Origin of the sequence: Halorubrum trapanicum, from assembly GCF_002355655.1 — an archaeon.
GTDB lineage: Archaea > Halobacteriota > Halobacteria > Halobacteriales > Haloferacaceae > Halorubrum > Halorubrum trapanicum_A.
Genome location: NZ_AP017569.1, coordinates 2,059,765 through 2,167,889, shown reverse-complemented (window position 1 = coordinate 2,167,889; position 108,125 = coordinate 2,059,765). Strand labels below are relative to the sequence as shown.

The window sequence follows — 108,125 nt, the reverse complement described above, 5'->3', positions numbered from 1 at the left end:
CCGGGACACGCTCGGGCGAGATCTCGATGGTGGCGTACATCTCGGCCCACTCCGCGAGCCCGTGCGCCTCGTCGATCACGACGACGTCGCGCTTCCGGAACACCTCGGAGCCGGCGGTGCGCATGAAGTACGCTAACGTCTGTGCCGCGAAGCGGTTGCCGGAGGCGATAGCGCGGTCGGAGAAGTACGGGCAGCGGTGTCGGATCGAGCAGTCGAACCCCTGCTGGCGCGCGCAGGGCGCGCGGTTCACGGGCGTGTCGTGCTCGCCCGGGAGGACGCAGTCGTAGTTCGACTTCCCGCGGATCACCGCGAGGTCGTCGAGGAGGTCGTCGGCCTCGACGTCGTCGATCTGCGACACCTGCGGGGTCGTGTAGTAGGCGCCGGTCGCCTCGCTGGGGGCCGCCTCGCCCGCGGTCTCGGCCGCGCCCATGATCGCGCGGGCGAGCAGCGACTTGCCGCTGCCCGTCGGCGCGCGCACCAGCACGACTCGGTTACCGGCCGCGAACGCGTCGCGGATGTCGTCGAGGGCCTGCTCCTGCGCCCCGCGGAAGCTCGGCGCGGGGAACTCGGCGGGGATCCGGCTCGGGTCCACACGACGCTCTCGCGCGCTGTCGGAATTAAATCCTCGCTTGGGCGGCGGGCGCGACAGCTATTCGTGGTCGGAGCCGGTAGCAATAGAGGAGCGATGAGCGACGACGGGGTTCTCGGGTCGCTGTCCGCGGTCGGTCTGCTGAGCCTCTGCTGCATCGGGTTCGGCGGGCTGGCCGGCGGGGCGGCGGTGGTCGGCGGCTCCGCCTCCGCGAGCGCGTTCGCGACCGGGGCGACGAGCGCGCGCGGCGCGCTCGTCTCCGGGGCAGTCACGTTCGGAACCGTCCTCCTCGCCGCAGCGGTGATCCGCTGGCGGCTGGACCGGTGAAAGCGGGCCGCCCGGGAGCGGTCAGCGGAGGGCGCCCGCCGAGGACGGCGACTACGCCCGGCCGTGCGTCTCGATGTTCTCCCAGACGACCGCCATCAGCTCTCCGGTCTTCGCCACCAGCTCCTCGACGGCGTCCCCGTCGCCCCCGGCCGCCGACGCGCAGCCGAGGTCGCGGATCGCCTTCGTCGCCGAGACGTGGTGGACGTGGACGCGGTCGTCGCCGGCGCGCTCGTACACGACGGTGGTACACGGGAGCATGCCGGCGAGCGTGGGATCTATCCGCAACGCGTCGTACGCGATCTCGGGATGACAGACGACGATCAGCGCCGTCCGCTTGACGTCGTCGTGGCCGAGCATCCCCTCGATCATCTCGTCGAGGCGCGTAACGCGCACCGTCTCGAAGTCGGCGAGCTCGTGTTCGAGCTGGACGAACGGCACCGCGTCCTCGAAGGGGAGGTCGACCGTCGTGTGGAGCGCCTCGTCGGCGGTCGGCGCGGGGAGTGCGGCGTCGCTCATGCGAACTCCTCGCACTCCACCAGATAAAAGCCCGTCTCGCCGTTCAACGCCTGCCGCTACCTCTAACGGCACCGTCGGTCGCGACCGTCGGAGTCGAAACGAACCGACCGCGGGCGAAGCGGCTACGCGGTCGTTCCGAGCGGCGAGAAAGCGACGACGCGGGACGCTCCGGCTGGGATTTGAACCAGAATCAGACGTGTTCGCTTCGCTGCGCGCGTCTGATAGGGTTCAATCCGCTCTCATCGATTTCTCTCACTTCGTTCGAGAGCCCGCTGAGCGAAGCGGATATTGACTGACGAAGTCAGTCAGAAAGATGCTCCGGCTGGGATTTGAACCCAGGTCATCACCGTGAGAGGGTGATATGATTGGCCGGACTACACCACCAGAGCACGTCCGTTCGTCGCAATCTACGGTAGGAAAGACGATAGTAAAACAGTTCCGTTTCGACGCCGCCGTGCCCCGGTTTGTCGTGGCGAGCCGCGCTCAGACGTCGACGGCGAACGGCGTCGACGCCGCGTCGAGATCGCCCGCCGCCGCGCCGATCGCGGCGAGGAGGTCGGCGACCGCGTCGAGGTCGGTCGTGTCGATCACTTCGACCGGCGTGTGCATGTACCGGTTCGGGATCGAGACGTTGAGCGCGGGCACGCCGCCCCGGGCGGTGTAGAACGCGTCCGCGTCGGTGCCGGTGCGGGTGCCGGCCGCCTGGAGCTGGACCTCGAGGCCGGCGTCGTCGGCCGCGTCGCGCGCGAGGTCGACGAGGGTGGGGTGGTTCGCGCTGCCGCGGCCGATCACCGGGCCGGCGCCGAGCTCGACCGGACCGCGCCGCTCGCGATCGACGTCCGGATTGTCGGTGGCGTGGGTGACGTCGACCGCGACGAACGCGTCGACGTCGTCGAGGTCGACGCCGACCATCCGGGCGCCCTGTAGCCCGACCTCTTCCTGGACCGTCGAGACCGCGTAGACGGTGGCGTCGACGCCGGCCGCGGCGGCGCGGCGGAGCCCCTCCGCGGCCGCCCACGCCCCCGCCCGGTTGTCGACTCCGCGGGCGGCGATCCGGTCGCCGACGAGGTCGCGCACGCCCGACGAGAACGTGACCGGGTCGCCGACCTCGACGTGCTCGCGCGCCGCCTCGGCGTCCTCGGCCCCGATGTCGACGAACTGGCCCGCGACGTCCTCGTACTCCTCGTCGCCGCCGTCCCGCAGGTGGATCGCGGTCTGGCCGATCACGCCCTGAACGGGCTCGTCGGCGTGGACCGTCACGTGCTGGCCCTTCGAGACGGTGCGGTCGGAGCCGCCGATGCGCCCGATGCGGAGGAAGCCGTCGTCGAGCACGTCGCGGACGATGAACCCGATCTCGTCGGCGTGGCCGGTGACGGCGATCGCCGGCGCGTCGGGGTCGCCCTCGTGGACCGCGACGGCGTTGCCGTACGCGTCGGTGTCGACCCGGTCCGCGAACTCGCGGACGTAGTCGGTCCAGACCCGCTGTGCGGCCGTCTCGAAGCCCGAAGGGCTCGGCGTCGCGAGGAGGTCGTCGAGGAACGCGCTGCGCTCGTCGTCCATACGCGCGGGTCGACCGGCCCCGGCAAGAAGACACCGATGGCGGGCCGTGCCGCCGGGAGCGGGCGGCGACACAAGCGCTTTGGGGCGGCCGCCCGTCCGATCGGTATGGACATCCTCCGAAGCGTCCGGACCGTCGCCGAGGCGGAGGGGCCGGGCGTCGTCGACTGGGACCGGGCCGCGGCGGCCGCGAAGGACGCCACGGACCCCGGGTCGATCGCCCTCACCGACGCGGAGCGCGCGGGGTACGCCGCCGACGTGCGGGACGCCCGAACCCGGCTGGCCGACACCGCCGGGATCGAGTTCGACGTGCCGGACACCGTCGAGGTGCAGAACCGCCACCACTGGATCGACGCGAGCGTCGGCACCTTCCGACGCGTGATGGACCCGATCGAGGCGGCCGCGACCGGCGACGGCGAGGAGGTCGGAGCGGTCGGGACTCCCGGAACCGACTCGCTCGACGTGATGCCGGACGGCTCGCCCGGGCCGACCGGCCCCGCGCCCGGCGCCGCCTTCGCGCGGGATCTGTCGCGGGTCGCCAACACGGGCTCGATGGCGTTCGCCTTAGGCTTCCTCGCCCGAAACGTCCTCGGCCAGTACGATCCCCTCCTGCTCGCCGACGAGCCGGACGCCGAGCACGGGCTCTACTTCGTCCACCCGAACATCGTCGCGGTCGCGGCCGCGCTCGACGTCGACTACCCCCGGTTCCGCCGGTGGATCGCGTTCCACGAGGTGACCCACGCCGCGGAGTTCGGCGCGGCGCCGTGGCTGCCGGAGTACCTCGAATCGCGCGTCGAGCGCGGCGTCGAGGGGATGGTCGGCGGCGCGGGCGGCGTCGAGGGGATAACCGGGCGCGGGCTCGACCCCGACGCGTTCGCGGAGCTCCAGGCCGCGATGACCGCGGTCGAGGGGTACGCCGAGGTGCTGATGGACCGCGCGTTCGACGGCGAGTACGCCGACCTCCGGGCGAAGCTCGACGAGCGGCGCGGCGGCGGCGGCCCCGTGCGCCGGCTCGCGCAGCGCCTGCTCGGACTCGGGCTCAAGCGCCGGCAGTACGAGCGCGGCGCGGAGTTCTTCCGACACGTCGCCGACGCGCGCGGCATCGAGGCGGCGGGGGCCGTCTGGGAGCGCGCCGAGAACCTGCCGACCGCCGCGGAGATCGACGATCCCGAGGCGTGGCTCGTCCGGGTCGACCCCTGAGCCGCGTCCCGGCTCACTCCGGTTCCAGCTCGCGCTCTCGACTCCCCTCGTCGCGGTCCGACTCGATCCGGTCGAACCGCTCGTCGAGGTCCTCGGTCGCCAGGAGGCGGTCGAGCCGGCGCTCGAACTCCGCCTCGTCGATCTCGCCGCTCGCGTAGCGCTCGCGTAGCGCCGCGACCGGCCGGTCGGCGGTCCCCTCGCTCGCGGGCGACGCGGTCGCCGACTCGTCGCCGGACGCGACGAGCGGGAACTGCTCGCCGAGCACCAGCACCAGCGGAATGAGGATGAAGAAGCCGGTGATGAACAGGGCCGGCCCGAGCGTCACAAGCGGAGCCGGGAGGAGGACGGCGGACAGCGAGGTGAGCCCGAACGACAGGATCGCGATGAGCCCGATGAGTCGCTTCTTCTCGAACGTGGGGAGGGCCATACGCGAGTGCTGTCGTCGGCCCGACAAAAACGTACTGCCACAGGCGGCCGGTTCCCGCCCGCGACCGACGGCTATTCGTCGGGGGCGCGCCCACGGCGATCCGTGCTCAGGTACGTGACGACGAACCCGGGGAAGGTGCGCGAGGCGGAGCGGTACCTCCCGGACGGCTCGGTGGAGCGGCTCGACTTCGACTACGCGGAGGTCCAGGCCGACGAGCTCGGCCCGATCGCGGCGCGGGGGGCCCGCGAGGCGTACCGCCACGCGGACGCGCCGGTCCTCGTCGACGACGCGGGGCTGTTCGTCGAGGGGCTCGACGGCTTCCCGGGGCCGTACTCGTCGTACGTCGAGGAGACGCTCGGGATCGAGCGAGTCCACGATATCGCCGCCGACCTCGACGACCGCCGCGCCGCCTTCCGCTGCGTCCTCGGCTACTGCGACGGCGAGGGGTTCGCGGCGAGCCCCGACCCCGTCGACCGGGGCGACCGCGACGCCGCCGCGGCGGCGGGGCCGGACGGCGAGGGTAAGGCGGGGTCGGGCGGGACCGACGCGGACCCGCTCCCGGTGAAACTGTTCGAGGGGTACGTCCCGGGCCGGATCGTCGCGCCGCGGGGGGACGGCGGGTTCGGGTACGACCCGATCTTCGAACACGACGGCGAGACGTTCGCGGAGATGGACACCGACCGGAAGAACGCGGTGTCACACCGCGGACGGGCCTTAGCGAAGTTCGCGGAGTGGTACGCGGATCGATAGCGAGCGACGATCGCGAACTTACGCCGCGGCCGCGATCGCGTCCGCGAGGAGGTTGCAGCCGAGGTCGATCTCGCGTTCGGTGACGTCGAGCGGCGGGAGGACCCGGAGGACCTTGTGACCGCACGCGAGCGTGAGGAGACCGCGCGAGAACGCCTCGTCGACGACCGCGTCCCGGCGCTCCTTCGTGTCGAACTCGACGGCGAGCAGCAGCCCCTTCCCGCGGACGTCCTCGACGGGGTCGAGGGCGGCGTCGCGCATCGTCTCCTTGAACTGTCGGCCGCGGACGACGGCGTTGTCGGTGAGGTCCGCCTCCTCGATCGCGTCCAGCGTGAGCGCGCCCTGCGCGGAGGCGATCAGGTCGCCGGCGCCCCAGGTCGAGGAGAGGCGGCCGGTCTCCTCGGGGAACACGTCGCTCCGCGAGACGGTCGCGCCCACGCGGAGCCCCTTCCCGCTCGCGATCACGTCGGGGTCGTACGCGTAGTGGTCCGAGCCCCACATCTCGCCGGTGCGGCCGACGCCGGTCTGGATCTCGTCGGCGATCACCGTGATATCGTGTTCCTCGGCGAGCGCCGCGATCTCGTCGGTGAACGCCTCGGAGGGGAACCGGTAGCCCCCCTCACCCTGGATCGGTTCCATGATGAGGTAGGCCACGTCGTCCGGGTGGACGTTCCCGCGCTCCGGGTCGAGCTTCCTCCGGAGCCGCGAGACGCCGTCCGCGAAGAAGCCGCACGAGCAGGTCTCGGGCGAACAGGTGCGGTCGTCGCAGAACGGGACCTCGGTCACGCCGCTGATCTCGGGGAAGTCACGGCGGTACACGGACTTCGAGCGGTTGAGCGAGAGCGCGCCCAGCGTCCGGCCGTGGAACGCCCCGTCGAAGGTGATCGCGTACTTCGCGCCGTCAGAGGCGTCGTAGGCGATCTTGATGGCGTTCTCGACCGCCTCCGCCCCGGAGTTCGAGAGGAAGACGGTGTCCATCTCGTAGTGGCTCGTCAGGTCCGTCAGGCGGTCCATGAGCCCCGAGGCGCCGGGGATCCCGTCCCCGGGCGAGGGGCCGCCCGCGGCGTAGAAGTCCTGGCCGGCGATCTTCAGGGGGTCGACCAGATCGAACTCTTCGAGACGGTCCATTATCAGGGGGTTGTTGTACCCGAGCGGCGCGGCGGCGACGTGGCTGGTGAAGTCCATGAGGACGTTGCCGTCGACGTCGGTACAGAACGGCCCCTCGGCGGGCGCGGTGCGGTCCCAGACGAACTCGTAGACGTAGGTGCTCGGCGCGGCCGACTCGTGGTGGTAGTCGACCCACTCGCGAGCGCGCTCGCCGGGGAGGTCGGCGACGGCGGGCGCGGCGGTGTCGCGATCCATGCGTTGCGGTGGCACGCGAATGCAATAAATGCGAGGCGATCGCGAGAACGTTGGAGAATTCTCCAACGTCCGTTCGCCCGCTCTCGTCCGGGGCGGAGGCAGGATCCGTCGGCGCGGCGCCCCGAAGCGCGTGTTCGAATCGGAGACGGGCCGGGGCATAAATTGTGACAAACCCACATAATTCGTGATATTTTTATAGAATCGCAACCATAGTTGTGACTGAGTTCGAGGTGGTCAGCAATTCCCATGCTCGAACCGGCGAACACGTGGACGCAGGGAACCGACTTCCCGAGCCGACTGTTCGAATCCGGTAGCAACGACTACGAACTGTACGAGGAGGACGGCGAGTTCGTCCTCTCGGTCGAGCTCCCTGGGTTCGACCCCGCGGAGATCACCGCCTCGTGGAACGACGGCGTGCTCAACGTCGCCGGCGAACACGAGGACGAGCGCCGCGGGACCCGCCGGACGTACCACCGGCGGTTCCGTTTCCCGAAGGCGATCGACGAGGACGGCATCGAGGCCGAGTACCGGAACGGCATCCTGACGGTCCGGCTCCCCGTGACCGTCGAGGGCGCCGTCTCCGGCACGGAGATCGAGATCGAGGGCTGACCTCGGCCCGCCCGCCCCGACCGACCGGCACCGCGCCGGTCGCTCCCTCCCTTCCGCCGTTTTCGCTCGAACGCCCTCGTTTTCGCTCGAACGCCCCCGTTTTTTCGCCGCCGATCCGTACCGAGCCGCGCGCGTCGACCCCGCACGCCTTTTACCGCCCGCCGCCACGGAGGAGGCATGAACCGCGAGGAGTTCGCCGCCAGCATCGACCACACCGTCCTCGGTCCCGAGACGACCCCGGCCGACGTGCGGACCGTTCTCGACGAGGCCGCCGCCCGCGGGATGAACGCCTGCATCCCGCCGTGTTACGTCGCCGAGGCGGTCGCGTACGAACGCGACCCCGAGGCGATCGCCACCGTGGTCGGGTTCCCGCACGGCCAGCACGCCCCCGGGGTCAAGCGCGACGAGGCGGTCGCGGCGTGGGAGGCGGGCGCCGACGAGATCGACCTCGTGATCAACGTCGGCCGGCTGAAGGCGGGCGACGACGGCGCCGTCGCCGACGAGCTCGCCGACGTCGTCGCGGCCGTCCCCGTCCCGGTGAAGGTTATCATCGAGACCGCGCTGCTCGACGACGCCGAGAAGCGCCGCGCCTGCGAGGCCGCGGTCGCCGCCGACGCCGACATGGTGAAGACCTCGACGGGCTTCGCCGACGGCGGCGCGACGGTCGCCGACGTGGAGCTGATGAGCGAGTACCTCCCGGTGAAGGCCTCCGGCGGCGTCGGCTCCTACGAGGAGGCGATAGAGATGCTCGACGCGGGCGCGGTCCGGATCGGCGCCTCCTCCGGCGTCGAAATCGTCGAGGGCTACCCGGAGTGACGGCCGGGGTCGCCGTTCTCCGAAGCTGGGAATTCCACTGGGCCGATTTATAAATGGAGCGCGTACTACGGGGTATGAGCCATCAACGGGGATCGCAACGCTTCGACCTCGACGCGGCGTTCAAGGCGTTCGGCGCGGTCGGCATCGCCATCTCGCTCGCGCTCATCGTGGGCGTGTTCGCGCTGACCGACCCGTTCGGCGACTACGTCACCGCGTCGCCCGCCGTCTTCGGCACCCTTCTCTCCGTCGCGCTCGTCGTCGCGGTCGGCTACACGACGTACGCGCTCCGGCGCCGACAGTAGCCGGGCACATACCGCCGGCGTTCGACCGCGCGGCCGGGGGACATAAACCGCTCGCGGGCGGACGGTTTCGCATGACCGACGAGTCGACCGACGAGGCGGTAGAACGCTTCCTCGACCGAGCCGCGGCCGCGCTCGACGACTACGACGAGGGGTACGCCGACGCGGACGCGACGCTGGCGACGCTGCGCACCCACGTCGACGAGCTGTCCGCGAGCGTCGAGGAGAGCGGAGACGACGGGGAATCGTAGCCGGAGCGGCCGCGGGAGAGCGCCGTCGGATCCGCTACGGCCCGGCCCCGATCAGCTCTCGCACGCGGCCGACGTACTCCGCGAACGCGGCGTCGCCGCGCTCGCGCGGGCGCTCGGCGTCGACGTCGACGATCTCGCGGACGCGTCCCGGGTCGGCGGCCATCACGACGATCCGGTCCGCGAGCGTCACCGCCTCCGCGACGTCGTGCGTGACGAAGAGGACCGTCTTCCCTGTCGAGGCCCACACGTCGAGCAGCTCCCGCTGGAGCATCTCGCGGGTCTGGGCGTCGACCGCGCCGAACGGCTCGTCCATTAGCAGGAGGCTCGGGTCGACGGCGAGCGACCGGGCGATGGCGACGCGCTGTTTCATCCCGCCGGACAGCGACTTCGGGTAGGCGTCGCGGAACTCCGTCAGGCCGACCAAATCGAGCATCTCGTCGACCCGCGCCTCGCGCTCGGCCGGCGAGCGGCCGCTCCGTTCGAGGCCGAATCCGACGTTCTCCGCGACCGTCAGCCACGGGAACAGGTGGTACTCCTGGAACACCACGCCCATGTCCGTCGTCGGGCCCGTGACCTCGGTGCCGTCGAGCAGGACGCGACCGTCGGTCGCCTCGGTGAGCCCGGCCACGATCCGGAACAGCGTCGTCTTCCCGCAGCCAGACGGGCCGACGAGACAGACGAACTCCCCGTCCGCGACCGAGAAGGAGACGTCGTCGAGCGCGCGCACCGCGCCGCCGTCCCCGTCACCGGGGTACGTCTTCCCGACCCCGTCGAGGGCGACGCTCGCCGCCTCGGGGGCAAGAGGCGACTCGCCGGCCGCGGACGATCCCGCTGACTCGCTCACGTCGTCGCCGTTCACGCCCGCCACGCTAACGCCCTCCGTTCGACCGCGCGGAACGCCACGTCGACGAGCAGGTACATCAGGCTCAACACGAGGATGTACGCGATCGCCCGGTCGACGCGGAGGTTGTTGCTGGCGCGGATGATCTCGCGGCCGACCCCGGGGACGCCGAAGATCTCCGAGGCGACGACGAGCATCCAACACCGTCCCAGTCCCGTCCGGATCCCGGTCAGGATCCCCGGCATCGACGCCGGCAGCACGATCGACCGGACCGCGTCGAGGTCGCTCCGGACCCCCAGCGTCCGGCCCACGTCGAGGAGATCCTCGCTCACGCCCTCGACGGCGCCGTACGCCGCGTAGAAGTTGATCCAGAACGCGCCGACCGCGATAATGAACGCGGCGCCCCAGTCGTTGATCCCGAACCACGCGATGGCGAACCCGATGAGCGCGAGCGGCGGCACCGGGCGCAGCGTCCGGACGAGCGGCGCGGTCAGGTCGTCGAGCAGGCGGCTCCAGCCGAACGCGACGCCCGCGGCCACGCCGAGGCCGGTCCCGGCGAGCGTGCCCGGGACCCAGTGCTGGACGCTCTGGTACAGCGCCGCCGTCATGTCGCCCGAGGCGAGTTCGCTCGCGAACGCCCCGGCGACCGCGACGGGAGAGGGAAGGACGAACGGGTCCTGCGTCAGCGAGACGGCGTGCCAGACGACGAGGAACGCCGCGACCCCGACGGCCCCGCGGAGCAGCCGGCGGCCGTCGCCGAGCCCGACGCCCGCGGACGCGTCGCCCTCCGCGACCGGCGATGCGGTTTCGGTCGCCATCAGAGGGAGTCGTACACCTCCAGATCGAAGATCGCGTCGTTCGACAGCTGCTCGTCGATCTGGCCGTTACCGGCCGCGAACTCCGAGAACACCTGCGTCGCGTCCGTGATCTTGTTGGGGTCGGTGATGAAGTTCGACAGCGGGGAGTCGAGCGCGTCCCGCGCGCGGTCGGTCGGCATCCCGATCCCCTCGTTGACGTGCGCGGCGGTCGCGTCCGGGTTCTCGCCGATGAACTCGGTCGCGCGGACGTGCCCTTCGAGGAACTGCGCCGCGAGCGGAGAGTCGCGCACCGCGTCGCTCATCAGGGTGACCGCGGCGGGCTGGCCGGGAAGGACCTCCGCGGCGGTCCGGAGCATCGTCACCGAGGAGCCCTCGGCCTGCGCGATGGTCGGCACCGGCTCCATGATGGAGGTGCCGTCGATCTCGTCGTTGGCGATCGCCTGCCAGACCGAACTCGCGCCGCTGATCTCGAGGATCTCCACCGCGTCGTTCTCGGCGGGGTCGACGCCGACGTCGCGGAGCCAGTAGCGCAGGAGGACGTCGGGGACGCTCCCCTGCGGGAACGTGCCGAAGGTGAACGGCTCCCCCCGCTCTTCCTCCCACGTCGCGAACGCGTCGCCGCCCTCGGCCTCGAACGTCTCGTGGAACGACTCCTCCGCCATGATGCCCATCGGCTCCTGGATGTTCGCGGCGGTCACCTGCGCGGCGATGCCGCGGTCGATCGCGATCATCGCGGGGACGATCCCGAACATCGCGATATCGATGTCACCCCCGCCGAGCGCCTGAACGATGTCCGGGCCGTTGCTGAACTCCTGCCCGGTGACCTCGGCGTCGATCTCCGAGAAGTACCCCTCGCCCTCCATCACGTACCACTGGAGGTCCGGGTAGATCGGCATGTGCGCGACCGTCAGCTCGTCGAGTCCGCCGCCACTGCCGCCGCCGAGACAGCCGGCGAGGCCGACCGTCGCGGTTCCGCCCGCTGCCGCGAGGAACGACCGCCGCGACGCTGTCCGCGTAGATTCGTACATACACACGGAAGCGGCTCCGCGGGCAACACCCTCGCGTCACCAGCAACGGAAGCGCGTTCCGGTGACATCGATGAATCCGGAATTCGGAGCCTCTCGGGACTGAACACTGATTTTAAGGGGTATTTCGGAGCAAAGCACGTCATCGAACAACGCAATTGTTGCTGGTGTATTCCGCCGCATCGCGCGTCGTCGTTCTCGGTCGCGCGGCGCGTGTGCGGGAGTCGGTCAGCGGGCGACCCGGTCACCCGAATCGGGCGTGCGGTCTCACGGCCGCTCGGTCGCGTCCTCGTCGAACAGCCCGAGATCCTCGGCGACGAGGTCGGCGAGGCGGTCTTTGATCGCCGGGTCGACCTCGGCGACGGACTCGCCGTCGTGTTTCTGGGCGTTGTGTTTCTCGAGCGCGTCCGCGAGGTCGTCGAGCGGCACGCGGGTCTCCGTCTCGCACTCGTCGCACACGATCGGGACGGACGGCTCGTCGGTGGACATTACGCCGACAATCGCCCGTGGCGGATATATGCCTTCGGGCGTCGCGGGCGGGGTCGGCGCCGCGCTCCGACCGGGACGCCGATCCGGGCCGGGACTCCGGTCCGCGCCCGCGGACGCCGAGAACCGCCACCGTCTACTGGCCGCGCCGCGAACTTCCGGCATGTACGTTCTCGTGACGGGGGCGGCGGGCGGGATCGGCGGGGGCGTCGCTCGTTCGCTCGCGGCCGCCGGCCACGACGTCCTCGGCGCCGACCGCGACGCGGACGGGCTCGCCGCCCTGCCCGACGCGGTCGAGACCGCCGTGGTCGACCTCCGCGACGAGGACGCCGTCCGCGACCTGCTGGCGGACCGTCCCCTCGACGCCGTCGTCTCCTGCGTCGGCGGCTACGAGATCGCGGCGGTCGAGGACACCTCGGCCGCGTCGTTCCGGCGACAGCTGGAGACGAATCTGACCGCGGTCCACGCGACCGTCTCCGCGGCGCTCCCGTCGCTGCGCGAGCGCGGCGGGCGGATCGTCGTCGTCGGGTCGATGGTCGGGTCGGTGGCGCTGCCGTACCACGGGGCGTACAGCGCCGCGAAGGCCGGGCTGGACGGCTACGTCGACGCCTTGCGGCGCGAGGTCGCGCCCCGCGGGATCGACGTCGCGCTGGTCGAACCCGGGCCGGTCCCGACCGGGTTCAACGAGCGGGCCGCGGCGGCGGTCGTGAGTGCGGGCGGCGAGGAGGCGAGCGGCGCGAGAGAGGGCGACGAGGACGCGAGCGGCGCGGGCCCCTACGCCGACACCTACCGCGCGTTCGAGGGGTACTCCCCGGCCGCCACAGACGTCGAGACGGTCGTCGAACGCGTGGTGACCGCGACGACCGCGGACCGACCGCGGACGCGCTACCGGGTGAGTCGCCGGGCGCGGTGGCTGCCCCGCCTCGCGCGCGTCCTCCCCGACCGGCTGTACGACCGGCTCGTGCGCGCCGGGCTTCCCGGCGGGCTCCTGTGGCGGCTGCTCCACCGGTGAGGGACTCGTTCCGCCGCGGGCGGCTCGTCCGGCGTCAGTCGTCGGCCGCGCCGGAGGAGGACTCCTCGACGCCGGACGCCCCCTCCGACTCCTCCGCGTCGGCGGCGTCAGAGCCGTCCGCCGCCGCGTAGAACTCCTCCGGGGAGGCGTCGATCCGCTCGAACTCGCCGAAGTCGCGCTCGTGGTGCCGGATCATCTGCTCGACGATCCACGCGCTGTACCGCTCCGAGTACCCCCAGTCGGCGTCCGCGTCGTCCACCTCGAAGCGGTCGTCGGTGGCGAGCGCGGCGTACAGGTGATAGAAGCCGAGGACGACGTCGCCGAACTCCTTCGCCTCGCCGCCGATCTCGCGGCGCTTCTCCGCCAGTTCCTCGCGGCCCGTGTCGGTGAGCGCGAAGTACTTACGGTCGGGCTCGTCGTCGCGCTCGACGCGCTCGGCGACGCCCTCCTCCTCGAACTTGTAGAGGATCGGGTAGACGGAGCCGTAGGAGGGCTCCCAGTGGCCGCCGCTGATCTCCGTGATCTCGCCGAGCAGCTCGTACCCGTACCGGGGACGCTCGTCGAGCAGCTCCAGCACGAGATACGAGATCAGTCCTTTCGGCGGGCCGCTTTTCCGCATCGTCCACATCTTTCGTGGTCGCGTCGAAAGGGTTTCGGTCACGGCGACTCCGGCCGAACGGCCACGATGAGGGCCGAAAACGGCGATGGTAGAGAGCGACCGCGGCCGAGAGCGACGACGGACCGGGTCAGCTCAGGTCGGCGCGCCGGAAGCCGAGGTACCCGACAGCGAGCGGAACCGCGGCCCACGCGACCATGACCGCGAGGAACACGACGGGGCTGAGGAACGCCGGCGCGGGGCCGCCGGTCGCCGCCGCCACGCCGGCGTCGCCGAGCAGCGTCCGCTGGACGAGCGCGTTGTATGCCCCGGTCGGGCTGAGCCCCCGGACGAGCAGGAACCAGGCGGGCACGTCGGCTCCGGGGAGTCGCCCGGTGACCAGCAGGTGGACGCCGTTCGGGGCGAGGTCCCAGAGGAGCGTCAAGCCGAGGTACGCCGTGATCGCGAGCGTCATCGCCCGGGCCCGCGTCGCCGTGACGGCCGATATCCCGACGGCGATACCGAGGAACGAGACCGCGAGCAGCACCGTCAGCGCCGTCGTCGCGAGGAACGCGGCGACCGGGAGGCCGCCGTAGAGGACCGCCGTGACCGCGCCCGAGATCGCGAACCCCGCGGCGATCCCGGCGGCAACCGCGCCGCCCCGGCCGAAGAACTTCCCGGCGATCACCTCGCCGCGCGACGGCGGGAGCCCGAGCAACACCTTCAGGCTCCCCGACTCGCGCTCGCCGGCGACAGAGAGGTAGGCGGCGATCAGCGCCATGATCGGGACGAGTAGCCCGGCGAACTGCGACGCGCCGCCGATCGCCGCCTCGGGGCCGGCGCCCACGTCCGCCTCGGGGACGAACAGCGGGAGCGCCGCCGACAGGGAGGACATCGCGGCGACGACCGCGACGATCCCCCAGACCACTCGCGACCGGAGGGCGTCCCCGAACTCCTTGCGAGCGATCGTCAGCCGGACGCGCCGGGTCATCGCTCCGCCTCCGCGGGGTCGACGTCGGAACCGCTTCGATCCGGCGTCGACCCGCCGGTATAGGCGCTGAAAAGGTCCTCCAGCGACGATTCCGCGATCGCCACGTCGAGGACCGCGGCCCCGTCCTCGCGCACCCGATCGATGACGCCGACCTTCGCGGCGGCCTCGCCGACGCGCACCCGGATCGTCCGGTCGTCGACCGCGACGTCGTCGACGCCGGCGAGTTCGCCGAGCGTCAGCCGGTCCGGGACGGCGTCGACCGTGAGTGTTACCGTCGAGCCGGTGTCCAGCGCGTCGCGGAGCCCCGCGATGGTGTCGACGGCGACGAGCCGCCCGCGGTCGAGGATCGCGACGCGGTCGCAGACGGCCTCGACCTGACTGAGGATGTGGCTGGAGAAGAACACCGTCTTCCCCCGGTCGGCGTGGTCGCGGGCGATCTCGCGGACGAGGCGGACGCCGTTCGGGTCGAGCCCCGACGACGGCTCGTCGAGGATCAGCACGTCGGGGTCGCCGACGAGCGCGATCGCGAGCGCCAGCCGCTGGGTCATCCCCTTCGAGTAGCCGCCGACCGCGCGGTCGGCGGCCGCGCGGTCGAGGCCGACGCGGTCGAGTAGGTCGTCGACATCGTCGTCGGCGTCCTTCAACGCGATCGCGTACTCCAGGTTCTTTCGCCCGGTCAGCCGGTCGTAGAGCCCGTACCCGTCCGGGAGGATGCCGACCCGCTCGTGGACCGCGCGCGTCTCGGCCTGCGCGTCGTGCCCGAGGACGGTCGCGCTCCCGGCTGACGGGCGGACGTAGTCCATGATCACGTCGATCGTCGTCGACTTCCCGGCGCCGTTCGGCCCGAGGAACCCGAATATCTCGCCGGCGTACACGGTCAGATCGAGGTCGTCGACCGCGAGGACGTCGTCGCCGTAGCGTTTCGTCAGGCCGATCGTTTGAACCGCGATCGACTCGTCGTCGGGTGACGCGGTCGCGTCGTCGGAGGGTGCCGTCTCAGCGGGCATACCGCCCGCAACACGAGGCGTGTACAAAACGCTATGTGAGCGGCGCGCGGGACCCGCGACCGTGGTTCCGTTTCCGGTGCGCGGGACCCGCGACCGTGGTTCCGTTTCCGGTGCGCGGGACCCGCGACCGTGGTTCCGTTTCCGGTGCGCGGGACGACCCGCAAACCCCTAAGTCGCGCGGCCCGAACCCGGCGTATGGTCGAGGCTCCACAGACCGCCGAAGGGTGGTTCTCGCTGCACGACTTCCGCTCGATCGACTGGGACGCCTGGCGCGAGGCGCCCGAGTCCGAGCGGCAGCGAGCGATCGAGGAGGGCGAGGCCTTCCTGAAACACCGCGAACTGGTCGCCGACGCCGACGACGGCGAGTCGGCGCTGTTCTCCGTGCTCGGGCACAAGGCCGACCTCCTCTTCTTACACTTCCGGCCGTCGCTCGACGACCTGTCTTCGATCGAGCGCCGCTTCGAGGACACCGCGCTCGCGAAGTTCACCGAACGGGAGACCTCCTACGTCTCCGTCACCGAGGTGTCCGGGTACGTCTCGGACGACTACTTCGAGGAGGGCGCCGACGCCGTCGACGAGGGGCTCCGCCGCTACATCGAGGGGAAGCTGAAGCCCGACATCCCGGACGAGGAGTACGTCAGCTTCTACCCGATGAGCAAGCGCCGCGGCGAGGAGCACAACTGGTACGACCTGGAGTTCGAGGAGCGCGCCGAGCTGATGGCGGGCCACGGCGAGGTCGGCAAGGAGTACGCGGGCAAGATCAAGCAGGTGATCGCCTCCTCCGTCGGCTTCGACGACCACGAGTGGGGCGTCACGCTGTTCGGCGCCGACCCGACCGACATCAAGGACATCGTCTACGAGATGCGGTTCGACCCCGCCTCCTCGCGGTACGGCGAGTTCGGCGACTTCTACGTCGGCCGCCGGTTCCCGCCGAGCGACCTCGACGCCTTCCTCGCCGGCGAGTCGGTCCCGACCGGGCGCGTTCCGGAGGACGACAGCGCCGGCCACCCCCACGGCGAAGGCGGGCACGGCGACGAGGGGAGCCATCACGGCGAGGGGGGCCATCACGGCAAGGGGGGCCATCACGGCGAAGGCGGGCACGGCGACGACGGCCACGGTCGCGGTGAGGGCCACGACCGCTCGGGCGCGGGCGGCGGCTCCGCCCACGGCGACCACCCCCACGGCGAGGACGGGGGCGGCGGCGAGGGCGACCACCCCCACGGCGAGGGCGACGGCCACGGCGGCGAGGGCGGCCACGGCGGCGGGGGGGACGGGAGTTCCGACGAGGACATCCGCGGCGAGCTCGCCGACCTCGACATCTACGCCGGGAAGCCCCACGGCGAGGACGTGTACGCCACCGTGCTGTACAGCGAGGCCGACGTCGACGAGTTGTTCGACGAGGTCGAGGGGCTGCGCGGCAACTTCGACCACTACGGCACCCACGTCAAGACCGCGGTGTACGAGGGCCGCCACACCGACCGCGCCGCGGTCGTCTCCATCTGGGACACCGCGTCGGCGGCGGAGACCGCGGCCGGCTTCCTCTCCGAGCTGCCCGACATCGTCGCGCGCGCCGGCGAGGAGTCCGGCTTCGGCACGATGGGGATGTTCTACACGGTCAAGCCCGACTACCAGTCGGAGTTCGTCGAGACGTTCGACGACGTCGGCGAGCTGCTGGGGGAGATGGACGGCCACGTCGAGACCGACCTGATGGTGAACGTCGAAGACGAGAACGACATGTTCATCGCCAGCCAGTGGAACGCGAAGGAGGACGCGATGGCCTTCTTCCGCTCCGACGAGTTCTCCGAGACAGTCCAGTGGGGCCGCGACGTGCTCGCCGACCGACCGCGACACGTGTTCTTGGCGTAGCGCGACTGGACGCGCGCAGTCTTTTATAAATACGGCGGGTCTGCGGCGAACGCCGCCAAAGCCCCATCCGCTCACTTATAAATAGTCGATTATGGATCGGCGGCAAACGCCTCCAAAGCCTCAGCCGCTCGTTTATAAATAGTCGACTATGGATCAACGGTGGACACCGCCAAATCACCAACTGCTCGCTTATAAATCGCTGCCGCCGCAGCGGACACAGCCAAAGCCCCAGCCGGCGAGGCGGGCGCACGCTCGTTGCGCGCTTCAGTCGCTCGCGTTGCTCGCTCCTTCCAGTGCTTACGTCGTCATCAGAACGCTCTGCGTTCTGATTGGCTCACGAGAGCTCTGCTCTCGTGAACGCCTGCGCCCGCCTCGCCGACTGCCCCTTTGAGTCCCGCCCCGCACAGCACCGCAGCCTCACACCTCCCCAGCCTCGTCGGCCTCCCTCCGGTCGGCCGACTCCCTCGCGCGTGCGACTCGCGCCCGCTGGGCGCTCGTCGGCACGCGCCACCGCCACGCCCGGTCATTTATAAATAGAATCGTCATCGAATTCACGCCGCTTCGCACCGTCTCCCCTCACCCGACCGCCGGGTTTTAGGTATCGCTGCGGCGAACGGTCGGCCATGTTCGACACCATCGTGGTCGCGACCGACGGCTCCGACAGCGTCCGGCGGGCCGTCTCGGTCGCGGTCGACGTGGCGGCGCGGTTCGACGCCGAGGTCCACGCGGTGTACGTCGTCGACGCCGGCGAGGTGGAGTCGTCGCCGGACAGGGTCCGCGACGACCTCCGCGACGCGCTCGACGACCAGGGACGGGACGCGCTCGACCGCGTCTCCGACGCGGCGCACGACCGCGACGGCGACCTCGACGTCACCATCGAGGTGCGCGAGGGGCGCCCGGCCTCGGAGATCGACACGTACGCCCGGTCGGTCGACGCCGACCTCGTCGCGATGGGCACGCGGGGCCGCCACGGCGAGAACCGCTTCCTCATCGGCTCCGTCGCCGAGCGCGTCGTCCGGACCTGCCCGGTGCCGGTGCTGACGGTGCGACAGCTGACCGACGAGGACCCGCGGCGGACGACGATCTGAGCGGTCGCGGAGGTCGGCGGCCGCCGAACGCGACGCTGACGCCCCGCGACCGCCCCGAGAGCGGCGGAGTTTTCCGGCTGCCGCCCGCCTCAACGGTATGGACGACGACCTCATCGAGACGGGCGAGGCCCCCCGCTCGCGGTACACGAAACTTCCGGGGAAGGGGTTCTTCTACCCCGACTCGCTGGACGACGAACGCGCGGAGCGCCGGGCGCGGGAGGCGATCGAGGGCAGCGAGGCGGTCGTGATCGCCGACGGCGACGCCGACGGCCTCGCCTGCGCGGCGATGATCCGCGAGGCGTACGACGCCGCGCTCGACGTCGAGCCCTTCGAAGACGCCATCGCGGCGCGGTTGGCGGACGACGACGAGGAGTCCGACGGCAACGACGATGACGGCGAGGAGTCCGACGACGACCCCCTCGCCGACGTCCACGCCGAGTCCCCGGTCGGGCTGCTCTCGGCGGGCCCGTACTCGATCGACACCGCGCTCGAACGCGTCGAGGCGTACGCCGACGACGGCGTCGACCTGTTCATTTGCGACCTCTGTCCCGACGACTACGAGCCGATCGCGGAGCCGCTGGAATCGCTCGCGGAGTCGACCGACGCGATCCGCTGGTTCGACCACCACCAGTGGGACGACGAGACCGCCGCGGCGGTGCGCGAGGCCGGCGTCGACCTCGTCGTCGGCGACTCCGACGAGGAGTGCACCGCCGACGTGACGCTCCGGTCGCTCGACGTCGCGTTCGACGACCGCTGGGCCGAACTCGCCGAAGTCACGCGCGACCACGACCTCTGGATCAAGGAGGACCCGCGCTCCGACGACCTCGCCGACTACTCCTACTGGGCCGGCGCCGAGGAGTACGCGGCCGTGATCGGCGCGTACGGCGTCGACCTCCCCGAGACGGTGCGGTCGTTCGTCGAGGACCGCCGCGTCGAGAAGGAAGCCAGAATCGACCTCGCGGTCGACCGCGCGGTCACCCACGAGGTCGGCGACTGGCGCGTCGCGGTCACCTACGGCCGCTGCTCGCAGAACGAGGTCGCGGAGCGGCTGCGCGAGGCGGGCGCCGACGCCGCCGTGATCGTCAAGCCCGCGGGGTCCGCCTCCATCCGCGGCTCGGACGACTTCCGGCACGCCCACGAGGTCGCCGGGAAGGTGAACGGCGGCGGCCACCCGCAGGCGGCGGGCTGCAAGCCCGACATCTACGACGACATGCTCGATTACGCCCACCACTGGAGCACCGAGGGACAGGCGTGTAAGCGCGTCATCCTCGCGGCGTTCGAGGCGGTCGCCGAGGAGGTCGCGGCCGAGGAGGTTGCGACCGAGGAGAGCGACGGCGACAACGCGGGCGAAGCCGACGAGTAGGCGCCGGGAGGAAACAGCGGGAATCGAGCGCGTCGCCTACGAGGAGGACGGCGACATCTCGATGTTGAGGCTCTTCTGGACCAGCTGCGTGAACGCCATCGAGCAGAGGAAGTACCAGAGGATCCACATCTGGATCGGGCCGACGATCCCGGTGTCCCAAGTGACGGTCCCCGCCAGCGGCACGACGAGCTCCTGCGCGGCGACGGCCGGATACGCGGCGTCCGAGCCGCGGTAGCCGATCACCCAGAACATCCAGAGGAACGCGGGGATGGTGAGGAACATGATCCACACCATCGGGCGGAACTGCTCTTTGAACATGCCGAGCTGGTCGCCCATCGCCTCCATCTGCTCTTCTTGGATCTCGTCGAGGGCCTCGTCGTCGTCGCGCTTCTCGGCCTCCTTCCGACGCTCTTGGATGTCTTTCATCCGGTCCTGGTACGCGCCCATCTTCTCCATGTCCATGAGCCCGGCGCGCAGCAGCGTCGAGTACAGCCCCGTCCCGAGCGCGATGACCATGATCACGACGTAGAAGGGGACCACGTTCAGGAGCGGGCCGAGGACGACGTCGATGGCGCCGGCGATGGCGTTCCGGACCGGGCCGACCGCGTAGCCGACGAACGCGCCGACCGTCGCCACCCCGGCGAGCTTGTCCCACTTCGACCAGGTGGTCGTCTCCGGCGTCTCCACGTCGCCGCCGCCCGAGTCGTCGTCGTCCTCCATGCCGGCCTCGATCCCCTCGCGGTCGGCCAGCGCGAACCCCTCCTCGCCGTCGACGAGGATCTCCTTCTCGATGAGCCGGCCCCACTGCCCGCTCGAGATTTCGTCGCGAACGTCGACCCAACGGACCTCGCCGCCGCTGGCGTTGTCGAGGACGACTTGAATGGCGTCCCGCATCTCGCCGTCATCGCGGACCAGCGAGCGGACTCGCCGTTCGACTTTGCTCATTAGCGGCCGATTAGCGGTCGACGGTTAAGAACCTTGTAGGATCGCCGCTCGGATCGGCGTCCCTCGACGACGCGAGTCGACCTCCGACGACGACGCGGATCAGTTTTCGGCGACGCGAGTTAGCTCTCGACGACGTCGCGGATCCGGGCGAAGACCTCGTCCGGAGGGGCCTCGCCGTCGACCTCGACGAGCACGCCCTCGTCGCGGAAGTGGTCGACCACGGGCTCGGTGTTCTCGTAGAAGACCTCCAGGCGCTCGCGCGCGGTCTCCTCGGTGTCGTCCTCGCGCTGGATCAGCTCGCCGCCGCACTCGTCGCAGACGCCCGGCTCCTCCGGGGGCTGGAAGTCGACGTGGTAGTTCGCGCCGCAGTCGTCGCAGACGCGGCGGCCGGTGAGTCGGTCGACGAGGACCTCCTCGTCGACGTCGAGGAGGATGACGGCGTCGAGGTCGGTTATCTCCGAGAGGTACTCCGCCTGCTCGATGTTGCGCGGGTAGCCGTCGAGGACGAACCCGTCGGCGTCGTCGAGCGCGGCCTTCACGATCTCGTTGACGACCGGGTCGGGAACGAGCTCGCCCGCGTCCATGAACGACTTCGGCGTCCCGTACTCCGTCTCCATCTCCTTGTTCGCGCGGAGCGCGTCGCCGGTCGTGACGTGCTCGACGCCGTACTCGTCGGCCAGCTTCGCGCTCTGCGTCCCCTTCCCGGCGCCGGGCGCCCCCAACAGCAGAATTCGATGGCTCATACCGGAGCGGTCGCGGGCCGCCCCTAAAGGCTTGAAGATTCCGGCGAGCGAGGTCCCTCAGTCCTCGCCGTCCTCGTCTCCGTCGTCCGCGCGGAGCCGCAGCCCCATCTCCAGCTCGAAGCTCTCGGCGTCGGAGGTCTCGAAGCCGATCTTCTTGTACAGCGAGACCGCGGCGCGGTTCCACCGCTCGACGGTGAGCCACACCTTCTCGACGCCGTTCGCCTGTCCGTGCCCGAGCAGCCCGCGGATGAGGTGCGTGCCGATCCCGGCGCGCTGGTACTCCTGGTGGACGAAGATCGCCAGCTCGTAGGCGTCGCCGTCGGGGACGAGCGTCGCGTGGCCGGCGGCCTCGTCGCCGCACCAGGCGATCACGTTGTAGCAGTCGTCGCCGAGGATGGCGTCGAGCCACTCGCGGATGCGCTCCTCGCCGCCCGGGGGGATCCCCTGTGCGCGGTCGGCCGGGTCGAAGGCGTCGTACATCTCGACGAGCGCCTCGCGGACCGCCTCCTCGCCCTCGTACGGCCGGACCTCGATCTCGCGGTCCTCGCGGTCGGTGAACGCGGTCGGCGGCGGCGGGAACTCGTCCGCCACCGCGTCCGGGTAGCCTCGGTCGCTCATCTGACCAGCGTGACCGACGTCTTCGCGTTCAGCAGGACGAACTCCGCGATCGAGCCGATGGTGATCTTCCCCATCGGACTGGTGTGGCCGCCGCCCAAGACGATCTCCTCGAACCCCTCGGTCTCGGCGATCTCGACCAGTCGGCTTCCGGGGTCGCCCTCGACGCGTCGCACCTCGGCGTCGATCTCGGCCTCGTCTGTCGCCTCCCGGGCGCGTTCCATCACCTCGTCTGGGGCGACCGACGAGTCCTCGTTGTCCACCACGGCGATCGTCAGGTCGTCGTTCGCGATCGCCGCGCGCTCCACCGTCCGGTCGAGCGCGCGGAACGAGTCGTCGCTGCCGCCGATCCCGCAGAGCACCTTCATGCCCCATCCCTCCACGCGCCGGTACAAAAGTGGATCTCCGGCGGGCGACCACCGACAAGGCTTTTGCCCGCCCGTGGAGTTTCAGAGGTATGAGCGATCACACCGGTTCGGCGGCCGACTCGGCCGGCGAGACCGGCGACTCCGCCGCGGACCGGTCCCCGCCCGAGGACCGGTCCCCCTCTGGAGGCGGCGACGGGGAGCCCGACTCCCGAGCGGGCGACGAATCGAACGACGGATCGGACGACGAGACGCCGGAAGCGGAGCCGGACGCGGCCGACGACGAAGGCGGAACGGACGGCGAACAGGATCCGACCGCGACCGGTGAGGAACCCGACACCGAGGACGCGACCGGCGACGAGTCCGACGACGTGCCGCGGGACGTCCAGAAGTACGAGCGGTTCACAAAGATGGACGGCGCGCGCTACGAGCGCGTCAACGAGTTCCTCCGCGACCGGACGTACATCACGGCCCGCGAGTGGGCGATCGCGCGGCTCTGCGCCGACTTCCGCACTGAGACGGGCGTCGAGATGACGAAGATCGGCGAGAACCTCCCGGAGCTGGTCCCCTTCATGACCGACACGTACACGCCGCAGGCGGTCAACCAGGCGCGCTACTCCTTCGAGGAGAAGGTGACGAAGGCCGGCGCGACGTTCCTCTACGGCGCGATGTCCGGCTTCTTCACCGCCGAGGACTTAGACGAGATGATGTACGAGGTGACGGAGGTCGCGAAGTTCCTCCTCGAAGTGGAGGGGGTCGACCTCGCCGTCGCCGACGAGCTGGAGGCCGAAGACAAGATCAGCGAGGTGATGCGCGAGGTGCGCGCCTCCTCGGCCGACCTCCGGGGAGAGGAGGTGCGCTGCCCCGAGTGCGGGCACGTCCACGAGCCGACCGAGGAGTGACCATGGACCGCTTCCCAGAGGCGATCGACGCGACCCCGGACCCCACGCTCGTCGTCGACGGCGACGGCGTCGTCCGCGCGGGCACACCGAGCGTCGAGGCGGTGTTCGGCCTCGATCCGACGGACCTCGCCGGGCGATCGATCGACGACGTGTTCCAGGACCCGACCGAGTTGGACTGGGGCGGCGGCGGGTCGACGCCGCCATTCGGAACCGATACCGACGGCGACGACACCGGAGGCGGAGCCTCCCGGAGCGACGAGCGGAGCGAGGCGGAAGCGGCGGGCTCCCGTCACGGCGTGACGGCGCTGATCGAGACGACGCGCGCCGGCGAGGCGCGGTCGCTCGCCGACGGGTTCGAGCTGGCCGTGCGCCGCGGCGACGGCGTCCTCGTCCCGGTTCGGGTCAGCGTCGGCCCGTTCGAGATAGACGGCGACCCGTACGCGGTCGTCACCGCGATCGACGTCTCGAACGAGCGGACGCGGCGGCTGGCGCTCCAGCGCCGCACGGAGACGCTCGAATCCCTCCACGAGGCGACCAGGGAGCTGCTGAAGACGACCGACAGGGAGGCGGCCGCCGAGGCGGCGGTGTCGTACGTCGACGACGTGCTCGGCCACCCGATCGCCGCGATCTGGCTGTACGACGAGGAGTCGGACGCCCTCGAACCGATCGTCTGGACCGACACCGCGGACGCCGTCGTCGGCGATCATCCGACGTTCGCGGCCGACGAGCCGAGCATCACCTGGGAGGCCTTCGAGAGCGGCGAGCCGACCTACGTGGCGGACGTCGGCGACGACCCCGACCGCTACGACGACGACGCGACGATCCGCAGCGAGCTCGTGGTCCCGCTCGGTCGGTACGGGGTGTTGAACGTCGGCGCGACCGTTCCCGACGCGTTCGACGACTCGGACCTCGCGGTCGCGCGCATCTGGGCGGCGACGGTGACGATGGTGCTGGTCCGCATCGAGCGGGAGCGACAGCTCCGCCGGCGCGAAGCGGAGGTCGCCCGCGAGCGCGACCGGTTGGAGGAGTTCGCCAGCCTCGTCTCCCACGACCTGCGGAGCCCGCTCAACGTCGCCGCCGGGAACCTCGAGATCGTCACGGACCGGCTCGCCGACGAGTCGATCGACGTCGAGGAGCTGGGCGCGGTCGAGCGCTCGCTGGACCGGATGGACGCGCTGATCGAGGACCTGCTCGCGCTGGCCCGACAGGGCGCCGGCATCGACGAGACCGAGCCCGTCCCGCTGGCCGACCTCGTCGCGGAGTGCTGGGAGACCGCCGACACCGAGTCGGCGACGCTGACGGTCGAGACGGGCGCCGTCGTCGCCGCCGACCGTAGCCGCCTCCGGCAGGCGCTGGAGAACCTCTTCGTCAACGCGGTCACCCACGCGGGCCCCGACGTCGCCGTCACGGTCGGCGCGCTCCCCGACGGCGACGGCTTCTACGTCGCCGACGACGGCCCCGGGATCGACCCCGGTGACCGCGAGGAGGCGTTCGAGGCGGGCGTGACGTCGGACCCGGACGGGACCGGCTTCGGGCTGAAGATCGTCGCCGAGGTCGCGGAGGCGCACGGGTGGACGGTCGAGCTCGCTGAGAGCGAAACGGGCGGCGCCCGGTTCGAGTTCCGCGGCGTCGACGTCGAGCCCGGCGACCGACCCGAGTGAGACCGCCTCAGTCGTCGGCCGGCGCCGCGCTCGCCGGGTCGAGCCCGTCGCCGTGGCCCGGGACGGTGCCGTCGTCGTTCCAGCCGCGGATCGCGTAGTACTCCGAGAGGGCGTCGTCGAACCCCTCGATGGCGTCGGCGTACGGGAGGGTGTCGTCCGCGCGGTCGAAGCCGCGGGCGTTGTTGAACGCGCGCTCCAGCTCGACGATCCGGGCGCCCAGCGTCTGGAGGGCGTCGTAGTCGGCGTCGAGCAGCGCCGCGAGCCGGTCGTCGGTGACGGTGCCCCGCGAGAACTTACAGACGACGGCCGAGTCGAGGACCGCGTTGCGGTTCTCCTTCGCGACGAGCTTCGGCGGCTTCCCGTCGAGCCCCTGGGGGTCGAGCGCGTCGTCGGGGTCGACGAGCGGGTACTCGTAGGGGTAGAACTCCCCGTACATGTGGTCGGCGCCGCGGTTCGCGGTCGCGAACGCGAGCCCCTGCCCGTTGAGCGCGCGGCCGTCGTGGCCGGAGAAGGCCAATCCCTTCACCGTCCAGTCCTCGGCGCCGAACTCCCCGCTGGCGCGGTGGACCCCCTCCGCGAGCTTGTCGCCGACGCCCTCGCGGTAGGCGATCCGCTCGACGAGCGAGCGGACGAGCTCCGCGTTGCCGAACTCGTCTTCGCTCTCCAAGAACATCGAGACGACGTCGCCACAGGAGATGGTGTCCATCCCCAGCTCGTCGCACAGCTCGTTGGCGGCCATTACGTCGACGACGTCGTCGACGCCGGCGTTCGAGCCGAACGCCATCACCGTCTCGAACTCCGGCCCCTCGGTCTCGACGCCGGTCTCCTCGTCGCGCGTGGGGAGCTTGCAGGCGAACGCGCACTGCGAGCAGGTCCCCTTCTTGTACTTCTTTTCTTCCACGCGGTCGCCGGAGATGCCCTCGACGCCCTCGAAGGAGGTCTCCGCGAAGTAGTACGACGGAAGCGCGTCCACCTCGTTCGCCAGCTCCGTCACGCTCGTCGTCCCCTGCCGCTTCATGATCGAGTCGGAGGTGGCCGCCTCGCGGTGGACCTCGCCCGCCTCGTCGGGCCAGTCGAGGTCGAGGTCGACTTCGGCGTCGCCGTCGAACGTGAGCGCCTTCACTCCCTTCGACCCGAGGACCGCCCCCAGCCCGCCGCGGCCGAACGCCCGCGTGTCCGAGGTCATGATCGACGCGAACCGGACCGCGTTCTCGCCCGCCGGGCCGATACAGGCCACGTGTTCCGGCTCCAGGCCGTGGCTCTGCGCGAACCGGTCCGACACGGCCGACACCTCGGCCTCCGCCAGATCGGAAACTTCCTCGAACGTCACGTCCGGCTCGCCGTCCGGCCCGATTTCGCGGACGTGGACCGCGAGGAGGTCGTCGCTCGCGCCGACGATCTCGACCGCGGCGTACCCCGCGCCGGTGAAGTTCCGCGAGAGGAACCCGCCCGCGTTCGACGACAGCAGACCGTTCGTGAGCGGCGAGAGGCCCGTGGCGGCCATCCGGCCGGTGTAGGAGGTCGTCGAGTACTGCATCGGCCCCGTCGAGAGGTAGAGGCGGTTCTCCGGCCCGAGCGGGTCGGCGTCGAACGGGATCCGGTCGTACGCGAGCGACGTGTTGAGCCCGCGGCCGCCGACGAACGACGCGAGCCGGTCGTCGATCGGTGCCGTCGACGCGGTCCGCTCGGTCAGGTCGATCGTGAGGAGCGGCCCCTGTGCGTGTCTCATGAACCAATAGAGCGAACGAGCGGCGATAAAACTCGGGGTGGGATCGCAGTTTAAATGCCAGTTAGATGCGGCGCGATCGCTTATAAAAAATGATGCGGTGGCGCGTGCCGACGAGCGCCCGCAGGGTGCGAGTCGCACGCGCGAGGGACGCGGTGAGCGACGGGCGACCGAAGGGAGCCCGGAGCGAACCGCGAGGTTGGGGAGGGGTGAGGTTGCGGTGCTGTGCGGGGCGGGACTCAAAGGGGCAGCCGCGAGGGCGAAGGCGCGCGATGTAAGCACCGCAGGGAGCGAGCAGCGCGAGCGACCGAGGCGCGCAGCGAGCGCACCGAGCCCTCGCGGCTGGGGCTTTGGAGGCGGTCGCCGCCGATCTGCTGGCAGCCATTTATAAGCGAGCGGCTGGGGCTTTGGCGGCCTTCACCGCAGAGTCGACGATCACTTATAAACATCCAACACCGTGTCCCGAGTCGGCTTATAAACAGCCGCTCTGCGTCACGTGCTTCTCTTATTCATCGAGGACGTGGTGCGTCACGGCGTCCGCTCCTGACTCCGCCGTCTCCAGCGTCGCGACCCGGAACGCGTCGTCCGCGCCCTCGACCGGGATCGGAAGCCCGCCCGGGTTCACCCGAATAGTCCCGTCGCGCTCCTCGACGCCGTGCGCGTGGGTATGGCCGTGGAACACGTAGTCGTAGTCGCCGCAGTCGACGAGCGCGTCGACGACGAGGTCGCTCGTGCCGTGGGTGACCGCGACGTCGACCGAGTCGCCCCCGGCTCCGTCGAACGAGAGCGCCGCGGCCTCGCCGTGGTACGCGCCGAACTCTTCGACCGTCGACTCGACCGCCCACTCGCCGTCGTTGTTCCCGCGGACCGCGTGAAAGTCGAAGTCTGCGTCGAACGGCGTCACCGAGAAGGGCGCGACGAAGTCGCCGCAGTGGACGACCGCGTCGACGCCCTCGCGCTCGAACAGCGAGACAGCCGCCTCGACGGCGGCGAGGTCGTCGTGCGTGTCGGAGACGATGCCGATCAGCATGTGCGCCGGGAGGCGGGCGCGGCACTTCAACCTCCGGCTACCACCTCGCGGCTTTCGTGACTACTCCCCGGTCAGCGCCTCGCTCGCGGGCGCGAAGTCGATCGTCTGTCCGCGCCCCCTCTCGCTCGCCCGCTTATAAAGCATGTGTGCGGCCGCGACCGTCTCGACGCCGGTCCCGCCAGAGTCGAAGACGGTCACCTCGTCATCGCTCGTCCGGCCGGGGTGGTCGCCTGCGACGACCTCGCCCAGATCTGCCGCGATCCCCTCGCCCTCCTCGATCAGGCCCGTTTCGACCGCGGCGAGGTACGAGCCGGCGTCCTGCGTCGCGCGCGCCCGGAGGTCGGGGACGTACGTCGCCCGCGCGACGAGCTCGGGCGGCAGCTCGTTCTTCTCCGGGTGGTACTGTCCCATCGCGGTGACGTGCGTCCCCGGCTCCACGTCGGCGTCGTCGATCACGGGGTCGCTCGCGGTCGTCGCGGTGATCACGACGTCGGCGCCCGCCAGCGCGTCGCTCGCGCTCGCGACCGCGGCCACGTCGGCGTCGAGGCGCTCCTCGAAGTCGGCGGCGAACGACTCCCGGCTCTCCGGGGTCGGCGAGAACACCCGAACGGTCTCGAACTCGCGGACCGTCGCGGTCGTCGCGACCTGCCCGCGCGCCTGCGCGCCGCTGCCGATCACGGCGAGCTCGGTCGCGTCGTCGCGGGCGAGCGCGTCGACCGCGACCGCCCCCGCGGCACCCGTTTTAAACGGATTCATCGACGCGCCGTCGAGCAGCGCGAGCGGTTCGCCCGACTCGGCGTCGAACAGCGGCGTCATGAACCACGCGTCCTCCGCGCCGAAGCCGGCGGAGTAGCTGTACCCGCCCATCGCGCCCGTCTCCGGGAGGACGGCGGCGTAGGTCGTGAACATCCCCGGCGGCTCGCGGTTGAACAGCTTCGTCCGCGGCTCCGCCGGCGCTCCCTCGCCGACCTGTCGGTAGGCGTCGCGCACGGCGGCGACGTAGTCGGCCGGCTCGGCGAGGTCGTCGACCTCGGAACTCGTGAGGAACAGGGCGTCCGTCATACCCGCCCACTCGGGGCGCGGGGACTAAACGATACAGGACGCGGCGAACGGTCGCGGCGGCGACCGGAACGGCAAGGGAGGAGCGACAGGACCGTCAGTCGGCGGTGCCCGCGGAGGAACCGCCCGCCGTCGAGCCGCCCGCGGCCGAGCCGCCGACCGCGGAGCGCTCGCCGGCGTCGCCGTCGAAGGAGCGCTCCGCGGGCGCGTCGAGCGCGACTGGATTTCGGACGAACATCGCGTGAGCCATCACCGTCCCCGCGGCGACGGCGCCGAACGGGAGCGCCGACGTTACCGACAGTCCGACCAGCGTGAGCGAGGCGGTCACACCGATCAGCGCTACCGGGATGAGCCCGAGGACGTAGTCGTAGTATCCAGTCATGCTCCCGTCGAATACTAACGGAGAAATCCATATTAAATTTTTCCCGCGGTTCGGAGGCGGTTCGTTCGTGAACACGCAGATGTGACTCATAACTTATGAACCGGACCGAGCTGTCGCCGACGCGGTTCGAGAACGCAAAAAGGGGGAAGAAACGGCGGCCGAGCGCCGAAATCGGACGAGAACGCTACCGGAGTCGGAAGTAGAGCGCCCGCCAGCCGCCGAGCGCGAGCGACCCCGTCACGAGCATGACGGCGGCGAAGGTGAGTTCGGCGCCGCCGCGGAACACGAACGCGCGGAGCGCGAGCCCGAGGACCGCGGCGGGGATCCACGACCGGACGACGAGCGGGACCGAGGACTTCCCGGTCTCGGCCGCGCCCGCGGAGTACGCGCCGACGAGCGGCGCGATCAGGGCCCACGCGATCAGGAAGGGCGCGTAGACGCCCGGCAGGTACAGCGGGTTCGCGGTCAGGAACTCAATCGTCTGGTGGTTGAGCGTCCCCACGGTCAACAGGAGGATCAACGCGATCACGTCCCCGACGGCGAGCGGCGCGGCGCCGCGGTCGAGGCGGGCGGCGAGAAACGACGGAGCGTCCATACCGCCCATTCCGAGCCGCCCCCACTTTTACGCATGGATTCGTCGGCGCGGGAGAGCGGCGATCGGGCGATGATCGAGGGTGACCGGGGGCGGCGATCGAGGGCGACCGGGGCGGCCGGCCGGCGCTACGTCGTCACTCGTACAGCGGGTGCGCCTCGCAGAGCTCGACGACGCGCTCGCCGACCTCGTAGATGACATCGTCGCTGTCGACGTTGTCGACGACGCGGTAGATCAGGTCGCCGACCTCCTCGATGGCGTCGGCGTCGAAGCCGCGCGTCGTCAGCCCGGCGGTGCCCGCGCGGATCCCCGAGGGGTCGAACGGCGAGCGCGTCTCGCCGGGGACCGTGTTCCCGTTGAGGACGATGTTCGCGGCCGCGAGGGCGTCCTCCGCGTCGCCGCCGGAGAGGTCCGGATGCGAGTCGCGCAGGTCGGCCAGCACGAGGTGGTTGTCCGTCCCGCCGGAGACCAGAGAGAGGCCGTGCTCCTGCAGCGTCTCGGCGAGCACCTCGGCGTTGTCGACCACGTTCCGGGCGTACTCCTCGAACTCGGGCTGGAGAGCCTCCTTGAAGCCGACCGCCTTGCCGGCGACGTTGTGCATCAGCGGGCCGCCCTGCCCGCCGGGGAACACGGCCGAGTCGACGTCGTCCGCGAACTCCGCGTCGCACATCACGATCCCGCCGCGGCCGGCGCGGATCGTCTTGTGGGTCGAGCCCGTGACGAAGTCGGCGACGCCGACGGGCGAGGGGTGGACGCCGGCGGCGACGAGCCCGGTGATGTGCGCGATGTCGGCGAGGTGGTAGGCGTCGACCGCGTCGGCGGCCGCCTGGATCTCCTCCCAGTCGACGGTGCGGGGGTACGCCGAGTAGCCCGAGACGATGATGTCCGGCTCGAACGACTCGGCCGCGTCGCGGAGCCCCTCGTAGTCGATGTACCCCGTCTCGGGGTCGACCTCGTACTGCTCGACGTCGTACAGCTGCCCCGTGAAGTTCGCGGGGTGGCCGTGCGAGAGGTGGCCGCCGTGGTTGAGGTCGAGGGAGAGGATCTTGTCGCCCGGTTCGAGGACGGAGTAGTACACCGCCTGGTTCGCCTGCGTGCCGGAGTGGGGCTGGACGTTGACGTGGTCGGCGCCCCACAGCTCCCTCGCGCGCTCGATCGCCAGCTCCTCCACCTCGTCGGCGTACTCGCAGCCGGCGTAGTAGCGCGACCCGGGATAGCCTTCGGCGTACTTGTTGGTGAGGACGCTCCCCTGCGCCTCCAGCACCGCCTCGCTGGCGTGGTTCTCGCTCGCGATCATCGCGAGCGTCTGCTCCTGTCTGTCGCGCTCGCCCGCCAGCGCGTCGGCGACCGCCGGGTCGACCTCCCGGACGTGCTCGTGGTCCATGTGCGAACGCGGGCGCGACCGCGCATTAATCCTTCCGTCGCCGGCGGAAATGCCGGCGCTCCGTCCGCGGACGCGGCTCCCCCTGACGGTCGGCCCGAGAGCGAAGTCCCGGGGAAAGACCCCCGGCCGAGAGAAGACTGGCGGCTCGGAAGCGACCTCCCGAGACGGGAAATTTTCCGACGCCGCTCATCGGCCGTTTTCGGTGGTTTGAGGCCCGCTGCGCGCGTTGTTCGACCCATGATTCCCGTTAATATTAAATACGCAACCGGCTTTTGATCGAAGAGATAAATGGTGTCGAATTTACTGGCGGCCGACGTCGAGGCGGCGCTCGAAGCGGCGTTCGCCGGGGGCGACGACGAGCTGCTCGTCGTGGACCCCTCCGCGGAGACGATCGTATCGCTGGTCGAGACCGCGGTCGGGCGGGACGACCTCCCGGAGCTGTCGATGCTCGCCGACGAGCGCACGCTCAAGAGCGTCATGGACGACTTCGTCGTCGCGTCCCGGGCGGCCGACCTCGTGGCGGACGGCGCTCTTGACCTCCGGGTGCTGGACGGCGAGGTCGACAACGCGTTGTTCGTCTCCCCCTCCCGGGTCGTCGCCCTGGTCACCGCGGGGGACGGCGTCGCCGCGCTCTCGACCGACGACGACGAGTTCGTCGACGAGGTGTACGACTCCCACCGGAGCGCGTTCGACGACGCGGAGCCGTACACGCTCCGCACGCCGGCGATCAGCCGGGTCCGCGAGACGATGGAGTCGGAGATCGGCGAGGCGGCCCGCGCCGACTTCGACGCCGTCCTCGACGCGACCGAGGGCGACGGCGGCGCCGACCTCGACGAGGTGACCGTCTCGCTGCTCGTCGCGGCGAAGAACGACGTGCTGCTCTACGACATCTCGAAGTGGGGCGAGGACGTCGGCATCGCCTCGAAGGCGACGTTCTCCCGGACGAAGACGCGCCTCGAGGACCTCGGGATCATCGACACGGAGAAGGTCCCGATCGACGTCGGCCGCCCCCGGCTCCGGCTGAAGCTCGGCGACGAGCGCCTCGAGGGCGTCGACGCCGCGGAGCTGGCCGCCGAGGCCGCCGAGATGATGGCCGCGACGCCCGCCTGAACACCGGTTCCCGTTCCCGCCGCAGTCTCGTCACGCGTCCCGCCGCAGCCTCGTCGCGCGTCCCGCCGCGGACCCCGCGGCTTTTTTTCGCCGCCTCGCCACGACCGAGTATGGATATCGGACTTGTCGGCGACGGGCCCGCGGTCGAGGCGACCGAGGCCGCGCTCGGCGACGTCGACGTGAACGCGATGCCCGTCGAGGCGGAGTTACTCGACGGGTTCGACCTGGCGGTCGTCGTCGACACCGCGGGGTCGTCGGCGTTCGCGACCGCGAACGAACTGCTCGACCGCTGGATCGGCGTCGAGGTCGGCGGGCTCGGCGGCGTCCCCCTCGCCGACCTCGACGCGGCGGTGACCGTCTTCGACGACGCCTGCTACGACTGCCTGCGCGCTCGCGTCGAGAGCGGGGGCGCCGAGCCCGCCGACGCGCCGACCGGCCGCCGCTCCGCCGTGCGCTACGCCGGCGCGGTGGCCGGGCGACGGGCGATCCGGCTGCTCGCCGGCGACCCGGTCGCGGACACCGTCGTCGAGGTACCGGGCGCCGAGCGGACGCTGCTGCCCGCGCCCGGGTGCGGCTGCGGCGCCGCCCCCGGCGACGCGCTCCCGCGCGACCACGCCGACCGCGGGCTCGACGACGCGATCGACCGCGCGGAGCGGGCCGTCGACCCCCGGATCGGGGCGCTTCGCGAGGTCGGCGAACAGGAGTCGTTCCCGCTGCCGTACTACGTCGCCCGGGTCGCGGACACGACGCCGTTCTCCGACGCGGACGCGGCCGACTTCGGCGGCGGCGCGGCCGCCGACTGGGACGCCGCGTTCATGAAGGCGCTCGGCGAGGGGTTAGAGCGGTACGCGGCCGGCGTCTACCGCGAGGCCGAGTTCACGCGCGCGCCGGCCGCGAACGTGCCGAACCCGGTCACGCCGGACGCGTTCGTCCGCCCCGACGGCGCCGAGGCGTACGACCGCGACGACGCCCTCCCGTGGGTCCGCGGCGAGCGCCTCGGAACGGGCGACCCCGCGAGCCTCCCGGCGGAGTTCGTCGGCTTCCCGCCGCCGGAGAACCGGTATCGCCCGCCGATCACGACCGGGCTCGGGCTCGGGAGCTCCGGACCCGACGCCGCGCTCTCCGGGCTGTACGAGTCGATCGAGCGCGACGCGACGATGACCGGCTGGTACTCCACGACGGAGCCGCTCGGGCTCGACGTCGACGACCCGGAGGTCGCCGAGCTGGAGAAGCGGGCGCGCGCGGAGTCGCTGTCGGCGACGCTCCTGCTCGTCACGACGGACGTGGACGTGCCGGTCGTCGCGGCCGGCGTCGAGCGCGAGGGCGACTGGCCGCGGTTCGCCGCGGGGTCGGGCGCCGACCTCGACCCGGCCGCGGCGGCGCGGAGCGCGCTCGCCGAGGCGCTCCAGAACTGGACCGAGCTCCGCTCGATGGGCCGGGAGACGGCCGCCGAGCAGGGCGCCGCGATCGGTCGCCACGCCGACTTCCCCGCGGAGACCGCGGCGTTCTTCGACCCGGACGCGAGCGTCTCGGCCGAGGGGCTCGGGGAGCCGGCGCTGACGGGGACCGAGGAGCTCGACGCCGTCGTCGACCGCGTCGAGGACGTCGGGCTCGACCCGTACGTCGCGCGGGTGACGACCCGCGACCTCGAAGCGCTGGGCTTCGAGGCCGTCCGCGTGCTGGTGCCGGGCGCGCAGCCGCTGTTCACCGGCGAGCCCTTCTTCGGCGACCGCGCGAGCGAGGTGCCGCGGTCGATGGGGTTCGAGCCCGCGCTCGACCGGCCGTACCACCCGTTCCCGTGAGAGCGCGGTTCGGGACGCGCCGCGCCGGTCGGGCCCGACGCCTCCGGCGCCGACTGCCCGCGCCCGCGGATTTAGGTGCCTCCGGGTCGCGGGAGGCCGTATGGAGGTCGTACCAGACGCGGACGTGGAGGCGGTCGAGGCGGTCGACGGCGTGTTCCTCACGCAGGGCGCCGTCGGCGAGGGAATGAGCATCCAGCGGTTCGAGATCGAGCCGGGCGAGACGGTGCCGGAACACGACCACCCGCACGAGCAGATCGGCGTGATCACGGCCGGGCGGCTCACCTTCCTCGTCGACGGCGAGGAGCGCGTGGTCGGCCCGGACGACACCTACGCGATCCCCGGCGGCGAGCCGCACGCCGCCGAGAACCGGACCGACGAACCGGCCGTCGGCTACGACATCTTCTCGCCGCCGCGGGCGAACCCCGACTGGGGGGAGTAGACCGAAGGTCGCCGACCGGACGGTCGGATTTCGGCGGCGAGCCGCCCGCGGATAGCGCGATCCCGCGCGTCAGCGATACGGGCAAGACGTACCGGACCGAAGGTGTGTTAGCCCTCGGGCCCCGATTGGGGGTAATGGGAGTTCAGGAACAGTACCCGTTCGACGTGGAGGCGCTCCGCGCCGACTTCCCGATCCTCGATCGGAAGGTCGGCGGAGATCCGGAGACGGCGGGCGAGGGCGAGGGCGACGACACCCCCCTCGTCTACCTCGACAACGCGGCGACCTCGCACACGCCCGACCCGGTCGTCGACGCCATCTCCGACTACTACCGGAGCTACAACTCGAACGTCCACCGCGGGATCCACCAGCTGAGCCAGGAGGCCTCCGTCGCCTACGAGGAGGCCCACGACGCGGTCGCGGAGTTCATCGGCGCGGACGGCCGCGAGGAGATCGTCTTCACGAAGAACACGACCGAGGCGATGAACCTCGTCGCCTACGCCTGGGGACTCGAGGAGCTCGGCCCGGGAGACAACGTCGTCCTCACCGAGATGGAGCACCACGCCTCGCTGGTCACCTGGCAGCAGATCGGCAAGCGCACGGGCGCCGACGTGCGCTTCGTCGACGTCACCGACGAGGGGCGGCTCGACATGGACCACGCCGCCGAGCTGATCGACGACGACACCGAGATGGTCTCCGTCGTCCACGTGTCGAACACGCTCGGGACGGTGAACCCGATCCGCGAGCTGGCCGACATGGCCCACGATCACGACGCCCTCATCTTCGCCGACGCCGCGCAGTCCGTGCCGACGCGTCCGGTCGACGTCGGCGACCTCGACGTCGACTTCCTCGCCTTCTCCGGCCACAAGATGTGCGGTCCGACCGGGGTCGGCGCCCTCTACGGCCGCGAGGAGATCTTAGACGGGATGCAGCCGTACCTCTACGGCGGCGACATGATCCGTCGCGTCTCCTTCGAGGACTCCACCTGGGAGGACCTCCCGTGGAAGTTCGAGGCCGGCACGCCCTCGATCGCGCAGGGGGTCGGCCTCGCGGCCGCGATCGAGTACTTAGAGGAGGTCGGCATGGACCGGATCGAGGCCCACGAGGACCTGCTGGCCGAGTACGCCTACGACGAACTCGAGGCGCTCGGCGGCGTCGAGATCTACGGCCCGCCCGGCGACGACCGCGGCGGCCTCGTCGCGTTCAACGTCGAGGGCGTCCACGCCCACGACCTCTCCAGCATCCTCAACGACTACGGCGTCGCGATCCGCGCCGGCGACCACTGCACCCAGCCGCTCCACGACGAGATGGGCGTCGCCGCCTCGGCGCGCGCCTCCTTCTACTTCTACAACACCGTCGAGGAGGTCGACGCCTTGGTCGACGCGGTCCGCGAGGCGCGCGACCTGTTCGCCTAAGCGACCCCGTTCCGGGAACCCCCGCCGCGCTCGCGGACCGTCCCCGCGACCGCTCGCCGCCCCCACTTTCGTCCGGTGTTTTCGCGGTGATACCACCGAATAATCGGCTCTGAGCGCCGTGACAACGGTGATCGCGGTATTATTATGCCGTCGGAGATGAAATTATTTTTCGAAGAAAATCACCACCGTAGTAGTAAGTCGCTCCTCGACGACTCGTCGCCCGCCACGCAACCCATGCCCGACAACACATCCCCGCCGTCCGACGCACGCGCGGACACGAACGCAGCCGCCGATCGATCAGAACCGACCGCAGCCGGAGCCGCGGAGACGCGCCACGCGCCGATAACCGTCCTCCAAGTCGAGCCCGACGCGCGCTCCGCGGAGCTACTGGAGGCGTTCGCGGCGCGGCTCACCGACCGGGTCCGAGTCCGCTCCGTGGGCCGCTTTGCGGACGCGCTCGACGCGGTCGAGACCGGCGTCGAGGTCGACGGTGAACGCGTCGCGGTCGACTGCGTCGTGACCGAACAGCGGCTCCCCGACGGCGACGGCGTCGACCTCACCGAGCGGCTGCGCGAGGCGGGCCGGGGGGTCCCGGTCGTCTTCCACACCACGTGTCCGGGCGAGGAGCGCGAGGCGGCGGCGTTCGGCGCCGGCGCGGACGCCTACTTCGAGAAGGGGTCCGAACGCGGCCGGTTCGACGCGATCCTGGACCGGATCCGCGCGCTCGTCGACGAGCGGCGGGAGCGCGAGGTGACGACGGGCGCGGGAGCCGCGTCTTCGACGCGCGCGTCCGGAGCGTCGGGCGAGACGCTGCGTTCCGAGGAGTAGGCGTCACTGAGCGGCGAACGCGAAGGGCGTAGAAGGCGAGGTCGGCGTTACCGTTCGAGGTCGAGATCGACCGTGAGGTCGGTCGCGATCCACGCGTCGGTGTTCCCCTGTTCGGCGAAGACGGTCCGCTCCTGCGAGCAGCGGGTCGCGGCGACGGCCGGCCGCTCGTCGGCCGCCGACTCGACGTCCCGCTCCATCCGGTCTCCCGTTGTCATTACCATCCGGTCAGGGACCGGTGCTGTTATAGATTTCGGTCGACCTAAACCGTCGCCGGCGATCCGCGCGGGGGATCGGTGGGACTTACGTCGCCGGGGGCGTTCGGCGATCCGTGACCAACACGCTGTTCACGCCGCTTTCGCTCCGCGACACCGAGTTCCGAAACCGCGTAATGCTGTCGCCGATGTGCCAGTACTCCGCCGAGGACGGCATGGCGAACGACTGGCACCGCGTCCACCTCGGCGCCCGCGCCGCCGGGGGCGCGGGGGTCGTGATGACCGAGGCGACGGCCGTCGAGTCCCGCGGCCGTATCACGCCGAACTGCCTCGGCATCTGGTCCGACGAGCACGCCGAGGCGATCGAACCGATCGTCGAGTTCGTCCGGTCGCAGGGCGCGACGCCGGGGATCCAGCTGGCCCACGCCGGCCGGAAGGCGTCGCACCGCCCGCCGGCCGAGGGGAGCGGCCCCATCTCCGTCGACGAGCCCGAGGGGTGGGAGACCGTCTCCGCGACCGACGAGCCGTACCCGCACCCGGACGTCGACGAGGGGGACCTGGCCGAGACGCGCCGGCTCGACGGGGACGGGATCGACGCGGTGATCGACTCGTTCGCGGCCGCCGCGGAGCGCGCGCGTGACATCGGGTTCGAGGTCGCGGAGGTCCACGCGGCCCACGGCTACCTGCTCCACCAGTTCCTCTCGCCGGTCACCAACGACCGCGACGACGGGTACGGCGGGGACTTCGAGGGCCGCACTCGCCTCCTGCGCGAGGTCGTCGAGGCCGTTCGCGAGGTCTGGCCCGACGGCAAGCCCGTCTTCGTCCGCATCTCCGCGACCGACTGGCTCCCCGAGCGCGACTCGTGGGACGTGGACGACTCGGTGCGGCTGGCCCCCCTACTCGCCGAGGCCGGCGCCGACCTGATCGACGTCTCGGGCGGCGGGATCCACCCGGACCAGGAGATCCCGAACGCGGGCCCGGGCTACCAGGTCCCGTACGCCGAGGCGATCCGCGAGGGGACCGACGTGCCTGTCGCCGCAGTCGGCGGGATCACGGAGCCGACCCACGCCGACGCCCTCGTCCGGAACGGGCGGGCCGACCTCGTCGCGCTCGGCCGCGAGATGCTCCGACACCCCTACTGGCCGCTGGAGGCCGCCCACGAGCTCGGCGAGGAGGCCGACTGGCCGGTCCAGTACCGGCGCGGGCGCTTCGACTGAGGCGGTCGGCGAGGGGAGGTCGAGACGCTTCCGCACGCTCCGGGAAGACTTATTCGGCTCCCGCGAGCCGACCGCGTATGGAGTACCGACCGTTCCCCGACGAGCGCGGCGACGAGTTCGACGCGTTCATGCGGTACGCCTTCTCCCCGACAGAGGGCCCGTACAACCCCGAGGCGGCCGACGACCACGACACCATCGCCGACAGGCGGGGGCTGTTCGACGGCGGCGACCCGGTCGTGGCCTGCGCGCACCACTACTTCTCGCTGCGGATCCGCGACGCGGACCGCGAGGTCGCCGGGCTCTCCGCGGTCGCGTCCCCGCCGGAACACCGCCGACGCGGGAACGTCGGCCGGATGCTTCGGGAGTCGCTGGCTGAGTACCGCGAGCGCGGCGTGTTCGTCTCGACGCTGTGGCCCTTCGAGTACCCATTCTACGCGAACTACGGCTGGGCGACCGCGAGCCGATACCGCCGCCTGACCGCGCCGCCGGCCCAGCTGGGGTTCGTCGACGACCTGATCGCGACCGACGGCGACGACGCAGGGCGCTTCCGCCGGCTCGGCGAGGAGGACTACTCGGCGGTGACGCCCGTCCTCGCGGCGATGGCCGACCGCTACGACCTGACGATGGACTGGACCGAGGAGTGGTGGCGCGAGCGGACCCTCCAAGGGTGGAAGACCGACCCGTTCGTCTACGGCTGGGAGCGCGACGGCGAGCTCCGGGCCGTCTGCGCGTACAGCTTCGCGGAGCCGGACGACGCGGACGGACCGGTCCTGCGCGTCACCGACGTCGCCGTCGCGGACGACGAGGCGTGGTTCCAGCTGCTGCGCTTCTTCCGCAACCACGACTCGCAGGTCGACGAGGTCCGGATCCGCGCCCCGCCGGACGCGCCCCTGCTCGACCTCGTCGACGACCCGCGCGCCGTCGACTGCGAGGTCCGCACCGGCCCGATGGTCCGCCTCGTCGACGTCGCGGCCGCGCTCGAAGCGCTCTCCCCCGACCCGGCGGTCGAGGCCGCGTTCTCGCTTTCGGTCGTCGACCCCCTCGCGGAGTGGAACGACCGGACGTTCCGAGTCGAGGTCGCGGACGGTGCGGTAGCGGTCGAGCCGGCCGACGGTGCCGAGAGAGCGGGCGGCGAGAGCGGTTCCGAGGTCGGTGACGCGGACGCCGCGGTCGAGATTGGCGCTCTCTCGCAGCTGTACGTCGGGTACCGGTCGGTCGACGAGGTGATTCGAGGCGACGGCCTCGCCGTCGACGACGCGGACCGGGGCGACGGCCTCGCGGCCGGCCTCCGCGCGCTGTTCCCGCCGCGGACGACGCACCTGCGCGAGGGGTTCTGAATCATCTGCGCTGCCGGGCTTTTTATCCGCGGACCGCCTACGACGCGGCATGAGTTCCCGCGACCGACGCGACGACGACGACCTCGAGGAGCGGCTCGACGAACTCGAGGACGTGTTGAGTGAGCTCCGCGCCGACCTCCGGGAGACGGAGGAGGACCGCCGCGGGCCCCCGCAGCCGCCCCGGCTCTCGGAGCTGGTCCGGTTCACCGAACAGTACACGATTCCGACGCTCATCGCCCTGCTGGAGACGACGATCAAGTCGCTCGAACTGATTCAGGGCACCCTCCGGCTCGCCGATCCCGGCCGGAGCGTCGCCGAGGGCGCGGAGGGCGCCGGCGACCGCCTCGCGGACGTCCGCGACGGCGCGACCGCCGGGCTCTCGCGGTCGCTCTCGGAGCTCCGGACCGCGCTCTCGGAGGCGGACCTCCCCGAAGACGCCGCCTCCCGGTCGATCATCGCCGACGCGCGCGACCTCACCGCGGAGATCGAGTCCCGCATCGACGAGGGGCGCCGGGAGGCGGACGCGGCGCGCGACCGGCGACTGGGGCGGGACCGCGACGGTCGGCGAGACGACGGGCGCCGCGAGCGCGACGACGGGCGCCGCGAGCGCGACGACGCGCGCCGCGAGCGTGACGAGACGCGGTCCGACCGGGACGACGACGGGACCCCGGTTCAGATCGACGTGACCGACCCCGGCGAAGGGGGAGACGACGGTGCCGAGGGCGAAGCGGCCGGCGACGCCGACGACCCCCCGGAGGTCGACGTCGAGTCCGAGCTGGAGTCGATAAAGCGCCAGATCGACGGCGACGAGGCCGACCCGGACGCCGGCGAGACCGGTCCCGGTGAGGGCGACGACGCGGAGAGCGGTGCGGGCGGGGAGGACGGCGCGGACGCCGGCGCGGACGACGACGGGGACGACGAGAGCCGGGACGCGGACGACTCTGACGACCGGCCGAACTGAGTCACAGTTTCAAAAGGACCCGCCGAGTCGGTCGGCGACTCGTTCAGCCGAATCGAGGAGGAGGGTCTCGTCGTCGGTGAACACCTCCAGCGCGACCGTGCCGTCGAAGCCCGCGAGCTCGGACTCGACGAGGCCGTAGTCGACCTCCCCGGCCCCCACGGGGAGGTGCGTGTCGCCGCGGCGGCGGACGTCGTGGCAGTGGAGGTGCGAGACCCGGTCGCCGTGGCTCCGGAGGAACCGCTTGATCGCCTTGTTACCGCCCTCCATGTACGCGTGGCCGACGTCGAAGCAGACCGGCGTGTCCGTCTCCCGAGCGAGGTCGCCGAGGACGGAGAGCTGGAGCCCCGCGTGCTGGTGGCCGACGTTCTCGACGACGACCTCGACGCCCGCCTCGCGGCCGGCGTCCGCGACCCGCCGGAGCTGCTCGGCCGCGGTCTCCCGGAACTCGACGTCGTCGCGGTCGGCGGAAGTGGCGTGGAGGACCGCCTTCTCCGCGCCGAGGTCGCCGGCCGCAGTTAACAGGCGGCGCTGGTAGTCGACGATGGCGTCGTTCACCTCCGGGACGTACGTCGCCAGCCGCTGGCCGTACGGCAGGTGGACGAGCAGGTCGCGGTCGCCGAGCGCGGTCGCGAGCCGCTCCGGGTCGATCTCGCCCGGGACGAGCGTCGGCTCGCCGACGCCGAGCTCGCAGAAGTCGAACCGCGGCGGCGACGCCGCGAGGCGGTCGATGTCGTCGCCGACGGTCACGCCGATCTCCATGTCGGCGGTGGGTGCGGCTAGTTTTTATAAATAGTGGCGGTGGTTCCGTCGCGATCCGATGGACCGTTTCCGATACTCGATCGCTCAGCACAGGCGCGACGGCGATCCATAGCGGGAGTGAGTGTAGTACGTCGTGAGTGAGGGCGTTTATAAGTCGGATCGCGGTGTTGCTGTCGGTTATTTATAAGTGGCTGACGCAACTGCGGCGAGTGCCTTCAAAGCCCCAGCCGTGAGGGCGTCGTACGCTCGCTGCGCTCCTCGGTCGCTCACTCCGTTCGCTCCCTGCGGTGCTTACGTCGCCTACGACGCCCTCACGGCTGCCCCTTTGAGTCCCGCCCCGCACAGCACCGCACAGCCTCACGCCTCCCCAGCCTCGCGGTTCGCTCCGGGCTCCCTCCGGTCGCCCACGTCGCTCACCGCGTCCCTCGCGGGCTGGCTCGCGGCCGCCATCGGCGGCCGCTCGCAGGCGCGCCGACCGCAACCGGATTTATAAGCGATCGTCGGCATCGCTCTCGGTCATTTAAATCCGACATCACGGCCGGCGATCTGCGATACTCACTCCCGCTACCGATCAGGAAGCGATCACGGTCTCCCGGCTGTCTCAGCGGGAACCGGACTGTCAGAGGAACCCGAACCAGCGCCGCCTCAGTCGTCGAGCGGGTTGTCGAGGTCGATCTCGCCGGAGTCGATCTCGGCCTCGACCTCGCGGACCGCGGTCACCATGTTCTCGGTCTTGCCGTAGGCGATGTCACGCGGAAGGAGCTTCAGCCCGCAGTCGGGCGAGATGGTGAGCTTCTCCGGCGGGACGACGCGGAGGCCCTGCCGGATGTTCTCCTTGATCTCCTCGACAGACTCGACCTCGGCGGTGTGGGCGTCGACGACGCCGAGCGCGAGGTCGGGCTCGAATGTAGGCTCGGTGAACGTCGGGATCTGCTCGAAGTCGCCGTTACACAGCTCCACGTCGAACTCGTCGATCGGGTAGTCGTTGATCTCGGGGTAGATTCGCGAGTAGTCGCCGTAGCAGACGTGGAGGCCGATCCGGACCTCCTCGTCGATGCCCGCGGCGATGCGTTCGAGCGCCTCGCCGACGATGGCGTGGTCCTCCGGCGTCGTCGCCAGCGCGGGCTCGTCGATCTGGATGTAGCGCGCGCCGGCCGCGACCAGCTTCTCGACCTCCTCGTTGACGAGGTCCGCGAGGTCGTAGACGAGCTCCTCGGTGGAGGGGTACGCCTCGTTGAACGCCCAGAAGCCGAGGGTGTACGGCCCCGTGATCGGGACCTTGACGGGGCGCTCGGCGACGCCGGCGGTGAACTCGAACTCGTCGACCAGCCACGGCTCGTCGTACCCGACCTCCTCGACCACGCTCGGCTTGTCGAAGTAGTTGTGGCCCCACACCTTCACCGGCCCGTTGAACTCGTAGCCGTCGATGCGGTCGGCGAAGAACTCCACCATCTCGTTGCGGCGCATCTCGCCGTCGACGACCGTGTCGAGCCCGGCGCGCTCGTGTTCGTGCGTGATGAGCCGGCAGGCGTCGTCGTGGGCCTCTTCGAGGTCCGACGCGTCGAACTTCGAGTCCGGATCGTCGACCAGCTCGTCGGCCCGGTTGAGCCACTTGGGCTTCGGGTAGGAGCCGACGACGGTCGAGAGCAGGAACGTCTCGTTCGGGTGGTCGTCCGGGCGGAACTGGTCGCGGTTGGCAGACGGGTTTCGGACCATCAGTCGAGCACCTCCGCGGCGGCGGCGAGCGCGTTCAGCTTCTCGCGGTACTTGTTGGTCGGCAGGTAGAACAGCTCCGTGTTCGGCGTGAGGTAGGTTCGGTCGAACCCTTCGAGCGGGATCTGTTCCTCGAACCACTCGACGCGCTCGGCTATCGTCTCCGCGTCCTCGACGAGCGTGTTCTGCCCGTCGACGAGCCCGAGCGACAGCGAGTCGGTCGAGCCGAACTCCTGGACGTTGTAGACGGTGTCGTCGCGGTCGCCGGCGACGAGGTCGAGCCCGAGCGCGTCCGCGCCCGCCTCGTCGACGAGGTGGGCGTACAGCTTCTCGCCGAGCGCGCCGTAGAAGGTCTGGACGACCACGTCGGCGTCGGTCTCGGCCGCGACCGTCGCGATCGCGTCGGTCGCGCTCGACTCGTCGCCCTCCGCGGGCGGGTTCGTGACGAGCGACGGTTCGAGGAGGAACAGCGTCTCGTGGTCGGGGAACGCCGCGACCTCGCCCGCGAGGAACTCGGCGATCGCGGCCTGGAACTCGTCCTCGTCGCCGTAGTGCTCGTCGGTCGCGAGGTCCGCGAGCGAGTACGGGCCGGGGAGCGTCGCCGCCAGCGACGCGTCCGCGGCGCCGTCGGCGTCGGCGAGCAGGCCGGCCGCCTTCTCCAGTTCGCCGGCCACGTCGCCCGAGAAGCCGAGGTCGTCGACGACGCGCGGGTCGCGGTAGAAGTTGTTGTTGTCGTAGTACCGGACGATCCCGCCGGTCTCGACCGCGTCGCTGACGGTCAGCGGGTGCGCGATCATGTCGTCCCAGCGGCCCTGTCCCTCGCTGATCAGGTCGAGGCCGGCGTCGAGCTGGTCGTCGACGTACTCGGCACGCACCTCGTCGTACTCCGCGACGATCGCCTCGCCCTCGTCGCCGCTCAGGAGGTCGCCCTTCTGGTGGCCCTTGAGGTCCGATAACGTCTCTTTCGCCCGGTCCGGGAGCGGATACAGCCCCGGCGTCGCCGCGACTCGTTCGGTCATTACCGAGCGTTGGCTATGCCGTGGTATAATATTTGCTAATGCGTTTGATGCCTTCGGGTTATTTTTAGGCGCCGATCACTCCCGCCGCAGCGCCAACACCGTGAGCGTCTCGAAGGGGAACGACTCCTCGACGACGGGCTCGTGGTCGAACCCCGCGTCCTCGACCAAGGCGAGCACCTCGTCGTAGCCGGTGAGCGAGGAGACGAGCAGGAGGACGACGCCGTCGGGCGCGAGGACGCGCCCCACGTCCGCGAGGAACGGCTCGATGAGTTCGCGGCCGGACTCGCCGCCCGAGAGCGCGTGCTCCATCCAGTCGTCCCACTCGTTGTCGGGGTCGGTCGGCAGGTACGGCGGGTTGAAACACACCGCGTCGAACGCGTCCGCGCGGAACGGGTCGAGCAGGTCGGCGACGACCGCCTCGACGCCGCGCCCGCGGGCCTCCCGCGCCGCGTGCGGGTTGCGGTCGCTGCCGACCACGGCGAGGCCGCGCTCGGTCGCGATCCGCTCGGCGACCCACCCCGAGCCCGTGCCGACCTCCAGCACGGGCCCGTGTGCCTCCGCGACCGCCGCCTCCGCGAGCAGCCCCGAGTCCTCGGCGGGCTGGTACACGACCGCGTCGTCGTCGCCGCGCAGCGCCGCGAGGCCGCCGCCGCGCTCGTCGCTATCGTCGCGCTCGTCCCCGCCGGCGGTCATCGACCGTCCCCCTCGTCGCCGCCTTCCGCGCCGCCGTCACTGGAGCGTTCGGACCCGTCGCGGGTCGCCGCCCGGCCCTCGACCGACGCGTCCACCTGCGGCCCGCTCGCGCCCTCCGCGCGGGCGGAGAGCGTCTGCTGCGGGAACGGGATGACGATGCCGTCGTCTTCGAGCGCGTCCTTCATCGCGTTCATGGCGGCCGTCTGGGTGCGCCAGCGCTTCCGCATGCTCGGGTTCCGGATCCAGTAGCGGAGCCCCAACACGACCGCGGAGTCGCCGAAGCGCTTCGTCACGGCGTTGGGCTCGGGCATCTCGGCGACGTCCTCGACGCCCGCGACCGCCTCCTCGACGACGGCGGCCGCGCGCTCGACGTCGGTGTCGTAGTCGACGCCGACCTCGACCTCGATCCGCAGCCGATTCCGCCGCGAGCGGTCGACGATCGATCCGGCGCGCACGTCGTCGTTCGGCATCGTGATCACCTCGCCGTCGAACGACCGCAGCCGCGTGCTCATGATCGAGATCTCCGTCACCGTCCCCTCGTGGTCGCCGATCTCGACCCAGTCGCCCACCTCGAACGGCCGGGAGAACATCAGCACGAAGCCCGCGAGGATCGCGCCGAGCGTCTGCCGGGCCGCCATCCCGACCACGATCCCGAGGAATCCCGCGCCGACGAGGAGGCCGCCGACATTGTCGGTGAACAGCCCGACGACGGCGACCAGCGCGGTCGTGTAGACGGTCAGCTGCGTGATCCGGAGGATCACCTCCTGTTGGTGTTGGGAGATCGACGCGCTCTCGGCGCCGATCTCGCGGATCACCCCGCCGAGGAAGTCCGTGAGCGCGTACGCGATCGCGAGGAGGATCACGGCGAGGACGACGTTCGACAGCTGGTTCGCGCTCAGCGCCGACCGGGCCGTCTCGAAGAGGGCGCCGCTCCGGTCCCACACCGCGATCAGCGTGAGCGCGCCGACCGCGGTCGCGACGCCGACCGTCGCCGACAGCAGGAGGCGCTGCGTGGAACTGAGGTCCCGGTCCCCGTGCTTCAGTCGCCCCGTCAGGAACCGGACCGTCACCACGGCCGCGACGACTCCGACCGAGGCGGCGAACCGATCGAAGTTGCCCGCGAGCGCGCGCTGAAGCTCGGTCACGAGGCCGATCCAACCGGTCATCGTCACGCCTCCGTCGGGGCGCCGCGCTCGCGGGCCAGCTCGGCGAGCGCGGCGAACGCCGCCGGTTCCAGCGTGCCGGGACGGCTGCCCATGAGCTTCTCGTCGGCCGCGTCGACGACGGCCTCGGGGTCGTCGAGCCCCGAGATGTGCGCGGTGTTCCGCACCGCGTTCCGCACCGTCTTGCGCCGCTGGGTGAACAGCGCCTTCACGAACCGGAGGAAGAACGCCTCGTCGCCGACGGCGTAGTCCGGATCCCGGGGGGTACAGCGCACGACGGCGCTCTCGACGGCCGGCTGCGGGTCGAACGCCTCTTTCGGGACGCGCTCGACGACTTCCACGTCGGCGTAGTGCTGCGCCGACACCGAGAGCCGACCGTACTCGGACTCGCCGGCGGACGCGACCATCCGGTCGGCGAACTCCGCCTGGAACATCAACACGAGCGGCTTCTTCTCGGGGAGCAGTCGGAAGGCGATCTCCGAGGAGACGCCGTACGGGAGGTTGGCGACGCAGGCGGTGAACGGCGGGAGCTCGACGTCGAGCGCGTCGCCCTCCACCACGTCGAGGGACCCGTCGGCGACCGCGTCCGCGAACTCCTCGCGGAGGAACTCTGCGAAGGCGCCGTCGCGCTCGATAACCGTCAGGCGGCCGGGGTCGCGGTCGGCGGCGTCCGCGGCGTCCGCAGCGTCGGCAGTCGCCGTCGCGAGCAGCCGGTCCGTGAGTGCGCCCGCGCCGCCGCCGATCTCGAGGAGGTGACTGGTATCCGCGTCCTCGGGGAGGTAGCCCGGGATCCGGTCGAGGACCCGGTCGTCGACGAGGAAGTGCTGGTCGCGGTCGGGGTCGGCGCGCGCGCCGGCCCGCCTCGCGAGCGCGTCGGGATCGCGGCTCCCGTACGCGGCGCCCTCACCCGTCGATGAGTCGGTCATAGCCGGGGTACACGCGGTGTTCGGGTAAAAGCCTCGTTTCGGGGTCACCGGAGCGGCCTCCGATGGAGGGCGCGGCTCACTCCTCGCGGCCGACGAACGTCCGGTACTTCAGGTCGTCCTCGCGGATCTCCTCGACGATCCGTTCGAGGATCACCTCCCGCGGGCGGTGGAGCCCGGAGATGCGCTCCTCGACGTCCGCGAAGCTCTCGAACGGCCCGCGCTTCCGCTCGTCTAAGAGGTCGTTCCGCAGCTTCTTGCCGATCCCGGGCAGCAGGTTCAGCTGGTGGAGCCGGAGGGTGATCGGGCCCGCCTCGTTGTAGAAGTCGACGAAGCGCTCCTCGTCGGCCTCGACGATCGCCTCCGCGGCGTACTCGATCTCCGCGGCCGCGTTCCGGGTGAGGTCGTCGAACGACACCTCGCGGTAGCGGCCGACGGCCGGCCCGTCCAGCGCGATCCGGTCGCCGACCGAGACGTCCGCGTCGTCGTCGAGCGTCAGCTCGTACAGCGCGAACGAGGCGTCGCCGAGCCCGTACGCCACCGGCGACTTACTGGATTGGGGTCGCTCGTCGTCCGGACGCCCGTTCGGCAGCACGTCGAGCAGGACGGCGGTCGGGCCCTCGTCGGCGTCGGAACCGCCCGTGCTCTCCCCGGCGTCCGCGGCGGCGTCAGCCCCGCTCCGATCGTCGGCCGGCGTCCCGTCGCCGTCGGCGTGGTCCATACATCGTTCATCGCTCCGAGCGGTGAAAAAACCGCTGGCGGAGCGGGGCGCACCCGCGACCGCCGACGGGCGGATTCAAGGGGATCGGGTGCCACGTGGTACCATGGCGAAACCGGACCCCGAGGAGCTGGTTCGACTCGTCGAGGCGTTCCCGGGAGCGTCGGCCGAGGGGGGCGGGTCGGACCGCGACGAGGCGACCGAGGCGGCGGAGCGGGTCGACGAGCTGCTCGACGGGGCGTACGGCGCCCTGACGCGGCGCTGGTACCCCGAACTCCGCCGCCGGGCCGAAGGGCACGCGGACGGCGACTGCCTCCGCGAGCGGGTGCTCGAACACGTCGAGGCGGTGCCGTCGTTCCGGCTCTCGGACGGACCGACGCCCCTGCGGGAGCGGCGAGACGCCCTCGCGGAGGCGGCCGCGCTGCGCGACGAGATCCGCGAGATAGCGGAGTGGTACGGCACCCTTCGGTCGCGGCTGGAGGGCGACCGCGCGTCGCTGACGCGGGGCGAGCGCCTGCTCCACGACTTCGGGTACGCGCTCGCGCACGTCCTCTTCCTCGGCGCGTCCTCGCCGCGAGCGGTCGTCCGGCGGCTCCGGCTGGCGTACCGGTCCGTCGGCGTGCGGATCGACGAGACCGCGTCGGCGGGCGGGGTCGAGGAGACGCGGTTCACCTGTCCGTACCGGGACGTCGCGGCCGAGACCTGCGGGAAGCGGTGGGTGTGCCACGAGAAGCTGGACCGCGTCGACGACGGGTACGTCACCTACCTGGCCGAGCGCGGGATCGCCTACCAGCGGCCGCGGGGCTGCGAGGACTCGGAGCGGTGCCGGTCGACCGTCGCCCGCGACGGCCCGGAGCGGTGGTGGCCGAAGACCCCGCCGGCGGCGGTCGGCGCCGACCCGTGACCCGCGACGGCGACCCGGCCGATCGGGCGCGCTCCGCGGCCGCGGGGGGAGGGCCGGACCGGCTACGCCGGATCCGGCGCGGCTACGACGCCTGGGCCCGCGCCTACGACTGGTTCGCGCGGGCTACCGCGTCCGTCGGCGGCGTCCGGCGGGCCTGCGTCCGCGCGCTTGACCTCTCGCCGGGCGACACGGTCGTCGAGTTCGGCTGCGGGCCCGGCGTGAACCTCCCCGCGCTCCGCGACGCCGTCGGGCCGAGCGGCCGCGTCGTCGGCGTCGACATCTCGAGTCGGATGCTCGACCGGGCCGCGAGGCTCGTCGAGCGGCGCGGCTGGGGGAACGTCTCGCTCGTCGAGGCCGACGCCGAGCGCCCGCCGGTCGCGGCCGCGGACGGCGTCCTCGCGACGTTCGTCACGTCGCTGTTCCCCGACCCGTACGCGGTCGTGAGCCGCTGGTGCGACCTGAGCGACGCCGTCGTCCTCGCGGCGTTCGTCCCCGGGGGGAACCGGGCCGCGAACGCCGCGCTGCGGGCGTTCGTGGCGCTGAACGGCCGGCTGTTCGACGCGGGGACCGACGACCCGCTCGGGCGGCTCGCGGAGCGGACCGACGCCGCGCGGCGCGCGCTCGACGACCGCGCGGCCGTCCGCGAGCGGCAGCGGCACCTCTTCGGGACTATCGCCGTCGAGGCCGGACGGAATCGCTGATCCGGGGGAATAGGAGCCGCCGCTCACCCGGAGACGGGCACGGAGACGACCGTCGCGTCGGCGTTCCGGATGACGCGCTCGGTCGTGCTCCCGAGCAGGTCGTCGGCGGCCGCGTCGAGGCCGCGCTTGCCCATCACGACCGCGTCCGCGTCGACGGCGTCGGCGTACGCGGCGATCTCGTGGGCCGGGACCCCGGCCTCGACCGCCGTCTCGCTGTCGATTCCGGCCTCCGCGACGGCCGTCGCGACCCGGTCGACCGCGGCCGCCAGCCGCTCGCGGCGCTCGGAGTCGTCGTCGTCGAACTTCTCCGGCTTGCCGGAGCGGTCGTACATCGGGATCTCCTCGACGACGCCGAGGACGTGTACCGTCCCGTCGTCGGCCGTGACCTCGATCGCGTCGTCGACCGCGTCGAGGGCGGCGTCGCCCTCGCCGGTCGGCACGAGGGTAGTCTGGTACATGCGGCTCGACGTACGTACGGAATTCTGAAAAAACGTGTCGGCGAGCCGCCCGCCGGGCCGGCAGGGACCCGCGGTCAGGCGTACTTCGCGACGACGTTGAGGATCTCGTCGAGCTCCTCGCCGTCGAGGGAGTAGCGCTCCTGGGCGAACACCGAGCGGAGCTCCGTGCGGTCCTCGGGAAGCAGGTCGGCGATCTTCACCGCGGTCGGCACGTCGATCTGGTCGAGCTCGGCCAGCTCCTCGACGAGCTCGCGGGACTCGTCGGCGTCGAGGTCCGCGAACCGGTTGACGTGCTCGATCGCGCGAGCCAGCTCGTAGCGGAGGTCGCGGTCCTCGTCTTCCGCGCGCTCGTCTTCGATCTCCACGAGGATCTCCTTCGCCTCGGAGGTGGTGACGTACTCCTCGTCGAGTTTTTCCTTGAAAATTGTCATCTCAGTTCTGCTGGGCCCGCATGTGGGCGGCGGTGACGATGAGCGTCTTCGTCTTGCCGCCGTCCGGGATCTCGACTTTGAACGCGGAGCCCTGCTTGCCGACGACGGTTCCGGTCCGGCCGTCGAAGCGCGGGTGGAAGCGCCCCTTGGGGACGCTCGGGTCGATCTTGAGGTGGACCTGCGATCCCTCCTCGAACTCCTGGATCGCTCGCTGCGGCGGGGAGGTGCCGCGGTTGCGGGGTTTGTTCGAGAGCTTGTCGCGAGTCGCCTTCTGCGGCCCATTGGAACTCGGCATGGTCTTGGGATACCTTCCGCTGCCGCCGTTATAAATCGTGCGTTACGGCCCGCTGGACGTGGAGGCCTCACACACGCGGAGAGCGGCGAAGCCTGCGATTCCGGCGGCCCGCGATCGGCGACCCACGATTCCGGCAGCCCACGGTCGCGGCAGCCCGGGAGCGACGGGCCCCCGCCGCGACCGCCGAGTTCTCCCGTTCCCACGCGCGGCCGACTCGCACGCGCACGCGACTACCAGACGCACCTCCCCCTTCCGAAAGGGCTAATCCCGGCAGTCCCTATCACCTTCGTAATGAGTCATCAGCTGCCGGACGTACAGGCGTCGGCGCCCGACGTCACCGTCGGACTCTCGCAGGTCGGCGTCACCGGCGTGGAGAAACTCGTCAAGCTGGCGCGCGGCGACAAACGCCCCATCGTCCTCATGGCGGAGTTCGAGGTGTTCGTCGACCTCCCGAGCGGCCGGAAGGGGATCGACATGTCGCGGAACCTCGCGACGGTCGACGAGATCTTAGAGGACATCACCCGCGAGGAGGCGTACCGCGTCGAGGACGTCTGCGGCGACGCCGCGGAGCGGCTCTTGGAGAAACACGACTACACCACCACCGCCGAGGTGTCGATGTCGGCGGAGCTGGTCACCCGCGAGGACACGCCGGCGTCCGGCATCGAGACGCAGAGCACGGCGACGATCGTCGCCAGCGCGACCGCCACCGAGGAGGGCACGCGCGAGGAGATCGGCGCCGAGGTGACGGGGATGACCGTCTGCCCCTGCTCGCAGGGGATGAGCGAGTCGCGGGCCCGCGACAAGCTCGCCGAGCTCGGCGTCGACGAGGAGACGACCGAGGAGTTCTTGGACGCCGTCCCGCAGCCGGGCCACTCCCAGCGCGGCCACGCGACGCTGACGATCACGACCGACGGCCACCCCGACGTGGACCTCCGAGACGTGATCGACGTCGCGCGCGACTCGATGAGCGCCCGCATCTACAACATGGCGAAGCGGCCCGACGAGGACCACATGACCTACGAGGCCCACGCCGACGCGAAGTTCGTCGAGGACTGCGTCCGCGCGCTCGCCGAGGGCACCGTCGAGGAGTTCCCGCACCTCTCGGACGACGCCGTGATCCACATGAAGCAGTCGAACGACGAGTCGATCCACCAGCACAACGCCCACGCCGAGCGCGAGGTCCGACTGGGCGACCTGCGGGACGAACTCGACCGATAGGTGCGGATTGCTGTGGTCGCTGAGCCTTTTTAAATGAAATCTGGTTTTGCTGTCGACTGTTTATAAGCAGTTAGCGGTGGCACGGTCAACACCGCCGAAGCCCAGCCGCTCACTCATAAATCACTGACTGTTGATCGACGGCGACCGCCTCCAAAGCCCCAGCCGTGAGGGCGGCGCACGCTCGCTGCGGTCCTCAGTCGGTCGCTGCCGCTCCCTCCTTGCGGTCCTTGCGTCACCTGCGCCGCCCTCACGGCTGCCCCTTTGAGTCCCGCCCCGCACCGCTCCGCACAGCACCTCACACCTCCCCAACCTCGCCGCTCACGCCCTGCGGGCGTTCGCGGCGTCCCTCGCGCGTGCTCCTCGCGGCCGCCAAGGGCGGCCGCTCGCAGGCACGCGCCGCCGCACTGCCATTTATAAACGGTCGTCGCCAGCCACCTATCCGAACGTCAGCGGCTCCGCCTCCGCCCAGCGCGGCTCGAACTGGTCTTTCACGCTCGTCGCGAACTCGATGTCCTTCACGTCGATCATCGCGAACGGCTCGTCCGCCGACAGCGGGTGCGGCACCTCGATGCAGACCTCGATCTCGTCGAACACGTTGAAGGTTCCGTCGACGCCCGGCGTCGTCCGGACCTCGAACCCGTCCATGTCGGCCAGCTCCGACGTGTACCGCCGGCCGACGCTCCGCGGGAGCTCGTCGACCGTCTCCGGCGAGAGCAGCACCCGGATCTCCACGCCGCGGTCGAGCGCGCCCTCCAGCTCGGCGGTCACGCGCTCGCCGATCGTGCCGAGGTCGAAGCCGGTCGCGGGCGCGCCGGCCACCATGACGATCCGGCGCTCCGCGGCCGCGATCCGCTCCAAGAGGAGGTCCGTCGCCTCCTCGGCGCCGACCGCCGCGGTCCAGAACTGGCCGTCGACCGGCTCGCCCGCGTCGAGCTCGGCCGAGAGGTCGTCGACGACCGACTCGTACTGCTCGGCCCGCGTCTGTAGCTCCTGCTTCTTCTCGTCGAGCAGGCGGTCGAGCGCGGCGTCCGGCTCGACCGCGACGTACTTCTTCGGCCGGCTGGCGGCCTGACTGCGGACCAGACTGTGCTGCTCTAAGCTGTTGAGCACGTCGTAGATCCGTCCCATCGGAACCTCGCTGGCCCGCGAGAGGTCCTTCGCCGTCGTCGGCCCGGTCCGAAGCAGCGCGCGGTACGCCCGGGCCTCGTACTCGGAGAGGCCCAAGTCGCGAAGAGATGCCATACCCGGGGATGCCCCGGCACCCGTATAAACGCGTCGCCCGTTTACGATCCGGAGCGAGGGGTCGGCGGGCTCGCCGACGTCAGCGCGGCGCGACGATTTTTATCCGTCGCGTCGGCGAGGACTACGCCAGGACGTCGCCGACGCGGGCCATCAACTCGTCCGGGGTTTCCGCCGGCTCGGAGCGCTCGTCGCCCGCGAGGACGACCGCCGTCCCCTCCGGGACCGTCCGCGGCGCGGGCGCGTCGGCGTCGTGGGCGTTCGGCGCGATCACCTTCTCGTGGTCGGCGACCCGCCACGCGGCGCGGTGGAGGTCGCTCCCGGGCTCGGTCCCGACCGCGATGACGGTCGTCCCGCGCCGGAGCCGCCCCGCGAGGCTCCCGTAGTCGGCGACCTGTACGCTCAGCCGGTCGGTGGCCCCGGCGAACGCCTCGGCGGTCTCCCGGGCGACCTCGCGGTAGCGCTCCTCGCCGGTGAGCGCCGCCAAGTCGAGCAGCGACGACGCCATCTCGACGTTGGCGTCGAGCGGGCGGAACGACCGGTCGAGCAGCCCCGGCCCCGAGCGCGGCCCGTCGACGAACGAGCCGTCGACGTGGAGGCGGTCGATCGCCCGGTCCGCGACCGCGCGGGCGACGTCGGCCCCCTCGCCGCGCACGCCGGCGGCGCGGACGTACGCCCCGACGACGCGGGCGGCGTCCTCCAGCAGGTCGGTCTCGCCCGCCTCGTCGCTGCCGCGGTAGTGGGTCACCGCACCGCTGTCGGCGTCGATCAGGTCGCGTTCGAGGCCGTCGAGGATCCGGCCGGCGTACTCGCGGGCGCGCTCGTCGTCGGTGTAGGCGGCGACCGCGAACAGCGCGTCCGCGGCGAGCGCGTTGCCGCCGGCGAAGACGGTCAGGTCGCGACGCGGCTCGTCGAGGTCCTCGCGGTCCGCGGCCGGCGCCGCGTAGTAGGCGCGGCCGAGTCCGGGCCCGAGGCTGCCGCCGACGCCGTAGCCGGTCCAGAGGTCGCCGGTGAGGAAGGAGACGGCGTCGAGCGCGGGGTCGAGGTACGCCTCGTCGCCGGTGTAGAGGAAGGCGTTCGCGAACGCCCGCGTCACGGCCGCGTTCGTGTCGAGCGGCTTCTCGTAGGCGACGTCGCCCCAGTCACGGGTGGCCGCGTAGCGGAAGAACCCGCCGTCGACGTCGTCGGTGAGGTGGTCGCGGACCGCGTCGAGCGTCCGGAGCGCGCGGTTCCGGTCGCGCTTCAGCGCGAACTCGACGGTGCGGGGCAGCGGGAACTTCGCGTCCGTCCCCCAGCCGGCGTTCTCGGCGTCGTACTTCGCCTCCAGCTGGCCCGCCAGGTGGCTCTCTATCTCGTCCGTCAGCTCGCCGCGGGGCGGCAGGTCGGCGTCGAGCGCGCGCGGAACGCGCCCGGCCTCGCGGCCCTTGTCGGCCCACATCTCGCGGACCGATTCGAGCACCTGCCGCATCCCGTCGACGTCGAGATAGCCCGCGCCGGTCAGCAGCGTCCCCTCGGGCGTGAGGAAGGCCGTGGTGGGAAACCCGCCCATGTTGTACCGCTCGCGCACCCGCGGGTGGCGGTCGACGTCGACGCGGACGGGGACGAACCCCTCGTTGACGTTGGCCGCGATCCGCGGCTCCGCGTAGGTGATCGCGTCCATCTCGTGACAGCCCTCGCACCAGGTGGCCGACAGCGAGAGCAGCACCGGGCGGTCGCGCTCGTCGGCCTCGGCGAACGCCTCGGGGCCCCAGTCGCGCCACTCGACGCGGGTCTCGTCGCTCATACGCCCAGTCGGATCGGGGCGGGGGTAAGCGCTTCGAGAGCGGGACGCTGGCGGGAGGAACGAAAGCGGGGGAAGGGCGGGAGGTCGGGAGGGCAGCGGGGAGCGAACAGAGGTGGAGGGCAGGAGGCGAAGCGCCGGTGTCCACGCGACGCGTCGGCGATCGGAGGGCGTTCGGACGGGCGGTTCGGTCGGGCCTCGGCGAGGGTCAGACGTTGACGGTCAGCGCTTGTAGTCGTGACCGAGCGCGAGCGCGAGTGCGTTCGCGAACAGCAGGACCACGAACAGCCGCCCGGTACCGCCGTCGAGTCCCGAGTACAGCAGGGCGGGGTACGTCGCCGGGATGGCAATGGCCGCCCAGAAGGCGGCGGCCTTGACGGTGCCGGTCATCAGCCCGGCGAGCCGTTCGCCGGAGGCGATCTGGGTGGGAGCGGGGGTTGACATGGACACTTCTCCGTACGACGGGGGACCACATATACCCCGACGAGGGTTCGGCGAATTTCACGGCGTTTCTCGACCTATCGGGTCGTTTTAAAACAGGCGCAGAGACGTTTTAACTGTTCATCGAGTCCGCTAATACTTTGTTTCGGGATCGGCGTCGATCGGGCAGTCTCGGGGCGGTCCGGCCGTTCCGGAGCGGTCCGACCGGTGCGGACCGCCGGGACCGAGGTGGGCACGGTCGCGGCCCGGTCCGCCCGAACCCGGCGGCGGTCGCGGCGATCCAGCGAGTCCGACGCGGAACGACTGCCGCGGCACCAACCGCTTTGTCTGTCGCGGAGCGAGGAGGGGTATGACCGAGACCGATCGCCGCGGCCGAAGCGAGGACCCGAACGCACCCACCGGCGACGACCGAGGGCGCCCCGCCGCGCGCGCCGACGGCGGCCGCTCGCGCGTGGCGGTCATCGCCTGCGGCGGCACCATCGCCTCGGAGCCGGGCGACGACGGCGCGGCCCCCGAGAAGACGGGCGACGACCTCGTCGAGGCGGTGCCGGCCGTGAGCGACCACGCGCGGGTGACGACCAGAGAGGTGTGTTCACAGCCCGGGTTCGACGTCCGGTGGCGGGACGTGCTCGCGACGGCGGCGGCCGCGCACGACGCGGTCGGCGGGGCGGACGGCGAGCCCGCGGACGGCGTCGTCGTCACCCACGGGACGGACACGCTCGCCGACACCGCGTTCGCGCTCGATATCCTCACCGACCTCGACGCGCCCGTCGTCGTCACGGGCGCGCAGCGGCGGCTCGACGAGCCCTCCAGCGACGCCCCCGCGAACCTCGCGCTCGCGGTTCGAGCGGCCGCCGACCGTCGGTTCGCGCCGGGCGTCCACGTCGCGTTCGACGACGAGCTCCACGCCGCCCGCGACGTCGTGAAGGGCCACAGCAACGCGCTGTCGACGATGACCTCGCCGGGGACGGGCCCGGTCGCGACGTTCACCAGAGCCGCCTCGCGCGTCGTCCGGACGCCCGCCCGCGGCGTACCGATCGACCCGCTCGCGGACGCGATCGACGACCCCGCGGACGTGCCCGAGGTCCCGGTGGTCCACTCGGGGACCGGCGTCGGCGCGGGGGCGCTCGAACGCGCGCTGGACGCGGGCGTCGGCGGCGTCGTCGTCGAGGGGACCGGCCTCGGGAACGTCACCGGCGCGCTCGGCGACGCGATCGCCGGCGCGGTCGACTCCGTGCCGGTCGTCGTCGCCGGCCGCCCGCCGGCCGGACCGACGGAGCCGGTGTACGGGACGCCCGGCGGCGCCGTCACGCTCGCGGACCACGGGGTGACGTTCGCCGGGGACCTCCCGGCGGCGAAGGCGCGCGTCGCGCTCGCGCTCGGCCTCGCCGCCGGCCTCGACGCCGAGGGGATCGAGGCGCTGTTCGAATCGGCGTGAGGCGACCGCGGGCCGGGTGAGCCGAGCGCGGCGCACCGAGCGGAGCGAGACCGCCCGCCGCGATGGGACAGACACCTGTTTTCGTTTACAGGAAGCCCTTATGTATCGGCCGTGTACCGGGAGGTATGACCGAACTCACTCGGCGAGCGGCCCTCTACGGCGTCGCCATCGGCGGCACCGCCGCGCTCGCGGGATGTACCGAAACCGGCGTCCCCGCGGACGGGAACGGGACCGACGGTGGCGACGGAGACGATAGCGACGGGTCCGACGGGGGAGACGGCGCCGACGGCGACGGGGGCGACGGCGACGACGGGGCGGTAACGACGGCCGTCCAGCAGGTCGGCGCCGCCCTCTCGGGGCCGGCGTGGAGCCGGGACGAGCGGCGCGGGTTCTGCGTGCTGTTGGCCGAGGAGGGGGACGCCTCGTGGCTGCTCGACGACGCGCCGGAGGAGATCCGCGCGTTCGTCGAGGAGACCGACTTCGACGAGTCGCGGATCCTGTACGTCGAGTCCGTCGGGCCCGACACCTGTCACGACGAGATCGCGTTCGACGGCGTCGCCGTCGAGGACGGGACGCTCGTCGCCGACGCGACCGTGCTCGGCGCCGAGAGCGACGACGTCGCCTGCGGCGAGGCGATCACCTACCCGGCCGCGCTGCTCCGCGTCACGAGCGATCCGCTCCCCGACTCGGCCCGGCTCTCCGTCACCGACGGCTGGGGCGAGACGGGAACGGTCCGCAGCGGCGACGGGATCCGCGACCCGGAGAGCCTCGCCGGCGGGATCCGGCCCGACCACGAGCCCACGAACGTCCCCCCCGCCTTCGACTGCGACACGGAGGGGTTCGAGCGCCACCCGCAGGCGTACGACGGCGAGGTCAACTGGGGCGGCGGGGGCGGCGCCGGCAGCGACGCGGGCGGCGACGGCCCGCTCGCGCTCCGAGTCGTGATCCCCGGCGACGACGACCCCGGGTCCGATCCCCTCGCGCTCGGCCGCGGGACCCGGTTCCGGATCGAGCTGACGAACGTCTCCGGGCGCGAGGCGTCCGTCGGCAATCAGGGGAAGTACAACCTGGAGGTCCGCACCGAGGACGGGTGGACCGAACTCCGCGGCGCCGACGGCGACGCCACGTTCGCGTACACCGACGAGGCGATCATCGTCCCGCCGGGCGAGAGTCTAGAGTGGGAGTTCGAGATGACCGAGTCCGGGCTCGTCGAGGGCGGTCCCGTCAGGGACGGGACGTCGGTCGAAGGCGGGCCGCACGCCGACGCGCTCCGGGTGTGTCCGGACCTGGTCCCCGGTCGGTACCGGTTCGTGTTCTGGGGCGCCGCCGACCTCGCGGTCGCGTTCGACTACGAGAGCGAGTGATTCGACTCGCGGGCCACCGTGGGCTCAGGCCCGGACTTCGATGAGGAGGTCCGACTCGGGCGACTCGCCCATCCGCTCCCGCACGCGCTCCCACGAGAGGTCGGTGCGCGCGGTCACCGACTCGGTCGCGACCGCGCCGCAGGCGTTGCCGACCAGGATCGGCACCTGGTAGTCGCGCGGGTCGTGCGAGAACCCGTCGCCGGTGATCTCCGACTCCCGGAGCGCGGCCGCGAGGAACCCGGCCGCGAAGGCGTCGCCCGCGCCGGTCGTGTCGACGGGGTCGACGTCGAACCCCGGGTGCGAGACGCTCCCGTGCGGCGTCCGCACCGTGGCGCCCTCGTCGCCGAGCTTGATCGCGACGACGCGGTCGTCCGGCTCCCACGGGTCGACGTCGGTCGCCGCTTCGAGCGCGTCGGCCTCGCGGTCATTTAAAAATAGCACGTCGCTCGCGTGGAGCGCGGCCTCGAAATCGCGGTCCGCGACGCGGCGGCCGGGGTCGAAGCTCCGCGTCGCGCCCGCCTCCGCGGCCGCGGTCGCGAGCGCCGCCGCGGTCTCGGGCTGCTGTCCCGTGAGGTGGAGGTGGTCGGCGGCCGCGAGCGTGTCGCGGTCGAGCCCGGCCGCGGAGAACGACTCGTTGGCGCCGTCGTTCGCGAGCATGAGCAGCTCGCCGCCGCCGTCGACGATGACGTACTTCACCGAGGTGGGCTCGTCGGCGTCGACCAGCACCTGCCCGGGGTCGACGCCGGCGCTGGCGAGCTCGCGCAGCGCCAGCGCGCCGGACTCGTCGCCGCCGACGCTGCCGTAGACGACCGACTGGCCGCCCAGATCGACGAGCCCGACCGCGACGTTCGCGGCGCTGCCCCCGCCGGACTGTTCGAGCCGGTCGATCCGCGTCTCCCCGTCCGGCTCGGGCAGGCTGTCGACGTGGATCGTCACGTCCCAGTTGATGTGGCCCGCCGAGACGACCTTCGGCACGCGGTCGGCGTCGCCCGGGGTCAGGTCGGGGTCGCGGTCGACCGCGGGGTCGACCTCGTCCGGCCCGTCGCCGGTTCCGTCGGCGTCCGGCCCGTCGCCGTCGACCCGCCCTTCGGTGCCGCCGTCCGGGGCCTCCTCCCACTCGTCGACCTCGCGGTCCCACGCCGCGACCGTCTCGTCCCAGTCGCCGACGCCCTCGCCGTCGTCGACCTCGGTACCGTCGTCGGGTCGCTCGCCGTCGACAGAGGCGTCGGAGCGATCGCCGTCATCCGGAGCGCCGTCGCGCCCGCTCATGGCTCCGCCCACGGCTCGGCGGCGCCCTCGCCGAACAGCTCGCGCATCAGCGTCACGATGCTCTCCGGGGGGAACTGCCCCTGCTCGGTGACGATCGCGTCCATGTATCGCGGCGGCGTCACGTCGAACGCGGGGTTCTCGACGTCGATCTCGCCGATCGCCTCGCGGGCCTCGGGAGCGATCACCTCGGCCTCGTCGCGCATCTCGATCTCGACGGTGTGGCCCGTCAGCGTCTCCGGGTGGAGCTTGATCGTCTGCGCGGCGGTCATGATCGGGACGCCGCGCTCGCGGGCGTTGACCGCGAGCCCCGAGGTGCCGATCTTGTTGATCACGCCGCCGTCGGCGGCGATCGAGTCAGCGCCGACGACGACGTGGTCGACCTCGTCGAGGTAGCGCCGCGCCGCGGAGTCGACGATGAGCGTGACGGGGACGCCGGCGTCGCGGAGCTGTTCGGCGGTGATGTGGCCCTGCTGGCGCGGGCGCGTCTCCTTGACGACCGCCGAGATCGACTTCCCCTGCTCGACGGCCGCCTCGATGCACGCCAGGGCGTCGGTGGAGTGGCAGTGGGTCATCACCGTGTCGCCGTCGGCGAGGCGGTTCGCGCCGACCTGCCCGAGGTCCTCCTGCGCGCGGTCGAGCTGGTCGACGAACGCCTCGCTCGCGTCGACGACGCTTCGGCGGAGTCGGTCGACCGAGTCGCCCTCCATCCGCTGGAGGACGTACCGGAGGGCGTTCGGCAGCGACACCGCGGTCGGGCGCGTCTCGCGGAGCGTCCGGGCCGCGGCGCGCAGCGACGCGCGGAACGCCTCGGGGTCGCTCGCGGTCGCGTCCGCCTCGGCCGCCGCCTCCGCCTGCTCGGCGAGGGCCTCGGCGGCCGCGGAGGCGATGGTCGCCGCGCCGCGGATCTCCATGGTCGCGATCGACTCGGCGGTCTCGCGGACCGCCGGCGCCGGCTCGGTGTCTGTCATACCGATCCGGTAGCCGCCCGTGTATTTATAAAACCGGCCGACTGTCGGCGATTCCCCTCCTCACTCCGCGTCCGGCTGCTGGCCGTAGCTCTCGAACCGCTCCTCCACCGTCGCCATCTGCTCGTCGGTGAGCACGTGCGGCTCGCCGACGGCGGACGCGCGCAGGTAGAGCCGACAGATGTCCTCGACGTGGCGGGTGTTCTCCACCGCCGTCTCCACGTCCGGCCCGGTGACGACGAGCCCGTGGTTCGCTAAGATTGCGGCGTCCGAGTCCGCCTCGGCCATCGCGGCGACGACGTTCGCGGCCAGCTCCTCGGTGCCGTACGGCGCGTAGTCGGCGAGCGGCACCTCCCGGCCCACGGCGGCGATCATGTAGTGGATCGGGGGGAGCTTCCGACCGAGCGTCGCCATCGTCGTCGCCCACGGCGAGTGGGTGTGGACGATCGCGCCCGGCCGGTCGTGTTGATAAATTCCCGTGTGCATCGGCACCTCGCTCGACGGCGCCATCCGCCCGGCCAGCCGCTCGCCCGCCAGCGACACCACGGGCACGTCCGCCGCGTCGAAGGAGTCGTAGGGGACGCCGGTGGGCGTGACCGCGACCCGGTCGCCGTCGCGGACGCTCAGGTTCCCGGTCCGCCCGGGCGTCAGGTCCGCGAGCGCCGGTGCGTACTCGACGACCGCTTCACGCGCCTCCCGGAGGAGGTCCGGGTTCGCGTCCCGGCCGGAACCGCCTGCGGAGCGGGAGCCGCCGCCGCCGGAGCCGTCGGGGGTCACGCCGCCGCCTCCGTCAGGTCGGCGAGCGCGTCGAGCCGGTGGTCCGGCCGCTGCCCCTCGGAGAGGTCCGCGTCGGCGGGCGCGTCCCCGTCGGCGACGAACAGCGCGGAGTCGAGCCCGACGGCGTTCGCGCCGGCGACGTCGGTCTCGACGTTGTCGCCGACCGCCAGCGCCTCGCTCGGCCGGCGGTCGAGCTCGGCGAGCGCGGCCGTGAACGGGAGCGCGCTCGGCTTCTCGCGGCCGACCTCCTCGGAGGTGACGAGCAGGTCGATCCGGTCGTCGATTCCGAGGCGAACGAGCTTCCGCAGCTGGACCCGCGTCGTGAGGTTCGTCACGACCGCGACGTCGGTCCCCGCCGCGTCGAGCGCGTCGAGGACCGCCTCGACGCCGTCACAGAGCGACATCGCCGCGAGGTAGCCGTTCCAGTAGGCGTCGCCGGCCGCCAGCGCGCCCGCGGGGTCGGGGTCGCCGGCGTGCCGGTACAGCCCGCGCTTGAAGTAGACGTGCCTGGAGTGCGAGGCGGCGGTCCCGCCGGTCTCCCGTTTGGTCTCCCGCCGCCCGGTCGCGTACAGGTCGTCGAACGCGTCGCGGTCGAGGTCGTACCCGCGCTCGCGGAGGGCGTCGAGCGCGGCCCGCTTGCCCGCCTCGTTACACGGGGCGTACGGGTACAGCGTGTTGTCGAGGTCGAAAAGCACTGCCTCGTAGCTCATGGACCGACTCGGCGCGGCACCGACTTAAGGGTGGTTCGACGCCGCGGCGCGCCGGCGTTGACTCGCCGTCCGGGAGAGGTGAGCGCCGTTACTGCTCGTTCATCGCCTCGCTGGCGATGTTGCGGCCGCGGGAGTTGAGCGCGACCTCGCGGCGGACCCGCACCTCCTCGACCACTTCGAGCTCGACGAGCCGCTCGAACGTCTCCTCGACGTCGTCGACGTCCATCCCGAGGAACGAGGGGATCTCGAACGGCGAGACGCCGGAGTACAGGGCCATCAGCACCTCGCGGTCGCGGCTGGAGAGGTCGACGTTCGTCGACGACCGCTCCTCGCCCTTGCGCAGCCACGACTCGACGAACCGCATCCGGCTCGGGTCGCCCGCGACGTGCGTCTCGATGCTCGTCCCCTCGTCGTCGGTGTGCGACACCTCGATGACGGGTTTCTTGTCGCCGTTGACGGTGCGCTTCGCGGCGTCGAGCCCGCTGATGTCGTCGAGGTCGAACTTCACGAAGGCGCCGCGCTCCAGGGCGGCGTTGAGCCCGTTCTCGTCGATCTTCACGCGGGCCTGCTCCCACTCGGTGTCCGTGACGACCCCGCCCTCGATGGCGGGGTGTTTCACCATCACGGTCTTCTGGTCGAGCAGCGCGCGGTAGACGTCGCGCTCGAACGGCTCGTGGTCCTTGGCGGCGACGAGTAACACCTGCTCGCCCAGGTCGAAGCTCACGTAGTTGGAGACGCGCGCGACGGACTGGTTCGCGTCGTGCCGGCCGCCGAGCCGTTCCAGCTTCGACAGCGGGACGGTCCGCTTCCCGTCGTTGCCGGCGAGGATGAGCCGCCGGTTCGAGAGGAGGACGCGGCCGGGCGTCCACGAGACGTCGCTCACCTTCCGGCCCTCGCGGACCGCGACCGCGAACTTCGCCTGCGTGTCGGTGATCTTGTACTCGCCTTCCTCTTGCGCCATTTACGGACCCCCCGCGCGCAGCTTCGAGACGGCCGAGAACACGCGCTTTCTGACGGCCTGGCTGTCGTCGTCGGCGTACTCTTCGAGGCGGTTGAGCGTCTCCTGCCCGCCGATCTGCCCGAGGACGAACACCGCCTTCGCGCGGGCGTCCTCCGGGTGTTCGGGGCCCAGCATGTCGAGCAGGCGGTCCTCGACGACCGGGCCGCCGAGGCTCTTGAGGCTCGTCGCCGCGAACTGCGCGGTCTGGGGGTCGTCGTCCGCGAGCGCGTCCGCGAGCGCCTCCACCGCGGTCGCCGTGTCCGGGTCGGCCACCCGACCGAGGATCCACGCCGCGTTCCGGCGCTGGCGGGACTGCTGGCCCTCGGTGAGGATCTCGACGAGCGGCTCGACGACGGTCGCGTCGTCGGCCGCCTTCAGCTCCGAGACCACCTGGTCGCGGACGGCGTGGCTCTGCTCGGTCGGCACGTTCGAGAGCAGCTCGATCACCGAGTACACCGCCGCGTTCCGCACCACGGCGCTCTCGTCGCCGAGCGCCCGCGCGAGCGGCTCGACCGGCTCCGGGGTGCTGGCCTTCCCGAGCGCGCCGGCCGCGATCCGTCGGATCGACTCGTCGCCGTCGTCGAGCAGTTCGAGCAGCGGCGACAGCGCCTGGTCCGTCCCGATCGTCCCCAGCGCGTTCGCGGCGGCCCGCCGGACGCGCGGCTCCTCGTCGTCGAGCCGCTCGCGCAGCCCCGGGACCGCGCGCGCGTCGGCGTAGGTCCCGCATGCCTGCGCCGCGCGGAGCCGGACGCGGGCGTCCCCGTCGTCGAGCGCGCCGACCAGCGCCTGGAGGCCGCTCGCGTCGTCGAGGCGCCCGAGCGCGTTCGCCGCCGCCATCCGGAGCTCCGGACGGTCGGCCTTCAGCGCGCGGGCGAACTTTCGCGCGGTGACCCACTCCGCCTCCGAGTCGCCGCCCCCGCCCGTGAGCTCTTCGAGGAGCTGTTCGAGCGCCGCCTCGCCGATCTCGTCGAGCGCGTCGACCGCCGCGCCGCGGACCTCGGGGTCGTCGTCCGTCGTCGCCGCGCGGAGCAGCCCGTCGACCGTCGGCTGGTCGTCCTCCTCGCCGATCTCGCCGAGGAACTCCGCGGCGCGCCGCCGGACGGCCGCGCTGTCGCTGCCGAGCGCGTCCCGGAGTCGCTCCGCGTTCCCGTCCCGAGCGTGCTGGTACAGCGACATCAGCGCCTCCCGAACACCCGCCGTCGCTTGTCGATCGGTTCGTAGCGGTCGGAGCGGTCCGGGGGGACGCTCTCGGTCATCCCCAACACGAGGACGCCGTCGTCGGCCAGCGACGCCTCCAGCGTGTCGAACAGGGCCGCCTTGTGGTCGACGTCGATGTAGATCAGCAGGTTCCGGCACAGCACCACGTCGAAGGGGTCGCGGGCGCCGTCGCGGATCAGGTCGTGCGTCGCGAACTCGACGAGCCGGCGAGGGGCCTCGCGGACGCGGAACGTGTCCCCGTCGCGCTCGACGTAGCGGTCCGGGTCCGAGAGGGGTTCGAGCTCCTCGGCGATGTCGGTCGTCCGCGTCGTGTGGTAGACGCCCTCGCGGGCGTTGTCGAGCGCCTCCTCGCTGATGTCGGAGCCGAGCACCTCCACGCGCGACTCGTCGATCTCGGGGTCGTCGCAGGCTAACATCGCGACGGAGTACGGCTCGCGGCCGTCCGCCGAGGGCGCCGACCAGACGCGGACGCGCCGCTGCTCCGCGGTCCGCTCGCGCAACACGTCGCGGAGGACGTCCCACATCTCCGGGTTGCGGAAGAACTCCGTCACGTTGATCGTGAGCGCGTCCATCAGCGCCTGCCGCTCGTCGGCGTCCTCGCGCAGGATGCGCTCGTACTCGGCGTGCGACTCCGTGTCTCGCCGGCGCATCCGCGCCGTGATCCGGCGGTCGAGGTACGACTCGTTGTAGTAGCCCGGCTCGAACGGCACCGTGTCGTCGATCTGGCGGAGGACGCCTTCGAACGCCGTCTCGCCGTCGTCTGCGGACTCGCTCATAGGCTCACCACGTCGAGCACGGCCACGACGTCCCCGTCGCCGAGGACCGCCGTGCCGCTGAGTCCGGGCGTCCCCGAGAGCGGGCCGTCGAGCGGTTTGACGACCACTTCCTCCTGGTCTAACACCGCGTCGCAGTGGAGCGCGACCTGCCGCGTCTCCTCGCGGATCCGGACGAGCATCCCGTCGTCGGTCGCGCCCGCGCCGCCCGCGTCGTCGGGTGCCGGTCCGGCGGGGTCGGTCCCGTCGTCGACCGCGACGCCGCCGTCGGCGGCGGGCGTCTCGTCGGCGGCCGCCGAGGCCTCGGCCGCGGTCGAGTCGATCTCGCCGAGGCGCTCGTTCAGCCGGATGACGGGGTAGAGGTCGTCCTCGTGTCTGACGACCTCGTCGCCGTGGACCTCCTCGACGTCGTCGGCGCGGGCGACCTCCGCGATCGACTTGATCGGGATGCCGTACTCCGTGCCGCCGACGTCGACGAACATCACCTTCACGATGGCGACGGTGACGGGGAGTCGGAAGCGGACCGTGGTCCCCTCGCCGGGCTCGCTCTCGACCGAGACGGAGCCGTCGAGGTCGCGCGCGGTCGTCCGGACCACGTCCATCCCGACGCCGCGGCCGGAGACGTCCGTGACCTCCTCGGCGGTCGAGAGGCCGGGGTGGAAGACGAGGTCGTACGCCTCGCTGTCCTCCATCGCCTCGACCGCCTCGCGGCTCTTGACCCCCTCCTCGACCGCCTTGTCGCGGAGCTGGTCGGGGTCGAGCCCCGCGCCGTCGTCCGCGACCTCGATGATGACGTGGTCGCGCTCGCGCTCGGCCGTGAGCTCCACGTGCCCGGTCGGGTCCTTCCCGGCGGCCTCGCGCTCCTCGGGCGGCTCGATCCCGTGGTCGACCGCGTTCCGCAGGACGTGCACGAGCGGGTCGCGCATCTCCGTGAGGATGGTGCGGTCGAGCTCGACGTCGTCGCCCTCGATCTCGAAGTCGATCCGCTTGTCGAGGTCCCGCGAGATGTCGCGGACGAGACGCGGGAACGAGTCCGACACCTGCGAGAACGGGATGAGCCGCATGTCCATCGCCGTGTCCTGAAGGCTGGAGGCGAGCTTGTCGAGCTCGTCTAACGTGTCCGACTCGGCGTCGGCGGCCTCCAGCTCCCGCCGGAGCTTGATCCGGCTCGTCACCAGCTGCTCGACGAGCCCGTACAGCTCGTCGACCTGGTCGACGTCGACCCGGATCGATTTGATCTCGTCGCCGGACTTCGACTCCGACTTCGAGCCGGAGTCGTTCGGCTTCTGGTCCGAATCGGTCGACGCCGAGTCCGAATCGGTCGACACTGGGTCCGAATCGGTCGACGCCGAGTCCGAATCGGTCGACGCCGGGTCCGAACCGGTCGACGCCGGGTCCGAACCGTCGGAGTCGTCAGCGTCGGGGTCGGCGTCCGACGGCTCGGGTGCGTCGGTCGCGTCGTCGGTCGGTTCCGGTTCGGCGCTCTCGGGATCCGCCGGTTCGGCGGACTCGAACTCGTCGTCGGCCGTCGCGTCCGCGTCGGCCGAACCGACCGACTCGGCGTCCCCGTCGCTCGGTTCCGCGGCCGCAGCGTCCTCGCCGTCGCCGACCGCGGCCGCGCCGTCCGCGCCGTCGCCGACAGCGACCGCAGTGACCGCCTCGACCTGCGTGAGCGCCCGGAGCCCCTCGGCGACGACCTCGGGGTCGGCGCCGCCGACGAAGGCGTCGAACGACTCGTCGTACTCGCCGTCCTCCAGCGCCTCCGGGGCCGGGTCGGTCGCGTGCGCGTCGAACTGCTCGTCGAGCGCCTGGAGGACGAGCGCGGCGTCGACGCCCGGCATCTGCGCGTCGCCGATCGTCACGTCCGCGTACGCGACCGGGTCGGGGAGGTCGGCCGCGGCCGCCGGCGGTTCCGGCACCGAGACGTCGGCGTCGTCTTCGCCCTCATCTGCGTCGCCGCTACCCTCTTCCTCGGCGGCATCGTCGTCGGACCCGTCGTCGGCGGTCTCGGCGGCGTCGTCCGCCGAATCGCCGCCGTCCCCGCCGCCGACGGTGCCGTGTTCCTCCATCTCGCGGAGGCGCGATTCGAGGTCGGAGGGATCGGTCGACACCTCGCCGGCCTCGGCGATCTCCTCGACCATCGCCTCGACCGTGTCGACCCCCTCGAAGAGGAGGTCCATCAGCTCGGGCGTCACCTCGCGGTCGCCCTGCCGGACCGCGTCCAGCAGGTCCTCTAAGGCGTGCCCGAAGTCGGAGACGTCCTCGTACCCCATCGCCGCGGCGTTCCCCTTCAGGGTGTGGGCGACGCGGAACACGTCGTCCATCGCCTCGGTGTCCTCGGGGTCGGCTTCGAGGGCGAGTAGGGCGTTGTTGAGGTCGGTGATCCCGTCTTCGGCCTCGGCGACGAACGCGGCGCGGTGGGAGTCCATCAGGCCTCACCCCCCACGATCGCGCCGGCGACGTCGTCGAGGTCGCAGACGGCGTCGACCCCGCCGGTCTCGACCGCGCGCTTCGGCATCCCGTAGATGACGCAGGTGTCCTCGCTCTGCGCCAGCGTGCGCGCCCCGGCGTCGGCCATCGCGCGGATCCCCGCCGCGGCGTCCGAGCCCATCCCGGTCAGCACGACGCCGACGAGCGGGTCGTCGATCACCTCGGCCGCGGAGCGCATCGTCACGTCGGCCGCGGGGGTGACCGTGTGGGAGTCGTCGTCCGCGTCGAGCTTCACCCGGAGCCGCCCCGAGCGGTAGCTGTCGATCAGCGTGTGGCTCCCGCCGCGGGCGACGAGCACCTCGCCGGCGCCGATCCGCGCGCCGTCGCTGGCCTCGCGCACGTCGTACGCGGAGGCGGCGTCGAGCCGGTCCGCGAACCGCGAGGTGAACGCCTCCGGCATGTGCTGGACGACGACCACGCGGCAGTCCGCCATCGGCAGCGCGGACAGCACGCGCTCGACGGCGTTCGGCCCGCCGGTCGAGGCCGCGATCACCACGGTCAGCGGCCCGTCGACGTCGGCCGCGTCCGCCTCGGACCCGGCGTCCGGCGAGCGCGACGCCGCGGCGCTCGGGTCGTCGCGCTCGCGGGTCGCGGCGTCGAGGTCGGCACCCGCGACCGAGCGCACCGCCTCCACGAGGCGCTCCGACTCCCGCGAGACGCCCGTCGACACCTCGCCGCCGGGCTTCGCGAAGAAGTCGACCGCGCCGCGGTCGAGCGCCTCGAAGGTGACCTCCGCGCCCTCGTCCGTGTGCGCCGACAGCATCAACACCGGCGTCGGCGTCTCCTCCATCAGCCGCTCGACGGCTTCGAGCCCGCCCATTCCGGGCATCTCGACGTCCATCGTCACGACGTCGGGACGCGTCTCGGCGACCACCGAGAGCGCCTCCTCCCCGTCCCCCGCCTCGCCGACGACCGCGACCCCGGCGTCGCTCAGGAGGTCGCTTATCAGTCCCCGCATGAACGGCGAGTCGTCGACGACCACCACCCGCGGCGACCCGTCCCGACCGCCGCGCCGATCCGTCGTCCTGCTCATGTCTCACGGCGCGCCCAGAATCAGCATAAATCCACGGACCCAGTAATCACCCCTGATAATTCAGGGGACACGATTATCTGTCGGTTCGCCGCAGCTACGGGCATGGCAGCAACAGAGGCGGACGCCGAACCGACCAAGGTGTTGGAGTTCGGCCTGGGCGACGGGACGTACTGTCTGGACATCGGCGTCATCGACGAGATCGTCGACGCCGGCGAGCTCACGCGGATCCCCAACTCGCCGGACCACGTCGAGGGCGTGATGGACCTCCGCGGCCGGACGACGACGATCGTCGACCCGAAGACGGTGTTCGACATCGACGAGGACGGGCCGCGCGAGCGGATCGTCGTCTTCGACGACGGCGAGATCGACGAGGGCGGGACGGTCGGCTGGATGGTCGACGAGGTGTTCCAGGTCCGCGACGTCTCGCCCGAGGACGTCGACCAGAACACCACCGTCGAGGACGAGGGCGTCCGCGGCATCGTCAAGTCCGACGACCGGTTCGTCGTGTGGGTCTCGCCGGACGTCGACGACGCGCTCGCCGCCGACCTCGACGACGTCGAGGCCGCGGAGGCGTAGTCGGGAGAAGCGGCCGCCCTCGGATCGACGCGGGACACGCGAGGGCTGCGTCGGTTCTCACCCGTGAGAACCGGGTGCCAACGCTTATCAGCCGTCCGACGGGTCTCCCACGTATGCGCGTCTCAAGCGGCGTCCCGGGGTTCGACGCCCTCGTCGACGGCGGGTTCCCCGCGGACCGCCTCTACGTGGTCAGCGGTCCGCCCGGGAGCGGCAAAACGACCTTCTGTTCGCAGTTCGCGGCCCAGGGCGCCCGGAACGGCGAGGACGTCCTCTACATCAGCATGCACGAGACGAAGGAGGGGATCCGCGAGGACATGAGCGGCTACGAGTTCGGGTTCGACCGCGCGCTCGACTCCGACCGCGTCACCTTCCTCGACTCCTTCTCGTCGGACGGGCGGCGCTTCTTCGGCCTCCCCGGCGACCGGCGCGACCGCTCGGGCGTCACCAACCGCCTCACCGGGTTCATCAACTCCCGCGACATCGACCGGGTCGTCTTCGACTCGACGATGCTGTTGCGGTTCCTCCTCGACGACGACGAGGACACGATGGTCCAGCTGCTCTCCTCGCTGAAGCGGACCGACGCCACGACCCTCCTGATCTCCGAGATGACCGACCCGAGCGCCTACTCCGAGGAGCACTACCTCGCGCACGGCGTCGTCTTCATGCACAACTACCTCGAGGACGAGGGGATGCGCCGCGGGGTCCAAGTGCTGAAGATGCGGGGGACGAACGTCGACACCGACATCCAGGACGTGGAGTTCACCGACGGCGGGCTTCGCGTCGGCTCGGCCGCGACGGTGACGCACTGATGTACGACCGCACGTTCGGCACGGAGTGGGACGACCTCTCGCGGGAGGAGGCCGTCGAGCGCGCCTTCGCGCTGGGCGTCGCGGCCGGCGTCGACAGCGCGCGCCCGGAGGAGCTCGACCGGGTGTTGGAGGCGTTCCCGGGGAGCTACGACCGGAGCATCGTGGAGCTGGCGTACGACGAGGGGCGGACGAAGGCGCTGGAGGCGAAGGCGGAGCGGGACGACCCGGACGACGAGGCCGTCTGGCGCTCGCTCGTCGACGGCGCCGGCGAGCCGCGCGAGTCCCCGGTCCCCGCCGCGCTCCCCGGTGCGATACGCGAGCTGACACTCACCGACGGGCCGCGAGAGGGACCGCCGTCCTCGCTCGACCTCCCCTCCATGCTCCGAAAGTGATCGCTCCGAAGGGTTTTACCCGACACTCTCTCACGTTTTCACTATGACCGCGCTTCCCGACGCTGTCCGCGGCGCCGACAGCGTCCTCATCAGCGGTCCCCCGATGAGCGGGAAGTACGACCTGTTCAACCGGCTGCTCGCCGCGTGGTCCGACGGCCCGGTCGTCATCTCGACGGGCCGGACCGCGGAGAAGGTCCGCGACGACTACGAGGAGCTGACGGGCGGCGACGGCGACGACGTCGTCGTCATCGACTGCGTCACCCACGAGCAGGGCGACAAACGCGAGGACACGCCGACGACCAAGTACGTCGCCAGCGCGGGCAACCTCACGGACATCGGCATCAAGTTCACCGACATCGTCGAGTCCTCCGCCGGGCGCGACCGCGCGGTCGGCGTCTACTCGCTCTCGCAGCTGCTGATGTACTGGGACCCCGAGCGCATCTACCGGTTCACCCGCGTGATGACCTCCCAGACATCCGGCGAGGGGTGGCCGTTCGTCGGCGTCGTCGGCTCGACCGCCCACGACGAGCAGGTCGTTCACACCCTCCACGAGCCGTTCGAGGTCGTCGTCGAGACGCGCGTCGAGGACGACGACCGGGAGTTCCGGGTCCGCGGCCGCGTGGGCCAACCCTCCGACTGGCAGTCGTTCTGAGTCGAGACCCGCGCTGCGGTCCGAAGTCGACCGGGCCCACGTCGAACCGGCCTCACCCGACCAGTTCGAACTCCGCGCCGATCGGCGGCGCGTCGACGAGCCCCCAGTAGACGAACCGGTAGGTCCCGGCGCCGAGCGGCGGACAGACGGCCAGGTCGACGCCGTCGACCGCGTCGGCGATGCCCGACTCGGTCAGCGTGATGTCCCAAGAGTACGCCGAGCTCGTGCCGAGCGACGACTCGCTCCGCGGGAGTTCGACCGCCTCGCCCGTCGTCGATCCGCGGACGTCGAGCCACCCCTCGCCCGTCTCGCGCTGGAGCGAGTAGGCGGACTCGCCGCGCGTGGGCGTCGGAGCGTCGCCGGTGTTCCGGAGGACGAGCCGGAGCGACTGGCCGTACGTCTCGGTCGTCCCCTCGGTGGAGAGCTCCACGGTCGTCTCGCCCGTCTCGACGAGCGTCTCGGCGACCGACGCCTCGAACGGCCGATCGAGGCGGACGAACCCGTCGTCCTCGCAGGTCAGCGTCGCCGGCGTCCCCTCGGGGCCCTGCGGCCCGTCGCCCGCGGCGAAGTCGAGGCAGCCCGCCGTCGCGACGGACAGGGCGAGCGCGCTTCCGACGAGCGCGTCGCGTCGCGTGTGGTCCATACGGGGCGAACGAGCGCCACCGGCATGAACCGCACGCGTCGTCGCGGGCCCGGCGCGAGCGTGTCCCTCCGCCGACACGTCGCCGAGCGGTTCGGAACCGCTTTCCCCTCGGCCGGCGGATGGCCTCGCATGGAGCTGTTCGGATCGAGCGGCATCCGCGGGGTCGCGCTGCGGTACCTCACGCCCGCGCTCGTCCTCGACATCGCGAAGGCGGCGGGGACGGTCTGGGACGCCGACCGTGTCGCCGTCGCGCGCGACACGCGGACCACCGGCGAGCTGTTCGCGAACGCGGCCGCGAGCGGCCTCGCCGCGGTCGGCTGCGACGTCGACCGACTCGGCGTCGTCCCCACGCCCGCGGTCGGCAACTACTGCGAGTCGGCGGGGGTGCCCGCCGTCCTCGTCACCGCATCGCACAACCCGCCGGAGTTCAACGGGATCAAGCTCGTCGGCGACGACGGCGTGGAGCTCTCGGTCGACGTGTTAGAGCGGATCGAGCGGCGCGTCCTCGACGACGAGTACGACCACGCCGACTGGCGGGCGGCGGGCGCGACGACGCCGGTCGAGGGCGCCGTCGACGACTACGTCGACCAGCTGATCGCCGCGGTCGACCGGGAGGCGATCGCCGACGCCGACCTCACGGTCGCGGTCGATCCCGGGCACGGCGCGGCCTCGGTCGCGTCGCCCCGGATCTACCGCGAGCTCGGCTGCGAGGTGCTGACCGTCAACGCGACCCCGGACGGCCACTTCCCCGGCCGCGACTCGGAGCCGGTCCCGGAGAACCTCGGCGACCTCTCGCGGCTGGTCGCGACGAGCGACGCGGACGTGGGGATCGCGCACGACGGCGACGCGGACCGCGCGGTGTTCGTCGACGAGGAGGGCGAGTTCGTCGACGGCGACACCTCCTTCGCGGCGCTGGCGGACGCCTGCCTCGACCCGGGCGACGCGGTCGTCAGCGCGGTCAACGTCTCCCAGCGGCTCGTCGACGTCTGCGGCGCCAACGACGCCGACCTAGAGCTGACCCCCATCGGCGCGACGAACATCATCACCCGCACCCGCGAACTCCACGAGGAGGGGGTCAACGTCCCGGTCGCCGGCGAGGGGAACGGCGGCGTCTTCTTCCCGCCGTACCGGCTCTCGCGGGACGGCGCGTACATCGGCGCGCGGTTCCTCGAACTGCTCGCCGACGCCGACGGCGCGCCCGTCAGCGAGGTCGTCGCGCCGTACAGCGACTACCACTTCGTGCGGGCGAACGTGGAGTACGAGGGCGACGACGAGCGCGACGAGATGCTCTCTGCCGCCCGCGCGTACGTCGAGACCGCCGACGCGGAGCCGAACACCACCGACGGCTACCGGCTCGACTACGGCGACGCGTGGGTGCTGGTCCGCCCCTCCGGCACCGAGCCGAAGATCCGGATCTACGCCGAGTCCGCCGACGCCGAACGCGCCGAGCGGCTCGCCCAAGACATGCGCGTCGCCGTCGAGAGCGGGCGATAGCGGCGACCTATTTATAAATGAACGTGTGCGGTGGCGCGTGCCTGCGAGGCCGCTCTGCGGCCGAGCAGCACGCGCGAGGGACGCCGCGAGCGACCGGAGGGAGTGAGCGGCGAGGCTGGGGAGGCGTGAGGCTGCTGTGCTGTGAGGGGCGGGACTCAAAGGGGCAGCCACGAGGACGGCGCAGACGACGTAAGCACCGCAGGGAGCGAACGGAGTGAGCGACCGAGGAGCGCAACGAGTGTGCGCCGTCCTCGCGGCTGGGGCTTTGGAGGTGGTCGTCGCCGATCGCAGTCAACTATTTATAAGAGATTGGCTGGGACTTTGGCGGTGTTCGCCGCCAATCCGTTGTGGATTATTTATAAGCGATTGGCTGGGATTTCGACGATTTTCTCGGCGCGTCCGGTTCGAGCACCGACGCATCGATTCATCTCGCTCAGCAGCCAGCACGAGACTGACAGGAAGTTTATGAGTTCCGATACTAATATATTAACTCGCTATATAGTAACTATCGACATGACCGCCGCGAAGCCGGAGAACCCGCCACGCCACGCCACGTCCGACCCGGATCCGTCGCCCGAACTGTTGAACGCGCTCGAAAGCGACACGGAGACGGTCACCGGCGCTATCGCCGCCGGAACCGTGACGCTGGAGGAAGTCGATCAGTTCGTCCGGCGCGCGGAGCGCGGCGAGATCGACAACGAGGCGAACCTCGACGCGGTCGTCCGGATCGTCCACGCGCTGTTGTGCGACGAGCCGAGCTGGGCGAACATGGAGCCGGCCGGCTCGCCGGTTCGGGCCTGACGCCGCCGCGACCGAAGCGAGTCCGCCGTCTCTCCGTTCTCTCTCACCCTCTTCGTCTTTTCCGGCTCCCGTATTTTCCGTCTCCCCGCTCTCCGTACTTCCCGATCTACCCCACCCTCGTTCGAGGCGTCGCCGCGTCGCGACGTCGCCGGCTACCGATTCAGCGCCGCGAGCGCCTCGGCCGCCTCGCGGGCCGCTTCGAGGTGGTCGCGGGCGCGCCGCGGATCGTCCGTCTCCTCGGCGGCGCGCGCGAACCGCGTCAGCGTCCGCGTCAGCGACGCGCGAGCGGCCCCGACGCCCTCGGCGTCGTCGGCCGACCGCGACGGGACCGACTGCTGCGGCTCGGACCGCTGCGGCTCGGACCGCTGCGGCGACGACCTCCGTGGCGACGCCGAGTCCTGCGAGGGCGCCGACTCCTGCGACGGTGTCGAGCCCTGCGGGGCCGCGGTCGACGGGGGCGACTCCGACCGGCCCGGTTCGTTCGCGCCGGAGTCGACCGCGCCGTTCTCCGCCGCGGCGTCGACGCCCTCCTCGGCGTCCGCTTCAGTCGACGTTCCGGTCGCGACGGCGGGAGCGTCACCCGCGTCGGCCGGAGCGTCGCCCGCCTCGACCGAAGCCCCGTCCGCCTCGGCCGGAGCGTCGCCCGCCTCAGCCGGAGCCTCCCCCGCCTCGGCCGCGCCCCCGGCCTCGTTCCCGCAGGTGGGGCAGAACTCGCGGCCGTCGTACCGGAAGATGGGGTCGCCGCACTCCCCGCAGTGGCGGTTCGTCATCGTCGCGCCCTTCAGGAGCAGTTCGGACATCTGCTGGGTGTGCTCGCGCTTCTTCTCGTCCTCCGCGAACTTCTCGCGGAGCTTCTCGCGTTCCGCCTCCTTGTCGAAGCCGTCGCTCATGGGCGGACGAACGTGGTTCGCGGGCAAAAGTCCGGTGGGCTCGGGACGGGCGCGTCCGCGGCGCGAGCCGGCCGCAGCGAGAGTCGAGCGGCTACTCCTCGGTGACCGTGCGGTCCGCGTCCGGGTCGAGCTCGCCGCGGTGGATCTTCGCGCCGTCCTGCGCGACCTGTCGGCCCAGCACCGCGCACTTGACGCGCATCGGCGAGATGTCGACGCCGAGCATCTCCGTGACGTCGTCGGTGTCGAGCGCGTCGAGCTCGTCGACGGGCATCCCGTGGAGCCGCTCGGAGAGCATGCTCGCGGAGGCCATCGAGATGGCGCAGCCGTCGCCGGTGAACCGCACTGCCTCGACCGTCTCCTCGGCGTCGTCGAGTTGGACGTCCATCCGGATCGTGTCGCCACAGGAGGGGTTCTCGCCGACGTGCGTGAAGTCCGGATCCTCGAGTTCCCCGTAGTTACGCGGGTTCTTGTAGTGGTCGAGGATCTGCTGCCGGTACATGTCCGAGCCCAGTCCCATACTGCCTCCGAGTACGCCGGTCCGGCTCAAAAGGGTTCCGTCGATCGCAGCTACTTATAAATGAACAGCGGCACTGCGGTGGCGCGTGCCTGCGAGCGGTCGCCCTCGGCGACCGCGAGGAGCACGCGCGAGGGAGTCGGTGGTCCGGAGCAACGCGGAGGACCACCGACGAGGCTGGGGAGGCGCGAGGCGCTGTGCGGTGCTGTCGGGCGGGACTCGAAGGGGCAGTCGCGAGGCGGGCGCAGGCGAAGGCAGGACCGCAGCGAGTGAGCGGAGCGAACGAGCGAGGACCGCCCCGAGCGTGCGCCCGCCTCGCGGCTGGGGCTTCGGAGCGGTCCGCGTGGCTTAGCAGTTTATAATAGGGTGTCATAGAAGATTTACCACGACATTTATTTCGTGGATTCACAGCTGAATCAGCCGATGGAACGCGCTTGCTAATTCAGCACTGGGAATCAGCCATTTTCACCGTATCGTTTCCACCGAATCCAATATTAATGTCAATTTCTTCCTCTATCTGCTGTTTATCGCGGCCTACACAGTCCATAGTCGCTGTAAGGGTCTCTACCTCGGTTCCATCGAGAAACAGGGAAACGGTATATGACATTCCCTTCGGCACGTTTGAGATGGCAGTTGATTCAGTGTGTACGTACGGGTCTGCTCCGCTTGGACTCGGCAGGTCATACGTCTTCTCGAAATCCGACCGCCCGGTAACCTGGATCTCGATTCGAGCTTCGTAGGCTTCGTCTGTATAATTACGGAGCCGGAATCCAAGTGTCCCGACGAACGGTACTGATGTACAGCCAGCAAGCCCTATGAGGCCGATTAGACCGCCAGATCTGAGAAATTGCCGGCGTGACGGATCGCACATTTATTTTTCACTGATCTACAGGAACACAAAGGCTTTCTGATAAACCTATAATCTATACTAAACTTTCTATGTTCATCTGTACTGAGCGATTCGTGAGTTCCCTGTATTGACCGCAACCGGGTCAGAATATGTCACCTGTTGAGGATTTCAACATAGCCATTCTCGCCTAAAACAGCCGGTTGATGAGAGCTGCTTATTGAATCCGGTTACGCGTCCTGTTCATCTCAAACCTCGCTGAAACCTCGTCCGATCAAGTACCCAACTACTGTAATCACGCCAGATACGATTGCTCCGGTGACAAGTGGAAATATGAAAGCGGTCGGGTTTGCCATGATTGGGATGAACAGATTGAGTGTGAAACCAAAACATGGACCGAATGTGAGTATCCAATTCCCAACGAGATCTGCACCCTGAAACGCTCGCAAGACAACGATAACAGTAATAAAGAGCGCACCACCGTAGACAATAGCCGATTGTACTGAAGTCGAGGGTTCCAAGTCCCAGACTCGCAACCCAGTCAACGTCCCAAGAACAAAGAGAAACGCGGCTATAGCCACTATAATCTCACTTGTTCGCTTGTTCAAGAGCATATAAATTTGTCTTGTCTTACATTACGTATGCCTTGTGGGTCAAACTGGGATGGTCTAAGCGATCTGCGAGTTCCCTGTACTGAGCGATTCCTAGGTAGGTGTGAGAAGACTTCTATGACACCCTCGTTTATAAATAAAATCGTCGTACGGGCGAGCGACTGGGGCTTCGATAGCCGTCGCGTCACCACACCGAACTCCCGAGACGATCTCAAACCGACGAATCGCGATCGCTCAGGCCGCGTGTTCGTCGACCCACGCCGTCAGCTCGTCGCCCGGAATGAACCCCTCGGCGCGCCGCGCGACCGGTTCGCCGTCGACGAAGAGGACGAACAGCGGGACGCTCCGCACGTCGAACCGCTCGACCAGCGGCGGGTCGTCGCGGGGGTTCACCGTGCCGACCGCCAGATCGGCGTCGGCGCCGCGGGCCACGTTCCCGATTACCGGCTCCATGCTCGCGCAGATGCCGCAGCCGTCGGTGTAGAACTCCACGAGCGCGACGTCCGCGTCCGCGACGAACTCGTCGAGGTCATCCTCGTCCGACAGCGAGACCGGGCGGTTCGCACCGGCCGGCGCTTCGGAAGCGTCGGCATCGTTCGATACAGTATTGGATTCCATACGCATTATTGTGGCCGAGGGGTCATAACTGCTTCTGTCGGAAAACGTGTTCCGGGAGAAAGACGAGCGAGCGGTCTTCGAGACCGCGTTTCGAGCCGTTAGGCCGGCTCGTCGCCCTCGGGCTCGGTGCGCCACCCGCCCTTCAGCGTGACGTACCAGACCGAGAGGCCGGCGAGGACGAAGACGGCGGCCATGTACGGAATGATCGGCAGTTCGAGGCCGACGAAGTCGAGGACGGTCCGCATCTCGTAGACGATCACGCCGAAGATCGCGAGCGTCACGAGCAGCCCGCCGCGGCTGATGTCCACGCTCATCGGACCACCCCGGCGAGCGAGGCCCCCGCGTCGCCGACCGCGCCGAACAGCGTCGCCGCCGCGTTCGCGAGCGCGTCCAACAGGGGGGCGAGCCACACCGGATAGGTGCCGACGCCCGGGCCGAGCAGCCCGCCGCGCTGGATGATCGCCGCGATCGGGAGGGCGTAGGCTAAGACGACGAGCGTCACAGCGATGCCGACCCACAGGCGGAGGTTATCGAGCACCTGCGGGGCGTCCTCGGGCCCGGAGACCGGCGTCGGCAGGGTCTCCGCGAGCCCGGAGACCGTCGGGTTCCCCATCGTCAACACGAGGTTCCCGAGGAACAGGATCGTCGAGACGAAAAGCAGCGTCCCGCCGATCGCTATCTGGATGTTCAGCTCCTCGAAGCCGCCGAACATCGTCGGGTAGTCGAAGCCGGAGTACTCCGGTTCGGCGGTCCGACGCGGCACACCGAGCAGCCCCTGCGCGTGCATCGCGTTCGACATCAGCGCCATGCCGATGAACCAGAGCACGACTTGGAACAGTCCGATCTGACTGCTGTAGATCGGCTTGTTGCTGATCTGCGGCCAGAGCCAGTAGGTCCCGGCCATCATGGTCAGCGCGACCGCGGTCCCGACGGTGAGGTGGAAGTGGCCCGGCACCCACAGCGTGTTGTGGATGAGGTAGTTGATGTTCATTCCGGCGTTCACCATCCCGGAGAAGCCGCCGGCCGCGAACATGAGCCCGGCGAGCATCATGCCCGTGAACTCCGGCTTCCGCCACGGGAGGTGCGTGAGCCAGCCGAGCAGTCCGGTGCCGCCGTTCTTGCGAGCCCCGTACTCGACGCTCGCGACAACGGTGAACGCGGTGAGCAGGCTGGGCAACAGCAGGAACATCGTGTTCGTCATCGAGATGAACTTGAACCCCTCCGCGATGCCGGGGTCGAGGTACTGGTGGTGGATCCCGACCGGCGTCGAGAGGAGGACGAACAGCACGAACACGACCCGGGCCAGCGGGTCGCTGAACAGCCGCCCGCCGGCGATCTTCGGCAGGACGGTGTACCAGAGCATGTACGCCGGCATCAGCCAGAAGTAGACGACCGGGTGGCCGAAGAACCAGAACAGCGTCCGGGTCAGCGTCGGGTTCACCTGGTCGATGAAGCCGAGCGACCACGGCAGGAGGAACAGCAGCACGGAGGCGGCGACGGCGGACGAGGCGATGTACCACATCGTCATCGTGGTCAACACCATGAACGTCTGGAGCGGGATCCGCTCGTCCGGGTGGTCGCGCCGCCACGCGAGGAACGTCCGGAACCAGTCCGCCCCCGCGATCCACGTGCCGACGATGAACACAACGAGCCCGGCGTAGAACAGCGGGTGGGCCTGAAGCGGCGCGTAGAAGGTGTATAGCACGTCCGCGCTCATGTCGATGGAGTCGACGAACCCGGCGAGGATCGAGATGCCGGTGAGCGTCATGCCGGTCGCCATCAGTCCGTACCACGTCCACGTGATCTTGATGTTCAACAGCGGCCGGTCAAGGCTCCGAGTTATCGCCCAAGTGAACAACCCGACGAGGAAGAAGATCGTGAAGCTGATCACCATGAAGACGCCGTGCGCGGTGAGAACGGTGTAGTAATCCGTTGAGGGGATGATCCGCGCGACATCGGTCCGGTGGAGCGTCTGGATGATCCCGAACACCGCACCGAGGAACAGGGCGAAGAATGAACTCAGGAAGGCCGCGCGGACGACGCGCGCCTCGTCGGGGAACTTGTCGACGAACGTCCGCTCGGACTCGAGGGCTGTGCTCACGCCGAGTCACCCCCTCGGTTCTCGAACTCCGACTGACTGACGACGTGGAGCTTTCCCTCCATGACGTGGTGACCCGCGCCGCAGTACTCGTTACAGACGATCCCGTACTCGGTGGGCTCGTCGGTCTCGACCGTGATCTCCGAGACTTCGCCGGGGACGACCATCGTGTTCGCGCTCGTGCCGACCACCTCGAACCCGTGGATCACGTCGGCGGAGGTGACGTAGAACGTCACCGTGCTGTTCGCCGGCACGACGATCGGGTCGGGTTGGAACCCGAACTGTCGAGCGACGACGTACGCCTCGTACTCGTTCTCGCCGACCTGCTCGACCCGAGGCTCCGAGAACCGCTCGTCCTCGTCGAGCGCCGTCGGGTCGATGGTTGACTGCGAGTCGGCGACCATCGCCACGCCCGGGCCGACGGCGCCGTACGTCACGGTCCCGATAAGGGCGAGGATCAACACGATCGAGAGCGCGAGCCAGAGCTTTTCGTAGGCGTGAATGTGCACGTCTGATCACCCCACCACGACGAGGTCTCGGCCCAGGAACTCTACGAAGTAGATGTACACCCATGCGAGCACTAGAATCACGAAGTAGATCCCGATGAGCGTGAGCGTGCCGATCGGGTCGAACTCCTCGCCGTCGCCGCCCACGTCGTCCGCGTCGGCGTGTGCGGTCTCGCTTCGAGCCATACCCCGGGTTACGACCCTCGTAATATATACGATCGACTCGTTCCCAGCTCGTGAGAACTTTGCCGTTATCTATGACTACCAGAAGCGTAGCGACTCTATGCGATTCTCGTTACAACAGGCCGTGCTCTTGGTCCTCGGCGGGCTCGTTCCCGCGGCGGTGTTCATCGCCGACCGCGCGGAGTTCGTCGTCGCGGTCACGCTGGTGAACGTCCTGCTCATCTGGGCGAGCCTCCGGATCGCGACCGGCGGGAGCCTGCCGGGGTTCGGGGGCGACGCGACCGAACCGGATCAGGCGTAACCGGTCGGGACGCACCGCGAGGCGACGGACGATCCGAGGGCACGCCGCCGGGCGGGCGACGGTCCGGGAACGCGCCGCTCGGCGGAACGACGGACACCATCACGCATGTCAGGCTGTACCCTCTGTGACCTCCCGACCGGGGACGACCCGCACACGGCCCCCGACGTCGACGGCGAGTTCTGCTGCCGCGGCTGCCTGACGGTCGCGCGCTCGCTCGACGGCGTCGAAGACCTCGACGACCTCGACGAGCGGGGCCCGGACGCGACGCCGGACGAGGAGTTCGACGGCGAGACGACGTTCCTCCACGTCGACGGGATGCACTGCGCGACCTGCGAGTCCTTCCTGGAGATGACGGCCGGCGAGCAGGACGGGGTCGCGGCCGCCGAGGCGAGCTACGCCACCGACACGATCCGGGTCGACTACGACCCCGACGCCGTGAGCGCCGACGAGCTCCCGGACCGGCTCTCGGTCGCGGGCTACTCGGCGAGCGACCGCGCGGACCCGGCCGACGACGGCGACAACGCCGTGGCCCGGTTCCTGATCGGCGGCGGCTTCTTCGGGATGATGGCGATGCTGTGGTACGTCGTCTTCCTGTACCCGACCTACTTCGGGTACGATCCGATCGTCGACCTCGGGGGCGTCTCCGGCACCTACCTCTTCGCGCAGATCTGGCTGTTCGCCTCCATCGTGCTGTTTTACACCGGCTACCCGATCCTGCGTGGCGCGTACGTGAGCCTCCGGGCGCGACAGCCCAACATGGACCTCCTCGTGTCGCTCGCGGCGACGAGCTCGTACGCGTACAGCACGCTCGCGCTGCTCGTCGGCCGGACCGACCTCTACTTCGACGTGACCATCGCCGTGATCCTGGTCGTCACCGCCGGCAACCACTACGAGTCGATAATTAAGCGCCGGGCGACGGGCATGCTCGCCGACCTGACGACGACCGATGACCGCACCGTGCGCACCGAGGCGGGCGAGCCACTCGACGCCGACGCGGTCGACCCGGGCGACCGCCTGCTCGTGCGCCCCGGCGAGCGCGTGCCGTTCGACGGGACCGTCGCCGAGGGGACCGCCGCGGTCGACGAGGCCCTGGTCACGGGCGAGTCGCTCCCGGCGACGAAGCGCGAGGGCGACCCGGTCCGCGGCGGCACCGTCGTCACCGACTCGCCCGTCGTGATCGAGGTCGGCGAGGACGCGGCGAACACCCTCGACACCCTCGTGCGCCTGCTGTGGGAGATCCAGAGCTCGCGGTCCGGAATCCAGCGGCTCGTCGACCGGCTGGCGACGGTGTTCGTCCCGCTCGTCGTGGCGGTCGCGACCGTCGGCGCCGCCGCCACCCTCGCCCTCGGCTCGGCGCCGATCGACGCCGCCTTGGTCGGGCTGACGGTGCTCATCGTCTCGTGTCCGTGCGCGCTCGGGCTGGCGACCCCGCTCGCGGTCGCCGCCGGGATCCGCGACGCGGCGGAGCGGGGAATCGTCGTCGTCTCCGACGCCGTCTTCGAGGCGGCCGCCGACGTCGACACCGTCGTCTTCGACAAGACCGGGACGCTCACCGACGGCGAGATGCGGCTGCTCGACGCGACCGCCGACGAGGGGACCTCGGTCGACGGCGTCCGCGAGCGGGCGGCCGCCGTCGAGCGCGCCTCGGTCCACCCGGTCGCCGAGGCGATCGTCGCCGGCGTGTCGGGAGATGCCGGAGAGACGGCGGGCGAGCGACCGGCCACCGACGGCGGCGCCGCGGCCGCCGCGGATCCGGGCGACGGCCCGCCAACCGAGGTCGACGCGCTCGACGCCCCCGCCGCGACCGACGTCGACGTCTTCGACCGCGGGGTCGCGGGACGCGTCGACGGCGACGAGGTCGTCGTCGGCCACCCGGACCTGTTCGACGAGCGCGAGTGGCCGGTCTCCGATCGACTGCGCGAGGCGGGGAGGGGCGCCCGCGACCGCGGGAACGTCCCCGTCTACGTCGGCTGGGGCGGTCGCGTTCGCGGCGTCCTGACGGTCGGCGACGAGGTACGTGAGGGGTGGGAGGCGGTCGTCGCCGACCTCGACGCGGACGGGCGGCGCGTGGTCGTGCTCACCGGCGACGCGCCCGCGGCCGCGACGCGGTTCGCGGACCACCCCGCGATCGACGATGTGTTCGCCGAGGTGCCGCCGGAGGCGAAGGCCGAGACGGTCCGGCGGCTCGGCGCCGACGGGTCGGTCGCGATGGTGGGCGACGGGAGCAACGACGCCCCCGCGCTCGCCGCGGCCGACCTGGGGATCTCGATCGCCTCCGGGACGGACCTCGCGGCGGACGCCGCGGACGCGGTCCTGCTGGAAGACCGCCTCTCCGCGGTCCCGGAGCTGTTCGCCGTCACGCGCGGGACGAACCGGCGGCTGAAGCAGAACCTCGGCTGGGCGTTCGTCTACAACGCCGTCGCGATCCCGTTGGCGCTCTCGGGCGTCCTCAATCCCCTGCTGGCCGCGCTCGCGATGGCGTCGAGCAGCCTCCTCGTGGTGACGAACTCCGCGCGGGCGGTGTTCGACCCGGACTGAGGCCTCGGGGCGGTCAGTTCCCGCCCTGTCCGGTGCCGCCCTCGCTCCGACCGCTCTCCGGGGGGAGGAGCCGGCGCGCCAGCGCGGCGAGGCGCTTGTACGCGAGGTTCACGTACAGCCCCGAGAGGAAGACGGTCCCGACGACGAGCGGCACGTCGTCGACGCCCTGACCGAGGACGAGGTCCGAGAGCAGGTAGATCCCGACGCCGAGCGGCAGCGCGGCGGGCAGCCGGAGGTTGTACCGGAGGAGCCTCCCGACCGAGGCGTCGAAGCGCTCGACTAAGGCCGTGAACACGAACCCCAGCGCGCCGAGCAGGCTGAAGAGCGGAACGAACGGCGGGACGATCCCCGGACCGAGGCCACCGATCCCGGCGAACGGCGCGTCGATCGCCACGGACGCCGCGCCCGCGAAGACGGCGGTGAGGAGGACGTCGACGGCGACGACGGCGGTCCCGAGCCGGGACCGGTACCAAGTCCGCGCGAGCCACGATCGGCCGTCCGCGCCGGACGCGGCGTCGCCCGCCAGCGTCGGATCGTCGGCCCCGAGCGTCGGGTCCTCGGCGGGAGGGTCGCCGCGCGCACGCCCCGATGAGTCCGACATCGCCGGAGCTGTTCGTGGCCGAGCGACAATTAGCTTGCGCCGTGTGAACTACGCGCAAGGATTTCCGCGGTGTCGCTCGAACGAAGAAGTGAGGCCCGAACCGCGGTCGGGGGTTACGCCGTCGCGCCGACGTGCGGCTTGACCGCGCGGACGATCGCGTCGACGTCGTACTCGTCCTCCTCCTTGTCGAAGACGACCTCGTCGTCGGCGCGGACGACGAACACGCCCGCGTCGCCGGTCACCAGCGCGACCTCGTCGATGCTCTCGCCGAACTGTTTGAGGATCGCCTCCGAAACGTCCTGCGCGCGGTTCAACATGCCACAGGGGACGCAGTACTCGATTTCGACGCGTGTCATGGCTTATCGTAGGGCGCGAACGGATTAAAAGCGAGGGTCGCGGCCGCGGCGAGCGCGACGTCGACCGCGACCGCCTCAGACCACCAGCGCGTCGAAGACGACCGCGAACAGGAGGAGCCCGAGGTAGGCGTTCGAGGCGTGGAACGCGCGGAACGCCGCGCTCTCCGTCTGCTCGTAGTGGAGCCGGACGACCGTCCAGAGGAAGACGGCCCCGACGCCGACGCCGACGACCGCGTACAGCGCGCCGAGCGGGTCGGCGGCCGCCGCAAGCGCGACCGCGGCGACCAGCGTCGCGCCGAGGTACCAGAGGATGTGGCGGCGGGTCGCGGTCTCGCCGCGGACGACGGGCATCATCGGGAAGCCGCCGCGCTCGTAGTCGTCCTTGTACGCCAGCGCGAGGTTGTAGAAGTGCGCGGGCGTCCACAGGAAGATGACCGCGGCGAGCAGCAGCCCGCCGCCGCCGACCTCGCCCGTGACCGCGGCCCAGCCGATGAGCGCCGGGAGCGCGCCGGCCGCGCCGCCGATGACGGTGTTCTGGACCGTGTTCGGCTTGAGGACGAGCGTGTACACGACGCTGTAAAATACGATCGCGACCAGCCCGAGCGCGGCCGTCAGCGGGTTCACCGTCCAGAACAGCCCGAGCGAGACGAGCGCGAGGGTGCCGCCGAACGCGAGCGCGTGCGAAACGGGCACGAGGTCGGTGGCGAGCGGGCGGTCGCTGGTGCGTTGCATCCGCTTGTCCACGTCGCGCTCGAACACGTGGTTGAAGGTTCCGGACGCGCCGATCGAGAGCGCGCCGCCGGCCAGCGTCGCCCCGACCGCGTACGGGGTGAAGCCGGGACCGCCCCGCAGCGCCATCGCCGCGGCCGCGACCAGGCAGAGCAGCCACATCAGCCGCGGCTTCATCAGTCGGAAGTACGCGGCCGCGGTCGCCTTCAGCCGCGGGAGCGTCGCCGAGGGGATCTCCGGCTCCGGCGCCTCCTCGACCGGCGGGAGGTCGTCGGTGCCGGCCTCGAACTCGTCGGGGGCGTCGTTCGGGCTCCCCGTCTCGGCCTCCAGCCACCACGCGAGCGCCGCGAGGACGGCCCCGAAGATACCGATCCCGAGGAGGAGGTGGGCGGAGCCGAGCGCGGCGGGCAGGTCGCCGAGCGCGACGAGCGCCCCGACGCCGGCCTGCGCGGGGTAGACGACGAGCGCGACCGCGAGCGCGGCTTTGACCCGGCGGTCCGCCCCCTGCCGCCACGCGAGCGCGGCGGAGAGGGCGACGAGGAGGCCGACGACGACCGCGAGGGCGCGATGGCCGAGGGCGATCCACCCGGCGGTCGCCGTCGGCAGGGCCGCGCCGCTCCCGCAGGCGGGCCAGCCGCCGCAGGCGGTCGCCGCCTCCGTGAGGGAGGTGGTCGCGCCGACGACGACGAGCAGGTACACGCCCATCGCGGCCGCGGCCAGCACCGCGGGGAACTTGTCGGGAACGTTCACTCACCTCGGTTTGGGAGTCAGTCCATTTAGACCCCGCGCTTCCGCCCCCCGTCGGGGTCCGCGCGTTCGCCGCGGTCGGAGGGCTCCCCGACAGCGACCTACGACGGCGCCGCGCCCGGTCCGTCGCCGCGCTCGCGTCCGACCTACGACGGCGCCGCGTCCGCATCCGTCGCGCGCTCGCGTCCGACCTACGACGGCGCCGCGTCCGGTCCGTCGCCGCGCTCGCGCAGAATCCGATCGACGATGTCGCCGCTGGAGAGCAGCTCGTCCTCGTACTTCGGCTCCCGGCCCGACGCGCGCTCGACCCGGCAGTCGATGCCGCGCGCGTCGAGGGCATCGGCGATGTCGGCCTCGTCGTGGTGCTGGTCGAACCCCAACACGATCACGTCGGGGTCGAGCCGCTCGATGGGGACGAACACGTCCTCCGGGTCCCCGAGGTGGGCCTCGTCGACCGCGTCGAGCGCCGCGACCATGTCGCGCCGCTGGCGGGCGCAGAGCACCGGCGCCGGCTTGTGCGTGACGTTGGGACGACGGGCGACGATGGCGTGGAGCTCGTCGCCGTGCGTCGCCGCGTCCTCTAAGTAGTGGACGTGGCCGGGGTGCAGCAGGTCGAACGTCCCCTGCGCGACGACTCGCGTCATCTGAACCACGAGAGGAAGCCGCCGGAGTCGCGTTCGTCCAGCTCGCGGTCGATGTCCGCCTGGGTGAAATCGAAGAAGTGCTCGTCGGGCACCTCCACGTCGAGCACCTCGAGGGTGGTCTGGCTCCCGTCGTTGTCGAACGCCTTCCAGTCGCCCCAGCCGTAGGGGGCGCCGACGATGATGTGGACCTTCCCCTGTCCGAAGGTTGCGAGGTCGGCGTCGCTCGGGCGCAGCGCGCCGTTCGGGTGCGAGTGGACCGACCCGACCGACCGCATGTCGTTCGGCTTCATGTTGGTGCGGACGGTGGCGCTCGTCGGGCTCGACTCCGTGCCCGGGATGACGAGCACGTCGGTGATCACCTGACCCTCCCGGTCGAGGTCCAGCTTCCGGGCGTCGTCCGCGCGGAGGAACCCCATGTACTCGTTGGGGTGCGTCTCCTCGCTCGCCTCGAGCACGAACTCCAGGGTCTCTCGGGCGATCCCGAGGAGCTCGTCCGAGCGGAACAGTCGCATGAGCGAGACAAGTCGCCGTCGCCTCATAGGGGTTCCGGACCGCGGGACGCGGGGCGGGCTCTCGGAGCCGGACCTCGCCAGTCCGCGGCCGAGAGCCCCGAGAGAACAGGCTTAACACCGGCCGTTCCCGAGGACTGTCCATGAGCGAAAACACCGCCGGGGATTCCGGCACGCGGGGCGATTCGAGCCCCGAACCCGACGCCGACGCGGCGGAGGGGACGGCCGACGACCGGCCGGCGAACGCGACCGACGACCGGCCGACCGTCTACGACCTGGCACCTGACTGTACACTCGAAGACGCCGAGGTCGACGCCCTGTACCACGCCGAGGTCAACGGCGTCGTCGACTACGGCGTGTTCGTCGACCTCTCCGACGCCCTGAGCGGGCTCGTCCACGAGTCGAACCTCGATGGCGACTACGCCGTCGGCGACCGGCTGATCGTCCGGCTCACCGAGGTGAAGGAGAACGGCGACGTGGCGTTCGACGACGTCGAGCCCGACGACTACCGCACCGAGGCCGTCGCCCACGAGCCGACCGTCTCGCGGGTCCGCGGCCTGACCCCGGGCGACGAGGTGACCGTCGAAGGCGAGGTCGTCCAAGCGAAACAGACGGGCGGCCCCACCATCTTCGCCGTCGCCGACGCCTCCGGCGTCCTCTCCTGTGCCGCCTTCGAGTCCGCCGGCGTCCGGGCGTACCCCGAGGTCGAGGTCGGCGACATGGTCCACGTCGCGGGGACGATCGAGAGCCGCGAGGACGCCCTCCAGCTGGAGGTCGACTCGCTGACGCGGCTCCCCGACGAGCGCGCCGCCGAGGCCCGCGAGCGCTTCGAAGCGGCGCTCGACGAGCGCGCCGAGCCCGCGGACGTCGACCCCCTCGTCGAGTGGGAGGCGTTCGAGCCGATCCACGAGGACCTCCGCGAGCTGGCCCGGCTGCTCCGCCGGACGGTCCTCGCCGGCCGCCCGATCCGCGTCCGCCACCACGCCGACGGGGACGGGATGTGCGCCGCGATCCCGGTCCAGCTCGCCGTCGAGAACCTGATCGAGGAGGTCCACGGCGACCCCGACTCGCCGCGGCACCTGTTCAAGCGGCTCCCGAGCAAGGCGCCCTACTACGAGATGGAGGACGTCACCCGCGACCTCAACTTCGCCTTAGAGGGCCGCGCCCGCCACGGGCAGAAGCTCCCCTTCCTCCTAATGCTCGACAACGGGTCGACCGAGGAGGACGTGCCGGCCTACGAGAACCTCGCGCACTACGACATCCCCATCGCGGCCGTCGACCACCACCACCCCGATCCCGAGGCGGTCGAGCCCCTGCTCGACGCCCACGTCAACCCCTATCTCCACGGCGAGGACTACCGGGTCACCACGGGGATGATGTGCGTCGAGCTCGCCCGCCTGATCGACCCGTCGCTCACCGAAGAGCTCGAACACGTGCCGGCGGTCGCCGGCCTCTCCGACCGCTCGAAGGCGGAGGCGATGGACGACTACGTCGCGCTCGCCGAGGGCGCCGGCTACGACGAGTCCGACCTCCTCGACATCGGGGAGGCGCTCGACTACGCCGCCCACTGGCTCCGCTACTCCGAGGGGAAGACGCTCGTCAACGACGCCCTCAACGTCGGTTGCGACGACGAGGAGCGACACGAGGAGCTCGTGGAGTTCCTCTCCGAGCGCGCCGAGCGCGACGTGGAGCGCCAGCTCGACGCCGTCGACGACCACGTCGAACACGAGCGGCTCGCCTCCGGCGCACACCTCTACCGGATCGACTTAGACGAGTACGCCCACCGGTTCACCTACCCGGCGCCGGGAAAGACGACCGGCGAACTCCACGACGCGAAGGTGACGGAGACCGGCGATCCCGTCATCACCATCGGCTACGGCCCCGACTTCTGCGTCCTCCGCTCGGACGGCGTCCGGCTCGACATCCCGAACATGGTGACCGAGCTGAACGAGGAGCTGCCCGAGGCCGGCGTCTCCGGCGGCGGCCACCTCGTCGTCGGCTCGATCAAGTTCGTGAAGGGGCGCCGGAGCGAGGTGATCGAGGCGCTCGTCGAGAAGATGGCGGGCGCGGAGATCGACGAGGCGCTCTCGTCGACGATCGCGCTCGACGACTGAGTCGGCCGCCGCGGCCGTTCGTACCGAACCCGTTTCTCAGCCGAACGCGATCTCTCGCCGAGCGACGGCGCCGGCCCCCGCGAGCGCGACGCCGAGGCCGCCGACGAAGGCGATCGGGAGCTGAATCCCGCCGCCGCGCCAGTCGGCCGCGTACGCGCGAGCGTAGAACTCCGCGACCGACTCGTTCTCTATCGCGAGCAACACCTCGCGGTTGTTCGTCCGCGCACTCGGGTTCCAGTTGAGGCTGCCGACGACCGCGGTGTCGTCGACGACGAGCCCCTTCGCGTGGACCTTCCCGAACCGGCCGCGCGGTTCCGCGAGGTCGACCGCGATCGGCTCGTCCGCGAGCCGCTTCGAGAGGTTCCGGTTCGCCTCGCGGTCGTACCACGCGTCCGAGAGCAGCAGGTGAACGTCGACCCCGCGGTCCGCGGCGCGCCGGAGCGCGCGGACGATCCGGTCGTTCGGACCGCCCACGCGCGGCACGACCGCGAGCACCCGCTCGTCGGCGGCGTCGATCCGCGCGACGATCCGGTCGGCGGCGTTACCCGGGGCGGTCAGGACGGTCACGTCCGCGGCCACGGGCTCCGCAGGTGCGTCGAACCGCGTCGGATAGGAGCCGTTCGCTCGACCGTCATCGTAGAAGTCGGTGTCCGCGCGGAAGGCCCGCCACGGCCGCGCGTCGTGCGCCTCGAAGTCGGCGAGGAACAGCGCGGCGAGGTCGTCCGCGACCGCCGCGCTCCGGTCGGTTCCGGCACGGTCCGCCGTCTCGTCGTCCGCCGTTTCGCCGTCGCCGCCCACGACGACGCCCCACCCGCGGTTGCTGTGTCCGCCGGTGCCGGACGGCTTCCAGTTCTCCGTGAGGACGACGGCGCGGTCGTCCGCGACCGCGTACTTCGGGTGGTGGAAGCGGAACCGCTCGACCTCGCCGTCGAGGATTCGAACCGCGACGCCGGCGGCGGTCAGGCGGTCGAGCAGCGGCGCGCTCGGGGACGGGAATCCGCCGACGGGCGACCCTTCCAGCAGCACGCGAACGCGCACCCCGCGGTCGGCGGCCGCGACGAGCGCCCCGACGACCCGCTCCGAGGTCAGCGTGTAGCCGGCGACGAACAGCCGCTCGTCCGCGGCCCGGAGGGGCTCGACCGGGATTCCCGGGCTGTCGGGGAGGACGAAGGGCGTCACGGCCGCGTCCGCGGTCGACTCCGGCGAGCGGGGATCGTAGCCACGGGGGCGCCACTCGCCCCACGAGGCGCGCCAGCGGTGGCCCTCGCTGGCGCGGTCGTAGGCGACGACGTCGACGGCGCGCCCGTTCCGGCGGAGCTCGATCCGGTCGCCCGACGCCGACAGCGGGAAGTAGTCGGTCAGCCGCCGGATCGTGCGCCGGTCCGCGACCCCGGCGGCCGTCCCCGAGTCGCCGGCGAGGATCGAGGCGGTCCGGTTCGGGGCCATCGACAGCGTTACCCGACCGCTCGCGTTCGTCGGAATTTCGGTGTCGTAGTAGCCGTCGGAGAGCGACCAGTTCCCGCGCTCGGGGAGGGAGACGACGAGGTACTCGCCGCGGTTCTCCGCGGTCGTCGGGTTCGGGTACAGCTCGACGATTCGGGGGCCGCCGCGGGCGTCGGTAGCGTTGGCCGGGGTGGGCTCGGCCGCGTCGAGCGGAGCGGCGGCGCCGACCGGGGCGGCCGCGGCCGAAAGGGAGCAGACGACGCTCGTCGCGGCGACGAGCAGGACGAGCGCGGCGACGCGGGACCGGCGCCTCGGGCGGCGGGGTGACACGGCGGGCGTGGCGGCGGTATCAGATAAAAGGGTTCGCGACCGCCGCGAGGGGGGAGGAGTGCGCGCCTCAGGCCGTCGGGGCGGGCTCGGTCTCGTCCAGCGCCTGCTGCGCCTTCTCACCCTCCGTCGAGACGACGAAGGAGCGCTCGTCGGCGTACTCGGCGACCGCTTCGAGCGCCTCGCGGGTCCCGATCTGGCGGAGCGCCCAGCCGGCGGCCGCGCGGACGTCGTCGGACGGGTGCGCTTCGAGCGCGTCGGCGAGCGGCTTGACGGCGCGGGTGTCGCCGATCAGGCCCAGCGCGCGGGCGGCGTGGGGGCGGACGAGGTCGTCGGTGTCGCCGTCGGGGTCGAGCTGGTCCGCGAGCGGCTGGACGGCCTCCGGCGCGCCGATCTCGCCGAGCGCCTTGAAGACGGCCTTCTGGAGCTGCGGGTTCGAGTCCTCGGGGACGTACTCGACGAGGGTGTCGGTCGCCTCCTCGGCAGCCATCTTCCCGAGGATCCGGATCGCGGGCCGGTCGCGCTTCTCGGCGCGGCCGAGGATCTCCTCGACGGACGCCTCGGTCTTACCGCGCTTGCCCATCCGCTCGAACGCCTCCAAGCAGTGGCGCTCCATGAACTCGGACTGTAGCGAGTCGAGCGCGAGCAGGATCATGTCGACGTTCCCCTGCGCCTCGTGTTCCTTCAGCGCGGCCCACTCGACCGGGAAGTCCTTGTAGTGGCCGAGCACGTCGTAGTACCCCTGCGCGCGGAGCTGCTCGTGGGTCTCGAGGTCGTCCCACTCCTCGGCGTCGTCGAGGGCGGCCTCCAGGTCGTCCGTCGCCGCCAGCAGCGCGGCGATCACGTCCGCGTCCTCGTCGGCGTCGAAGCCGGCCTCGGCGACCGCCGCGGCGACGGCGTCGAGCGCCGCGGTGAGCTGGTCGACGGGGGTCGGCTGCGCGGCGGCGGTCTCCTCGCCGTCCGCGGCCTCGTCGAGCAGCGCCTCGGGGTCCTCGTCGGCCTCGTCGATCGCGTCGGCGGCCGCGTCGTCGATCGCGTCGGCGGCCGCGTCGACGAACGACGCGACGGCGGCCGCGACGTCGTCGTGCCCGTCTTCGGTCCACTCGGTCTCTTCGACCCGCCCGGCGGCGGTCTCGATCGCGTCGACGACGTCGTCGCCGTACGGGCCGCGGGCCTCCTCGACGCCCTCCCGGAGCTCCGCCACGCGGTCCTCGAGGTCGCCGCGGGGGTCGTCGGCGTCCTCGTCGTCCTCGTCCGGCTCGGGGAGGTCGGCCTCCGCGATGCCGGTCTCGGCGTCGTCCAAGAGCGCCTCGACGTCGTCGAGGTCGGCCTCCGTCTCGGCGGCCTCGAGCCGGTCGGCGATCTCGTCGAGGTACTCGTTCAGGGACTCCTCGGTCGCGTCATCGGGGAGCGTCGGGGCGGCCGTCTCCGCCGACTCGCCGGCGTCCCCGCCGTCGTCCGCGGCGTCGGCCTCCTCGGAGGCGTCCGCCGGGTCGTCGTCGCCGTTGCTCATATACCACGAACTCCGTGTGTAGTCCATTAAGAGGTTTCCCTTCGCGGCGCGCGGCGACGTTCGCGAACGGTCGAAGCGGGCCGTCATCGGCACGGACGACGGGGAGGACGCCGGCGACGGACGCGGAGGACGCCGACGAGCCGTCCCGCGCGACGAGGGTTTCGTCACCAATATATTTTTAATTTGCCGACACTAGGACGTAACAATTCGATGCTGGACGTCGACCGCGAGGCGATCACCGACGGGCCGGTCGGGCGGGTGCTGCTGGTCCTCGCCGCGCCGCTCGTCGCGCAGAACGTCGTGTACGTCGTCAACGCGCTGGTGGACACGTTCTGGCTCGGCCGGGTCGGCGAGGACGCGGTCGCCGCGGTCGGCCTCAGCCTGCCGGTCCAGTCGCTGCTCGGCGCGACGGCCGTGGTCGGCGCGGTCGGCACCCAGGTCCTCGTCGCGCAGCGCACCGGCGACGAGGACGAGGCGGGCGCTCGGCGCGTCGCGGTCAACGGCGCGCTCGTCGCGCTCGCGGTCAGCGCTGCGGTCGCCGTCCCGGTGGTCGTCTACGCCGAGGAGGTGGTAGCGCTGCTCGGGGCGGACCCGGCGCTCGCCGGAACGACGGCGACGTACCTCGCGATCGTGGTCGCCGTCCTCCCGGTCGGCGCGGTCGGCGACACCGTCGAGAACTGCTTCACGGCGTACGGCGACACGCGCGCGGTGTTCCACGTGAGCCTCGTGGGCGTCCTGGTCAACCTCGTCGCCGCGCCGGTGCTCATCTTCGGAGTCGGTCCGGCCCCGCGGCTCGGCGTCGCCGGCGCCGCGCTCGGCACCGCGCTCGCGGGCGTCGCCGGCCTCCTGTGGATCCTCGGGTACGCCGCGGGGATCGGCCGCGACACCTTCCGGCTCACCCGCGACGCGTTCGCGTTCGACCTAGCGACCGCCCGCGAGGTCGTCTCCGTCGGCCTCCCGCTCGGCGGCCAGCGCGGCGTGAGCGAGCTCGTCCGGGTCCTCGTCGTCGGCCTCGTCGCGGTCGCCGGCGGCGCGGCGGGCGTCGCCGCGTACACGATCGGCGCGCGGGTCGCGACGCTGGCGATCGTCCCGGCGCTCGGGATGCAGCAGGCCGCTCAGTCGATGATCGGGCAGAACCTGGGCGCGGACGCCCCGGAGCGCGCCCGCCGCACGACGACCGTCGGCACCGGGATGGTCGTCGCCGGGTTCCTCGCGCTCGGCGCGATCCAGTTCCTGTTCGCCGGCGATATCGCGGGCCTCATCGCGCCCGACCTCACCTCGACGGGCCGGGACCTCGCGGTGACGTACCTCCGGATCCTCGGCACCTCCTACTGGGCGCTCGGCGGCACCTACACCCTGATCGCCGGGTTCAACGGCGCCTCCCGCACGCGGACTTCCTTCGTCGCCGACCTGATCAAGTACTGGGCGATCCGGTTCCCGATCGCGGTCGCGGCCGTGCCCGTCGCGACGACGTTCGGCGCGTTCGGCGTCACCGTGGCGCCCGGGCTGGGCTGGGGGGTCGAGGCCGTCTTCTGGGCGGTCGCGGCCTCGAACGTCGTCGGCTTCCTCGGCCTCGGCGCGTACTTCCTGTACACGGCGCGGCGCGGCATGTTCGCGAACGCCGCCGAGCGCGCGAGCGGCGGGGACGCGGAGGCCGCGGACGCCGCCGACGACTGAGCGCGGGCGAGTCGAGTCAGACCGCCGACAGCAGCTCCGCGCTCTCGACGACGGTCGCGAACTCGCCGCGCAGGTGGGCGAGCGCGACGCGGTGGGAGGTCTCCGGGTCGATCCGCTCGCCGTCGGGTGTCTCGCGGGCGTGCGTCGCGGTCGCGTCGGTGACGACGCGCACGTCGTAGCCGCGGTTCTCGGCCTCGCGCGTCGTCGTCGAGACGCAGTGGTCGGTGGTCAGCCCGCAGACGACGAGCGAGTCGTGACCTCCTCCCCGGAGCCACTCGTCGAGCCCGGAGTCGAGGAACGCGCCGTTGACCGACTTCTCGAACGTCGGCTCGCCTTCGACGGGCGCGGTTTCCGGTTTCCACGCGAAGCCGGGGGCGTCCGGACGCAGCGGCGAGTCAGGCTCCGTCGAGGCGTGCCGCACGTGCGCGACGGGGCGGTCCGTCGCGCGCCAGCGGTCGAGGAGCGCGGCCGCGACCGCCTCGGCGTCGGGGTTGTTGCGCTCGCCCCAGCCCGGCTCGTCGAAGCCGGTCTGGAAGTCGACGAGGAGGAGGACGGCGTCGTCGGGGACGGTCGCGGCGCGCGCCGCGTCGTCGGCCCCCGGGTCGTCAGTCATCGCCGAGCCCCGCGGTGACGGAGGCGTCGTGATCGCTCGCGTCGGCGTCGCCCGCGAACCGCCGCCACGCGCCGCGTTCGAGCAGTGACGCGGGCGCCTTCGGGTGCTCGCGGGTCGGCGACAGGGGGCAGGCGTCGGGGCTCGCGTCGTCGTCCTCGCGGAAGAGGTACTGTCTCCACTCCCGGTCGCCCTCGGCGCCCCAGTCCCCGAGGTCGGCGTGGGGGCAGACCCCGTCGTAGTCGCCCATCCGGCCGCGGATCGTCTCGCGGGCGCGCTCGCCGGCCTCGGTGTCGGCCGTGATCCCCTCGAAAACGGCGCGCGGCTGGAAGGTGACCTCCAACCCGACGGGCGAGTACCGGCTCTTCCGCTCGTCGTAGAAAGGCGCGCGCGAGGTCGGGAACAGCGCCTCGCCCCCGAAGCAGAACTCCCAGCGCGGGGTGTCCGGGTCGGTCGGGATGTCGTCGGGCCACGGCGCCGGGTCGTGGACGTGGAGGAACTCCAGCACGTTCCAGAGCCGCTCGTGGTAGTGCGCCTCGCCGCGGTCGCCCGCCGGCGGCTTGAAAAAGACAGCGAGGGGCGCGCGGTCGGCGTGGTCCGGGTACGCGTCGAGGTATTCGAGGAGGACGTCGCGCAGCCGCAGCAGCGCGGCCGGGTCCGTGGTCGACTCGCAGGCGGCGTACAGGAGGTCCCCCTCGCGCTCGGCCTCGATGCCGAAGTAGCAGGGGAACGGCGACCCGTCGCGCTCGCCGAGCATCGACTCCCGGAAGGTGCGGTAGTGCTCGCGGAGCCACGGCGGCGCGTCGTCGAGCCGACCGCGGAGCGTCGCCTGGTCCAACAGCACGCCCTCGGTGCCGGGCTCGTTCATACGCGTTGTCGGGGCGAGGCGGTCTTTTGGCTTTCGCCGGGTTCGGCGCGGTGGGAACCGACGCGGTCGAGTTCGAGACGCCGAGACCCGGCGGTCCGGCACCCGGATTTATTTCCGATCGGCGGGAACGTCGCCCGACGAGATGTCCGACGGCAACCCCCACGACCTCGACCGCTTCGTCGAAGCGCAGGCCGGCGTAATCGAGTCGGCCAAAGAGGAGCTGCGATCGGGACGGAAGCGCGGCCACTGGATGTGGTACGTGTTCCCGCAGGTCGAGGGGTTGGGGAGCAGCCGGACCTCCCGGCGCTACGCGATCGGGTCCCGCGAGGAGGCGAGCGCGTACCTCGCACACCCGACGCTGGGGCCGCGGCTACGGGAGTGTACGGAGATCGTCAACGCCCTGGAGGGACGGACAGCGCACGAAGTGTTCGGGTCGCCGGACGATCTGAAGTTCCGGTCGTCGATGACGCTGTTCGACGCTGTCGCGGACGAGTCCGAACCGTTCGGGACGGCGCTGGAGCGGTACTACGACGAGCCCGACCCGAAGACGCTCCGGTTCCTGCGCGACGACTGAGGTCGGAGCCGGGTCCCCGACGGCGGCCGCCGTGTGAGCCCGGACTCAGTCCCCGGCCACCGCGAACCGCGAGGCGTCGCTCTCCTCGCTCGGCGCGGTCACGAGCGACACGCCCACCGTGAGCACGCCGGACAGGACCATCAGCCCGAGCGCCACGTCCCAGCCGCCGGCGACGGTACGGGGCAGCGTCGGGACGGCGCCGACGACCGCGGAAAGCACCACCGCGAGGTAGATCGCCTGCGGGACCGCGACGCCGACGATCATCCCGGTGCGCGTCGTCCGAGGCCAGTAGAGCGCGCAGATCACGGGGAGCGCGAGCAGTGCGAACCCGGAGAATGCGGTGTCGCCGACCTCGATCAGCGTCCCGGGGCGGAACAGGCTCGCGACGAACGCCAGCGCCGCGAACGCCGCCACGCCGATCCGCGCGATCCACGCCTCGCGGCGCTCGGAGGCGTCCGCGTCGATCAGCGGGCGGTAGAGGTCCCGGGTGAAGTACGACGACCCCGAGAGCAGCATCGAGTCCGACGAGGACATCATCGCGGCCATCGCGCCGGCGACGACGACCGCGGCGAGCCACGTCGGCGCGTACTCGTTCAACACGACCGGGAGCACGTTCGCGTTCTCCGGGACGGTCACCGGGGTGCCCGCCGCCCACGCGCCGAGCATGAACGCGGGGACGAAGAGGAGCAGCACCAGCACGGGCCATAACGCGAACGACCGCTTCAGCGTCGTCGCCGACTTCGCGACGAAGAACCGCTGGTTGATCTGCGGGAACATCGTCACCCCGAACGCGATGGTGATCGCCGTGGAGACGATGAACCCGACCGAGTAGGTCCCGCCGCCGAAGGACCCGAACTCGGGCCGGGCCGCCAGCATCCCCTCGGTCGCGGCGCCGACGCCGCCGAGCGCCGAGACGACCCACGCGGCCGCGAGCCAGACGACGGAGAGCATGAACAGCCCCTGGAGCGTGTCCGTCCACGCCACGCCGCGGAGCCCCGCGACGGCGACGTAGAGGATCATGAACGCCGTGATGAGCGCCGCGCCGCCCCAGTAGGGGACCGCGCCGTCCGTGAGCCCGACGAGCGCCTCGCCGGCGCCCATCTGCTGGAGCATCACGTACGGGAACAGCCACAGGAGGCTCACGGCGGCGACCAGCGCGCGCAGCCCGGTCGAGCCGAACCGGTCGCCGAGCATCTCGCCGAGCGTCACGTAACCGTTGCGGGCGCCGATCAGCCACTGCTTGTAGCCGATCACGTACCACAGCACCGCGAACAGCACCCCGTCCAGCGTCCCCATCACGATCAGCCACTCGGGGCCCGCCGCGTACGCGAGGTTCGGACCGCCGAAGAAGGTGAACGCGGACAGGAGGGTCGCGAACGTCGTGAACAGCAGCACGAGCGTGCCGATCGACCGGCTCGCGAGGTAGTAGTCCTCGGCGGTCGTCTCCGAGACGCGGTACGCGACCAGCCCGAGCGCGAGCGCGACGACGAGGTACCCGACGACGACGCCGAGCGTCACCGGCGGTCACCCCCAGTTGGGTCTACCGGGTCGCCGCTAGTCGCGGCGTCGACGCCCGCAGCATCGTCGCCCGGTCGCTGCCCCATCCCGCGCTCCCACGCGCCGCTCCGGACGAACAGCGCGAACAGGACTGCGCACAGCCCGAGCCACGCCACGTGCCACCAGATCCACACCGGCAGCCCCGCGACGACGCGGTCGACCCCCCACAGTGGCCACGGCACCGCGAACGCGACGAGGATTGCGAACGTCGGTATCCACACGAGATCGCTGCGTGAACGCGTCATGTGGGATAATGGTACGTCTATGTGTACTAAGAGTTGTCGAATAGATTCGAAAATGCGTGTTGAAGAGAAATTTTCTTCAATAATCCCCGGCGGAGGAGCGTGGCGATAGCTATTTTCCGCGAGGAGCGCAACCATACACGGACGGGCGCTACCGCCCGACATCACCATTCACCACTCATGAAAGACACAGAAAAATACCTGATACACGCCACCATCGCGGCCGACGGCGTCGTCGAGCGGAGCGACGTCGTCGGGGCGGTGTTCGGCCAGACGGAGGGGTTGCTCGGCGACGAGCTGGACCTCCGCGACCTCCAGGAGTCCTCGCGCGTCGGCCGGATCGACGTCTCCGTCGAGTCCGAGAACGGCCAGTCGTTCGGGGAGGTCACCGTCGCGTCGAGCCTGGACAAAGTAGAGACCGCCATTCTGGCGGCCGCGCTGGAGACGATCGATCGCATCGGTCCCTGTCACGCCTCGGTCGAGGTGACGAGCATCGAGGACGTGCGGGCGGCCAAGCGCCGCGAGGTCGTCGAGCGCGCCAAGGAGCTCATCGCCGGCGGCTTCGAGGAGACGAGCCTCGCGAGCAGCGACGTGTTAGACGAGGTGCGCGACGCCGCGCGCGTCGAGGGCATCGTCGACTACGAGGGGCTCCCGGCGGGCCCCCGCGTCGGCGACTCCGACGCCGTCATCGTCGTCGAGGGGCGCGCGGACGTGCTCACGCTGCTCGACTGCGGGATCAAGAACGCCGTCGCGGTCGAGGGGACGAACGTCCCGGAGTCGGTTGCCGACCTGACCGCCGACCGGACCGTCACCGCGTTCCTCGACGGCGACCGCGGCGGCGAGCTCATCCTCCGCGAGCTCGCCCAGGTGGGCGAGGTCGACTACGTCGCGTTCGCGCCGCCCGGCGAGTCCGTCGAGGACCTCGACCGGGACGCCGTCTTCGAGGCGCTCCGCGGGAAGGTGCCGTACGCCAGCCTCGCGGACGCCGCCGACCTCCGAGCCGCAGCGAGCGACGAGGAGATCGCCGACGGCGACGACCCCGGGTCGGTCGCCCGCGTCGGCGACGGCGGGGCGGTCCCGGACGACTCCTCGGACGACGACTCGGCCGGACCGTCGACCCGGTCGGCCGCCTCGCCCGATATCGAGCCGGAGACCGAATCGGACGAGTCCGAACCGTCAGAGTCCGAAGGGTCCGAAGCGCGCGACGCGGCGACCGAGACCGGCGATCCGCCCCCGGCCGACGGAACGAGCGAAGCGCCGGAGCCGGAGTCGACGCCGACCGACGAGGACGAGCTCGACTCGACGCCCGACACCGACGCGGCCTCAACCGTCGAACCCGACACGGACGCCGATCTGGAATCAGAATCCGACGAGTGCGCCGAAGCCGACCGCGACGAAGCCGCCGGGACAGAGCGCGACGGCGAGTCCGACGAACCGGGATCGATGGCGGCGCATGTCGACGAGGTCGTCGACGGGGAGACCGGCCGTGCGCGGCTCCTCGACGACGGATTCGAGGTTCTCAGCGAGGTCGACGCCGCGGAGGCGTTCGACGCGGTCGAGGGCACAGAGCCCGCGCCGCACGCCGTGGTCGTCGACGGGACCGTCGACCAGCGGCTGCTCGACGTGGCCGCCCAGCGCGGCGTCGGCGACCTGGTCGGCCGCGACCTCGGCGAGTTCGTGAAGCGGCCGGTCGGGACGCGCGTCCTCGCCGCGGACGACGTCTGGGCCGGGAATTAAGCCGAGGCCGTCGTCGGTCATATATAAATAGCGACTCGCGAAGCCGGACAGAGAATCCCCGAGTTCCCCACTCAGTCGTTTATAAATCGCTCTTGGTAGGGCGATTGTTTTCAAAGCCCCAGTCGCGAGGCGGGCGCACACTCGCTGTGGTCCTCACTCGGTCGCTCGCGCGCCACCGCGGTTCTATTTATAAATACGCTCGTCCCGTCGGCTCACACCAGCCCGACCGCGCCGAGCACCGCGAACAGCGCGTCGCCGAACGTCAGGGAGACGACGAGGCCGACCGCCATCGGGACGACGAACGGCATCCCGGGCGAGACCAGCACGCGGTCCGCGCGGGCGACGACGTCGAGGCCGTCGCGGAGCGTCGCCGCGTCGGTGCCGTAGGCCCCGTGATCGATGTCGTCGAGGAAGCGCTCGGCCGCCCACGGATCGCCGAGGTCGCGGTCGCCGGCGGCGCCTTCCGCCGCCTCCGCGTCGCTCGTCGAGTCGGCTTCCGCGTCGACCGCGCGTCCCCCGTCGGTCCGCGGCCCGACGTGAGTGCCGCCGTCGGTCGGGTTGAACGTCTCGCCGACCGAATCGGGGTCGCGGCAGTCGTCGGGAATCGCCCGCAGCTCCGCGAGCGTGAATCCCCGCCAGCGGAGGTACATCCGGAGCGCGTCCAGGTCGAGACCGCTCCGAGTCGGGCCGTCCGGGTCCTCGAACAATCGACCGTGCCGGTCGGGCAGCGAGTCGGTCGCGACCGGGCGCGCGAAGAACATGCTCCGCGAGGCCTCGCCGCGGACGAGGTTGAGCGCGGCGAGTCCGACCGGGTACGCGAGGCCCAGAAGCACCGTGTTCGTGAGGATCGTCAGCGAGAACACGCCGACGTCGGTGTCGACGAGCGGGAGGACGACCCCGCCGACCTCGTAGGCCGGGAACGTCGGGAAGAGCACCGCGAGCGCGATCATCGCCTTGGCGTCGGCGCCGCCGAACGCGCCGAGGTACCAGAAGGCGTAGCCGAGCGGCGCGACGAACAGCAGGCTGATCGCGGCCCGCACGAGGAACACCCGCCCGTCGAACCCCGCGAACGGCCACAGCGAGACGGCCTCCCAGACCAGAAGCAGCCCGCCGAACAGGTACAGCGGCGGCCACAGCCGGTTCGGGAGGCGCCGGGTCCGGACGTCCCGGATCGCCGCCCACGCGAAGACCGGGACGACGAGCAGTCGGAGGAGGTCCGGCAGCGTCGCGAACATGTCCCCACGGGCGAGACGGGACCAATTAGGCGTTCGGGTTCGGCTATCGCGAGCGATAGCGTGGGGTCGCGAAGCGGCGGCGTTCCGTCCGCCGGTCGGCCGGCGCGCCGCTCTCCGATCCGCCGGGCCTCAGGCGCGCCGCTCTCCGATCCGCCGGGCATTTGTGAGTCGCCCGCCGACCGGGTCGCAATGCGCCGCCGCCTCGGGACGAGCGTCTACGCCGGCCTGCTGTTCACCGTTCTCGGTCTGGTGGCGTGGGCGACCGGCCAGCCGTTCGTCTTCCCGAGCCTCGGCCCGTCGGCGTTCGTGCTCGCGTTCGACCGCCGGAGCGAGCGCGAGCGCGCCGTCCGCGTGGTCGGGAGCCACCTGATCGGCGGCGTCACCGGGCTCGCGGCGTGGACGGTCATCGCGGACGGCGCCGCGCTCACGGCGACGCCGCCCGCCTTCTCCCCCGCGGGGTTCCGGCTGACCGCGAGCGCGGTCCTCTCGCTCGTGGCGACCAGCTGGGCGATGATCGCGACCGACTGGGTCCACCCGCCGGCGTGCGCGACGACGCTCATCGTCTCGCTCGGCCTGCTCTCGACGCCCGCCGAGGTGGCGATCATCGTCGCGAGCGTGACCGTCCTCGTCGCCTTCCACGCCGCCGTGATCCTCGCGTTCAAGCGCCTCGTCGGGGACGCGCACCCGCTGTACGGGCGGGACAAAGGGGGAGGCGGCGGCGGTCCGAGCTAACCGTCCGGCCGGTCCGGCCGCCGCTCGAAGACGTCGAGTATCGGCTCGGGGTCGGCGACACCCGGAATCCGGTACTCGTCGTCGCGGAGCTCGATGGCGACGGTCTCCGTGTCCAGTCGGCGGTCGAGTCCGCTTCGCTCCACCCGGAGGTCGGTCTCGTCCCACGCTTCGACGCGCCACAGCGTCGCCCCGGACAGGCGGTCGCGGGCGACCAGCGCGTCGTCGCCGGCGCGGTACTCGACGAGTCCGTGCCGGAGCTCGTGGTCGATCGCGGCGGGCACGAGCGGGAGCGCGACCGCGGCCGCGGCGAGGGCGGCGGCGGCGCCCCACTTCCCGCCGATCGCGAACAGCGCGGCGCCGAGCGCGGGGAGCGCGGCGAGGTACCACAGCCCCGGGTGGCCGAGCGGGGTCGTCAGCGCTCCCGCGATCCGCGCGCGAGGGGGCTGGCGGACCGTCTCGACCGGCGCTGCGAGCGAGCCGTCGACGGGCTCCGCCGCGGGCGGGTCGTAGGAGAAGCCCAGGTCGAGCGCCTGCGACTCGTCGAAGGCCGCCAGTCGGTCGCCGTACAGCCCCCCGAGGTCGAACGCGGCCTTCACCGCGACGATCCCGAGCAGGAGGGGGAGTCCGATCGCGGAGGGGTCGAGCGCCGAGATCGGCGTGTCGCCTTCGAGCGTCGCCACGGCGACGACGGTGACGGTGAACAGCGCGCCGAGGAATACCGCCGCACCGCGGGCGAACACGCCCGTGAGCGCGGTCTGCGCGCTGTGGTCGCGGTACTCGCCGCGGCCGAAGTACTCGACGAGCGTCGTCGCCCCCTCACCGACGAAGAGTGCGAGCGTCGCGAGCGCGACCGTGTCGACGACGGTCGGGACCGTCCCCTCCTCGACGACGACGCCGACCGTGAGCGTGCCGACGACCCCCCAGACGACCGCGAGGATCGGCGCGGCGATCGGGAGGACGAGCAGCGAGGAGAACCGGACCTGAAGGTCGGTCCGCGGGATCGACAGCCCGAGCCGCCGCTGCGCGAGCGGGCCGGAGAGCAGGACCTCGCGCTCGATCTCGGAGGGGCGCCCGGCGAACAGCGCGCGGACGACGGCCCAGAGGGACGCGATCCCGAGCTCGAACCAGTACAGCGTCATCAGCGCGGCCGCGTTCCAGCCGAGCGCGACGACGCCGACGAGCGGGAGCAGGTTGGCGACCGCGACCGAGAGCGCGCGCGGCCGGCGGCCGCGACCGAGCGCGCGCAGGCGGTCGGGCAGGGGGAGGGCGGGCATCCGTCGGTCGTTTCGGGTCGTCTCACATAAGCGGCCGGGAGCATTCGGCTCGCCCTCGTCGCGGTCGCCTACCGCGACGGGCCGGCGTCGCGGTGGAGGTACAGGTACGCGAGCACCGGAACGATAGTGAAGAGGAGCGTCGAGAGCGCCCAGAGGGCCGCGTAGCGGCTCCCGCGCGCCCTCGCGTCGCGGTAGATCCAGACCGCGGCGGCGACGACCACGCCGTAGATGACGAGCGTGAGCGGGAGCGACCACGGGAGGGCGGCGCCGAAGAGGGTCATCGCCCACCGGAGAGGTCCGCGCACAGCACGAAGTCGGGCTCGGCCGCGACCGCGACGCGGTTCGCGGCGGCGTCGCTCACGTGCTCGGCCGTCTCCGGGATCAGCACGCGGGCGCCGTCGGCGTCGGCCGCGGCGGCGTCGGCGGCGACCGCGTCGAACAGCGCGCCCGCCGCGTCGACGTCGCGCCACGCGGCGGTCCCGTACGTCGCGGTCCGCGTCGTCTCGCCGTCGACCTCGCGCTCCGTCACGCGGGTCCGGACCGCGAACCCGGAGAGTGCGTCGGCGTCGGCGACCGCGAGCAGCCGGTCCTCGGCGGCCGCGGTCGCGAGCCGCTCGCGGGTGAGCTGCGAGCAGGCCCACGACTCGCCGGGGTCGAGCGCGAGCCCGCGCAGGCGGCCGCGGGCGTCGCTGTCGCTCCAGAACGCCCACGCCGCGTCAGGGTCGGGATCGTCGAGGGGGACGACCGCGTCGCCGTCGGCGGGGGCGGCGTCCGCGGTCGCGGCGGCGAGCGCGTCCGGGTCGGGCTCCGGCTCCGCGAACCGGAACTCCGTCTCGGGCTCGAAGCCGACCGCGCGCGACTGGCCGAGCCCCATGACGTTCCACGAGAACACCATGTTGCGGCAGACGGTCGCGCCGCGCTCGCGCGCCCAGTCGAGCGCGGCCTCCGAGAGCGCGGTGCCGACGCCGTGGCCGCGCGCCGCGGGGTCGACGCGGATCCCCTGTCCCCACGCCTCCCACTCGGAGAGGAGCACGGACTGGATACAGCCGACGACCGCCTCGGGGGCGCCCGCGTCGGCGGCGCCGTCGCCCTCGCCCTCGACGTGGGTGTCGCCCGGTTCTCGGCCGTCGAGGTCGCCGGCCTCGGCGGCTTCCGGCGGGAGCGTCGCGACGAAGGTGCCGCGGTCGGGGTCGTCGGAGGCGGCCCACTCCGGGAACACTCGGGGGATGTAGTCCTCGTGGCGCTCGCCCCAGGTGTCCCGCGTGAACGCCGAGACCGCGTCGGCGTCGGCGGGGCGCGCCTCGCGGACGACGACGTCGAACTCGCCTCCAGCTCCCGTCATCCCCAGGGCCGCGACTCCTCGGTCAGTTCGCCGGCGAGGTCGCGGCCCATCGCCTCGGCGGGGTCGGAGCGGTTCGCGAGCGCCCACATCAGCTTCACCTTCGCGGTGCCGGGGAGGGTGTCGCCGGCCTCGACGACGCCCGCGTCCAGCAGGTCGCGGCCGGTGTCGTACACGCGGTCGCAGACCCGCCCGTCGAGGCACTGGCTCGTCATCGCGACGACGGCGCCGCCCTCGACGAGGTCCTCGATCCGCGGGATGAGGTCGGTGTGGACGTGGCCGAGCCCGGTGCCCTCGATCACGACGCCGTCCTTCTCGTCTAAGTACGCCCACGCCGCCGGATCCATCCCGGGCGTGAACTTGACGAGCTCGACGTCGGGAGCGAGGTCGGGCGCGAGGTCGACCGATTGCGCCGCGCTCCCGCGCGGGAGCGGCTCGCGGCGCCACTCGATCGCGGCGTCGGCCGCGTCGCCCTCGGCGCCCGCCTCCGCGGCGGCCTCGTAGTCGATCAGGCCGAGGGGCGCGGCGCCGACGGTCTCGAAGGCGTCCCGGCGGGAGGTGTGGTTCTTGCGGACGCGCGTGCCGCGGTGGAGCGCGCAGGCGTCGTCGGAGGGGCTCGCGTGCATACACACCAGCGTCTCGGCGTGGTCGGCCTTCGCGGCCTCGACGGCGCACACCGCGTTCATCACGTTGTCGGAGGAGGGGCGGTCGGCGGAGCGCTGGCTCCCCGTGAACACGACCGGCACGGGCGCGTCGAGCATGAACGAGAGCGCGGAGGCGGAGTACTGCATCGTGTCGGTGCCGTGCATCACGACGACGCCGTCGGCACCCGCCTCGATCTCCTCGGCGACCGCGTCGGCGAGGTCGCGCCAGATGGACGGCTCCATGTTCTCCGAGAGGATGTTCGCGACGACGCGGCCGCGGTAGTTCGCGCGGCCGGCGAGCTCGGGGACGGCGCGGAGGACGTCCTCGGCGTCGAACTGGGCCGTGACGGCGCCGGTCCGGTAGTCGACGGTGGAGGCGATCGTCCCGCCGGTCGAGATGAGCGAGACGGTCGGCAGGTCCTCGTCGAAGGTGATCTCCGAGGCGGCGTCGCCGCCGTCGTCGGCCGCGGGGTCGACCTCGCGGACGCCGGACTCCAGCACCTCGACGTCGGCTTCATCGCGGTCGATACCGACGTTGTAACCGCCGTCGAGCTTGACGACGAGGTGGTCGCGCGTCGTGGAGGGGAGCAGTACGCCCTCGTTGGTGACGCCCCCGCGCTCGACGCGGACGCGATCTCCCGGTTGCATACGACCGGGTTCCCCCGGGGCGGACTTGAATCCAACCGTTCGCGGCGGCGCGTCGACGGCCGGAAAACGAGCAGAACGGAGCGAGAAAGAACGGAACGGGCGGGGCTATCGACCGGGTGCGGGATCGGCGGGCGGCCGGGTCAGTGCTCGATGTACTCGGCTTCCCAGTCGGTCCGGGCCTCGATCTCGCGGCGCCCGCGGCGGGTCAGCGTGTAGTAGTTCGTGCGGCGGTCGCGCTGGCCCTTCTCGACGAGCCCCTTCTCGACGAGCGTGTCGAGGTTCGGGTAGAGGCGGCCGTGGTGGATCTCCTTCTCGTAGTACTCTTCGAGCTCCTCCTTGATGGCCAGCCCGTGCGGCTCGTCGAGCCCCGCGATCACGTAGAGCAGGTCTCGCTGAAAACCTGTGAGGTCGTACATACAACTGCTAATACATACCTGTCGAGAATAAATAAATATACCGTTATATCAGTCCACGTACGACCACGCACCGGGCCCTACATCCCCGTAACAGACGCCTCCGTTCTGTCAGTTCCGTAACTCGCACGCGAAGCGAAATTATACTCCCCGCGGTCGGACGTCGTTTTCGGCGTCTGATACGTATGCGGACGCGAGGACGGCGACCCGTCGGTCGGGATCGCGGGAATCGAGATCGCGGGAAGCGCGTTCGCTCGGGGGCGACACGAGAAGCTGAGCGCTGCGCGGTCGAGTGTCGGAAGAAGGCACGCCCGGCGCGGAAAAAAGCCGCGTCGGGCCTGCCGATTGGTCCCCGCTGACGCTTCGGCCCTCCAGACGAAGCGTCACCCGATCGTACAGCGTAGGGAGTGATAAACGTGTCGTACGTCGCTCACATATGTTCCTCTTCTAACACCCACCCGAGCGCGCGCTTGTAGTGCGTGAACAGTTCCTCGACGCCGCGGTGGCTCATCTCCTCGTCGTCCAGCTGTTCGCGGAGGAACTCGTACTGCTCTCTGACCTCCTCTTCGGAGCGCATGCGAAGGGGTACGGAGCCGTCTCGGATAGTGTTGTGGCCGAGACGTGGTGGTCGCCGTCGAATCGGCGATGTTCATTTATAAATAGGCGACGGCAAATTGACGGTGACCATCCCCCGGAGCCCCAACCGCTCGGCTGTGCGGCGATACTTCCTATAAATTACCGACCGACACGCACACCACCGAAGCCCCAGCCGGGAGGCGGGCGCACGCTCGCCGCGCTCCTCGCTCGTTCGCTCCGCTCACTCGCTGTGGTGCTCGCGTCGCCTGCGCTCGCCTCCCGGCTGCCCCTTCGAGTCCCATCCCCCACCGCACCGCACAGCACCTCACACCTCCCCAGCCTCGTCGGGCGCGTCCTTCGGGCTCCCTTCGGTCGCCCTCGGAGCGCCCGACTCCCTCGCGCGTGCGACTCGCGGCCTCCGCTTCGCTCCGGCCGCTCGCAGGCACGCGCCACCGCCCTGATTATTTAAAAAGCGAGTGGCGTCGCGGTCGCGGGCGAACGGTAACGTTGATACGTCGACCGCGGGTACGAGAGGAGACGATGGACGAGCGGACCCGCGAGTACCTCCGGGGGCGGTTCGGCGACTACTACCGGTCGGTCTCGCTGTCGCTCCCGCCCGACGCGAACCTCCGCGAGTGGGGCCACATCCCGTGGACCCCCGGGTCGGGGACGACGATGGTCCGCCACCAGTCGCTGTTCGACCTCGGCGACGTCGACACGTTCTTCGCGGACAACGCCCCCCGCCACGCCTACTTCTCGGCCGCGCGCTACGACGATCCGGGCGCGGCGACGATGGGGCAGAAGGGGTGGCGGAACGCCGACCTCGTCTTCGACCTAGACGCCGACCACCTCCCCGGCGTCGACCCCGAGACCACCTCGTACCCGGAGATGCTGGCGGCGTGTAAAGAGGCCCTCCTGCGGCTGTTGGACTTTATCGACGACGACTTCGCGTTCGAGGACGTGACGGTCGTCTTCTCCGGCGGCCGCGGCTACCACGTCCACGTCCGCGACGAGAGCGTGCGGGAGCTGGACAGCGAGGCGCGCCGCGAGATCGTCGACTACGTGCGCGCGATCGACCTCGACACCGACAACCTGATCCGCACCGTCTCCGACCGGGGGACGACGAAGCGCGTCCTCCGGACGGAGGGCGGGTGGGGCGCGCGCGTCCACGAGGAACTGGTGAACTACGCCGACAACCTCCGCGAGATGGACGAGGACGACGCGAGAGAGAAGCTGATGGAGTTGGACGGCATCGGCGAGGGGCGCGCGGAGACGATCCTCGGCGCGTTCGACCGGAACCCGACCGCGGTCCGCGAGGGCAACGTGGAGGCCGGCGGCCCGGGCGTGCGACGGCTCGTCTCCGCGCTCGCCTCGCGCGTCGCCGCCGCCGACGCCGCGCCGATCGACGAGCCGGTGACCACCGACACCCGGCGGCTCATCCGGCTGCCGGGGACGCTCCACGGCGGCTCCGCCCTGGTCGTCACGCCGCTCGACCGCGACGAGATCGACGACTTCGACCCCCTGCGTGACGCGGTCCCGGACCGGTTCGTCGGCCGCGAGATCCGGATCGAGACGGACGCGGATCGGACGGTAGAATTAAACGGCGAGCGCGTCAGAGTTGAATCCGGTAGAAACACCGTGCCCGAGTTCGCGGGAGCCTTCCTGATGGCCCGCGGCGAGGCGCGGAAAGCCCCCGAACGATGACCGAATATAGATGAACCTCGACGAACTCCGGTCCGCGCAGGCGAAGGAGCGCCGGAAGGACAGCCTCCAGCACCTGCGGGACTCGTTTTACGACGACGTGGGCGCGTACGTCGCGGACCTGCGGGCCGCGCGCGACCGCCGTGCCGAGCAGGTCGAGAACCCGTTCGCGGACGACGACGTCCGCCGGCTCTCCGACGAGGTGGAGACCGCCGAGGAGGTCGCCGAGGCGCTGTACGAGCGCCGAGTGGGCAAAGTCGTCAAGCTCGCCTCCTTCGCCGCCGCCGACATGTCCGTCGACGAGGAGGGGATGACGACGGAGGAGCGCCGGCTGTTCGACGACCTCGTCGAGCGCATCACCGCGAACAAGTCCGAGGTCCTCGACGTGCTCGCGGGCGAGTCGCCGGTCCCGGACGATTCCCAGACCACCGACGAGATCGCCGACGAGACCGCTGCCGCACCCGACGCCGCGGGGTCGCGCGACCCGACGCCGAGCGACCCGACATCCGAAACCGATGCGTCCCCGACGGGCGCGGAGCCGACGGATCCGAGTACCGAGGTGGCGGACGCCGCCGACGGCCCCGCCGCCTCGGACGCGCTCGCCGGTGCGATGGGCGGCGGCGAGTCCGATCCGTCCGCCGACGCTCCGCCCACGCCGCCCGAGCCGACCGAGAGCGGCCCGGATCCCTCCGAATCGGAGCCGGCCGAAGGAACCGGGGCGAACGGCGACGAGCCGACGCCGGTGCCGCCCGATCCGGCGCCTCCGGGAGCGGTCGGCGTCGACGAGGAGCCCGACGGGACTCCCGCGGGCGACGCCGACGAGGAATCGACCGCTG

Annotated in this window: 114 protein-coding genes and 1 tRNA gene (2 of these 115 only partly in view); 41 read left to right on the top strand and 74 right to left on the bottom strand. The window is 71.2% G+C overall.

The genetic code is table 11. The features are described from left to right. Positions 1-592: the beginning of a helicase C-terminal domain-containing protein gene (locus CPZ01_RS10555; RefSeq protein WP_096394849.1), read on the bottom strand. It extends 1,313 nt beyond the left edge of the window; the window shows 592 of its 1,905 coding nt (coding positions 1-592); it begins with the start codon at positions 590-592; the stop codon falls past the left edge of the window. Between the two features lie 93 nt (positions 593-685). Between CPZ01_RS10555 and CPZ01_RS10550 the strand changes: the two genes are divergently transcribed. After that, positions 686-916 carry a hypothetical protein gene (locus tag CPZ01_RS10550; protein WP_096394847.1) on the top strand — a complete coding sequence of 77 codons (231 nt, stop codon included), beginning with the start codon at positions 686-688 and terminating at the stop codon, positions 914-916. 51 nt (positions 917-967) lie between these two features. Here CPZ01_RS10550 and CPZ01_RS10545 read toward each other — a convergent pair whose 3' ends face one another. The 3 genes from CPZ01_RS10545 to CPZ01_RS10535 all read right to left on the bottom strand — a co-directional run bounded on the left by CPZ01_RS10545 (position 968) and on the right by CPZ01_RS10535 (position 2,992). Then, positions 968-1,432: a DUF302 domain-containing protein gene (locus CPZ01_RS10545; RefSeq protein WP_096394845.1), complete on the bottom strand. Its 465-nt coding sequence runs from the start codon at positions 1,430-1,432 to the stop codon at positions 968-970. 314 nt (positions 1,433-1,746) lie between these two features. Next, a tRNA-Glu gene (locus CPZ01_RS10540) sits at positions 1,747-1,821 on the bottom strand. A gap of 94 nt (positions 1,822-1,915) precedes the next feature. Then, entirely contained in the window at positions 1,916-2,992 is a 1,077-nt protein-coding gene (locus CPZ01_RS10535) for a M20/M25/M40 family metallo-hydrolase (RefSeq protein WP_096394843.1), read from the bottom strand. A 105-nt stretch (positions 2,993-3,097) separates the two neighbouring features. Between CPZ01_RS10535 and CPZ01_RS10530 the strand changes: the two genes are divergently transcribed. Then, on the top strand, positions 3,098-4,189 hold the full coding sequence (locus tag CPZ01_RS10530) for a zinc-dependent metalloprotease (RefSeq protein WP_096394841.1): 1,092 nt from the start codon (positions 3,098-3,100) through the stop codon (positions 4,187-4,189). A gap of 13 nt (positions 4,190-4,202) precedes the next feature. Here CPZ01_RS10530 and CPZ01_RS10525 read toward each other — a convergent pair whose 3' ends face one another. Further along, on the bottom strand, positions 4,203-4,616 hold the full coding sequence (locus CPZ01_RS10525; protein WP_096394839.1) for an SHOCT domain-containing protein: 414 nt from the start codon (positions 4,614-4,616) through the stop codon (positions 4,203-4,205). A 102-nt stretch (positions 4,617-4,718) separates the two neighbouring features. Between CPZ01_RS10525 and CPZ01_RS10520 the strand changes: the two genes are divergently transcribed. Continuing rightward, positions 4,719-5,366, top strand: coding sequence for a non-canonical purine NTP pyrophosphatase (locus tag CPZ01_RS10520; RefSeq protein ID WP_096394837.1), 648 nt, complete (start codon positions 4,719-4,721; stop codon positions 5,364-5,366). Positions 5,367-5,384: 18 nt separating this feature from the next. On the opposite strand, the gene CPZ01_RS10515 is transcribed toward CPZ01_RS10520, so the two are convergent. After that, positions 5,385-6,725 carry a class-III pyridoxal-phosphate-dependent aminotransferase gene (locus tag CPZ01_RS10515; protein WP_096394835.1) on the bottom strand — a complete coding sequence of 447 codons (1,341 nt, stop codon included), beginning with the start codon at positions 6,723-6,725 and terminating at the stop codon, positions 5,385-5,387. Positions 6,726-6,971: 246 nt separating this feature from the next. On the opposite strand from CPZ01_RS10515, the gene CPZ01_RS10510 reads away from it, so the two are divergent. The 4 genes from CPZ01_RS10510 to CPZ01_RS15470 all read left to right on the top strand — a co-directional run bounded on the left by CPZ01_RS10510 (position 6,972) and on the right by CPZ01_RS15470 (position 8,700). Further along, positions 6,972-7,334 (top strand): Hsp20/alpha crystallin family protein, encoded by a 363-nt coding sequence (locus tag CPZ01_RS10510; protein ID WP_096394833.1) that lies wholly within the window; start codon positions 6,972-6,974, stop codon positions 7,332-7,334. A gap of 177 nt (positions 7,335-7,511) precedes the next feature. Beyond that, on the top strand, positions 7,512-8,150 hold the full coding sequence (gene deoC / locus CPZ01_RS10505; RefSeq protein WP_096394831.1) for a deoxyribose-phosphate aldolase: 639 nt from the start codon (positions 7,512-7,514) through the stop codon (positions 8,148-8,150). A gap of 74 nt (positions 8,151-8,224) precedes the next feature. Beyond that, entirely contained in the window at positions 8,225-8,452 is a 228-nt protein-coding gene (locus tag CPZ01_RS10500; protein ID WP_096394829.1) for a hypothetical protein, read from the top strand. Positions 8,453-8,523: 71 nt separating this feature from the next. Then, positions 8,524-8,700 carry a hypothetical protein gene (locus CPZ01_RS15470; RefSeq protein WP_172863956.1) on the top strand — a complete coding sequence of 59 codons (177 nt, stop codon included), beginning with the start codon at positions 8,524-8,526 and terminating at the stop codon, positions 8,698-8,700. A gap of 34 nt (positions 8,701-8,734) precedes the next feature. On the opposite strand, the gene CPZ01_RS10495 is transcribed toward CPZ01_RS15470, so the two are convergent. The 4 genes from CPZ01_RS10495 to CPZ01_RS10480 form a co-directional block, all read right to left on the bottom strand. Further along, positions 8,735-9,568: an ABC transporter ATP-binding protein gene (locus CPZ01_RS10495; protein WP_096394827.1), complete on the bottom strand. Its 834-nt coding sequence runs from the start codon at positions 9,566-9,568 to the stop codon at positions 8,735-8,737. Next, positions 9,556-10,359, bottom strand: coding sequence for an ABC transporter permease (locus CPZ01_RS10490; RefSeq protein ID WP_096394825.1), 804 nt, complete (start codon positions 10,357-10,359; stop codon positions 9,556-9,558). Before CPZ01_RS10490 ends, CPZ01_RS10495 begins: the two co-directional genes overlap by 13 nt. Then, complete coding sequence (locus CPZ01_RS10485) at positions 10,359-11,387, bottom strand: ABC transporter substrate-binding protein (protein WP_096394823.1); 1,029 nt, start codon at positions 11,385-11,387, stop codon at positions 10,359-10,361. The genes CPZ01_RS10490 and CPZ01_RS10485 overlap by 1 nt, the downstream gene beginning before the upstream one ends. 264 nt (positions 11,388-11,651) lie before the next feature. Further along, positions 11,652-11,873: a hypothetical protein gene (locus CPZ01_RS10480; protein WP_017344002.1), complete on the bottom strand. Its 222-nt coding sequence runs from the start codon at positions 11,871-11,873 to the stop codon at positions 11,652-11,654. Between the two features lie 160 nt (positions 11,874-12,033). Between CPZ01_RS10480 and CPZ01_RS10475 the strand changes: the two genes are divergently transcribed. Continuing rightward, entirely contained in the window at positions 12,034-12,882 is an 849-nt protein-coding gene (locus CPZ01_RS10475) for an SDR family NAD(P)-dependent oxidoreductase (RefSeq protein WP_172863955.1), read from the top strand. A gap of 34 nt (positions 12,883-12,916) precedes the next feature. Here CPZ01_RS10475 and CPZ01_RS10470 read toward each other — a convergent pair whose 3' ends face one another. The 3 genes from CPZ01_RS10470 to CPZ01_RS10460 all read right to left on the bottom strand — a co-directional run bounded on the left by CPZ01_RS10470 (position 12,917) and on the right by CPZ01_RS10460 (position 15,475). Continuing rightward, positions 12,917-13,501, bottom strand: coding sequence for a PadR family transcriptional regulator (locus CPZ01_RS10470; protein WP_096394821.1), 585 nt, complete (start codon positions 13,499-13,501; stop codon positions 12,917-12,919). Between the two features lie 127 nt (positions 13,502-13,628). Then, positions 13,629-14,468 carry an ABC transporter permease subunit gene (locus CPZ01_RS10465; RefSeq protein ID WP_096394819.1) on the bottom strand — a complete coding sequence of 280 codons (840 nt, stop codon included), beginning with the start codon at positions 14,466-14,468 and terminating at the stop codon, positions 13,629-13,631. Further along, a complete protein-coding gene (locus CPZ01_RS10460; RefSeq protein WP_096394817.1) occupies positions 14,465-15,475 on the bottom strand; it encodes an ABC transporter ATP-binding protein in 1,011 nt (336 codons plus the stop codon). Before CPZ01_RS10460 ends, CPZ01_RS10465 begins: the two co-directional genes overlap by 4 nt. Before the next feature lie 195 nt (positions 15,476-15,670). On the opposite strand from CPZ01_RS10460, the gene CPZ01_RS10455 reads away from it, so the two are divergent. From CPZ01_RS10455 to CPZ01_RS10445, 3 genes are all read left to right on the top strand, one after another. Further along, positions 15,671-17,341 carry a heme-binding protein gene (locus CPZ01_RS10455; RefSeq protein WP_096394815.1) on the top strand — a complete coding sequence of 557 codons (1,671 nt, stop codon included), beginning with the start codon at positions 15,671-15,673 and terminating at the stop codon, positions 17,339-17,341. 623 nt (positions 17,342-17,964) lie between these two features. Continuing rightward, the gene (locus tag CPZ01_RS10450) at positions 17,965-18,429 is read left to right on the top strand and encodes a universal stress protein (protein ID WP_096394813.1); all 465 of its coding nucleotides are present in this window, start codon (positions 17,965-17,967) and stop codon (positions 18,427-18,429) included. Positions 18,430-18,526: 97 nt separating this feature from the next. Beyond that, on the top strand, positions 18,527-19,792 hold the full coding sequence (locus CPZ01_RS10445) for a DHH family phosphoesterase (protein ID WP_096394811.1): 1,266 nt from the start codon (positions 18,527-18,529) through the stop codon (positions 19,790-19,792). A gap of 36 nt (positions 19,793-19,828) precedes the next feature. Here CPZ01_RS10445 and CPZ01_RS10440 read toward each other — a convergent pair whose 3' ends face one another. From CPZ01_RS10440 to CPZ01_RS10425, 4 genes are all read right to left on the bottom strand, one after another. Beyond that, entirely contained in the window at positions 19,829-20,737 is a 909-nt protein-coding gene (locus CPZ01_RS10440; protein ID WP_096394809.1) for a DUF106 domain-containing protein, read from the bottom strand. A gap of 119 nt (positions 20,738-20,856) precedes the next feature. After that, positions 20,857-21,480: an adenylate kinase gene (locus CPZ01_RS10435; RefSeq protein ID WP_096394807.1), complete on the bottom strand. Its 624-nt coding sequence runs from the start codon at positions 21,478-21,480 to the stop codon at positions 20,857-20,859. Positions 21,481-21,537: 57 nt separating this feature from the next. Further along, positions 21,538-22,098: a GNAT family N-acetyltransferase gene (locus tag CPZ01_RS10430; RefSeq protein WP_096394805.1), complete on the bottom strand. Its 561-nt coding sequence runs from the start codon at positions 22,096-22,098 to the stop codon at positions 21,538-21,540. Next, complete coding sequence (locus tag CPZ01_RS10425) at positions 22,095-22,463, bottom strand: universal stress protein (protein WP_096394803.1); 369 nt, start codon at positions 22,461-22,463, stop codon at positions 22,095-22,097. The genes CPZ01_RS10430 and CPZ01_RS10425 overlap by 4 nt, the downstream gene beginning before the upstream one ends. Positions 22,464-22,552: 89 nt before the next feature. On the opposite strand from CPZ01_RS10425, the gene CPZ01_RS10420 reads away from it, so the two are divergent. Then, entirely contained in the window at positions 22,553-23,362 is an 810-nt protein-coding gene (locus CPZ01_RS10420; protein ID WP_096394801.1) for a DUF5806 family protein, read from the top strand. Further along, positions 23,359-25,023 (top strand): ATP-binding protein, encoded by a 1,665-nt coding sequence (locus CPZ01_RS10415; protein WP_096394799.1) that lies wholly within the window; start codon positions 23,359-23,361, stop codon positions 25,021-25,023. The genes CPZ01_RS10420 and CPZ01_RS10415 overlap by 4 nt, the downstream gene beginning before the upstream one ends. Positions 25,024-25,030: 7 nt before the next feature. Here CPZ01_RS10415 and CPZ01_RS10410 read toward each other — a convergent pair whose 3' ends face one another. The 6 genes from CPZ01_RS10410 to glyA form a co-directional block, all read right to left on the bottom strand. Then, positions 25,031-26,752 carry an aldehyde ferredoxin oxidoreductase family protein gene (locus CPZ01_RS10410; RefSeq protein ID WP_096394797.1) on the bottom strand — a complete coding sequence of 574 codons (1,722 nt, stop codon included), beginning with the start codon at positions 26,750-26,752 and terminating at the stop codon, positions 25,031-25,033. Between the two features lie 502 nt (positions 26,753-27,254). Beyond that, on the bottom strand, positions 27,255-27,779 hold the full coding sequence (locus CPZ01_RS10405) for a metallophosphoesterase (RefSeq protein WP_096394795.1): 525 nt from the start codon (positions 27,777-27,779) through the stop codon (positions 27,255-27,257). 60 nt (positions 27,780-27,839) lie between these two features. After that, a complete protein-coding gene (locus CPZ01_RS10400) occupies positions 27,840-28,841 on the bottom strand; it encodes an ornithine cyclodeaminase family protein (RefSeq protein WP_096394793.1) in 1,002 nt (333 codons plus the stop codon). A gap of 94 nt (positions 28,842-28,935) precedes the next feature. Further along, entirely contained in the window at positions 28,936-29,220 is a 285-nt protein-coding gene (locus CPZ01_RS10395; RefSeq protein ID WP_096394791.1) for a hypothetical protein, read from the bottom strand. Positions 29,221-29,404: 184 nt separating this feature from the next. Continuing rightward, positions 29,405-29,815 (bottom strand): DUF3054 domain-containing protein, encoded by a 411-nt coding sequence (locus tag CPZ01_RS10390; protein ID WP_096394789.1) that lies wholly within the window; start codon positions 29,813-29,815, stop codon positions 29,405-29,407. A 133-nt stretch (positions 29,816-29,948) separates the two neighbouring features. Further along, positions 29,949-31,196, bottom strand: coding sequence for a serine hydroxymethyltransferase (glyA, locus tag CPZ01_RS10385; RefSeq protein ID WP_096394787.1), 1,248 nt, complete (start codon positions 31,194-31,196; stop codon positions 29,949-29,951). 288 nt (positions 31,197-31,484) lie between these two features. Between glyA and tbsP the strand changes: the two genes are divergently transcribed. The 5 genes from tbsP to CPZ01_RS10360 all read left to right on the top strand — a co-directional run bounded on the left by tbsP (position 31,485) and on the right by CPZ01_RS10360 (position 36,787). Further along, positions 31,485-32,306, top strand: coding sequence for a transcriptional regulator TbsP (tbsP, locus tag CPZ01_RS10380; RefSeq protein WP_096394785.1), 822 nt, complete (start codon positions 31,485-31,487; stop codon positions 32,304-32,306). Between the two features lie 110 nt (positions 32,307-32,416). Next, the gene (locus tag CPZ01_RS10375) at positions 32,417-34,108 is read left to right on the top strand and encodes a YcaO-like family protein (protein WP_096394783.1); all 1,692 of its coding nucleotides are present in this window, start codon (positions 32,417-32,419) and stop codon (positions 34,106-34,108) included. 100 nt (positions 34,109-34,208) lie between these two features. Beyond that, positions 34,209-34,547, top strand: coding sequence for a cupin domain-containing protein (locus CPZ01_RS10370; protein ID WP_092920058.1), 339 nt, complete (start codon positions 34,209-34,211; stop codon positions 34,545-34,547). 134 nt (positions 34,548-34,681) lie between these two features. Then, on the top strand, positions 34,682-35,959 hold the full coding sequence (locus CPZ01_RS10365; RefSeq protein ID WP_096394781.1) for an aminotransferase class V-fold PLP-dependent enzyme: 1,278 nt from the start codon (positions 34,682-34,684) through the stop codon (positions 35,957-35,959). Between the two features lie 234 nt (positions 35,960-36,193). After that, positions 36,194-36,787 carry a response regulator gene (locus CPZ01_RS10360; protein ID WP_096394779.1) on the top strand — a complete coding sequence of 198 codons (594 nt, stop codon included), beginning with the start codon at positions 36,194-36,196 and terminating at the stop codon, positions 36,785-36,787. Between the two features lie 47 nt (positions 36,788-36,834). Here the strand turns inward: CPZ01_RS10360 and CPZ01_RS15465 are convergent, their stop codons facing one another. After that, the gene (locus CPZ01_RS15465) at positions 36,835-37,002 is read right to left on the bottom strand and encodes a hypothetical protein (RefSeq protein ID WP_172863954.1); all 168 of its coding nucleotides are present in this window, start codon (positions 37,000-37,002) and stop codon (positions 36,835-36,837) included. Positions 37,003-37,115: 113 nt separating this feature from the next. Between CPZ01_RS15465 and CPZ01_RS10355 the strand changes: the two genes are divergently transcribed. The 3 genes from CPZ01_RS10355 (at position 37,116) to CPZ01_RS10345 (ending at position 40,514) form a co-directional block, all read left to right on the top strand. Then, the gene (locus CPZ01_RS10355) at positions 37,116-38,216 is read left to right on the top strand and encodes an NADH:flavin oxidoreductase/NADH oxidase (RefSeq protein WP_096394777.1); all 1,101 of its coding nucleotides are present in this window, start codon (positions 37,116-37,118) and stop codon (positions 38,214-38,216) included. A 77-nt stretch (positions 38,217-38,293) separates the two neighbouring features. Continuing rightward, positions 38,294-39,553, top strand: a complete 1,260-nt coding sequence (locus CPZ01_RS10350; protein WP_096394775.1) for a GNAT family N-acetyltransferase — start codon at positions 38,294-38,296, stop codon at positions 39,551-39,553. Between the two features lie 49 nt (positions 39,554-39,602). Continuing rightward, positions 39,603-40,514 carry a DUF7547 family protein gene (locus tag CPZ01_RS10345; RefSeq protein ID WP_096394773.1) on the top strand — a complete coding sequence of 304 codons (912 nt, stop codon included), beginning with the start codon at positions 39,603-39,605 and terminating at the stop codon, positions 40,512-40,514. 9 nt (positions 40,515-40,523) lie between these two features. Here CPZ01_RS10345 and CPZ01_RS10340 read toward each other — a convergent pair whose 3' ends face one another. From CPZ01_RS10340 to CPZ01_RS10310, 7 genes are all read right to left on the bottom strand, one after another. Then, entirely contained in the window at positions 40,524-41,273 is a 750-nt protein-coding gene (locus tag CPZ01_RS10340; protein WP_096394771.1) for a sugar phosphate isomerase/epimerase family protein, read from the bottom strand. Positions 41,274-41,918: 645 nt separating this feature from the next. Continuing rightward, positions 41,919-42,989, bottom strand: coding sequence for a methionine synthase (locus CPZ01_RS10335; RefSeq protein ID WP_096394768.1), 1,071 nt, complete (start codon positions 42,987-42,989; stop codon positions 41,919-41,921). Further along, entirely contained in the window at positions 42,989-44,005 is a 1,017-nt protein-coding gene (locus CPZ01_RS10330; protein ID WP_096394766.1) for a 5-methyltetrahydropteroyltriglutamate--homocysteine methyltransferase, read from the bottom strand. Before CPZ01_RS10330 ends, CPZ01_RS10335 begins: the two co-directional genes overlap by 1 nt. A gap of 75 nt (positions 44,006-44,080) precedes the next feature. Then, positions 44,081-44,698, bottom strand: coding sequence for a HemK2/MTQ2 family protein methyltransferase (locus CPZ01_RS10325; protein WP_096394764.1), 618 nt, complete (start codon positions 44,696-44,698; stop codon positions 44,081-44,083). Next, positions 44,695-45,864: a mechanosensitive ion channel family protein gene (locus tag CPZ01_RS10320; RefSeq protein ID WP_172863953.1), complete on the bottom strand. Its 1,170-nt coding sequence runs from the start codon at positions 45,862-45,864 to the stop codon at positions 44,695-44,697. Before CPZ01_RS10320 ends, CPZ01_RS10325 begins: the two co-directional genes overlap by 4 nt. A 2-nt stretch (positions 45,865-45,866) precedes the next feature. Continuing rightward, a complete protein-coding gene (locus CPZ01_RS10315; RefSeq protein WP_096394760.1) occupies positions 45,867-46,787 on the bottom strand; it encodes a 16S ribosomal RNA methyltransferase A in 921 nt (306 codons plus the stop codon). A 76-nt stretch (positions 46,788-46,863) separates the two neighbouring features. Next, positions 46,864-47,505 (bottom strand): DUF655 domain-containing protein, encoded by a 642-nt coding sequence (locus tag CPZ01_RS10310; protein WP_096394758.1) that lies wholly within the window; start codon positions 47,503-47,505, stop codon positions 46,864-46,866. 103 nt (positions 47,506-47,608) lie between these two features. On the opposite strand from CPZ01_RS10310, the gene CPZ01_RS10305 reads away from it, so the two are divergent. Beyond that, on the top strand, positions 47,609-48,406 hold the full coding sequence (locus CPZ01_RS10305; RefSeq protein ID WP_096394756.1) for a hypothetical protein: 798 nt from the start codon (positions 47,609-47,611) through the stop codon (positions 48,404-48,406). Next, positions 48,364-49,107, top strand: coding sequence for a class I SAM-dependent methyltransferase (locus CPZ01_RS10300; protein WP_096396238.1), 744 nt, complete (start codon positions 48,364-48,366; stop codon positions 49,105-49,107). The genes CPZ01_RS10305 and CPZ01_RS10300 overlap by 43 nt, the downstream gene beginning before the upstream one ends. A 23-nt stretch (positions 49,108-49,130) precedes the next feature. On the opposite strand, the gene CPZ01_RS10295 is transcribed toward CPZ01_RS10300, so the two are convergent. The 3 genes from CPZ01_RS10295 to CPZ01_RS10285 form a co-directional block, all read right to left on the bottom strand. Beyond that, positions 49,131-49,565: a universal stress protein gene (locus CPZ01_RS10295; RefSeq protein ID WP_096394754.1), complete on the bottom strand. Its 435-nt coding sequence runs from the start codon at positions 49,563-49,565 to the stop codon at positions 49,131-49,133. 74 nt (positions 49,566-49,639) lie between these two features. Then, complete coding sequence (locus CPZ01_RS10290; protein ID WP_096394752.1) at positions 49,640-49,996, bottom strand: RNA polymerase Rpb4 family protein; 357 nt, start codon at positions 49,994-49,996, stop codon at positions 49,640-49,642. A 1-nt stretch (position 49,997) separates the two neighbouring features. Continuing rightward, complete coding sequence (locus CPZ01_RS10285; protein ID WP_096394750.1) at positions 49,998-50,291, bottom strand: 50S ribosomal protein L21e; 294 nt, start codon at positions 50,289-50,291, stop codon at positions 49,998-50,000. A gap of 291 nt (positions 50,292-50,582) precedes the next feature. On the opposite strand from CPZ01_RS10285, the gene mptA reads away from it, so the two are divergent. Continuing rightward, positions 50,583-51,509 (top strand): GTP cyclohydrolase MptA, encoded by a 927-nt coding sequence (mptA, locus tag CPZ01_RS10280; RefSeq protein WP_096394748.1) that lies wholly within the window; start codon positions 50,583-50,585, stop codon positions 51,507-51,509. A 435-nt stretch (positions 51,510-51,944) separates the two neighbouring features. Here the strand turns inward: mptA and CPZ01_RS10275 are convergent, their stop codons facing one another. The 3 genes from CPZ01_RS10275 to CPZ01_RS10265 all read right to left on the bottom strand — a co-directional run bounded on the left by CPZ01_RS10275 (position 51,945) and on the right by CPZ01_RS10265 (position 54,972). Continuing rightward, entirely contained in the window at positions 51,945-52,751 is an 807-nt protein-coding gene (locus CPZ01_RS10275) for a TrmB family transcriptional regulator (RefSeq protein WP_096394746.1), read from the bottom strand. 121 nt (positions 52,752-52,872) lie between these two features. Further along, complete coding sequence (locus CPZ01_RS10270; protein WP_096394744.1) at positions 52,873-54,531, bottom strand: DUF255 domain-containing protein; 1,659 nt, start codon at positions 54,529-54,531, stop codon at positions 52,873-52,875. A 219-nt stretch (positions 54,532-54,750) separates the two neighbouring features. After that, positions 54,751-54,972 carry a hypothetical protein gene (locus CPZ01_RS10265; protein WP_096394742.1) on the bottom strand — a complete coding sequence of 74 codons (222 nt, stop codon included), beginning with the start codon at positions 54,970-54,972 and terminating at the stop codon, positions 54,751-54,753. 346 nt (positions 54,973-55,318) lie between these two features. On the opposite strand from CPZ01_RS10265, the gene CPZ01_RS10260 reads away from it, so the two are divergent. Continuing rightward, positions 55,319-56,407, top strand: coding sequence for an asparaginase (locus CPZ01_RS10260; RefSeq protein ID WP_096394740.1), 1,089 nt, complete (start codon positions 55,319-55,321; stop codon positions 56,405-56,407). A gap of 125 nt (positions 56,408-56,532) precedes the next feature. Continuing rightward, positions 56,533-57,771, top strand: coding sequence for a hypothetical protein (locus tag CPZ01_RS10255; RefSeq protein WP_096394738.1), 1,239 nt, complete (start codon positions 56,533-56,535; stop codon positions 57,769-57,771). A 24-nt stretch (positions 57,772-57,795) separates the two neighbouring features. Here CPZ01_RS10255 and CPZ01_RS10250 read toward each other — a convergent pair whose 3' ends face one another. From CPZ01_RS10250 to cheB, 9 genes are all read right to left on the bottom strand, one after another. Then, positions 57,796-59,040, bottom strand: a complete 1,245-nt coding sequence (locus CPZ01_RS10250; protein WP_096394736.1) for a carbohydrate kinase family protein — start codon at positions 59,038-59,040, stop codon at positions 57,796-57,798. Continuing rightward, positions 59,037-60,008, bottom strand: a complete 972-nt coding sequence (locus CPZ01_RS10245; RefSeq protein ID WP_096394734.1) for a ribose 1,5-bisphosphate isomerase — start codon at positions 60,006-60,008, stop codon at positions 59,037-59,039. The genes CPZ01_RS10250 and CPZ01_RS10245 overlap by 4 nt, the downstream gene beginning before the upstream one ends. Before the next feature lie 60 nt (positions 60,009-60,068). Next, the gene (locus CPZ01_RS10240) at positions 60,069-60,782 is read right to left on the bottom strand and encodes a class II aldolase/adducin family protein (RefSeq protein ID WP_096394732.1); all 714 of its coding nucleotides are present in this window, start codon (positions 60,780-60,782) and stop codon (positions 60,069-60,071) included. Next, positions 60,779-61,492, bottom strand: coding sequence for an HAD family hydrolase (locus CPZ01_RS10235; RefSeq protein ID WP_096394730.1), 714 nt, complete (start codon positions 61,490-61,492; stop codon positions 60,779-60,781). The genes CPZ01_RS10240 and CPZ01_RS10235 overlap by 4 nt, the downstream gene beginning before the upstream one ends. 88 nt (positions 61,493-61,580) lie before the next feature. Continuing rightward, complete coding sequence (locus tag CPZ01_RS10230) at positions 61,581-62,453, bottom strand: CheF family chemotaxis protein (RefSeq protein ID WP_096394728.1); 873 nt, start codon at positions 62,451-62,453, stop codon at positions 61,581-61,583. Then, positions 62,454-63,668, bottom strand: coding sequence for a HEAT repeat domain-containing protein (locus CPZ01_RS10225; protein ID WP_096394726.1), 1,215 nt, complete (start codon positions 63,666-63,668; stop codon positions 62,454-62,456). It lies immediately after the preceding gene. After that, entirely contained in the window at positions 63,668-64,486 is an 819-nt protein-coding gene (locus CPZ01_RS10220) for a CheR family methyltransferase (RefSeq protein WP_096394724.1), read from the bottom strand. Before CPZ01_RS10220 ends, CPZ01_RS10225 begins: the two co-directional genes overlap by 1 nt. Then, on the bottom strand, positions 64,483-66,912 hold the full coding sequence (locus tag CPZ01_RS10215; RefSeq protein WP_096394722.1) for a chemotaxis protein CheA: 2,430 nt from the start codon (positions 66,910-66,912) through the stop codon (positions 64,483-64,485). The genes CPZ01_RS10220 and CPZ01_RS10215 overlap by 4 nt, the downstream gene beginning before the upstream one ends. Next, on the bottom strand, positions 66,912-68,006 hold the full coding sequence (gene cheB, locus CPZ01_RS10210; RefSeq protein ID WP_096394720.1) for a chemotaxis-specific protein-glutamate methyltransferase CheB: 1,095 nt from the start codon (positions 68,004-68,006) through the stop codon (positions 66,912-66,914). The genes CPZ01_RS10215 and cheB overlap by 1 nt, the downstream gene beginning before the upstream one ends. 102 nt (positions 68,007-68,108) lie before the next feature. Here cheB and CPZ01_RS10205 point away from each other — a divergent pair, with 102 nt between their 5' ends. The 4 genes from CPZ01_RS10205 (at position 68,109) to CPZ01_RS10190 (ending at position 70,435) form a co-directional block, all read left to right on the top strand. After that, positions 68,109-68,582: a chemotaxis protein CheW gene (locus CPZ01_RS10205; RefSeq protein ID WP_096394718.1), complete on the top strand. Its 474-nt coding sequence runs from the start codon at positions 68,109-68,111 to the stop codon at positions 68,580-68,582. A 113-nt stretch (positions 68,583-68,695) separates the two neighbouring features. After that, positions 68,696-69,391, top strand: a complete 696-nt coding sequence (locus tag CPZ01_RS10200) for an RAD55 family ATPase (protein ID WP_096394716.1) — start codon at positions 68,696-68,698, stop codon at positions 69,389-69,391. Next, a complete protein-coding gene (locus tag CPZ01_RS10195; protein WP_096394713.1) occupies positions 69,391-69,783 on the top strand; it encodes a hypothetical protein in 393 nt (130 codons plus the stop codon). Before CPZ01_RS10200 ends, CPZ01_RS10195 begins: the two co-directional genes overlap by 1 nt. 43 nt (positions 69,784-69,826) lie before the next feature. After that, positions 69,827-70,435: a DUF7504 family protein gene (locus CPZ01_RS10190; RefSeq protein WP_096394711.1), complete on the top strand. Its 609-nt coding sequence runs from the start codon at positions 69,827-69,829 to the stop codon at positions 70,433-70,435. A gap of 52 nt (positions 70,436-70,487) precedes the next feature. Here CPZ01_RS10190 and CPZ01_RS10185 read toward each other — a convergent pair whose 3' ends face one another. Continuing rightward, positions 70,488-71,078 (bottom strand): hypothetical protein, encoded by a 591-nt coding sequence (locus CPZ01_RS10185; protein WP_096394709.1) that lies wholly within the window; start codon positions 71,076-71,078, stop codon positions 70,488-70,490. A gap of 129 nt (positions 71,079-71,207) precedes the next feature. Between CPZ01_RS10185 and glmM the strand changes: the two genes are divergently transcribed. Together glmM and CPZ01_RS10175 are read left to right on the top strand one after the other, a co-directional pair. Beyond that, positions 71,208-72,572, top strand: coding sequence for a phosphoglucosamine mutase (glmM, locus tag CPZ01_RS10180; RefSeq protein ID WP_096394707.1), 1,365 nt, complete (start codon positions 71,208-71,210; stop codon positions 72,570-72,572). A gap of 513 nt (positions 72,573-73,085) precedes the next feature. After that, complete coding sequence (locus CPZ01_RS10175) at positions 73,086-73,373, top strand: hypothetical protein (protein ID WP_096394705.1); 288 nt, start codon at positions 73,086-73,088, stop codon at positions 73,371-73,373. A gap of 152 nt (positions 73,374-73,525) precedes the next feature. Here the strand turns inward: CPZ01_RS10175 and CPZ01_RS10170 are convergent, their stop codons facing one another. From CPZ01_RS10170 to CPZ01_RS15460, 9 genes are all read right to left on the bottom strand, one after another. Beyond that, complete coding sequence (locus CPZ01_RS10170) at positions 73,526-74,263, bottom strand: Sjogren's syndrome/scleroderma autoantigen 1 family protein (protein WP_096394703.1); 738 nt, start codon at positions 74,261-74,263, stop codon at positions 73,526-73,528. Positions 74,264-74,354: 91 nt separating this feature from the next. After that, positions 74,355-74,780, bottom strand: a complete 426-nt coding sequence (gene sufU, locus CPZ01_RS10165; protein ID WP_096394701.1) for a Fe-S cluster assembly sulfur transfer protein SufU — start codon at positions 74,778-74,780, stop codon at positions 74,355-74,357. A 439-nt stretch (positions 74,781-75,219) separates the two neighbouring features. Next, positions 75,220-75,648, bottom strand: a complete 429-nt coding sequence (locus CPZ01_RS10160) for a hypothetical protein (RefSeq protein ID WP_096394699.1) — start codon at positions 75,646-75,648, stop codon at positions 75,220-75,222. Between the two features lie 224 nt (positions 75,649-75,872). Continuing rightward, positions 75,873-76,238 carry a hypothetical protein gene (locus CPZ01_RS15020; RefSeq protein ID WP_157745955.1) on the bottom strand — a complete coding sequence of 122 codons (366 nt, stop codon included), beginning with the start codon at positions 76,236-76,238 and terminating at the stop codon, positions 75,873-75,875. A 231-nt stretch (positions 76,239-76,469) separates the two neighbouring features. Further along, positions 76,470-76,853: a thioredoxin family protein gene (locus CPZ01_RS10155; protein ID WP_096394697.1), complete on the bottom strand. Its 384-nt coding sequence runs from the start codon at positions 76,851-76,853 to the stop codon at positions 76,470-76,472. A gap of 98 nt (positions 76,854-76,951) precedes the next feature. Then, positions 76,952-77,167, bottom strand: coding sequence for a CbaC protein (locus CPZ01_RS10150; protein ID WP_096394695.1), 216 nt, complete (start codon positions 77,165-77,167; stop codon positions 76,952-76,954). Then, positions 77,164-78,954 carry a b(o/a)3-type cytochrome-c oxidase subunit 1 gene (locus CPZ01_RS10145; RefSeq protein WP_096394693.1) on the bottom strand — a complete coding sequence of 597 codons (1,791 nt, stop codon included), beginning with the start codon at positions 78,952-78,954 and terminating at the stop codon, positions 77,164-77,166. The genes CPZ01_RS10150 and CPZ01_RS10145 overlap by 4 nt, the downstream gene beginning before the upstream one ends. Continuing rightward, positions 78,951-79,460: a cytochrome c oxidase subunit II gene (locus CPZ01_RS10140; protein WP_096394691.1), complete on the bottom strand. Its 510-nt coding sequence runs from the start codon at positions 79,458-79,460 to the stop codon at positions 78,951-78,953. Before CPZ01_RS10140 ends, CPZ01_RS10145 begins: the two co-directional genes overlap by 4 nt. A gap of 6 nt (positions 79,461-79,466) precedes the next feature. Continuing rightward, positions 79,467-79,643, bottom strand: coding sequence for a hypothetical protein (locus CPZ01_RS15460; protein ID WP_172863952.1), 177 nt, complete (start codon positions 79,641-79,643; stop codon positions 79,467-79,469). A 97-nt stretch (positions 79,644-79,740) separates the two neighbouring features. On the opposite strand from CPZ01_RS15460, the gene CPZ01_RS10135 reads away from it, so the two are divergent. Next, a complete protein-coding gene (locus CPZ01_RS10135; protein ID WP_096394689.1) occupies positions 79,741-79,941 on the top strand; it encodes a hypothetical protein in 201 nt (66 codons plus the stop codon). Positions 79,942-80,046: 105 nt separating this feature from the next. Beyond that, entirely contained in the window at positions 80,047-82,479 is a 2,433-nt protein-coding gene (locus tag CPZ01_RS10130; protein WP_096394686.1) for a heavy metal translocating P-type ATPase, read from the top strand. A gap of 13 nt (positions 82,480-82,492) precedes the next feature. On the opposite strand, the gene CPZ01_RS10125 is transcribed toward CPZ01_RS10130, so the two are convergent. From CPZ01_RS10125 to CPZ01_RS10105, 5 genes are all read right to left on the bottom strand, one after another. Further along, positions 82,493-83,080 (bottom strand): hypothetical protein, encoded by a 588-nt coding sequence (locus tag CPZ01_RS10125; protein WP_096394684.1) that lies wholly within the window; start codon positions 83,078-83,080, stop codon positions 82,493-82,495. 113 nt (positions 83,081-83,193) lie between these two features. Beyond that, on the bottom strand, positions 83,194-83,436 hold the full coding sequence (locus CPZ01_RS10120) for an Rdx family protein (RefSeq protein ID WP_008441335.1): 243 nt from the start codon (positions 83,434-83,436) through the stop codon (positions 83,194-83,196). 75 nt (positions 83,437-83,511) lie between these two features. Then, a complete protein-coding gene (locus tag CPZ01_RS10115; protein ID WP_096394682.1) occupies positions 83,512-84,915 on the bottom strand; it encodes a heme o synthase in 1,404 nt (467 codons plus the stop codon). A 188-nt stretch (positions 84,916-85,103) separates the two neighbouring features. Then, the gene (locus CPZ01_RS10110) at positions 85,104-85,556 is read right to left on the bottom strand and encodes an FAD synthase family protein (RefSeq protein ID WP_096394680.1); all 453 of its coding nucleotides are present in this window, start codon (positions 85,554-85,556) and stop codon (positions 85,104-85,106) included. Further along, entirely contained in the window at positions 85,553-86,068 is a 516-nt protein-coding gene (locus CPZ01_RS10105) for a Mov34/MPN/PAD-1 family protein (protein ID WP_096394678.1), read from the bottom strand. Before CPZ01_RS10105 ends, CPZ01_RS10110 begins: the two co-directional genes overlap by 4 nt. Before the next feature lie 140 nt (positions 86,069-86,208). Here CPZ01_RS10105 and CPZ01_RS10100 point away from each other — a divergent pair, with 140 nt between their 5' ends. Next, complete coding sequence (locus tag CPZ01_RS10100; protein ID WP_096394676.1) at positions 86,209-88,179, top strand: DHH family phosphoesterase; 1,971 nt, start codon at positions 86,209-86,211, stop codon at positions 88,177-88,179. Positions 88,180-88,215: 36 nt separating this feature from the next. Here CPZ01_RS10100 and CPZ01_RS10095 read toward each other — a convergent pair whose 3' ends face one another. Further along, the gene (locus tag CPZ01_RS10095) at positions 88,216-89,952 is read right to left on the bottom strand and encodes a phospholipase D-like domain-containing protein (protein ID WP_231899167.1); all 1,737 of its coding nucleotides are present in this window, start codon (positions 89,950-89,952) and stop codon (positions 88,216-88,218) included. A 67-nt stretch (positions 89,953-90,019) separates the two neighbouring features. Continuing rightward, on the bottom strand, positions 90,020-91,462 hold the full coding sequence (locus CPZ01_RS10090; RefSeq protein ID WP_096394674.1) for a HEAT repeat domain-containing protein: 1,443 nt from the start codon (positions 91,460-91,462) through the stop codon (positions 90,020-90,022). 210 nt (positions 91,463-91,672) lie between these two features. Here CPZ01_RS10090 and CPZ01_RS10085 point away from each other — a divergent pair, with 210 nt between their 5' ends. Beyond that, entirely contained in the window at positions 91,673-93,139 is a 1,467-nt protein-coding gene (locus tag CPZ01_RS10085) for an MATE family efflux transporter (protein ID WP_096394672.1), read from the top strand. Positions 93,140-93,155: 16 nt separating this feature from the next. Here CPZ01_RS10085 and CPZ01_RS10080 read toward each other — a convergent pair whose 3' ends face one another. Together CPZ01_RS10080 and CPZ01_RS10075 are read right to left on the bottom strand one after the other, a co-directional pair. Beyond that, positions 93,156-93,752, bottom strand: coding sequence for a cysteine hydrolase family protein (locus tag CPZ01_RS10080; RefSeq protein ID WP_096394670.1), 597 nt, complete (start codon positions 93,750-93,752; stop codon positions 93,156-93,158). Continuing rightward, complete coding sequence (locus CPZ01_RS10075) at positions 93,745-94,617, bottom strand: YqcI/YcgG family protein (RefSeq protein ID WP_096394668.1); 873 nt, start codon at positions 94,615-94,617, stop codon at positions 93,745-93,747. The genes CPZ01_RS10080 and CPZ01_RS10075 overlap by 8 nt, the downstream gene beginning before the upstream one ends. A gap of 142 nt (positions 94,618-94,759) precedes the next feature. On the opposite strand from CPZ01_RS10075, the gene CPZ01_RS10070 reads away from it, so the two are divergent. Continuing rightward, positions 94,760-95,191 (top strand): DUF1810 domain-containing protein, encoded by a 432-nt coding sequence (locus tag CPZ01_RS10070; RefSeq protein WP_096394666.1) that lies wholly within the window; start codon positions 94,760-94,762, stop codon positions 95,189-95,191. Positions 95,192-95,236: 45 nt separating this feature from the next. On the opposite strand, the gene CPZ01_RS10065 is transcribed toward CPZ01_RS10070, so the two are convergent. Together CPZ01_RS10065 and CPZ01_RS10060 are read right to left on the bottom strand one after the other, a co-directional pair. Continuing rightward, the gene (locus tag CPZ01_RS10065; protein ID WP_096394664.1) at positions 95,237-96,709 is read right to left on the bottom strand and encodes a sodium:solute symporter family protein; all 1,473 of its coding nucleotides are present in this window, start codon (positions 96,707-96,709) and stop codon (positions 95,237-95,239) included. Beyond that, positions 96,706-96,993: a DUF3311 domain-containing protein gene (locus CPZ01_RS10060; protein WP_096394662.1), complete on the bottom strand. Its 288-nt coding sequence runs from the start codon at positions 96,991-96,993 to the stop codon at positions 96,706-96,708. Before CPZ01_RS10060 ends, CPZ01_RS10065 begins: the two co-directional genes overlap by 4 nt. A 177-nt stretch (positions 96,994-97,170) precedes the next feature. Here CPZ01_RS10060 and dnaG point away from each other — a divergent pair, with 177 nt between their 5' ends. Further along, positions 97,171-98,727: a DNA primase DnaG gene (gene dnaG / locus CPZ01_RS10055; protein ID WP_096394660.1), complete on the top strand. Its 1,557-nt coding sequence runs from the start codon at positions 97,171-97,173 to the stop codon at positions 98,725-98,727. Positions 98,728-98,939: 212 nt separating this feature from the next. Here dnaG and CPZ01_RS10050 read toward each other — a convergent pair whose 3' ends face one another. Continuing rightward, positions 98,940-99,962: an A24 family peptidase gene (locus CPZ01_RS10050; protein ID WP_096394658.1), complete on the bottom strand. Its 1,023-nt coding sequence runs from the start codon at positions 99,960-99,962 to the stop codon at positions 98,940-98,942. 189 nt (positions 99,963-100,151) lie between these two features. On the opposite strand from CPZ01_RS10050, the gene CPZ01_RS10045 reads away from it, so the two are divergent. Next, positions 100,152-100,694: an HPP family protein gene (locus CPZ01_RS10045; RefSeq protein ID WP_096394656.1), complete on the top strand. Its 543-nt coding sequence runs from the start codon at positions 100,152-100,154 to the stop codon at positions 100,692-100,694. On the opposite strand, the gene CPZ01_RS10040 is transcribed toward CPZ01_RS10045, so the two are convergent. From CPZ01_RS10040 to CPZ01_RS15455, 6 genes are all read right to left on the bottom strand, one after another. Further along, complete coding sequence (locus CPZ01_RS10040; protein ID WP_096394654.1) at positions 100,691-101,968, bottom strand: DUF6498-containing protein; 1,278 nt, start codon at positions 101,966-101,968, stop codon at positions 100,691-100,693. The genes CPZ01_RS10045 and CPZ01_RS10040 overlap by 4 nt on opposite strands. A 68-nt stretch (positions 101,969-102,036) precedes the next feature. Continuing rightward, a complete protein-coding gene (locus CPZ01_RS10035) occupies positions 102,037-102,249 on the bottom strand; it encodes a hypothetical protein (protein WP_096394652.1) in 213 nt (70 codons plus the stop codon). Then, positions 102,246-103,310 carry a GNAT family N-acetyltransferase gene (locus CPZ01_RS10030; RefSeq protein WP_096394650.1) on the bottom strand — a complete coding sequence of 355 codons (1,065 nt, stop codon included), beginning with the start codon at positions 103,308-103,310 and terminating at the stop codon, positions 102,246-102,248. Before CPZ01_RS10030 ends, CPZ01_RS10035 begins: the two co-directional genes overlap by 4 nt. Further along, positions 103,307-104,599 carry a Glu-tRNA(Gln) amidotransferase subunit GatD gene (gene gatD / locus CPZ01_RS10025; RefSeq protein ID WP_096394648.1) on the bottom strand — a complete coding sequence of 431 codons (1,293 nt, stop codon included), beginning with the start codon at positions 104,597-104,599 and terminating at the stop codon, positions 103,307-103,309. The genes CPZ01_RS10030 and gatD overlap by 4 nt, the downstream gene beginning before the upstream one ends. Positions 104,600-104,739: 140 nt before the next feature. Next, positions 104,740-105,015: a PadR family transcriptional regulator gene (locus tag CPZ01_RS10020; RefSeq protein WP_004597247.1), complete on the bottom strand. Its 276-nt coding sequence runs from the start codon at positions 105,013-105,015 to the stop codon at positions 104,740-104,742. A 427-nt stretch (positions 105,016-105,442) separates the two neighbouring features. After that, the gene (locus tag CPZ01_RS15455; protein WP_172863951.1) at positions 105,443-105,589 is read right to left on the bottom strand and encodes a hypothetical protein; all 147 of its coding nucleotides are present in this window, start codon (positions 105,587-105,589) and stop codon (positions 105,443-105,445) included. 539 nt (positions 105,590-106,128) lie between these two features. Here CPZ01_RS15455 and priS point away from each other — a divergent pair. After that, positions 106,129-107,292, top strand: coding sequence for a DNA primase small subunit PriS (gene priS, locus CPZ01_RS10015; RefSeq protein ID WP_096394646.1), 1,164 nt, complete (start codon positions 106,129-106,131; stop codon positions 107,290-107,292). A gap of 10 nt (positions 107,293-107,302) precedes the next feature. After that, positions 107,303-108,125 carry the 5' portion of a hypothetical protein gene (locus CPZ01_RS10010; protein WP_096394643.1) on the top strand. 254 nt of this gene lie beyond the right edge of the window, so 823 of the gene's 1,077 nt are visible here — the first part of the coding sequence; the start codon lies at positions 107,303-107,305; its stop codon lies off the right edge, out of view.

What these genes read in the sequence shown, in the direction of transcription:
- cheB (WP_096394720.1), bottom strand. Translation starts at nt 68,006, where the DNA reads ATGAGCAGGACGACGGATCGGCGCGGCGGTCGGGACGGGTCGCCGCGG.
- CPZ01_RS10530 (WP_096394841.1), top strand. Translation starts at nt 3,098, where the DNA reads ATGGACATCCTCCGAAGCGTCCGGACCGTCGCCGAGGCGGAGGGGCCG.
- CPZ01_RS10305 (WP_096394756.1), top strand. Translation starts at nt 47,609, where the DNA reads ATGGCGAAACCGGACCCCGAGGAGCTGGTTCGACTCGTCGAGGCGTTC.
- CPZ01_RS10155 (WP_096394697.1), bottom strand. Translation starts at nt 76,853, where the DNA reads ATGGAATCCAATACTGTATCGAACGATGCCGACGCTTCCGAAGCGCCG.
- CPZ01_RS10030 (WP_096394650.1), bottom strand. Translation starts at nt 103,310, where the DNA reads ATGACGGGAGCTGGAGGCGAGTTCGACGTCGTCGTCCGCGAGGCGCGC.
- CPZ01_RS10420 (WP_096394801.1), top strand. Translation starts at nt 22,553, where the DNA reads ATGAGCGATCACACCGGTTCGGCGGCCGACTCGGCCGGCGAGACCGGC.
- CPZ01_RS10440 (WP_096394809.1), bottom strand. Translation starts at nt 20,737, where the DNA reads ATGAGCAAAGTCGAACGGCGAGTCCGCTCGCTGGTCCGCGATGACGGC.
- CPZ01_RS10405 (WP_096394795.1), bottom strand. Translation starts at nt 27,779, where the DNA reads ATGCTGATCGGCATCGTCTCCGACACGCACGACGACCTCGCCGCCGTC.
- CPZ01_RS10360 (WP_096394779.1), top strand. Translation starts at nt 36,194, where the DNA reads ATGCCCGACAACACATCCCCGCCGTCCGACGCACGCGCGGACACGAAC.
- CPZ01_RS10310 (WP_096394758.1), bottom strand. Translation starts at nt 47,505, where the DNA reads ATGGACCACGCCGACGGCGACGGGACGCCGGCCGACGATCGGAGCGGG.
- CPZ01_RS10250 (WP_096394736.1), bottom strand. Translation starts at nt 59,040, where the DNA reads ATGAGCGGGCGCGACGGCGCTCCGGATGACGGCGATCGCTCCGACGCC.
- CPZ01_RS10110 (WP_096394680.1), bottom strand. Translation starts at nt 85,556, where the DNA reads ATGACGCGAGTCGTCGCGCAGGGGACGTTCGACCTGCTGCACCCCGGC.
- CPZ01_RS10265 (WP_096394742.1), bottom strand. Translation starts at nt 54,972, where the DNA reads ATGTCAACCCCCGCTCCCACCCAGATCGCCTCCGGCGAACGGCTCGCC.
- CPZ01_RS10085 (WP_096394672.1), top strand. Translation starts at nt 91,673, where the DNA reads ATGCTGGACGTCGACCGCGAGGCGATCACCGACGGGCCGGTCGGGCGG.
- CPZ01_RS10105 (WP_096394678.1), bottom strand. Translation starts at nt 86,068, where the DNA reads ATGCGACTGTTCCGCTCGGACGAGCTCCTCGGGATCGCCCGAGAGACC.
- CPZ01_RS10185 (WP_096394709.1), bottom strand. Translation starts at nt 71,078, where the DNA reads ATGGACCACACGCGACGCGACGCGCTCGTCGGAAGCGCGCTCGCCCTG.
- CPZ01_RS10390 (WP_096394789.1), bottom strand. Translation starts at nt 29,815, where the DNA reads ATGGACGCTCCGTCGTTTCTCGCCGCCCGCCTCGACCGCGGCGCCGCG.
- CPZ01_RS10035 (WP_096394652.1), bottom strand. Translation starts at nt 102,249, where the DNA reads ATGACCCTCTTCGGCGCCGCCCTCCCGTGGTCGCTCCCGCTCACGCTC.
- CPZ01_RS10275 (WP_096394746.1), bottom strand. Translation starts at nt 52,751, where the DNA reads ATGGCATCTCTTCGCGACTTGGGCCTCTCCGAGTACGAGGCCCGGGCG.
- CPZ01_RS10195 (WP_096394713.1), top strand. Translation starts at nt 69,391, where the DNA reads ATGTACGACCGCACGTTCGGCACGGAGTGGGACGACCTCTCGCGGGAG.
- CPZ01_RS10100 (WP_096394676.1), top strand. Translation starts at nt 86,209, where the DNA reads ATGAGCGAAAACACCGCCGGGGATTCCGGCACGCGGGGCGATTCGAGC.
- CPZ01_RS10220 (WP_096394724.1), bottom strand. Translation starts at nt 64,486, where the DNA reads ATGAGCGAGTCCGCAGACGACGGCGAGACGGCGTTCGAAGGCGTCCTC.
- CPZ01_RS10045 (WP_096394656.1), top strand. Translation starts at nt 100,152, where the DNA reads ATGCGCCGCCGCCTCGGGACGAGCGTCTACGCCGGCCTGCTGTTCACC.
- CPZ01_RS10320 (WP_172863953.1), bottom strand. Translation starts at nt 45,864, where the DNA reads ATGACCGGTTGGATCGGCCTCGTGACCGAGCTTCAGCGCGCGCTCGCG.
- CPZ01_RS10285 (WP_096394750.1), bottom strand. Translation starts at nt 50,291, where the DNA reads ATGCCGAGTTCCAATGGGCCGCAGAAGGCGACTCGCGACAAGCTCTCG.
- CPZ01_RS10090 (WP_096394674.1), bottom strand. Translation starts at nt 91,462, where the DNA reads ATGAGCAACGGCGACGACGACCCGGCGGACGCCTCCGAGGAGGCCGAC.
- CPZ01_RS10060 (WP_096394662.1), bottom strand. Translation starts at nt 96,993, where the DNA reads ATGACGCGTTCACGCAGCGATCTCGTGTGGATACCGACGTTCGCAATC.
- CPZ01_RS10255 (WP_096394738.1), top strand. Translation starts at nt 56,533, where the DNA reads ATGACCGAACTCACTCGGCGAGCGGCCCTCTACGGCGTCGCCATCGGC.
- CPZ01_RS10170 (WP_096394703.1), bottom strand. Translation starts at nt 74,263, where the DNA reads ATGAGCGACGGCTTCGACAAGGAGGCGGAACGCGAGAAGCTCCGCGAG.
- CPZ01_RS10080 (WP_096394670.1), bottom strand. Translation starts at nt 93,752, where the DNA reads ATGACTGACGACCCGGGGGCCGACGACGCGGCGCGCGCCGCGACCGTC.
- tbsP (WP_096394785.1), top strand. Translation starts at nt 31,485, where the DNA reads ATGGTGTCGAATTTACTGGCGGCCGACGTCGAGGCGGCGCTCGAAGCG.
- CPZ01_RS10445 (WP_096394811.1), top strand. Translation starts at nt 18,527, where the DNA reads ATGGACGACGACCTCATCGAGACGGGCGAGGCCCCCCGCTCGCGGTAC.
- mptA (WP_096394748.1), top strand. Translation starts at nt 50,583, where the DNA reads ATGAGTCATCAGCTGCCGGACGTACAGGCGTCGGCGCCCGACGTCACC.
- CPZ01_RS10160 (WP_096394699.1), bottom strand. Translation starts at nt 75,648, where the DNA reads ATGTGCGATCCGTCACGCCGGCAATTTCTCAGATCTGGCGGTCTAATC.
- CPZ01_RS10200 (WP_096394716.1), top strand. Translation starts at nt 68,696, where the DNA reads ATGCGCGTCTCAAGCGGCGTCCCGGGGTTCGACGCCCTCGTCGACGGC.
- CPZ01_RS10400 (WP_096394793.1), bottom strand. Translation starts at nt 28,841, where the DNA reads ATGACGGACGCCCTGTTCCTCACGAGTTCCGAGGTCGACGACCTCGCC.
- CPZ01_RS15470 (WP_172863956.1), top strand. Translation starts at nt 8,524, where the DNA reads ATGACCGACGAGTCGACCGACGAGGCGGTAGAACGCTTCCTCGACCGA.
- CPZ01_RS10295 (WP_096394754.1), bottom strand. Translation starts at nt 49,565, where the DNA reads ATGTACCAGACTACCCTCGTGCCGACCGGCGAGGGCGACGCCGCCCTC.
- CPZ01_RS10135 (WP_096394689.1), top strand. Translation starts at nt 79,741, where the DNA reads ATGCGATTCTCGTTACAACAGGCCGTGCTCTTGGTCCTCGGCGGGCTC.
- CPZ01_RS10470 (WP_096394821.1), bottom strand. Translation starts at nt 13,501, where the DNA reads ATGCGGAAAAGCGGCCCGCCGAAAGGACTGATCTCGTATCTCGTGCTG.
- CPZ01_RS10245 (WP_096394734.1), bottom strand. Translation starts at nt 60,008, where the DNA reads ATGACAGACACCGAGCCGGCGCCGGCGGTCCGCGAGACCGCCGAGTCG.
- glyA (WP_096394787.1), bottom strand. Translation starts at nt 31,196, where the DNA reads ATGGACCACGAGCACGTCCGGGAGGTCGACCCGGCGGTCGCCGACGCG.
- CPZ01_RS10535 (WP_096394843.1), bottom strand. Translation starts at nt 2,992, where the DNA reads ATGGACGACGAGCGCAGCGCGTTCCTCGACGACCTCCTCGCGACGCCG.
- CPZ01_RS10475 (WP_172863955.1), top strand. Translation starts at nt 12,034, where the DNA reads ATGTACGTTCTCGTGACGGGGGCGGCGGGCGGGATCGGCGGGGGCGTC.
- CPZ01_RS10490 (WP_096394825.1), bottom strand. Translation starts at nt 10,359, where the DNA reads ATGGCGACCGAAACCGCATCGCCGGTCGCGGAGGGCGACGCGTCCGCG.
- CPZ01_RS10425 (WP_096394803.1), bottom strand. Translation starts at nt 22,463, where the DNA reads ATGAAGGTGCTCTGCGGGATCGGCGGCAGCGACGACTCGTTCCGCGCG.
- CPZ01_RS10020 (WP_004597247.1), bottom strand. Translation starts at nt 105,015, where the DNA reads ATGTACGACCTCACAGGTTTTCAGCGAGACCTGCTCTACGTGATCGCG.
- CPZ01_RS10365 (WP_096394781.1), top strand. Translation starts at nt 34,682, where the DNA reads ATGGGAGTTCAGGAACAGTACCCGTTCGACGTGGAGGCGCTCCGCGCC.
- CPZ01_RS10315 (WP_096394760.1), bottom strand. Translation starts at nt 46,787, where the DNA reads ATGACCGACTCATCGACGGGTGAGGGCGCCGCGTACGGGAGCCGCGAT.
- CPZ01_RS10335 (WP_096394768.1), bottom strand. Translation starts at nt 42,989, where the DNA reads ATGGTCCGAAACCCGTCTGCCAACCGCGACCAGTTCCGCCCGGACGAC.
- CPZ01_RS10205 (WP_096394718.1), top strand. Translation starts at nt 68,109, where the DNA reads ATGGCAGCAACAGAGGCGGACGCCGAACCGACCAAGGTGTTGGAGTTC.
- deoC (WP_096394831.1), top strand. Translation starts at nt 7,512, where the DNA reads ATGAACCGCGAGGAGTTCGCCGCCAGCATCGACCACACCGTCCTCGGT.
- CPZ01_RS10480 (WP_017344002.1), bottom strand. Translation starts at nt 11,873, where the DNA reads ATGTCCACCGACGAGCCGTCCGTCCCGATCGTGTGCGACGAGTGCGAG.
- CPZ01_RS10120 (WP_008441335.1), bottom strand. Translation starts at nt 83,436, where the DNA reads ATGACACGCGTCGAAATCGAGTACTGCGTCCCCTGTGGCATGTTGAAC.
- CPZ01_RS10410 (WP_096394797.1), bottom strand. Translation starts at nt 26,752, where the DNA reads ATGAGACACGCACAGGGGCCGCTCCTCACGATCGACCTGACCGAGCGG.
- CPZ01_RS10190 (WP_096394711.1), top strand. Translation starts at nt 69,827, where the DNA reads ATGACCGCGCTTCCCGACGCTGTCCGCGGCGCCGACAGCGTCCTCATC.
- CPZ01_RS10545 (WP_096394845.1), bottom strand. Translation starts at nt 1,432, where the DNA reads ATGAGCGACGCCGCACTCCCCGCGCCGACCGCCGACGAGGCGCTCCAC.
- CPZ01_RS10235 (WP_096394730.1), bottom strand. Translation starts at nt 61,492, where the DNA reads ATGAGCTACGAGGCAGTGCTTTTCGACCTCGACAACACGCTGTACCCG.
- CPZ01_RS15020 (WP_157745955.1), bottom strand. Translation starts at nt 76,238, where the DNA reads ATGCTCTTGAACAAGCGAACAAGTGAGATTATAGTGGCTATAGCCGCG.
- CPZ01_RS10460 (WP_096394817.1), bottom strand. Translation starts at nt 15,475, where the DNA reads ATGCCCGCTGAGACGGCACCCTCCGACGACGCGACCGCGTCACCCGAC.
- glmM (WP_096394707.1), top strand. Translation starts at nt 71,208, where the DNA reads ATGGAGCTGTTCGGATCGAGCGGCATCCGCGGGGTCGCGCTGCGGTAC.
- CPZ01_RS10395 (WP_096394791.1), bottom strand. Translation starts at nt 29,220, where the DNA reads ATGACTGGATACTACGACTACGTCCTCGGGCTCATCCCGGTAGCGCTG.
- CPZ01_RS15455 (WP_172863951.1), bottom strand. Translation starts at nt 105,589, where the DNA reads ATGCGCTCCGAAGAGGAGGTCAGAGAGCAGTACGAGTTCCTCCGCGAA.
- gatD (WP_096394648.1), bottom strand. Translation starts at nt 104,599, where the DNA reads ATGCAACCGGGAGATCGCGTCCGCGTCGAGCGCGGGGGCGTCACCAAC.
- CPZ01_RS10465 (WP_096394819.1), bottom strand. Translation starts at nt 14,468, where the DNA reads ATGACCCGGCGCGTCCGGCTGACGATCGCTCGCAAGGAGTTCGGGGAC.
- CPZ01_RS10510 (WP_096394833.1), top strand. Translation starts at nt 6,972, where the DNA reads ATGCTCGAACCGGCGAACACGTGGACGCAGGGAACCGACTTCCCGAGC.
- CPZ01_RS10485 (WP_096394823.1), bottom strand. Translation starts at nt 11,387, where the DNA reads ATGTACGAATCTACGCGGACAGCGTCGCGGCGGTCGTTCCTCGCGGCA.
- CPZ01_RS10225 (WP_096394726.1), bottom strand. Translation starts at nt 63,668, where the DNA reads ATGTCGCTGTACCAGCACGCTCGGGACGGGAACGCGGAGCGACTCCGG.
- CPZ01_RS10075 (WP_096394668.1), bottom strand. Translation starts at nt 94,617, where the DNA reads ATGAACGAGCCCGGCACCGAGGGCGTGCTGTTGGACCAGGCGACGCTC.
- CPZ01_RS10215 (WP_096394722.1), bottom strand. Translation starts at nt 66,912, where the DNA reads ATGGACTCCCACCGCGCCGCGTTCGTCGCCGAGGCCGAAGACGGGATC.
- CPZ01_RS10370 (WP_092920058.1), top strand. Translation starts at nt 34,209, where the DNA reads ATGGAGGTCGTACCAGACGCGGACGTGGAGGCGGTCGAGGCGGTCGAC.
- CPZ01_RS10330 (WP_096394766.1), bottom strand. Translation starts at nt 44,005, where the DNA reads ATGACCGAACGAGTCGCGGCGACGCCGGGGCTGTATCCGCTCCCGGAC.
- CPZ01_RS10515 (WP_096394835.1), bottom strand. Translation starts at nt 6,725, where the DNA reads ATGGATCGCGACACCGCCGCGCCCGCCGTCGCCGACCTCCCCGGCGAG.
- CPZ01_RS10350 (WP_096394775.1), top strand. Translation starts at nt 38,294, where the DNA reads ATGGAGTACCGACCGTTCCCCGACGAGCGCGGCGACGAGTTCGACGCG.
- CPZ01_RS10500 (WP_096394829.1), top strand. Translation starts at nt 8,225, where the DNA reads ATGAGCCATCAACGGGGATCGCAACGCTTCGACCTCGACGCGGCGTTC.
- CPZ01_RS15460 (WP_172863952.1), bottom strand. Translation starts at nt 79,643, where the DNA reads ATGGCTCGAAGCGAGACCGCACACGCCGACGCGGACGACGTGGGCGGC.
- sufU (WP_096394701.1), bottom strand. Translation starts at nt 74,780, where the DNA reads ATGGGACTGGGCTCGGACATGTACCGGCAGCAGATCCTCGACCACTAC.
- CPZ01_RS10550 (WP_096394847.1), top strand. Translation starts at nt 686, where the DNA reads ATGAGCGACGACGGGGTTCTCGGGTCGCTGTCCGCGGTCGGTCTGCTG.
- CPZ01_RS10435 (WP_096394807.1), bottom strand. Translation starts at nt 21,480, where the DNA reads ATGAGCCATCGAATTCTGCTGTTGGGGGCGCCCGGCGCCGGGAAGGGG.
- CPZ01_RS15465 (WP_172863954.1), bottom strand. Translation starts at nt 37,002, where the DNA reads ATGACAACGGGAGACCGGATGGAGCGGGACGTCGAGTCGGCGGCCGAC.
- CPZ01_RS10455 (WP_096394815.1), top strand. Translation starts at nt 15,671, where the DNA reads ATGGTCGAGGCTCCACAGACCGCCGAAGGGTGGTTCTCGCTGCACGAC.
- CPZ01_RS10450 (WP_096394813.1), top strand. Translation starts at nt 17,965, where the DNA reads ATGTTCGACACCATCGTGGTCGCGACCGACGGCTCCGACAGCGTCCGG.
- CPZ01_RS10270 (WP_096394744.1), bottom strand. Translation starts at nt 54,531, where the DNA reads ATGAGCGACGAGACCCGCGTCGAGTGGCGCGACTGGGGCCCCGAGGCG.
- CPZ01_RS10325 (WP_096394764.1), bottom strand. Translation starts at nt 44,698, where the DNA reads ATGACCGCCGGCGGGGACGAGCGCGACGATAGCGACGAGCGCGGCGGC.
- CPZ01_RS10375 (WP_096394783.1), top strand. Translation starts at nt 32,417, where the DNA reads ATGGATATCGGACTTGTCGGCGACGGGCCCGCGGTCGAGGCGACCGAG.
- CPZ01_RS10150 (WP_096394695.1), bottom strand. Translation starts at nt 77,167, where the DNA reads ATGAGCGTGGACATCAGCCGCGGCGGGCTGCTCGTGACGCTCGCGATC.
- CPZ01_RS10345 (WP_096394773.1), top strand. Translation starts at nt 39,603, where the DNA reads ATGAGTTCCCGCGACCGACGCGACGACGACGACCTCGAGGAGCGGCTC.
- CPZ01_RS10525 (WP_096394839.1), bottom strand. Translation starts at nt 4,616, where the DNA reads ATGGCCCTCCCCACGTTCGAGAAGAAGCGACTCATCGGGCTCATCGCG.
- CPZ01_RS10125 (WP_096394684.1), bottom strand. Translation starts at nt 83,080, where the DNA reads ATGTCGGACTCATCGGGGCGTGCGCGCGGCGACCCTCCCGCCGAGGAC.
- CPZ01_RS10040 (WP_096394654.1), bottom strand. Translation starts at nt 101,968, where the DNA reads ATGCCCGCCCTCCCCCTGCCCGACCGCCTGCGCGCGCTCGGTCGCGGC.
- CPZ01_RS10290 (WP_096394752.1), bottom strand. Translation starts at nt 49,996, where the DNA reads ATGACAATTTTCAAGGAAAAACTCGACGAGGAGTACGTCACCACCTCC.
- CPZ01_RS10175 (WP_096394705.1), top strand. Translation starts at nt 73,086, where the DNA reads ATGACCGCCGCGAAGCCGGAGAACCCGCCACGCCACGCCACGTCCGAC.
- CPZ01_RS10340 (WP_096394771.1), bottom strand. Translation starts at nt 41,273, where the DNA reads ATGGAGATCGGCGTGACCGTCGGCGACGACATCGACCGCCTCGCGGCG.
- CPZ01_RS10070 (WP_096394666.1), top strand. Translation starts at nt 94,760, where the DNA reads ATGTCCGACGGCAACCCCCACGACCTCGACCGCTTCGTCGAAGCGCAG.
- CPZ01_RS10230 (WP_096394728.1), bottom strand. Translation starts at nt 62,453, where the DNA reads ATGGCGCAAGAGGAAGGCGAGTACAAGATCACCGACACGCAGGCGAAG.
- CPZ01_RS10430 (WP_096394805.1), bottom strand. Translation starts at nt 22,098, where the DNA reads ATGAGCGACCGAGGCTACCCGGACGCGGTGGCGGACGAGTTCCCGCCG.
- CPZ01_RS10050 (WP_096394658.1), bottom strand. Translation starts at nt 99,962, where the DNA reads ATGTTCGCGACGCTGCCGGACCTCCTCCGACTGCTCGTCGTCCCGGTC.
- CPZ01_RS10130 (WP_096394686.1), top strand. Translation starts at nt 80,047, where the DNA reads ATGTCAGGCTGTACCCTCTGTGACCTCCCGACCGGGGACGACCCGCAC.
- CPZ01_RS10260 (WP_096394740.1), top strand. Translation starts at nt 55,319, where the DNA reads ATGACCGAGACCGATCGCCGCGGCCGAAGCGAGGACCCGAACGCACCC.
- dnaG (WP_096394660.1), top strand. Translation starts at nt 97,171, where the DNA reads ATGAAAGACACAGAAAAATACCTGATACACGCCACCATCGCGGCCGAC.
- priS (WP_096394646.1), top strand. Translation starts at nt 106,129, where the DNA reads ATGGACGAGCGGACCCGCGAGTACCTCCGGGGGCGGTTCGGCGACTAC.